Genomic DNA, 112,051 nt, shown 5'->3' on the forward strand with positions numbered 1-112,051 from the left:
TCGTCTACTACTCGTTCCTGGTCGACATCGGCGGGCCGGACGAGCGGGACGACATCTCGGCGAAGGGCTGGGCGTTCGGGTACCTGGGCGGCGGGCTCGCGCTGGTGTTGCAGCTGGGGCTCTACCTCGGCCACGACGCCGTCGGCGTGAGCAAGGACCTGGCGGTGCAGATCTGCTTCCTGACCTCGGGGCTGTGGTGGGCGCTGTTCACCATCCCGGCGGTGCGGGCGCTCCCCCGCCGGCACACCCCGGTGGACGTGGTGCCGGGCAGGTCGGTGTTGCGGGCGGGGTTCGCGGAGCTGAGGCAGACGATCGTGGCGGCGAAGGCGTACCCGTTGACGCTGGCCTTCCTGGGCAGCTACCTGGTCTTCACCGACGGGATCAACACCGTGGTGACGGTGTCGGCGCAGTACGGCAAGGACGAGCTGAAGTTCGGCAACGAGGTCCTGATCGTGACGATCCTGGTGATCCAGTTCGTGGCGTACCTGGGCGGGACGCTGCACGGGCTGGTGGCGCGGCGGATCGGGGCGAAGCGGACGATCCTGGGCAGCCTGGTGCTGTGGGTCGTGGTGCTGGCCGGGGCGTACTTCGTGCAGCCGAAGCAGATGGTGCAGTTCCTGACGGTGGCGGTCGGGATCGGGCTGGTGCTGGGCGGGACGAACGCGTTGTCGCGGTCGTTGTTCAGCCAGATGATCCCGGCGGGCAAGGACGCGCAGTACTACTCGCTCTACGTGGTGGGTGAGCGCGGGACGTCGTGGCTGGGTCCGCTGCTGTTCGCCGGGGTGGGGCAGGCGACGGGGTCGTTCCGGCTGGCCATCATCGCGCTGGTGATCTTCTTCGCGGCGGGGCTGGTGCTCGTCTGGCTGGTGCCGGTGCGGCGCGCGATCGTGGCCGCGGGCAACACGCCGCCGGAGGTTCTGTGACGCTGTGACGTGGCTCGTTCGGCTGTCACGCGGGGCTGTCCTGAACGACTGTCCAGACACCGATAGGGTCAGGTGTCGTGACCTTGTTGAACGACCGGGCAGCCGGCCCCGATCCGACCGACGCGCTCTCGTCGGTTCCCGCGGCCGGTTCGCGCCGCGGGACGCCGCCGGTGGGCAGATTGAAGTTCTGTTACGGGCCGATGGACTGCGGGAAGTCGACCCTGGCGCTGCAGATCGACCACAACCACGCGCGGCAGGGCCGGCGCGGTCTGGTGCTGGTGCGCCACGACCGCTCGGGCGCGCCGCAGATCTCGAGCCGGATCGGGCTGAGTCGGCAGGCGGTGGAGGTCGGCGAGGACACCGACGTGCGTGACCTGGTGCGTCAGGAGTGGGCGCGCGGGCAGCACGTGGACTACGTCGTGGTGGACGAGGCGCAGTTCCTCTCCCCCGGGCAGGTCGACCAGCTGGCGGAGCTGGCCGACGAGGTCGAGATCGACGTGTACTGCTTCGGGATCGCGACGGACTTCCGGAGCCGGTTGTTCCCCGGGGCCGCTCGCCTGTTCGAACTCGCGGACGAACTGCAACCCGTTCAGGTGGAAGTGCTGTGCTGGTGCGGGCTGCCGGGACGGTTCAACGCGCGGGTGCTCGAGGGCGAGGTCGTGCGTGAGGGCGACACCGTCGTGGTGGCAGATACCGAACAATCCGTAGTTGAATCTTCAGCTTTGGCCGGTTTTGAGGCCGAAAATGCTACTGTGCGTTATCAGGTATTGTGTCGCCGCCACTTCCGATCGGGTGACTTGGGGCCCGTTACTGGTCGTCACGGTCAGTTACGGTTGACCTGACATGGACCCGAGTAGCCCATCCGGGGGATATCAGCACTAAGAAGGCCGTATTGACGTCACGCCGAAGCGCGAAACGCCTCCTACTAGAGGAAGCTGATGCCGTTGGGTGACGCAGCTCATCGTGAGCAACGACATGGCAGCCCGGGAATCCTCGGGGGCCCCAAGTCGTTGCATAGGGTGAGCATCACCCCAGGCTCCACCCGGAGCTGACTGAAAGGACCCCCATCATGGCCGACCGTGTTCTTCGTGGAAGCCGGCTGGGAGCGGTCAGCTACGAGACCGACCGCAACCACGACCTCGCCCCTCGCCGCACCGTGCGCTACGCCTGCCCCAAGAACCACGAGTTCGAGGTGCCGTTCTCCGACGACGCCGAGATCCCGACGGTCTGGGAATGCCGTCTGCACGGCAGCGAGTCGGAGATCGTGGACGGCGGGCAGCCCGAGCAGAAGAAGGTCAAGCCGCCGCGCACCCACTGGGACATGCTGCTCGAGCGGCGCACGATCCCCGAGCTCGAGGACCTGTTGAACGAACGTCTCGCCGAGCTGAAGGGCCGGCGGACCTCCCGGTCCGCGTAACGCCCGAGAGCGTCGGCCCGTAGCCACCGCTCCCACCACAACGGAAAGGCCCCGCGACCTCCCCCCGCGGGGCCTTTCGCATGCCCGGACCGATCAGAAGTCCTTCGCCACCCCGTCTGTACTGACGGCTCTCTCGCACGGGTGGAAGGATCGACGACCATGATCGACGCGGCGGGGTTCGCGCTCCTCACCGAGCGCCACCGGCGTGAGCTGCAGGTGCACTGCTACCGGATGCTCGCGAACTTCGAGGACGCCCAGGACCTCACACAGGAGACGTTCCTGCGCGCGTGGGACAAGCGGGAGTCGTTCAAGGGCCACGCGGCCGTACGGACCTGGCTGTACCGGATCGCGACCAACGCCTGCCTCGACTTCCTGGACAAGCGCACGCCCGAGCTGCCGGGCGCGGACCTCGAGGTGCCGCACCTGCAGCCCTACCCCGACCGGATGCTCCCCGACGACCCGCAGGAGTCGGCGGTGGCGCGGGAGACGATCGAGCTGGCGTTCGTCGTCGCCGTCCAGCACCTGCCGCCGCGGCAACGGGCCGTGTTCGTCCTGCGGGACGTCCTCGGCTGGCCCGCGTCGCAAGCCGCCGGCACCCTCGAGCTGACCGTCGCCTCGGTGACCAGCGCCCTGCAACGCGCGCGGGTCACGATGCGCGAGCAGCTGCCCGACCGGCGTCTCGACTGGCGGAGCCCCGCCACCCACGAGCTGTCGGACGACGAGCGCGGCGTGGTCAAGGCCTACACCGACGCCCACGAGCGCAACGACCTCGACGGGCTGACGGCCCTGCTGCGCGACGACCTGCGCTTCGCGATGCTGCCCGACCCGGGCACCGTGACCACGGGAGCCCGGGAGGCGGTGGACGGCTGGGTCGCCGGCGGGCTCTTCCGGCGCGGCCACGACGACTGGCGCTGTACCCCCACGACGGTCAACCGCATGCCCGCCGCCGCGCTGTACCTGCGCACCCCCGAAGACCCGGTGCACCGGCTGCTGAACCTCGCGGTCCTGCACATCGCCGACGGGAAGATCGCCGAGCTCACCGGGTTCGAGGTCGCCGGCAAGCCCTGGCTGGGCCTGCCGGCGACGCTGTGATCACCGCGTCTCGTACCGGGTCAGCACCGCGCCCCCGGGGAACGTCCGCGTCTCGACCAGGTTCAGGTGCACCCAGCTGTCCAGCGCGGTGAAGAACGGCGTGCCGCCGCCCACCAGGACCGGGTGGGTGACCAGCACGTACTCGTCGACCAGCCCGGCCCGCAGGGCAGCCCGGGCGAGCGTCGCGCCGCCGATGGTCATCGGGCCGCCGACCTCGGCCTTGAGCCGGGTGATCTCGGCGACCGCGTCGCCGGTGACCAGGCGGGTGTTCCAGTCGACCTTGTCGACGGTCGAGGAGAACACGACCTTCGGCGTGTCCCGCCAGTTCCGGGCGAACTCGATCTGCGCCGGCGTGGCGTCCGGCTGCTGGTCACCGGTCGGCCAGTAGGAGCTCATCGCCTCCCACAGCTTGCGGCCGTACAGCGACGTCCCGATGCCGAGCTCGTAGTCGAGCCACCACTGGAACAGCTCGTCGCCCGGCGCGCCGCTCCAGCCGATGTCGTCGCCGGCCGCGGCGATGTAGCCGTCCAGGGTCAGGTTCATGCCGAAGATCAGTTTCCGCATCGTGCCGGCCTTTCGTGAGTGTCGCTTCCCCCATACAGACGGGCGTGGCGGGGAAACCTAATCGGTGCGGAACGGGCCGCGCAGGGCTGCCCACTGCAGGAGCATGATCGTCTTCGCGTCCGCGATCTCCCCCGTCTCGATCATCTTGAGGGCGTCCTCGAAGCGCAGCTCGACCACCTCGATGTCCTCCCCCTCCTCGGCGATCCCGCCACCCGCGCCGCGGTCGGCCGGGTCGTAGGGCGCCGCGTAGCAGTGCAGGCGCTCGGTCACCGAGCCCGGGCTCGTGTACACGTCGAACACGTGCTCCAGCTCGCCGATGCGGACGCCGGTCTCCTCCTGCGCCTCGCGGCGGATCGCCGTCTCGGGGTCGTCGGCGTCCAGCAGGCCCGCGGCCGCCTCCAGGAACATGCCGTCCGGGTGGTCGTTGACGTAGACCGGGTAGCGGAACTGACGCGTCAGCAGCACCATCCCGCCCGCCGCGTCGTAGAGCAGCACGGTCGCGCCGTTGCCGCGATCGTAGGTTTCCCGCTGCTCGGTGGTCCAGCGGCCGTCGTCGTGCTGGTAGTCGAACGTCGTGCGGCGCAGCACGTACCAGGCCGACGACAGCAGTTCCACGTCGGTGACACGGACGCGCGGGTTGCGGGACGGGCTTGTCGAGGAGGTCATGCCGCGACCATAATGTGCACGACTCGGCAGAAACAAGGAGGACTGTGCATGCTCGTCGCCGAACGCCGTGACCTCTTGCTCGCCCGGCTCGCGGCCGACGGCAAAGTGTTGGCGAAGGACGTGGCCACCGAGCTCGGCGTCTCGGAGGACAGCATCCGCCGCGACCTGCGCGACCTCGCCGCCGCCGGGCTCTGCCAGCGCGTCTACGGCGGCGCGTTGCCCGTCTCCCCCGCCGTCGCCGACTACGCGAGCCGCACGGCCATCGCCGTCGACGGCAAGGACCGGGTCGCGCGGATCGCCGCCGGCCTGGTCCGGCCCGGCTCGACGGTCATCCTCGACGGCGGCACCACCACCCTCGCCGTCGCGAACGCCCTGCCGAAAGACCTCGAGGCCACCATCGTCACCCACAGCCCGACCGTCGCCGTCGCCCTGCTCGACCACCCGGGCGTCGAGGTCTTCCTACTGGGCGGACGCCTGTTCCGGCACTCCGCGGTCACCTGCGGCGCCGCCGCGGCCGAGGCCGCCCAGGCGATCAGCGCCGACGTCTTCCTGCTCGGCGTCACCGGCGTCCACCCCGACGCCGGGCTCACCACCGGCGACGCCGAGGAAGCCGCGATGAAACGCACCCTGGCCCGGCGCGCCGCCGACACCTACGTGCTGGCCAGTGCCGAGAAGCTCGGCGCGGCCTCCCGGTTCACCGTGCTGCCGTTCGCCGACATCGCCGGCGTCATCACCGACGCCGATCCAGGCGACCAGAACGTGCAGAAACTTGCAGCGATCGGCGTGGCGATCCGGCCGGGCTGACCTCGACGTACCACTCGCGACCCGCCACCACCGCGAACAACGGCGCCGGCAGCCACACGAGCACCCGCAGCGCCGCCGCGAGCCGCCCGCTGCCGCGGACGTCGGACACGTGCGCGGCCAGCGCCGCCTGCTTGCGCCCGGCGAACCGCCGCACGTCGAAGCGGTGGGTGACGGCCGAAGCCGGGCTCCCTACGTGGTCGAGCGCTTCGGCGTCGTACGGGAACGGGATCCGCGAGGCCCGGACCACCCGGACGAACCGCCGGGCGAAGTCGCGCGGGATCGTGGCCTCCAGCAGCCGCGTCCCGGTCAGCCGGGCCGCCCGTCGCGCGACGGCGTGCACCTGGACGTGGTCACGGTGGCCGTAGCCGCCGTTCGCGTCGTAGCCGAGCAGGAGGTCGGCCTTCTCCTCGTGCAGCACGGCGGCGAGCCGGTGGGCGGCCTCCTCGGTGTCCGCGCGTGCGAAGCGCTGCCGGCCGGGCGGATCGGGGTACAGCTCGGGCCCGTGGCCGCTGTCGGCGTACCCGAGGTGCACGACGCGCCGGACGCCGAGGATGGCCGCGCTCGCCTCCAGCTCCCGCCAGCGCGGGGTCGGGGATTCGGCGTCCATGCCGTCGGTGGCCACGACGACCACCACCCGGTGCCCGTCGGCCGCCGCGCGGGCGAGGGTGCCGCCGCTCAGCAGGACGGGGTCGTCGGCGTGGGCGTGGAAGGCCACGATGGTCGTCATCGGCCCCATGATGGCCGATGACGGGAGAAGACGGCATGAGTGAACCCCACCGGGTCCGGTTCGCGGCGTTGTTCGACGCCGAGGTGCGCCCGCACAACGAGCGGTTCCGCGCCGCGGCCGCCGTACGGCCGGGCGAAGACGTCCTCGACGTCGGGTGCGGCACCGGCGAGTCCACCCGCGAAGCCGCCGAAGCGGGCGCGACGGCGCTGGGCGTCGACGTCTCGGCGCAGTCGATCGCCAAGGCCCGCGAGCTCGGCGGGGCGACCTTCGAGGTGGCCGACGTCCAGACGCACCCGTTCCCGGCGGCGACGTTCGACGTCGTGCTCAGCCGGTTCGGGGCGATGTTCTTCGCCGACCCGCCCGCCGCGTTCGCCAACCTCGCCCGCGCGCTGCGCCCCGGTGGGCGCCTGGTGCTGCTGGTGTGGCAGGAGCGGGCCCGCAACGAGTGGTACTCGGTGCTGCACGACGCCGTCTCCCCCGGCACGGCCGCGCCGCCGCCCGGGCCGCACTTCTCCCTCGGCGACCGAAGCCACACCGAGGCCCTGCTGCGGGACGCGGGCTTCGGCGACGTCGAGTTCACCGAGCTGCGCGAGCCCGTCTGCTACGGACCCGACGCGGCGACGGCGTGCGAGTTCGCCCTCGGTCTTCACGACGTCCAGGAACTGCGGCCCACCGACGGCGCCGTCGCGCGCCTGCGGGACGCCTTCGCCGCGCACGAAACCCCGGACGGCGTGCTGCTGGGCGCCCGGACGTGGATCGTGACCGCGCGGGTCAGCCGCGCTTGACCAGGCGGCGCAGCTGCTGCCAGCGGCGCTCCACGCCCCACGTGGCCACCCGCAGGAACGCCTCGCGGATGATCGAGCCGTCCATCTTGGACTCGCCGATCTCGCGCTCGGTGAAGGTGATCGGCACCTCGACGATCTCGAACCCGGCGTCGGCCGTGCGGACCGTCAGGTCGATCTGGAAGCAGTAGCCGTGCGAGTTGACCTCGTCCAGGGCCAGCTTCTCCAGCACCGGACGGCGGTAGGCGCGGAACCCGGCGGTGATGTCGCGGGTGCGCATGCCCAGCGCGACCTGCGAGTAGATGTTGGCGCCGCGCGAGAGGACCTGGCGCTTGAGCGGCCAGTTCACCACGCTGCCGCCCGGCACGTACCGCGACCCGATGGCCAGGTCGGCGTCACCGACGGCGTCCAGCAGCCGGGGCAGGTCCTCGGGCGCGTGCGAGCCGTCGGCGTCCATCTCGACGATGGTGTTGTACTCCCGCGCCAGGCCCCAGCGGAACCCGGCGATGTAGGCGGCGCCGAGGCCGGCCTTCTCGGTGCGGTGCAGCACGTGGACGTGGTCGTTGGCGGCCGCGCGCTCGTCGGCGAGCTCGCCGGTGCCGTCCGGGCTGCCGTCGTCCACCACGAGCGCGTGCACGTCCGGGAGTACCTTCTGCAGGCGATCCAGGATCGGGCCGAGGTTCTCCCGTTCGTTGTACGTCGGGATCACCACCAGCACCGGCTCGATTCCCCGGGCCCCCCGCGGCGCCTGCGACATCCGTGCTCCTCCGATATCCCCGGCGGTCAGTCCGCCGTGTCCCCTGCCGTGCCGGCGCTGCCGCGCCGGGTGCGAAAACGGAGCACGAGCCCGCCGGCCACCCCGGCGATCGCCAGTGCCAGCAGCCCGTACTCCGTCCACGCACCGAGTCGATCCGACAGCGTAGTCTGCGTCCGCAGCGGGACGCGCCCGACCAGGGAATCCGCGGTGAAAAGGCCCGTTGAGCTGGTAACCGTTCCGTCGGGGGCGACGATCGCGCTCACCCCTGAGACGGCGGACACCACGACCGACCGGCCGTGCTCGACCGCCCGCAGCCGCGACATGGCCAGCTGCTGGACGCTCATCTCGCTCTCGCCGTACCAGGCGTTGTTGGTCGGCACGACGAGTAGTTCGGCGCCGTCGCGCACGGCGTCGCGGGCCGGGTAGTCGAACGCGGCCTCGTAGCAGACGAACATGCCGACCTTCGTGCCCGCGACGGCCATCGTCTGGTTCGCGCCGTCGCCGGGGACCATGTCGACGGTCTCGGAGTCCAGGAACGGCGTGACCAGCTCGGCGAGCTTGCGGGCGGGCACGTACTCGCCGAAGGGCACCAGCTGCTGCTTCGCGTAGCGCTGCCCGGGCCCGGTGTGCGGGTCCCAGGCGATGACGGAGTTCTGCAGGTGCCGGTCGGGCAGCTCGTAGATCGCGCCGATCAGCGCGGGCACGCCGAAGTTCGCGACGAGCTGGTCGACCTGCGGGTCGGGCCCGGTGACGGTGGTGGCGCTCTCCGGCCACAGCACCAGGTCCGGCTTCGGGACCTTCCCGGCGCGGATGGCGTCGAGCAGCCGTTGGCTCTCGGCGATGGTGTTGTTGCGCAGGACGGTCCGTTCGCCCTGCAGCGCCAGCCCGATGTCCGGCGCGTTGCCCTGCACGGTCGCGACGGTCAGCTCGCCGTCCTGCGCGGCGGTGCCGACGGTCGGCCACAGCGCCAGGCCGGCCACGACGGGCAGGAGCGTGCCGACGGCGGCGAAGACGGCCGGGCGGGTGCGCAGCGCCGCCGTGAGCGCTTCGCGGCCGTCCCAGAGCCGTCCGAGGAGGGCGGCGAGGCAGAACCCGCTGAGGACGACGGCGAAGCCGACCAGCGGTGCGCCGCCGATCGAGGCGAGCGGCAGGAACGCGCCTTCGGGCTGGCTGAAGGCGACCCGGCCCCAGGGGAAGCCGCCGAAGGGGAACCACGCGCGGGGCGTCTCCAGCGCGATGAACACCAGCGCGGCCCACAGCGGACCGGCCGGCAGCCGCGACACCCACGTGATGAGGCCGCCCGCGAGGCCGTAGTAGAGCGCCAGCGCGAACGACAGGCCCAGCCACGGCCACGGCCCGAAGTCGGGGCCGAGGAAGTCCAGCAGCCACGTCAGCAGCGGCAGGAAGAACACGAACCCGAACGCGAAGCCGTAGCCGAACGCGCCGCGGAAACTGCGGCCGCGCAGCACGAGCGCGAACCCGGCGAACGCCAGCGGCGCGAGCCACCACAGCGGGCGGGGCGCGAAGCTCAGGTAATAGGCGAACCCGGACACCAGCGCGCCGGCCAGGCGCAGCAGCCCGGCACGCGGGAATCGCCGGGTTCGGGCGGGTTGGTGCGGGGCGCCCGGTTCGGGGTCCGCCACGGTGACTGCCACGGAAGACGACTCTAGGTGATGGTGTCGTGGAGGACTTCACCCGCGCGGACCGTGCGCAGGCAGTGCGGCAGGACGGCGTCCGGTTCGAGCCGCGGCAGGGGCGGGACACCGGCGCGGGGGTCGGTGGACCAGCGCTGCACGCGGCTGTCCGGGGTCGCGACGACGAGGTCGGTCGCGTCCCAGATCGCGTAGTGCGCGGGCGCGCCCGGCACGAGGCTGCCGGTGATGCCGTCGTTGACGCCGGCGGCGCGGTGCCCGGCGCGGGTGTGGGCGGTGAACGCGGCGCGCGGCGACAGGCCGGCGCCCGGGGTGCGGTGGTAGGCGGCGGCGCGGACGCTCGCCCACGGGTCCAGTGGCGTCACCGGCGCGTCGGAACCGAAGGCCAGCAGGACGCCCTCGGCGGCGAGGGTCGAGAACGGGTTGAGCCCGGCGGCGCGGGCGGTGCCGAGACGTTCGGCGTACATGCCTTCGTCGCCGCCCCAGAGCGCGTCGAACAACGGCTGCATCGACGCGACCACGCCCCAGCCGGCCAGGAGCTTCGCCTGCTCGGCGGTGACCATCTCCAGGTGCTCCAGCCGGTGGTGGCGGGCGGCGAGGGCGCGCTGCCCGACCTCCTTCTCGGCGAGCCGGAAGCCTTCGACGACTTCGGCGACGGCGGCGTCGCCGATGACGTGGAAGCCGGCCTGCAGCCCGGCTTCGGTGCAGACGGCCAGGTGTTCGCCGATGCGGTGCGCGTCGAGGTAGAGCGTGCCGGAGCCGGTGTGGTCGGCGTAGGGGGCGCTCAGGGCGGCGGTGTGGGAGCCGAGGGCGCCGTCGGCGAACAGGTCGCCGGCCAGGCCGCGGGCGCCGAGCTGTTTCGCGGTCTCGACAGCGCCGAGTTCGCCCCAGTAGCCGACGACCTCGGTGGTATCCGGGCCGGCGAGGGCGAGCAGGGCGGCGAGGTCGTCGCGGCCGGAGATGTCGGGGCCGGCGCATTCGTGGACGCTGACGATGCCCTGGGCCGCGGCCTCGACGAGGAACGCGCGCTGGGCGCGTTCGCGCTGTTCGGGGGTGATCGCGGCGCGCACGGCCGCGCGGACGGCGTGGTGGGCGGCGCGGGTCAGCGGGCCGTCGGGCGACCAGCCGCCGGCGTCGCGGGCGGCCGGGGCCAGGTCGACCAGCGCGGTGGAGACCAGCGCGGAGTGGACGTCGACGCGGCTGAGGTAGACGGGGGTGGCGCCGGCGGCGTCGTCGAGCTCGGCGCGGCTGGGCAGCCGCGAGTCGGTCCAGGTGCTCTCGTCCCAGCCGTGGGCGAGCAGGGCCTGCCCGGGGACGATCGCGTCGCGCACGCGGGCCAGCAGCTCGGCGCCGGAGCGGACGCCGGTGAGGTCGAGGCCGCTCAGGTGCAGGCCGGTGGCGGTGGCGTGGACGTGCGCGTCGACGAACGCGGGGGCGACGAAGGCGCCGTGGAGGTCGACGATCTCGGCGTTTTCGTGGAGGGCGCGGGCCGGGCCGTCCTGGCCGACCCAGACCACGGTGCCGCCGGTGACCGCCATGGCCGTGGCGTCCGGGCCGGCGGGGGTGTAGACGCGCCCGCCGAGCAGGAGCGTCGTGTGTTCGTCCGTCACGCCCTTGAGTCTGCCCCCGGTGGCGAGGGCTACTGCACCTGGGGGAAGACACACCAGCAGGCAGGAAGATTTACTCCGTGAGAACGTTATGACAGGATATTTTAACGCGTTCCCGACGACTAGGAGTACAAGTGACTGCGATCCAGGAACCTGTGACGCCTGCCGCCGCCTTCGACCAGCCCTACGAGTACGCCCGCGCCGAGCTCGTGGAACCCGACTGGCGCCGCTTCCCCGGCTGGCACGACGTGACCGACGCCGAGTGGCGCGACGCGCAGTGGCAGCGGGTGCACTGCATCCGCAACGCGAAGCAGCTGCGCGCGCTGATGGGCGACCTGCTGGAGGAGCGCTTCTACGACGACATGCTCGCCGACCAGCGCGAGATGGCGACGATGTCGATGCTGCTGCCGCCGCAGATGATCAACACGATGGCGCCCACGGCGGGCACCGACCCGGCGAAGGTCACCGAGGCGTTCTACGCCGACCCGATCCGCCGCTACATGCTCCCGGTGCGCAGTGATCGTGACTCCACCTGGCCGAGCCACCCCCACTCCGAGCGCGACTCGCTGCACGAGGCCGAGATGTGGGTCGTGGAGGGCCTGACCCACCGCTACCCGACCAAGGTGCTGGCCGAGATGATCTCGACGTGCCCCCAGTACTGCGGCCACTGCACCCGCATGGACCTGGTCGGCAACTCCACGGAGACGGTCGAGAAGCACAAGCTCTCGCTCAAGCCGGTCGACCGCCAGGACGCGATGATCGCGTACCTGAAGAAGACCCCGGGCGTCCGCGACGTGGTGGTGTCGGGCGGCGACGTGGCCAACGTGCCGTGGCCGCAGCTGGAGTCGTTCCTGATGCGCCTGATGGACATCGACACGGTCCGCGACATCCGCCTGGCGACGAAGGCACTGGCGGCGCTCCCGCAGCACTGGCTCCAGCCGAAGGTGGTCGAGGGCCTGGAGCGCGTCGCGGTGACGGCCCAGCGCCGCGGCGTCAACCTGGCGATCCACACGCACGTGAACCACGCCCAGTCGGTGACGCCCCTGGTGGCGGAGGCCGCCCAGACGGCGTTGAACGTGGGTGTGCGGGACGTGCGCAACCAGGGCGTGCTGATGCGCGGGGTGAACGCGACGCCGGCCCAGCTGCTGGACCTGTGCTTCGCGCTGCAGGGCGAGGCGAACATCCTGCCGTACTACTTCTACATGTGCGACATGATCCCGAACGCGGAGCACTGGCGGGTTGCTGTTTGGGAAGCCCAGGAGCTGCAGCACGCGATCATGGGGTACCTGCCGGGGTACGCGACGCCGCGCATCGTGTGCGACGTGCCGTATGTGGGGAAGCGGTGGGTGCACCAGCTGGCGGAGTACGACCGGGAGCTGGGGATTTCGTACTGGACGAAGAACTACCGGACGGGGATCGAGCTCGAGGACCCGGAGGCGTTGCAGCGCCGGTACCCGTACTACGACCCGATTTCGACGCTGCCTGAGGCCGGCCGGACCTGGTGGGCGAACCAGCCCCGCTGACGCCTAGCGGGTGCCGTGCGGCCCGATCGGGGCCGCGCGGCACCCTTTGGCTTATTCGCGTGTTTGGTCTGGTCAGGGCCGGTGCGTTCCGGTTGCGACCGATCGCCATACGGCCCAGAAGAACCATTGTGGACAGTTACCCGGACCTGGCGACGGACGCGGACCAGTCGGGCCGCGGCGCCAAACCGTCCAGCGACCGTCCCGGTGAGACCCTGACGGCGAGGCGACTCCTAGTAGACCGTTGTGGCTAAGCCACGCCGGCCGCCATGCCGGGCGTGACGCCCGAGCTTGCTGGCATCGCTCTCGCGATAGTCCCGGATGTGCCCCTGACCTGCTGGTCATGCCGCCTGGGGCTGTGATCATTCCTGGGCCGGTTCCGCAACCTGAACCGCTGACCGTCAGTGCCGGTGGCCGACTTCGGCGGAAACATCCGCGCGTCGCCCCCGACACCGCATCCGAAGCGGTGAAACGTGCCGTGGCTGGGCCGGACCCGGAACATCCGCGATCGGCAGAACGAGCAGTCGCCGCGCAGCTGCTGCTGTCCGGCCGCGTGATGCAAGCGATGTCAGCAGCCGCGGTGGTAGGCCACCGCCCGGGGTTGCGTCGTGCCCGGCAACCTGATGGTCGCGGCCAGCGTCCCGTCGTCGGTGAGCCCCGCGGGCCGCGGGGCCGCGTTGAAGTCGGCGTCGCCGGCCAGGTCGGCCGTGGGTTCGCCGTTCTCCCAGATGCGGAGTTCGTAGTTCTCGGGGCCGAAGGTGTGGGCCACGCCGGCCATCGTCGTGCCGGCGTCGAGGAACAGGGTGTCGGCCGCTTCGGTGGTCTTGTGCACGACGTTCCCGGCCAGGTCCGCCTCGATGGCGACCATCGTCAGCTCGGGCGTGACGACCGAAGCGGCGATGCGACCGCCGTGGAAGGCCTCGAGGTAGACCGCGCCACCGGGGTACAGCGGGGGCAGCTGCCGGTAACCGCCGTCGGTGGCTCGGACGAACACCTCGCCCGAGCTCTCGCCGATGTCGGTGTAGAGCAGGACGCGGCCCTGCTCGTCGACGTCGACCGGGTAGGTGTCGTAGAGGTGCTGCGGATCCGGGTTCAGGACCTCGGCTGTGCCCGGCCGCTCGGCGGCCCACAGCACCGGGTGGACGTCGCCGCCGAAATCACCGTAGGCGACACCGATGACGTCCCCGGCGTTGTTGATGTGCGTGGCCTTGGCGGACCGGAACCCTTGCGGCATGGGCAGGTTCACGTATTGGCCACCGCGGTACACGACGGGTTTCGCGGCCCACCAATCACCGGTCCCCCCGTCCCCCACGACGTCTCCGGAGGAGTTGATGTCGCGCACTTCGACCAGGCGGAACGACGAAACGACCTGACCGCCGTGCCACCGCACCTGCGAATACGCGTCGGGCCCGCGCACCGCTCCGACGAACCAGTCGCCTTCGGCCGCCGCGTAGACCTCACTGCTGGTGTAGGGCGCCGGCAGTGCCAGCGGTGTCATCGCCCAGGTGCAGCTCGCCGCCACCGCGGGTTGTGCGCCGGGCACGAGGGCGGCGGCGAGCGCCGCCACGAGTAGAAGAGTTCGCTTGAGCATGGTTCCCCCCGGGAGTCGGCCGTCTTCCCACCACGCCCAGCGGCCCCGGGAGGTTTGGTCGCCGGCCGGGTTGCCACCCGAACGGCTCAACGAGCCGGCGTCACAGGTCCAGGCCACCCACGTCCAACGCGGCCAGGGCGGCGCGGTGCTCCGGGCTGTCCTGCCAGTGCAGGCGGCGCCCGGCCTCGACCGCCACGCCGAACCCGGCGCGGCCGCGCCGGTGCCGGCCGAGCACGCCCCGCTGCGCGGGGTGCGGCGACCGCTGGTCGGAGCAGCACCCGACGGTCGGCCGGTCCAGCCACGGCCCGGCGCTCGGACGAATCGACGACGGCGTGGTGCTGGTGTGGTCCTGGGACGGCTTCCGCACCCAGCAGGCCGCCCGTGCCGGCCACACGACGAGCGACCGCCGAACGGTGAGCAGGCGCCGGAGATCCGGCGCCTGCTCACCCCACTGCAGTGCTAGTTGCAGATCATGGTGTCACGCCTGCAATTCGTGAAGTCGTACACCCTCTCATACTCGCTTTTGATGGCGAGGTAGACACGATTCGCCCCACCGGGAACGTCCGCGGAAAGGGAAAAGCTTCCCGAAGTTATAGTATCGCAGTGAAGGCTCGTGCTTCTCGCGTCAAGCGCTTTCAAGTCCACCAGCGAGGTCGCGTATGCCCGCTCGCAGCCGCTGGCGTTGAACGACCCGATGACGCCGACTGAGCGGTTGTAAAAGGTGACCGTACCGGAATAGTAGCCACCCGTGCCGTCCTTGAGGAGGAAGTTGAGAGTGGGGTAGGCAGCTGCGCTTGCCGGTGACGCTGCGGCAACTGTCCGGACGGAAAATCGTTTCATCGTCAGTTCCGGCACGTCCAGAGCGTGCCGATCTGCCGAGTGTTGTCCGTGCTGACGCCTGCGATCTGCCGCCCGTCGGCGCTGATCGCGGTCGGGTAGAGCGGGTAGTTGTTCCCGAGCTGGGGCAGCTGCAGCTGGCGGCCGTGCTTCCAGCGCGCCGGGGACCCGTTGCGGTTCTTCGCCGCGACGACGCCGTTCGCGGCGAGGACCCCGCCCTGGGCGTACGTGCTGTCAGGCAAGGGGCGTTCGCGTCCGGTCAGCACGTCGATGTAGGTGAGCTCATCGCCCTCTGCGCCGCCGCGGTCGGCGATCAGCACGCCCCCGGCCAGGTCCGACGCGCGGTGCCCGCCCGGGCCGATCACCGGGAACGACCGCACGACCGTGCCGTCGAGCCGGTAGACCGTCTGCACCTCGTCGCCGGCGAACCCCGCCGAACTCAGGACGAAGCCGAGGTCGTCCACCTTCAGGGCCATCGTGTACACCGGCCCGTCGTCGAGCACCCGCGGCGTCCGCGTGCCCGCCGGCCAGACGACGGCGCGGGACAGGCCGTCGACCCAGGCGTACCCCGAGACGTCGCCGCGGGCGTTGATGTCGGTCGCCCCCGAGCCCGGCTCACCCGGCTCCGGCAGGAACGTCGTCACCCCGCCCGACCGGATCGCCGCGTGCTGCCTCCCGTCGGCGAACTGCGAGCCCACCATCACGCCGCCGGAGTTGATCGCGGACGGGACGAACTCCCCGAGGTCCGTCGTCACCCCGTCGCGCCACTGCAGCCCGTGCTCGTTGTCGCCGAAGTGCGACCGGCCGAGGCCGACGAACGTGCCGTGGTCGTCGGTGGCGGCCGGGTAGACCTCCTCGCCGGCCACCGTTCCGGGCAGCTCGGCCACCCGGCACACCGCGGCCGGCGCGAGCTCCGCCGCGGACGCCGTCGCCGGCGCGGCGACCGCCAGCACACTCACGGCGGCCAGCACCTTCAGTCTTGCTCCCACGTTTCCTCCCCGGGTGGGTGTCGCCAGGCCCGCACGGCCCTGGCGAACCCCTCACGCTCGAGCAGGTCCTTCGGTTGAGTCCCGCAAGCAGCCGGCCAAAGCGCAGCAGCTTGGCCGCCGACGCCTCACCCCGCGCGAACGGGCCCTGAGTCGAGCCTCGCTTCGACCTCCAGCGCGGCCTCGTCCAGGTTCTGGGCCCGGTAGAGCGCCGCGGCTCGCTGCCACGCCGCCCGGGCCCGGGACGGTTCCGCCAAGCGCTGGTACTCGTCGCCCATCGCCGTGTGGGTTGCCGCCTGGCGGTAGGTGTTGTCCAGCCGGTGCCAGAGCTCCAACGCCCGCTCGCAGTGGCGCAAAGCCTCGGCGCTGTCCCCGACCGCGGTCGCGATCGCGCCGAGGTTGTCCAGGCTGTCCGCCTGCCCGTACACGTCGCCCTGCTCCCGGCAGCGGGCCAGCGCGGACTCGCAGTACTCGCGCGCCCGGTCGTGGTGGCCCAGCCGGGTGTGGCACGCACCCATCATGCTGAGCGCCCTCGTCTCCCACTTCTCGTCGCCCACCGACCGATACAGGTCGCGCGCGCTGGTGATGTGGGTGAGCGCGCGGCTGTCGTCGTCGCGGTGGGACCAGGCCAGCGCCAGCACGAAGTGGGCGCCGGCCTGCCCGAGCGTGTCGCCGATCTGCTCGGACAGCGCCAGCGATCGGTTCAGGTGGAGCAGCGCCTCCTCCTGCCGGCCGAGCGGGGCGTAGACCAGGCCGAGCCGGCGGTGCGCGCGGGCCTGGACCGCGGCGTTCTCCAGCCGTTCGGCCGCCTCCAGCCCCGCGCGCCAGGCGTCGATGTTCTCGTGCAGGTGGCCGCGCCGGTAGTGGAAGTTGTCCAGCGTCCAGGCCAGCTGCCAGACGGCCGTGTCCCAGCCGGCGTTCGTGGCCGCCACCCGGGCACCCACCACACACCCGTGGTGGGTGTCGAACCACGCCATCGCCGCGGCGTCGTCGGGGAGGGCGAGCGGGACGCAGCCCGCGGCCGGCTCGCCCAGGTCGAGGGGCGGGTGCTGCTGGTCGAGCAGGCGGCTGGCCGCGTAGGCAGTGTGGAGGTAGAAGTCCACGACCCGGCGCAGGGCCCCGGCCCGGGCCGCCTCCGGCTCTTCGGTCAGCGCGACGGCGCGCGCGTGCCGTCGGACCAGGTCGTGAAGCCGGTACCGGCCGGTGAGCGGCTGCTGCACGAGGTGGTCATCGACGAGGCTCTCCAGCAGCTCGTTCGCCTCGGCGCGGGCCACCCCGGCGAGGGCGGCCGCCGCCGGGACGTCGATCTCCGCGCCCGGATGCACGCCGAGCAGCCGGAACATCCGCCGCCGCGGCTCGTCCAGCCGCTGGTAGGACAGCGCGAACGCGGCCCCGACGCTGCGATCCCCGACCGCCAGCTCGGCGAGCGTGGAGTACGCCTCCCCCAGCCGGTCCGCCAGGTAGCGGACGGTCCACGCGGGCCGCGAGCGCAGCCGGGCGGCGGCGATGCGGATCGCCAGCGGCAGGTGGCCGCACCGCTCGACGACGTCGCGGACCGCGCCGGCCTCGGCGGTCGCCCGCTCGTCGCCGACGACCCCGGCGAACAACGCGACCGCGTCGGCCTGCGGCAGCACGTCCAGCGACAGGGTGCGCGCCGACTCGAGGTCGACGAGCCGGCGTCGGCTGGTGATCAGCGTCAGGCTCCGCGCGGTGCCGGGCAGCAGCGGGCGGACCTGCGCGGCGTCGGCGGCGTTGTCCAGCAGGACCAGCACCGAACGCGCCGCCAGCTCCGCGCGCCACAACGCGGCCCGCGCGTCCAGGTCGGCGGGGATCCGATCACCGGGCACGCCCAGCGCCCGCAGCAGGCTGTCCAGCGCGGACGTCGGGGCGATCGGCGGCTGGCCCGGGGTGTGGCCGTGCAGGTCGATGAACAGCTGCGCGTCGGGGTAGCGCTCGGTCAGCCGGTGCGCGGCGTGCACCGCCAGCGTCGTCTTGCCGACGCCCGCCATGCCGTCCAGCGCCTCGATGACCATGGCCAGCGGGGCCGTCTCGGGCCCGCTCGCGAGCAGCCGGTCCAGCTCGGCCCGGCGGCCCGCGAAGTCCGCGATGTCGCCCGGCAGATCACTGCGCACCGGCCGGGCCGGCGGGCCGTGGACGACCACGGCGGCGGTCGCCTCGAGCCGGCTGTCGTTCGCCAGCACCTGCCGGTGCACCTCGACGAGCCGCGGCGAGGGGTCCAGGCCGAATCGTTCGACAAGCACGGTGCGTGCCCGCGCGAACGTGTCGAGTGCGTCGGCCTGTCTGCCGGCCCGGTACAGCGCGGTCATCAGCTGGCCCCACAGCCGCTCGTGGCCGGGGTGACGTTCGGTGAGCCCGGTGAGCTCCTCCACCAGGACGGTGCCCGCGCCGGTGGCGAGCTCGGCGTCGACGCGGTCCTCGACGGCACCGAGGCGCAGCCCGTGCAGCCGCGTCGCTTCGGCGCGCAGCTGCGGGACGGTGGCGAACTCGGCGTAGGCGTCCCCGCGCCACACGGCGAGCGCGGCGGCCAGCCGTTCCGCAGCCACCTGCGGCTCGGTCCCCATCGCCTGCCTGCCGGCCACGACGAGCCCTTCGAAGCGGCCGGCGTCGACGGCATCGGGCGGCGGTCGCAGCAGGTACCCGGCGGGGTGGGTGACGATCAGGTCGGCCGCCGGCGCCAGCGAGTGCCGCAGCCGTGACACGTAGCTGCGGACGGTCCGGTGCGCGTCCCGCGGCGCCTCGGTCTCCCAGAGCGCGTCGACGAGCGTTCCCACCGAGGTCACGCGGCCGGCGTTGGCCGTGAGCAGGGCGAGGAGCGTGCGGATGCGGAATCCGCCGAGCTCCAGGACCTGGTCGCGCACCCGCAGCTCGAAGGGCCCGAGCACCTGGAACCGCGGACCGTCCGAATCCGTCCTCACGCCTACAGGTGAACCGGCGGCGCCGCCAGATACTCCCGATCACCTTCCTCAAGGTGCCGACGGGTGGTGGGCGAGTTGTCGATCGTGGGCCGGCAAGGAACCCAGGGCGACGTCAATCCAGCAGGAGCGGCGAAGGCAGGTCCTGCTCCGGGTGCATCCTCAGCAACCCGTGTACCACGCCGGCCAGGCCTGACATCAGGCTCGGGGAAAACGCCTCCCGGGCCAGGCCGCCGACCGGGCCGCGTTGCTCGAGGCTCGTCAGCAGCTCCGCGTCGATCTCGTCGCGGTCCGGGCCGTTCCACGACGGGTCGGCCAGCCGGATCGCGTCCAGCATCTCCCACAGTCCGATGTCGCCGTGGCACAGGGTGTGGCTCCAGCCGAAGCCCTCCGCCGCACTTGCGTGGGCGGCTCGGACCGCCATCTCGAGCCGGCGGGGGTCGCCTGTGCGGTGGTGGAGGTCGAGCATCGCCAGGCCGATGCCGGCGCTGCCGTGGCACCAGCTGGTGAAGAAGTCGTCCTCGCTGCCGATCCGGGCGTCGAACCAGTTGCCCGCTTCCGGCCGGTAGAGCCATTCCTGGTACTCGAACGCCCGCTCGGCCAGCTCCCGCCACGTGTCCCGTTCCGCCGGGGTGCCGGCGTCGCTGAGGGCGAGCCGCGTCAGGGTCCAGCCGATCCCTGTCGCGCCGTGGGCGAAGCCGCCGATGCCCTCGGGGTTGAGCCGGGTGGGCCAACGGGCTCCGTGGTCTTCGTGCACGGCCAGCTCCACCAGCCGGTTCCCCACCGCCGCGGCCACCGGCAGCCACTCCGGCCGCCCGGTCGCGGCCAGATCCAGCAGCGGGACTCCCGCGCCCGCGACGCCGTTGAGCAGGTCCACCTCGCGGTCCTCGGCGATCATGCGCCCGTCGGAGAACTGCCCGGCGCGCTCGGCGGCCCGGTCGAGCAGCCAGTCCCAGCCCAGCACGCGGTGCAGCGCCAGCCACGTCCACACCTGGGACGCCGCCCCGCTGAACGCCCCGGCCGACGGCGTCTCGGTCAGCTCCTCGACGCTCTTCAGCACCCGCAGCGCGCCGTCGAAGCACTCCTGCACGCCCCTGACCTCGTCGGCGCGCCCGGCGCGGACCTCGGCCAGGTACTCGGCGAGGGTGAGCACCACGCCGCCCTGGCCGGTGTAGAGGTCGGCGGGCAGGACCCGGATCGACCAGCCCGCCGGGGTGAACACCGGGCTGACCCAGGTGAACGTGCCGTCCGCGCCGCGCACCGCGCCGTCGCACAGCTGCCGGACCAGCCCCGCGGCCAGTGCCCGGCGCCGGCGCTCGCGGTCCCGGCAGTGCGGGTCACGGGCCGGGTACTGACGGCGCGAGGGCAGCGTCCGCTCGTTGAGGTAGGCCCCGACGAGCGCGTCCTGGATGATCGCCTCCTCGAACGGCAGGTCCGCGCCGCGCCAGTCCGCCACCGACGTCTCGATCGCCGCGCGGTCGACCTCGAAGCTGAACAACGGGACGTCGCCGGCCTGCAGGTCGGCGATCTCCGCGTCGATCGTCGCGAGGTCCTGCGGCGCACCGTGCAGGACCTTCGCGTTGCGGAGCAGGATGTCCCGCCCGCGCTCGATCGCGGCCGCCTCGTCGTGCAGCGACGCCGGGTGCCACAGCATCCGGCCGATGTCGACGTAGGCCTGCGTCGGCCGCAGGATCCGGCGGGCCTCGACGCCCTCGAAGTGGCGCAGCAGGTGGTGCGCGTCCCCGCCGGGGCGGGTGTCGAGGCGGTGCAGGTGCGCGGTCATCTCGCGGAAGCCCTCGAGCACGCGGTCCCAGTGGGCGTGCAGCACCGCGGTCGGGCTCGGGTGGTTCCCGGCGGTGGGCATCTCGACCAGGTCGACCTCCAGGCGCGCGGCGGCCGTGCCCGCGGCGGCGATGACCGGCGCCGGGATGCGGGGCTGTTGCCCGGGCAGCGCGCCGATTCCGGAGATGTCGACGCCGCCGAGCGCGTACCCCGTGCCGCGCACCGGGAGCAGCCCGGTGCGCAGGACCGTCCGGCGGATCGCGGCGGTCGCGACGTCCACGGCGTCGCCCTGACCGCTGGCCGGGAACTCCGCGGGCGCGTCGAACAGCGTCTCGGCGTCCACGATGACCGGCACCGGACCCGCGGCGATCATGTTCTCCGCGTGCATGTCGGTGCCGCCGCACAGCCGCAGGATCGCCAGCCAGTGCCCGAGGTTGCGGTAGAAGACGCCCAGCTCGCGCTCGTCCGCGCAGTAACGGGGCTCGACGAACTCCGCCCACCCGTAGCCGTCGCGCAGCAGCACCGAGGGCACCCGGATCCGCTCGACGAGCGGCGGAGCGGCGGGAAAGTCCTCGTAGGCGTCGTCGATCAAGGCCGCGAGCGCGACGTCGATCGCCGAGTTCCGCGGCTTGTACATGATGGTCCCGCCGCCGACGTCGACCCGGCTGACCGTCAGGCCGCCCCGGTGCGTGTCGCCGCGTCCGAACGTGACCGCCCGCAGTGGCCCGCGCAGCGCGTCGGCGAACAGCGGGCGGTCCGCGGCCAGCCGGGCGGCGAACCCGGCGACGGCGGCCACGGACAACCGCGCCACCTGCCCGATCCGCCGTGGAAGGACCGGATAACGCCCCTCGATGCTCGTCAGGTAGCCGTCCCGCATCGCGTCTTCGACGTACTGCGCCCAGATCGCGGACTCGTCCCCGCCGGCCAGCCGACGCGCGTGCAGTTCGATGAGGAACACGCGCGACACCTTCGCGTGCAGCGAATAGACCAGCGCGTCACTCCCGGCCGCCAGCACCACTTCGCGCTCGTCCGGTGTCAAGCCGGGAATCGCGTCGAGTTCCTCGGCGAGTTCGGCCCGCCACGGCCGCGCGAGACAGCGGACGGGGCCGCCGAACGCGAGGGTTTCGCTTTCCACTGAATCGAGCACCGTCCGCCTCCGCCTGTTCCGACCCGGGCGCGCCCGCCCTCCCGGAAACCGGGAGAAGCGGGCACGTTTCGAGCAATGACCGCGTCAGCAGCACCAGCTGCCGTGCGAGCCACTCGGGCTGGAACAGAAGGCGTACAGCATGTCGGTCGGGTCGACCAGCGCGGCCTCGGCGGCGTTCCCGCCGACGTACAGGGGACCGGCGGGGTTCGCCAGGCCGTGCGCCGATTCCGAACCCGACAGCCACCCTTCCAAAACGGCAGCAGAATCAACAGTCCGCATGGCGGAACCTCCCAGTAGCCGAAGGATCTGAACACAACCAGCGGAGTGTAGGCAGCCCGCCGCGCCCACATCGACGACCATTCGGGCGCAACCAAGGTGGCCCCGAAGAATCCGACTAAAGTTGGTTTTCACCGGTTTCCGGAATTTGATCTAGCAGGTGCCGAGAATCGGAATCGGTGCAGTTCTGATGATCATTTCACCGGCAGGTAGGCGGCGACATCGGCGAGCGCGGCCAAGGTCGCGCCGTCGACGTGGCCGGTCGCGGTGTCGGCCTCGGCGACGACCATGCCGTAGCCGTCGGGCCGGGACCGGTAGTGCAGCCCGGTCATCCGCACCCCGGCGATCCCCAGGACGGCCGCGATCTCCAGCGGCCGGACGTCACCGCTGTCCTGCACGGCCTCGACCTTCTCGAAGTCCGCGGCCTGCTTCTTGGAGCGGAACCCGACCCGGACCACCGAGACGACCGCCGCGTTGCCGTGCCCGTCCCCGACGGCCAGCAGCATCCGGTCCAGTCCTGTGCAGGGGGTCTTGACCAGGAACTCCCGGACCCGGCCCGAGGCGGCCGCGACGCAGTCGCCTTCGCGCTCCAGCCGCCGGACCTCGCGCTTGAGCTCCTTGAACTTCAGCCGGCTCCACGCTTCCTTGGACTTCCCGCGCTTCGCCGACTCGCGCGCCTCGGCGTTGCGGGTCTTGAGCGAGCGGCCCGGCAGCGAGTCGACGACATCGCCGGCGCTGTTCCCGGCCAGCGCCTCCGACGCGGCCCCGCCCGCCGCACCACCGGAGGCCCCGATGCCGCCGGCTCCCCCGGCGATCGCCAGCCCGGCCACCGCCGCGACGACCACACCCGTGGTCCGGATGATGTCGGTGAGGACCTCGATGACAGCGCCGTCGCGCGCCGGGTCGGCTCCTCCCGTCGATGGCCCTACGAACGGTAGGGGCGGAAGAACTCCCGCAGCTCCCGCGCGTAGATCTCCGGTTCCTCGAACGCCGCGAAGTGCCCACCGCGCTCCGGCTCGGTCGCGCGGACCGTGTTCGCCGACCGCTCGAGCCAGGCCTTCGGCGGACGGACGATGTCGCCCTGGAAGAGGGCGAACCCGGACGGCACCTCCACCCGGCGGGCCAGCTGGGCCGGTGGGATCGCCGCGTTCGCGCGGTACATCCGCATCGACGAGCCGATCGTCTCGGTCAGCCAGTAGAGCGTGATGTTCGTCAGGATCTCGTCCTGCGTGAAGCGGAAACCATCGCTCCAGGACTGCAGCTTCTCGACGATCCACGCCGCCAGGCCCGCCGGTGAGTCGTTCAGCGCGGCCGCCGCCGTCTGGGGCTTCGTGCGGTGCATCGCCGCGTACGCGCCTTCGGCCGCGCCCCACGTTGTCACCTCCGCCATCCAGGCGCGCTCCTCCGGGGTCAGGTCCGCCGGGTCGCCGGTGAAGATCGGGAGGCCCGCGTCGGTGCGGTGGACCGCCACCACCCGGTCGGGGTGGTCGAGCGCCAGGTAGCGGCTGACGTGGCTGCCGAGGTCACCGCCCGCCGCGCCGAAGCGCGGGTGGCCGAGCTTCGTCATCAGCTCGGCCCACAGCCCGGCGACGGCGATCGAGTCCAGCGGCGTCGCCGGGCGCGAGGAGTACCCGAAGCCGGGGATGTCGGGGACGATCACGTCGAAGGCGTCGGCCGGGTCGGCGCCGTGCGCGCCGGGATCGGTCAGCAGCGGGATCACCTTGGTGTAGCGCCAGAACGAGTCCGGCCAGCCGTGCGTGAGCACCAGCGGGAGCGCCGGGCCGCCCGCCGCTCGGACGTGCGCGTAGTGGATGTCGTGGCCGCCGACCGACGTCGTGAACCGCGGGATCGCGTTGAGCTCGGCTTCGCGGGCGGGCCAGTCGAAGCCGTCCGCCCAGTACGCGACGAGCTCACGCAGGTAGTCGACGTCGGCGCCGGCCGACCAGCCGGCGTCCTCGGGCGCGTCCGGCCAGCGGGTCGCGCGCAGCCGGGTGCGGAGGTCTTCGAGTACCGCCGGGGCGGTCCGCGGGGCGAAAGTCTCCATGGGACGAACCTAACGGAGTCAGTACTCGACCCGGGTCCCGCCGCCGGTTTCCGCCGCCCTCGCGTGGATGAAGCGTGCCGCCGCCAGGTCCTGGACCGCCACGCCCACCGACTCGAACACCGTGATCTCGTCCTCGGACCGGCGGCCGGGGGCCCGGCCGAGCAGGACGTCGCCCAGCGGTGTCAGGTCCTCCGGTCCGATCGCGCCTTCGCGCGCGGCGAACAGGTAGTCGCCCGCTTCGTGCGTCGCCGACTCGACCGAGTCCACGAACACCCGCGCGCCGGCCATCGTCGCCGTGTCCACCTCGCGGGTGTGCGGGACGCACGAGCCGACCGCGTTGACGTGCGTGCCCGGGCGCAGCCATTCCCGCCGCAGCAACGGCGCCACCGCGTTGGTCGCCGTCACCACGATGTCGGCCGCGCGGACGGCCTCCTCCGGAGACGCGGCCACGTCCACCGGCACTGCCAACGAGGCCGACAGCGACGCGCAGACCTGCCGAGCTCGTACGGCGTCGCGGGCCACGACCCGCACCCGGTTCAACGGACGGACCGCCGCGAGGGTGCGGATGTGGGCCGCACCCTGGACGCCGATGCCGAACACCGTCAGGTCCGCTGCGTCCGGGCGGGCGAGTGCCTCGGTCGCCACCGCGGTCACCGCCGGGGTGCGCAGCTCGGTCAGCACCGACGCGTTCAGCAGCGCCAGCGCCTCCCCGGTCTCGCCGCTGAACAGCAGCATCGCACCCTGGTGGGCGTCGAGGCCGAGCGCGGTGTTGCCCTCGAACAGGCAGACGATCTTCACGCCGTAGCCCGCTGCCGCGGTGTAGGCCGGCATCATCGCCAGCAGGCCCGCGGCACCCTCCGGGGCGACGACCGGACGCAGCGGCTGGTGCGCCTCGCCGCGCGCGAGCGCCATCAGGGCCTCGCGCATCGGCGCGAGGCTTTCCTTCGGCGGGAACGCCGCGCGGACGTCGGCGCCGGAGAGCACCAGCAGCGTCATCGCGTGCCGAACAGCTGGTCGTCCAGGCCCGCCGGGCGCACGGCCTCGGGGATCGACCGCGTGTAGTAGTTCATCGTGACGACCGCGCGCAGGGCGTCGTCGGTGCGCAGTGGCTGGACGTAGTGCGGGTGGAAACGGGCGTCGAAGAAGAACAGCTGGCCGCGGCGCGGGAGGATGACCGCCGCGTCTTCGTCCACTTCGGACACGTCGCGGGCGTGGCGGTTGCGGGAGACGACCAGGCCGCCGCCGGTCTCCTCGGTGCAGTCGGTCAGGTACAGCAGGCCCTCCATCGGGTTGCTGTCGACGTGGCACGGGTAGCGCATGGTGATGCCGCGCTGCACGTTCAGGCTCAGCGCGCGGTTGGCGGTGCTGGTCAGCTCCAGCGGCTCGTCGATCAGCCGCTCGCCCAGCTGCCGGAACCAGCCGGTGTAGAGCTCGTTCACCCACGGCGCCTGCTCGACGAGCACCTCGCCGTCGACCGACTCCAGCGGGATGATCGCGTCGGGCGTCTCGCGGGCGGTGGTCATGGTCGGGCGGAAGCTCCGCCGGTCCGCCTGCCGGGCCGCCACGTCCAGCAGCTCTTCGGCCCAGCCGGTGGGCAGGGCGCTGCCGACGTCGTAGATGTGCCAGTGGAACGGTAGGTCCCGCGGCGGGGTCCAGTCCGCGAACCGGCCCGGGATGTGGTCGATCGTGGCCGACATGGTGCCTCCTTGTGGTCGGGAACGTCCTCAGTGGACGCTCAGGTGCGCCCGCAGGCGCTCGGCCACCGCGGGCGGCCGCTCGAACGGGAAGTCGTGGCCGCCGGGGAAGGCGGCCGCCTCGAACCGGGCGCCGGTGTAGCGGGCCCACTCCTCGACGGCGGTCCCGGGCGCGGTGGGGTCGGCGCGGCCGTACCAGGCGAACAGGTCGACCGGCAGCGGCTCGACGGGCCCCGGTTCGTAGCCCGCCACGAGCGCCAGGTCCGCCCGCAGGGTCGGCACGAACAGGCCCCGCATCGGCGACTGCAGGGCGACCGGGTCGAGGAAACCGAGAGCGACGAGCCCGCCGAGGAAGTCGTCGTCGCTAGCGGTGACGAGCCGGTTGAACTCGGCGGCCGAGATCAGGTGCGGGGGCCGGACCCCGGCGAGGACGACGAACTCCGGGCGCGGCAGCGCGTCCGTCGCGCAGATCCGGCGTGCCATCTCGTAGGCGAGCAGGCCGCCCATGCTGTGCCCGGCCAGCGCGTAGCGGCCCTCACGCGGGATCCGTTCGACGAGCTTCGCGGCCGTCCCGGTGAGCGTCGGCGCCGGGGTTTCGCGCGCCGCCTTGCCGCGTCCCGGCAGGTCGAGCGCGCGGACGGTGATCTCCGGGGCCAGTGCCGCGGCCCACGGGCGGTAGGCACGGGCCGAGCCGCCGGCCCCGGGTACGCAGAGCAACTCCATGGCCTTCTCCCCTACTTGTGCAGGCTGCCGGCCGCGACCGGGTGCACGGTCAGCTCGCCGGGGCGTTCGTTGGCCGTCAGCAGCGGGTACAGCGTCCGCCGGACGTCCTTTTCGGACAGGGACCGGGACTCGTCGACGTAGATCGCGAGGCCGAGGGCACCGGCGTTCTCGTCGCCGGGCGGGGTGACGACCGCGCGCAGGACACCGTCGAGCGACTCGGCCGCCTTGCGCACCGACGAGAGGGACACCTTGTCGCCGCGCACGATCGCGAAGTCGGACAGGCGCCCGGTGAGCCACAGGTAGCCGTCGTCGTCGAGGCGGCCGACGTCGCCGGTGGCGATCGTGTCCGGCCCGACGAGCTTCCCCCGGGACACGCCGCCTTCGACCCCGACCTTGGCCCGGTACACGGTGTCGGCGGTGACGAGCACCTCCTGCTCGGCCGGGCCACGACCGGCGTCGCGCACGCTCAGCGCGACGCCGTCGAGCGGGGTGCCGGCCGAGGCGAACCGGCCCGGCGGCTCGCGGTGCGCGGCCAGCGTCGACACCCGCGGCCCGGCTTCGGTCAGCCCGTAGGTCAGGTACAGCTCGAGGTCCGGGTTCGCGGCCAGCAGCGCGGCGGTGCGGGCCGGGGCGAGCGCGTGGCCGCCGACGCCGAGGGCCCGCAGGCCGGGCGGCAGCCGGCCGCCGTCGGCCAGCAGGTCGGCGACGAGCAGCGGGGTCAGCGCGGACGCGGTGACGTCGTGGGCGGCGACGACGTCGCGGTAGCCGGCCGGGGTGAACGGCGGGCCGGTGACGACCAGGGACGCGCCGGTGACGAGCCCGGCCAGCACCTGCGCGACCAGCGCGTAGGAGTAGTGCATCGGTAGCGTGATCAGCATCCGGTCGGCGGCGGTCAGGCCGATGGCGCGGGCGTGCCGGGCGGCGTTGCGCCGCAGCGCGGTGACGTCGTGCAGGCAGCCGGTGGCCATCCCGGACGTGCCGGAGGTGAGCAGGACGGCCTGCCCGGGCCGGTGGGTCCGGTGCGGGCCCTCGGCCAGGCGGGTGACGGTCACCTGGTCGGTCTCGCCGGTGCCGATCCCGGCCGGGCGGACGAGGGCCGCGGCGCCGAGCCGCCGGGCGGTGGCGCGCAGCCGCGTCGCCGGGGTCGACGCGGCGAGCAGCGTCGGCACCAGCCCGGCGAGGACGAGGGCGAAGAAGACGCGGATCAGCCGGGTGCCGTTGGGCAGCGCGACCAGCACGACCGAGCCGGGGGCCAGGCCGGCCGCGGCGAACCGGGCGGCGAGCTCGCCGACGCCCGGGCAGCCTTCGGTGGCGCCGGGCCAGGTCGTCCGGGCGAGCAGGTCCTCGACCTCCCGCTCGGTCACCGCGGTGCCGTTCACGCCGCCTCCAGGAGTTCGCAGGTTCCGCGGTGGGTGCCCGAGCGCTCGACCTGGTGGGTCACCAGCAGCACCGCCGGTGCCGCGCCGGTCAGCCAGCGGGCGGCGAGCACCCGCGCGACGGGCAGCCCGTCGGCCGGGGGCATCGTCAGCAGCAGGCTCGGCCCGTGCAGGCCGTAGCGCAGGCAGCTCAGCCCGACGAGCGTCCCGGGGCTGGCCGCGACGAACCGCAGCGGCGAGATCGCCTTCTTGGCGACGTCGTCGGCGACCCGGCGCAGGGTGTCGCCGGTGGCGTATTCGCTGACCCCGAGGACGCCGACCTGCTCGTGGGGGCCCGGCCAGTCGCGCAGGACCGCACCCACGAGGTCGCACACCAGCCAGGCGGACGCGTCGGCGTAGCGGACCGGAGCGCCGGGCGGCCGCGGCGCGTCCGGGGCACGGGTCGCGGTGACCGGCTCAGGCATCGTCCCCCCGTTCGACCAGCAGGCAGGTGTTGAACCCCCCGAAACCGAGGGTCAGGCTGATGCCGAACCCGCCGGTGAACCGGCGCGGCGCGTCCCGGGCGACGGGCAGGCGCAGCTCCGGCATCGGCCGGACCAGGCCCAGCACCGGCGGCACCGTCCGGTCGCGCAGGGCCAGCTGCAGCGTGATGGCCTCGATGACGCCGGTCGCGCCGAGCGAGTGCCCCAGCGCGCCCTTGGTCGCGAACACCACCGGCGGCCGCGGCACCTGGCCGAACAGTCCCGACAGGCAGGTGGCTTCGGCCTGGTCGTTCAGGACGGTCGCGGTGCCGTGGGCGTTCACCACCGCGACGTCAGCCAAGTCCAGCCCGGCGACGTCGACGCACCGCCGGACGGCCCGCGCGGCGGCCTCACCGTCGGGTTTCGGCGCGGTCATGCCGTCCGCGTCGTTGGTGGAACCCCAGCCCCGCAGGTACCCGTGCACCCGGGCGCCGCGGCGCCGGGCCGAGTCGGTCCGTTCGAGGACGACGTAGCCCGCGCCGTCGCCGGGCAGCATCCCGGACCGGTCGGCGTCGAACGCGCGGTGCGTCGTCGGGGACAGCGTGCCCAGCAGCGAATGCCCGAGCCGCTTGCCTTCGGTCAGCAGGTCCACGCCCCCGGCGACGGCGATGTCCGCGTACCCGGCTTCCAGCAGGTCCGCCGCCACGGCGATCGCGTCGGCACCCGACGAGCACGCCGTCGACAGCGACACCGGCGGCCGGGTCAGCCCGAGCCGTTTGCCCACTTCGGCGGCCCAGTCGTGCAGCGAACCGGGGTCCGCGTCGTCGATGTGCGGGCCCAGGCTGGTGCCGAGCACCAGCACCGGATCGGTGTCCCCGGCCCGCAGCCCGGCGTCGCTCAGCGCCGCTTCGGCCGTGACGGTCGCCAACTCGACGTGTCGTTCCCGGGCGCTTCCTTCGGTGGGCCCGTCCGGCAGCGGGCCCGCGACGAAGCTGCGGAACTTGTTCGTCCCGGGCACCACGCGCAGCCCGGTCCGCCCGGCGAGCAGGGCCTGCCAGACTTCCTCGCGGCCGGCGCCCAGCGAGGTGTGCCAGGCGGTTCCGGTCACGGAGAGCACGGGACCTGCTCGACGATCGCGAACGCGTTGGTGCCCCCGATCCCCGCCGACATCACCCCGGCGCGGCGCGGCCCGTCGGGCGTCCACGCGCGCCCCTCGGGGACGATGGAGAACCGGTCGCCGCCGGCGGTCAGCTCCTCGATCGGGTCGGCGGTGTTCGGGGTGGCGGGCAGGAAGCCGTGCTCGACGGTGAACGCCGTCTTGATCAGCGCGGCGAGCCCGGCCGCGGTGTCGGTGTGCCCGATGCTCGCCTTCACCGAGCCGACGGCGAGGGGCTGGCCGGCGGAGCCGAGGGCCTCGGTCAGCGCTGTGGCTTCGATCTCGTCGTTCATCGGGATGCCGACGCCGTGCGCTTCGACGTACCCGAGGTCCGCGCCGGTCAGCCCGGCGCCGGCCAGTGCCTTGGCGACGACCCGGATCTTGCCTTCGACGCCGGGGATGGTGAACCCGGCCTTCTGCCTGCCGTCGTTGTCGACGGCGCTCGAGCGGATCACCGCGTGGATCGGGTCGCCGTCGGCGAGGGCGTCGTCGAGCCGGCGCAGCAGCACCGCGCCGACGCCGTCGCCGGGGACCGTGCCGGTGGACGCGCGGTCGAACGGGCGGCACACGCCTTCGCTGGAGTAGATGCCGTTGGGCGTGTACTCGTAGCTGCCGTCGGTGTCCATCACCGCGACCCCGCCCGCGAGCGCGTAGTCGCACGCGCCCAGCCGCAGGCTCTGGCAGGCCAGGTGCACCACGACCAGCCCGGTCGCGCACGAGGAGTCGATCATGATGCTTTCGGCCCGCAGGTCGTGGAAGTACGAGAAGTGCGGGCCGGCGAACGTGGCGTCCCTGTCCACAGTGGACTCGAACGTGCCGCGCTCGACGTGCTTGGTGCGGGCCACCCCGGCGTAGACCGCGGTCGACGGGCCGATGTCCGAGAGCCGCACGCCGGCGTCCTCGGCCGCGGCCCAGAACGCCTCGTAGAGCATGCCGTGCTGCGGGTCGCGCTCGGCCGTCTCGCTCGTGTAGCCGACCAGCCCGGCGTCGTAGAGGTTGCGGTCGGGGATGAAGCCCCACGCCGGGATGTCGCGCGGCCCGTCACCCGGCGGCACCGGCCCGCCGCGGGTGAAGCGGTCGCGCCCGGCCCGCAGGTTGTCCCAGAACTGCGCGGCGCTCGCGGCCCCGGCGTACCGGCAGCCCATGCCGATGATCGCGATCGCGTCGGATCCTTCGCTCATGCCGCGGCCTCCACTTCGTCGATGATCTCCGGCTCCGCCCCCGCGACGGGCAACGACCGGCGCAGGCCCAGCACCAGCAGGGTCGCGACGACGCTCAGGACGATCATCACGCCGACGAACGCGGCACCGGACCCGAACGGCAGCAGGGCCCCGGCCAGTGCCGGCCCGATGACGGCACTCGTCGACAGCGTGATCGAGAACAGCGCGTTCGCCCGGCCGCGCAGCTCTTCGCCCACGGCGTTGTTCAGCAGCGTCGTGAGCAGCGGGACGACCAGGGACTCCCCGATCGACAGCAGGATCACCGCGACCGTGGCGAGCACCAGCGCCGTCATCCCGGTGTGGCCGCCGGCCAGCAGCACGAACACCCAGCAGGCCGCGAACATCACGCCGCTGGCCGCGACCAGCAGTGTCCGCGAGAACCGCTCCAGGTGCGGCATCACCACGAACTGCACCACGGCGCAGAGGATGATGTTGACGGCGAAGGCGAACGACAGCCCGCTCGCGGTGATGGCGCCGGTCTGGGTCAGGTAGCCGGGCAGCCCGGCGCGGAACTGGCCGAAGGACACCAGCGCGGACAGCAGCAGGACGGCCAGCAGGGCGAGCAGGCTCGGTGAGCGCAGCACGGCCCGGTAGCTGCCGCGGACGGCGCCGGTGCTCGCGGCGTGGTGCACGCGGTTCGGCAGGGCCCGCACGGTCGCCACGGCCATCACGAAGAACGTCGCCGCGTCGATCGAGTACATCAGGAAGTACCGGCCGACCGGGCTGAGGAAGGCCAGCGCGGCGAACACCCCGCCGAGGATCACGCCGATCCCCATCGCGACGTTCAGCACGCCGTAGTCCGCCGAGTACGCGGTTTCGCGCTGGTCCGGGCTGGTGGTCGCACCGTAGGCCGCGCGCACGGCCGTGCCGACCCCGCTGATGCCGAACCCGAACACGATCGCGGCGGCGACGGCGATCCAGGCCTGCCCGGCGAAGGCGAACAGCAGCGTGCCGACGCCGGCGTTGACGTTGGCCAGCGGCACGACGACGTTGTAGGGCAGCCGGTCCAGCAGCGCGCCGTAGGCCAGGCCGCCGAACACCGCCGAGAACGCCTGCACGGCCAGGGTCGCCGCGGGTACCCAGGTGGGCAGGTGCCGGACCTCGGTGAGGTAGATCCAGAGGAACGGCATCACCATCCCGGCGCCGAGCGCGCTGACGCCGTTGGTGAAGATCAGCAGCCGCGCCGCCCGGGGCAGCGCGGCGATCCGGCTCAGGCCCTTCATGCCGCGTTCGCCTCGAGCCGGGCGGCGACCGCCCCGGCCAGTGCGGCGACCGTCTGGTGGTCGAACAGCATCCGGACCGGCAGCCGGGTGCCGACCTCCCGGCCGAGTGCCGCCATGATCCGCGTCGCGCCGAGGGAGTTGCCGCCGATGGAGAAGTAGAAGTCGTCGTCGGTGAACCGGTCGTGGCCCAGCACGCGGGCCCAGTTCCGGCGGACGAGGGCGGTGAGGTCGGGCTGCGGGTGCGGTGTGGTCACGGCTGCGCTTCCTTCTGCTGTGCGGGTTCTCCGGCGAGGTGGGCGGCGAGCAGGCGCGGGGTGGGGTGGCCGTAGAGGTCGCGGATCCCGACCGTCAGGCCGGCGCGGCGCAGGGCGGCGAGGGTCTTGGCGGCCAGCAGCGAGTTCCCGCCGCTGTCGAAGAAGTGGTCGTCCGGTCCGATCGTGGCGCCCAGCACCGAGCGCCACGCGGTCAGCACGACGTCGGCGTCCTCGTCGGGCTCGGCTGCCGCGGTGCCGCCGAGGACCGGTTCGGGCAGGGCGGACTCGTCGAGCTTTCCGTTGACAGTCAAGGGAAGCGCGGGCACGGCGGTGAACGTCGAGGGGACCATGTAGTCGGGCAGCAGGGCGGCCGCCCGGGTCCGCAGGCCGGCCAGGTCGGCGCCGGCTGCGACGACGTAGGCGTCCAAGCGGGCTTCGGCGGTGCCCGGGGCGGCCAGCACGACCGCCGCCGCGACGACGTCCGGTTCGGCCAGCAGGACCTTGCGGATCTCGTCGAGCTCGATCCGGTAGCCGCGCAGTTTGACCTGGCTGTCGAGCCGGCCCAGGTGCTCCAGGCGCCCGTCGGGCAGCAGCCGGCCGAGGTCGCCGCTGAGGTAACGCCGCCGTCCGGTGCCCGGGTCGGGGACGAACCGGTCCGCGGTGAGCTCCGGGCGGCCGAGGTAGCCGTGGGCGAGCCCGGCGCCGCCGACCGCGATCTCCCCGGGCACGCCCGGGGGCAGCCGGCGGCCGCGCGCGTCGACCACGCGGACCTCCCAGCCGGGGATCGCCCGGCCGACCGACCGCGACCCGGCGAGGGCGTCGGCTCGCGTGACGGTCTGGGCGGTGACGTGCACCGTCGTTTCGGTGATGCCGAACATGTTCACCAGCCGGCAGCGCGTCTCCGGGTAGCGGTCGAACCACGGCAGCAGCGCGAAGGCGTCCAGCGGTTCGCCGCCGAAGACCACCAGCCGCAGCGGGAGGTCGTCGAACCGCCGTCGCTGCGTCTCGATCACCTGCGCGAAGCTCGAGGGCGTCTGGTTGAGGACGGTGACGCGCTCGTCGCGCAGCAGCGCGGCGAAGTCGTCCGGCGAGCGGCGGGTCCACTCCGGCACGACGACGACGCGGCCGCCGGTGAGCAGGGGGCCCCAGATCTCCCAGACGGAGAAGTCGAAGGCCACCGAGTGGAACCACGTCCAGACGTCGGTGTCGGCGAGCCCGAAGTCGGCCGCGGTGCCGGAGACGAGGTCCACGACGTTGCGGTGCGGGACGACGACGCCCTTGGGCCGTCCGGTCGAGCCGGAGGTGTAGATGACGTAGGCGGGGTCGTCGGGTCCGGCGAGCCCGGCCGGGACCTCGCCGTCGGCGGGCAGCTCGGCCGCGAGCTCGTCGGTGACCACCAGCGCGAGCCCGGCGTCCTCGGCGATGTAGGTGCGCCGCCGCTCGGGGTAGGCGGGGTCGAGCGGGACGTACACCGCGCCGGCCCGCAGCACGCCGAGCAGCAGCGCGACGAGGCCGGCGCCGCGCTCGTGGACGATCCCGACCCGGTCGCCGGGCCGGATCCCGCGGGCCCGCAGGCCGGCGGCGAAGCGTTCGGCTCGCGCGGCGAGTTCGGCGTAGGTGAAGGAGCGGTCGTCGCCCGACACCGCCGGCGCCGCACCGCGCCGGGCGGCCTGCTCGGCGAAGACTTCGGTGATGGTGCGGGGTTGTCCGGTGGTCGCCGGCTGCGGCTCGGGGCCGGCGTCGAAGGCGATGTCGGCGAGCGGCCGGTCCTGGTCACCGTCGCGCAGTTCGCCGAGCACGGCGGTGAGCTGCTGTGCGAGCTGGATCGCGGCCCACTCCGCGACACCGTTCTCAGTGAACCCGGCGATGGCGCGGCCGCCGGTGACCCGCACGGTCAGCGCGTCGCCCACGGTGACGACCTCGGGTACGGCGCCGGTCGCGACCTGCTTGCGGAACACCCCGACCGGCTGGTCCTCGTCGACCGTGGCACCGGGCGTGTACCGGCTGAGCACCAGGCTGAGCGCGGCGAGCACGTCGGCGGGTGCGGCCGGGCCGAGGTCCACAGTGGACTGTTCCGATGGTCCGGCCAGGTGCGCCGGCAGCTCCGCGGTCCGCGGGCTTTCCAGCACCGCGCGGGCCAGCTCCTCGGCGTCCGGCCCGGTCGCGACCAGCTCACGGACGCCGTCGGCATACGACAGCACGACGAGCCCGGCGGTCCCGCGGGCCAGTTCGCGCTCCCGCCACCGCGCGCCTTCCGCGGCGGGGCACGGCACCGGCTCGAACCGCAGAGCGGTGCCCAGCGCGACGGCGCGGGCGCGCACGGTCCCGTCGCCGAGCCCGGCGGGCACCGGGCGCAGAACGTTCGGCACGGCTTCTCCTCCCACCCGTTTCAGCAGCTCACGGCCAGTTCGCGCGCCATGAGCGCCACCAGCGGCCGCCACTGCTCGACCAGGTACATGTGCCCGCCCGGGATCTCGGGGGTCGTGCACCCGGCCGACGTCACCTCGGCCCAGCGCGCGGCCGCCGCGGCGGACACGAGTTCGTCGTCCGAGCCGCGGACCGAGACGATCGGGAACGCGACCGGCTCCGGGAGCTCCGGGCGGTGGGTCTCGTCGACCGCGATGTCGGCGCGCAGCCCGGGGAGCAGCAGCTCACGCAGGTCCGGGTCGTCCATCGCGGGGTGCCGGTAGCCGGCCAGTTCCGCGACGGCGACCACGAACTCGTCGTCGGGCAGCCCGGCGATCGGCGCCGGACGCTCGACGCCGGGACGTTCCGCGCCGCTGGCGAAGAGCGTCAGTTCCACTTCCGGCCGCATCCGGGCCACCAGCCGGGCGACCTCGTAGGCGACCCGGGCGCCGAACGAGTGGCCGAAGACGCCGACCCGTCCGGCGGTGCCGGCCTCGCGCAGGACGTCGTCGGCGATCGCGTCGAGCAGGCCGGTCATGGTGGTCGCGGGCGGCTCGGCGAACCGCCGCTCCTTGCCGGGCAGCTCGACCGCGACGAACCGCAGCGCCGAGGCCGCTTCGCCCCACGACTGGAAGAAGCTCGGTCCCGCCCCCGCGGGTGGGAAGCACAGCACGGGTACGCCGCTCGTCATCGTCGTCCCCTCACTCGAACCGGTTGCCCTCGGCGACGACCGCGGACGCGGCCGCCCAGGCGTCGCGGAACGCGGCCGGGGTCTCGCCCTCGATCCACACGTTCTGCAGGCGCCCGTGCAGGCCGGTGCGGTAGTCGAGCGCGTCGCCGACCGCCCGGCGGGGGTCGACCCGCCACACCCCGGGCACCTTCAGCAGCTCGGCGGGATCGGCGAGCGCGGTGAGCCGGCGGGCGGTCGGCGGGAACTGGGTGAAGATGCAGGCCGCGTAGCCGGTGGTGACCAGCGGGCGCCGTTCGGCCTTGCCCACGGCCACTTCCAGGGCCAGCCGCACCGGGTTGAGGTCACTGACGCGCGGCACGAACGAGGACAGGAACCCGCCGAGGCGGCCGTTGACCTCGATCAGCCGCGGCCCGGTGGCGGTCTGCTTGAACTCCATGTGCGCGAGCCCGCTGGTGACGCCCAGCGCGGTCAGGATCCGCCCGGCCCGCTCGGTGGCGAGCTGCTGGGTGTCCCACGGCAGCAGCGACGGGCCGCCCATGCCGCTGTCGCGCAGCGGCGGGAGCAGCGGGAACCGGTCGGAGATCCAGAACGGCCAGTGCTCGCCTTCGCCCAGGGTGGCCATCTCGACCGAGAAGACGTCGCCGAGCCAGTCCCCCGCCGGGTGCGGGACGCCGATCAGCCGTTCCTCCAGCAGCCACCGCTGCGTGCCCGCCTTGCGGGCGGCGCCGGCCAGTGCCGCGCGCAAGGCGGTCTCGTCGTCGACGGGGAAGATGTTGAAGCTTCCGTTGCCCAGCACCGGTTTGAGCACGGCGGGGAAGCCGACGGCGGCGATCGCGGCGACCAGCCCGGCTTCGTCGGTGAACGCCGCCGCGCGCACGCCGAGACCGGTATCGGCGAGGATCGCGCGCTGGACGTCCTTGCGCGTCACCGCTTCCGCGGTCGCCTCGCTGTGGTAGGGCAGGCCCAGGCGGGCCGCGACCGCGGCGACGAGCGGGATCCACTCGTCCTCCATGGTCAGCACGCCCTCGATGTCGAGGGCGGCCAGCTGCGCGGCGATCGTGGCGGGGTCCGACCCGGCCGCGTCGAGGACCTCGGCCAGGTCGGCGAGGCCCTCCCGCTCGTCCGCGGTCCACGGCTGCGGGCCCGCGTTGACCACGACCAGCTCGCACCAGTCCGCGGCCGCGTCGAGCAGGTCCGGCAGTGCGGACGCGTCGGCCGATTCGAACACCGCCACCTTGGTCATGAGCCAGGCTCCCGCCGTCTCGCGTACTCGCGGGTTTCGCCGTCCGTGCCGACGAACGCGAACCCGGTCTTCTCCAGCACCCGCCGCGACGGCAGGTGACCCTCGTCGGTCTCGGCACGCACGGCCGTGACGCCGGGCTGCTCGAACGTCCACGCCAGCAGCGCCTCGACGGCCTCGGTCGCCAGCCCGCGGCCGCGGAACGGCTCGATCAGGCCGTAGCCGATCTCGACCGCACCGGCGGCGTCGGGCGCGGAGTGGAACCCGACGTCGCCGACGGCGAGCCCGGACTCGCGGTCCACGACCTGGTAGAGGCCGAACCCCGGGCGGTAGGCGTCCGCGGTGACCATCCGCAGCACCAGCTTCGCGCCGCCGACGGTGCCGTCGAAGGGGTAGCCCGGCGCCCACGCCCAGCGCTCCCCGGCCGGTTCGCCGGCGAGGATCGCGCGGATCTCGCCGAACGGGACCTCCCGCAGCGTGGCCCGCGGCGTCGGCAGGACCGTCAGCGGCGGTCCGGCGGGCGCGGTCGTGGCGGGGTGTTTCGTTTCCTGCGTCATGCCGCCTCTTCGTCGGGGATCCCCGCGCTCATCGCGCGGTAGACCGCGGTGTTCTGCAACCACAGCTTGGGGAACAGCGGGCGCACGGCGAGCCGCTCCAGGTCCGAGATGGACTTTCCGCGCATGCTCCGCGGGCGGTCGGTGTCCTCGTCCGCTTCGTCGGCGGCGCGGGGCTGGCCCCCGAGCATCTGCCAGACGAGGTTGAGGTGGACCTGCTTCCATTCGAGGACCTGGGTGTCGAAGCGCTGCATGCCGATCATGACGTCGGCGAGCTGCGCGACGCGCCCGGCGGCACGGGAGTCCGGGTGGGTCGCCTCGACCAGGTCGGCCGGGGTCATCCCGGCGCCGGCGGTGGCTTCCTCGAAGGCGGCCCACACGGCGTGCGCGGCGCGGCGGACGTTGCGCGAGCCGGGCGAGGCGAGCCCGGAGGCCGCCCCGGCGAGGTCGTCACGCATGCGCAGGAACGAGACCTGGGTGAGGGAGTTGCCCATGACGCGCAGGCATTCGACGGTGAGCGACGCGGTGTCGGCGCACCGCACGAGCAGCCGTCCGGCGGCGGTCGCGTCACCCCGGCCGAGGGCCTCGGTCAGGTCGCACAGGCTGTGGTGCACGGCGACCCAGCAGTACTCGGTCAGCAGGTGCACGATCTGGAAGAAGCGGTGGTCGGAGTGGAGCAGCTCGTCCTCGGGAATGAGGGCCGAGAGCGCGGTCGTGAGCCTGATCTCGGCCTCGTAGCCGCTGCCGCGGTCGAATTCGTACCGAAGCCGCGGATTCGTTTGGGACGGATTCAGCGTCCGCACCTCGCGGTCGCCGTCCTCGCCTGCCGACCCTGCCACGAAGGAACCCCCATGCGAAATTCGACGGCGAATGCCTTGGTTCACAAGGTGGCAGTCCACTGTCGAGCACGGCAACAGAAACCAGATGTGGTTCAGATCACAGCATTCCAGAATACGTTTTCCGACACGCCGCCCGCCTTCCGTGAATGCGCAGGAATGGAGAAGGTCGGGTGCCCGGAGTCGCTAACGTCGAATTCGGCAACGGTGGCGTGCGGAGTGGGGGCGGAAGTGCCGGAAGACGACGGTGCGACGCATGTCGCCGTGGTGAACGACGAAGAGCAGCACTCGGTCTGGCCGGCCGGGCTCGCCCTGCCGGCCGGCTGGCGCGCCGCCGGGTTCGCCGGCACCGAGGAAGCCTGCCTCGACCACATCGCCGGTACCTGGCGCGACATCGCGCCCCGCTCGGTCCGCCGGTCCGCATGAGCCGGCACGCGGTGCTCGGCGGCGGCGGGGTCGGGCTCGCCCTCGCCGCCGCACTGGCCCGCGGCGGCGAAACCGTCACCCTCCTGCTGCGGGCCGCCGCGCTCCCCCGGTATCCCGGCACCGTGACCGTGCACCACGGGATCCGCGAAAGTTTCACCGCCGCGGTCCCGGCCGCGGCCACGTTGACCGAGCCCGCCGACGTCCTGTGGATCTGCGTCAAGCACCCCGACCTCGCCGAGGCCCTCACAAGCGTCGCGGCCGAACCCGGCGTCGTCGTCCCGCTGCTCAACGGGCTCGGGCACCTGCCGGCGCTGCGGGCGCGGTTCGGCGACCGGGTGGTCGCGGGCGCGATCCGGATCGAAGCCGCCCGGACCGGCCCCGGCGAGGTCCGGCAGGAGTCGCTGTTCACCGAGATCGAGCTGGCCGGCCCGCCCGGCGTCGTCTCGGCGGCGCTGGCCGCGGCCGGGATTGGCTGCACCGACGGCGGGACCGCGGCCGACGTCCTGTGGCGCAAGCTCGCGCTCCTCGCCCCGCTCGCCCTCGCCACGACGTGCGCCGCCGGTCCGCTCGAGCGGGTCCGCGCCGACGACGACCTGACCCGGCTGATGCTCGCCTGCGCGGAGGAAGCCGTCGCGGTGGGCCGGGCCGAAGGCGCCCGCCTCGACCGCGGCCGCGTGCTGCGCGCCTTGACCCGCGCGCCCGGCCGGACCCGCACGTCGCTGCAGCGGGACACCGAGCGCGGCACGGCGGGCGAACTCGACGCGATCGCCGGTCCGATCCACGCGGCCGGCCGCCGGCGCGGTATCCCGACCCCGGCCACCGACCGGCTCGCGCACCAGGCGGGCACGCTCCTGCCCGCCGGAACCCGAGAGTGAGGCAAGCGCCCATGTCGCCGAAGACCAGCCTGGAGAACACGCTGCGCGAGATTCTGGTCGCCGACCTGTACGTCGACGTCCCGGCCGACGGCATCCACGCCGAGGACAGCCTGCAGGAAACCCTCGGGCTCGACTCCCTCGGGTTCATCGAGCTGCGCGCCCGGTGCGAGCAGCAGTTCGGCGTGGCCATCTCCGACACCGACTTCACGCCGCTGAACTTCCGGTCCATCAGCACGATCGCCGACTTCGTCGTGCGGCGCCAGGCCGGCAACTGACCTCCCGAAGGGACCGCTCGTGATCGAGGCGCGCAGGCCGGCGACGGCGGAACAGACCGAGGTGTGGCTCGCCATGCAGCGGGAGCCGGAGTCCGCCCGGTTCACCATCCCGCTCGACCTGGAGTTCACCCCCGGCGTCGACGTCGCGGCGCTGCGGGCCGCGCTCGACGACGTCGTCGAGCGGCACCCCAACCTGCGCAGCGCCTTCCACACCGAGGACGGCGAGCTCGTGCAGGTGGTGCACCGCCGCCCGCCCGTGCCGTTCGTCAAGCACCGCCGGCCCGGTCCCTACGACCGCGCGGAGGCACTGGAGTGGGCGGCGGCGATCGCCGCGCAGCCGTTCGACCTCGCCTCCGAGCCGCTCGTGCGGGGCACCCTGCTGACCACCGGCGACGGCGCCCTGTTCGTGCTGGCCGTGCACCACATCGTGTCCGACGGCTGGTCGCAGGGCATCCTCGTGCGGGACCTCGTCCACGCCTACACCTCGCGGGTCGCCGGCCGCGCGCCGTGGGACGCGCCGCTGCCCGCCGAGCCGTCCACTGTGGACGTCTCGCCGGCCGAGACGGCCGCCTACTGGACGGGCCTGCTCGCCGACCAGCCGCCGTCGCTCGCGCCGATCGCGGACCTCAACCGCCCGGGCTCGGTGCCCGGCGTGGCCGGTTTCCACGAGACGGTGCTGGCGGGGGACGTCCTCGACCGCGTCCGCGCGGTGGCCCGCGACCGGCTCGCGTCGCCCGCGGTGGTCGTGCTGAGCGCGTGGCTGACCCTCCTGCACGCCTGGAGCGCCACCGGTGACGGCACCACCGGCATGCTGTTCGCCGCGCGCACCACCGAGAACGAGGACCGGGTCGACCTGCTGGCCCGGGTGCTCCCGGTGCGCAGCGGACTCGACTTCGCCGAGTCGTTCACCACGCTCGTCGACCGCGTGCGCGACCAGATGCTCGACTCGCTCGAGCACTCGGCCGTGCCGTCGGGGCGGCTGCGCGAAATCCGCCGCGACGGCGGCTCGGCCCTCATCGACAACAGCGTCTTCATGTACTTCCCCGAGCAGGAGCAGACCTGGACCGCCGGCGACACGACCATCCGGGTCGTCGAGCACGAGACCGCCGCCGGGAAGTACGACCTGTCGCTGGCGGCGCTGGAGGGCGACGCGCACATCCGGCTGCGCGTCGACCACGACACGCTGGTGTACCGCGACAGCACCGCCGAACTGCTGCTCGCGCAGCTGGTCACGCTCCTCACCGACGCGGTCGCCGACCCGGCGTCGAGCTGCGGTGCGCTGGTGGCGGCGTGCGACCCGTTCGTGCCGGCCCGGCCGGAGACCGAACGCGAGCCGGTCAACCGCGTCCTGTTGCCCGACCTCGTGCGCCGGCACGCGCGGCTGCGGCCGGACGCGGTCGCCGTGCGCTACCACGACGAGGTGCTCACCTACGCCGAACTCGTCGGGCGCGCGGCGTCGGTCGCGAACTGGCTGCGTGCCGAAGGGGCGGGCGCCGAGTCGCTGGTGGCGCTGCTGCTGCCGCCGGGCCCGACGTCGGTGGTGTTCTGGCTGGGCACGCTGATGGCGGGCGCGGCCTACGTGCCGCTGGACCCGGCCTACCCCGACGCGCAGCTGCAGATGGTCATCGACGACGCCCGGCCGCGGCTGGTCATCGGCGCGCCCGGGTTCGTGGAGCGGGTGCGGCTGCCCAAGTGCCCGATCTACCTCGTCGACGAGGCCCTCGCGGAGGCCGCGCGCCACCCGGCGACGCCGCCGGCGGTGGAGATCGATCCGGCGTCGGTGTTCAACGTGCTGTACACGTCCGGCTCGACCGGCCGGCCCAAGGGTGTCGTGTGGCCGCATTCGGGGTTCGTCCGGCTGCTCGACCGGCCCGACTTCGTGCCGCTGCACCACACCGACGTCGTCTCCCAGCTGTCCCCGCTGAACTTCGACGGCGCGACCTACGAGGTCTGGGGCGCGCTGACCCACGGCGCCGAGCTGGTGATCTTCGACAAGGAGCTGACGCTGAGCCCGCCGGAGCTGCGGACGGCGTTCCGCGAGCGCGGGATCACCACGCTCATCGTGTCGACGCCGTTGCTGAACCGGCTGATCGAGGACGTGCCCGACCTGTTCCCCGGCCTGCGCCGGGTGTACTTCGGGGGCGAGATCATCTCGGTGCCGCACATGGCGAAGGCGCTGCGCTGGTGCGCGCCCGGGACGCTGCTGCACAGCTACGGGCCGACGGAGAACTCGTTCACCTCGACGTGGACGCCGATCACGGCGATCGAGGAGAACACGCGGACGCTGTCGATCGGCTCGGTCGTGCCGGAGACCGACGGGTACGTCGTGTTCGACCACGCGACCATGCGCCAGGCGCCTCGCGGGGTGCCGGGCGAGCTGCTGCTGGGCGGCACCGGCGTGACGCGCGGGTATCTGGGCAACCCGCGCGAGACGGCGCGGCGCTTCATCCCCGACCCGTATTCCGGCGTGCCCGGCGCGCGGCTGTACCGCACGGGTGACCGGGTGCGGTGGCTGCCGGACGGCCGGCTGGAGTTCATCGGCCGCAACGACAACCAGGTGAAGATCCGCAGCCAGCGCGTCGAGCTCGGCGAGGTCGAGTCGGCACTGGCGGCGCACGCTTCGGTGGAGGCGGCGTTCGTCCGGGTGTGCTTGAACAGCCGCAAGGAGAAGGAGATCGCGGCGTACGTGGTGTTCGGCCCGGGCGGCACGGTCGAGGAGCTGCGCCGGCACGCGCGGGAGGTGCTGCCGGTGTTCGCGGTGCCCCGGTACCTCGTGCCGCTGGACCGGATGCCGTTGACGCCGAACGGCAAGATCGACCGGCGGCGGTTGCCGGAGGTGGGGGCCGAGGCTCCCGCCGCTCCGGCGCCGGTCGTTGTTCCGGCCGTCGCTGCGGTGGTCGTCGCGGATTCCACTGTGGACCTGGTGCGGGCGGCGTGGGCGGAGCTGCTCGAACACGACACGTTCACGATGGACGACAACTTCTTCGACGTCGGCGGCCATTCGCTGATCCTGGTGAAGCTCCAGGCGGGCTTGCGAGCACGGTTCACGTCGGCCCCGACGATCGGCGAGCTGCTGCGCCACACGACGGTGCGGGCCCAGGTGGCGTTGCTGGCGAACGTCGCACCGGTGACGGCCGGGGCGGACATCGCCGCGGTGGGGCTGGCCGGAGGGGTCTCGGTGCCGGGTTCGGCTCCGGTGGCACAGACCGTGGCGGCTTCGGCGCCTGTTGCGCGGACCGCCGGAACTGCGGGCCAGGCCCACTCACTCGAGCCCACCTTGGCTCCCGCCGCGCCGTCCCCCACCTCCGGGCCGGCTCCCGTGATCGGCGGGCGGCAGGTGATCGCCGTGTCCGCGGCGACCCCCACCGCGCTCGCCGACGCCCGGCGGCAGCTGGCCGAGCACCTCTCCACCACCCCCGGCCTCGACCTCGCCGGCGTCGCCGCCACGCTGGACCGTGGCCGCGAGCGGTTCCCGCACCGCTTCGCCGTCGTCGCCGAGGACGTCGCCGACGCCGTCACAGCACTGCGCGACGGTGCCGGGACCGCCGGTGTCGTCGATCGGACGCGTCCGGTCCGGGTCGTCTTCGCCTTCGGCACGGCCGCCGACGAGCACGCGTTGCTCGGGGAGTTCACCGCCCGTGGTGCGGCTCCGGATGTCGTGACCGGTCGCGGTGCCGGGCACCTGACCGCCGCCGTCGCCGCCGGGGTGCTGTCGTCCGCCGACGGCGCGCGCCTGGCCGAAGCCCTCGGCCGCGGCACACTCACGGCCGCGCTCGACGACGTCACCTTCGCCCCGCCCGTCGTGCCGATCGCCACCGCGGAAGGCATCCTGCCCGCCGGGCGCCCGCTCGACACCCGGCTGTGGGCCAAGCACCTCACGGCGCTCCCGGACGCGTCGGCGCTGCTCGCCGTCGCCAGCGGCAACCGGGCGGCCGTCGTCGTCGGCTTCGGCGGTGAGTTCCCGGTCCACCCGGACCTGACCGCGGTGTCCACAGCGGACGTCCACACGGGACTGGCCGGGTTGTGGTGCGCCGGGGTGAACGTCGAGCTGAGCGACCGCCGGGCGCGCCGCGTCCGCCTGCCCGGCTACCCCTTCGCCCGCCCGGCGGTTCTCAAGCAGCCGAACTGAGCAACGCCACGACCGCGGCCGACTTCGCGTCATCCAGGAAGCGCAAGCCCATGAAGTGGTCGCCGGCGGTGAAGCCGGGCAACGCCCAGAGCGCTTCGTAAGGCAGTCCGACCTGCCGGTGGCGACGCAGGCTGTAGACGTTGCTGAACAGGCACTTCCCGGGATCCGGGTTCCAGAGGCGCCGCGCGAAGGCGGGGTTGCGGAAGCCGTGTCCGACTTCGGCGGCGGCCTGGACGTGCTTGCGGCCGGTGAACAGCACGACGTCGCCGGTGCGCACGGTGTCCATCCGGCGGTCGTACTTGTCCTTGGCGCCCCAGAACCGCGCCCGGCCGCTCCGGTGCAGCGCGGTCAGGCGGGCGAGGTCGGCCGGGTCGAGGAGGTCGGCGTACGCGCGGAAGTCCACGGTCTTCTCCAGCGACTCCGCCCCGTACCGGCGGGCGTCCGCGGTGCCGTAGGCGGGCTGGATGAAGACCTGGACCACCGCGCCACGGTAGCTCAGCCGCCGTGGGTGGTGTCGCTCTGGTAGGTCGTGTACGTGTACGGGTTGTCGAGGACCTTGGTCTCCGGGACGTCCGGGTTCATCCCCTTCGCCCACGCTTCCTCGCCCAGCTGCCCGCGCAGGTATTCGACCGTCGACTCCACCTGGCTGCGCACCGCCGGGAGGTCTACGTCGACGAGGCGGCCGTCGCGTTTGACCACCCGTCCGTTCACCAGCACCGTGTGGACGTCGCCGCGCTGGGCCTGGAACGCCACGTGGCCGTAGGGGTTGAGCAGCGGGAACGACACCGGCGAGTGCTCGTTCTTCAGCAGCACCACGTCGGCCTTCTTGCCGACCTCGAGGCTGCCGATGTCGGAGCGTCCCAGTGCGGCCGCGCCGCCGCGGGTGGCCCACTCGACCACCTGCTCCGCGCGCAGCGCCGCGTGCGTGACCGTGTCGCCCTTCGCGTGCGCCTCCAGGTGCTCGCGCGAGCGGTCCGCGCCCAGCGTCGTGCGCATCGCGGAGAACAGGTCGCCGCTCCACCAGACCGATGTGTCCATCGACAGCGACACCGGGATCCCGTACTGGCGCAGTGCCCAGGTGGACGGGTAGCCCTGGCCCGCGCTCTGCTCGCTTTCCGTCGAGACCGACGCCGACCCGCCGGTCGCCGCGATCCGGTGGTAGGAGTCGGCCGACAGCGACGCGCTGTGGACGTAGATCGTCTCCGGGGTCATGAACCCGTGGTCGTGCATCAGCTTGATGCTGTCGTCGCCGGTCGCGCCCCAGACTCCGGCGTGCGTGGTCACCGGCACGCCGAGCTCGCGCGCCACCTCGAACGCCGGCTTCTCCGGGAACGCGGGGTCGCCGGTGACGTCGAACGCCAGCTGGAAGCCCAGGTCGCCGCCCGTGCGGCGGGCGACGAAGTCGCGGAACTCGGGGGTGGCGGTCCAGTTCGCCGGGGCGTCCTGGATGTTGCCGTAGGCCAGGACGAACCGGCCGGGCACGGATTCGAGCGCGTCGGCCGCCGCGTCGGCGTGCTGGGTGGTCTGCAGGCCGTGGGACCAGTCGACGGTGGTCGTGACGCCCGCTTCGAGGGCTTCCCACGCGCCGAGGACGTTGCCCGCGTGGATGTCTTCGGGGCGGAACACCTTGCCCCATTCGAGGTAGTACCAGACGAAGTACTGCGTGAGCGTCCAGTCGGCGCCGTAGCCGCGCATGGCCGTCTGCCACAGGTGCCGGTGCGTGTCGATCATCCCCGGCATGACGATGCCGCCCGCGGCGTCGATCTCGGTCGTGCCCGCCGGGACGTCCAGGGCGGGGCCGATCGCGGCGATTTCGCCGCCGGTGACCAGGACGTCTTCGCCGGGCAGTACCCGGCGGGCGTCGTCGAGGGTCAGCACCGTGCCGCCTCGCAGGACGATGGGTCCGGTCATCGCTGCCTCCGGTCGCGTACACTCGTCCGCTCTACGGACACTCAAGGGGTGACGCCACCTTTGCCCAGTGCCGCGCCGGTGTCAATCCCCGTCGATCCCCGCCGCTACGCTGCGGGGCAGCACTGCAAGAGGGAGGTCGCGCATGCCACGCGAGGGAACGGGTCCCGACTTCATCGAAGCGCTGGCGCGCGGGCTCGAGGTGATCACGGTGTTCGGGCCGCACCGGCCGGAGATGACGCTGGCCGAGGTGGCGACCGCCGCCGGCCTGGCCCGCCCGACCGCGCGCCGGATCCTGCTGACGCTGGAAGAGCTCGGGTACGTCCGCGCCGGCGGCCGCGGCTACGCGCTGACCCCGCGCGTGCTCGACCTCGGCGTCGCCTACGTGCGCTCGATGGGCCTGTGGGACATCGCCCGGCCGCACCTGGAACGCCTGGTCGAGCGCACGAACGAGTCGTGCTCGATCGCCCAGCTCGACGGCTCCGACATCGTCTACGTCGCCCGGGTCGCGGTGCCGAAGATCGTCGGGCTGAGCGTGCAGATCGGCACCCGGTTCCCGGCGCTGCCGACGTCGCTGGGCAAGGTCCAGCTCGCCGCGCTGGCCCCCGACGAGCTGGATGCGGTGCTGGCCCAGCCCACCCGCTCCGGGCTGGTCCCCCGCTGGCAGCCGGAGCCGGCCGAGCGCGACGCCGAGCTGCGCGAGGTCCGCGCCCGCGGGTGGGCGCTCACCGACGAGCAGCTCGCGCTGGGCATCCGCTCGGTGGCGGCGCCGCTGCGCGACGGCTCGGGGCGGGTGATCGCCGGCGTCAACGTCAACTGCCACGCCGCCGAAACGCCGGTGGAGCGGCTCCTGGAGCACCACCTGCCGCTGCTGCTGCAGACCGCCGGGGAGATCAGCGCCGACTTCGCGCGGCTGCACGACGTCCCGCACGTCACCGTCCCCGCGGTGTCTTGACCGCCACCGCGCGCCGGGGCAGACTGCGGACAAGCGTCCGTCTGACGGACAGAAAGTGAGGATCCGGGTGGAACCCAGCACGGCCGGCCCACTGTCCGGGCTGCTGGTCGCGGACTTCTCCCGGGTGCTCGCCGGGCCCTACGCCACGATGCTGCTCGCCGACATGGGCGCCGAGGTCGTCAAGGTCGAAGGACCGCAGGGCGACGAGACGCGCACGTGGATGCCGCCGGTGCGCGGCGACGTCTCGACGTACTACCTCGGGGTGAACCGCGGGAAGCGGTCGATCGCGCTCGACCTGCGCGAGGAGGCCGACGCCGCTGTCGCCCGCGAGCTGGCGGCCCGCGCGGACGTGGTGATCGAGAACTTCAAGCCCGGCGGACTGGCCAAGTACGGCCTGGACTACGACTCCGTCAAGACGGCCAACCCCGGCAGCGTCTACGCCTCCATCAGCGGCTTCGGCTCGGGTGCGGGCGCGCACGTGCCCGGCTACGACCTGATGGTGCAGGCGATCTCGGGCCTGATGAGCCTGACCGGCGATCCGGACGGCCCGCCGTACCGGGCCGGGATCTCGGTGTTCGACGTGATGGCCGGCAACCACGCGGTGATCGGCATCCTCGCCGCGCTGCGCCACCGCGACGCGACCGGCGAGGGCCAGCACGTCGAGGTCAACCTGCTGTCCTCGGCGCTGACCGGGCTGGTCAACCACAGCTCGGCCTACGCCGCGGGCGGGGTGGTGCCCTACCGGATGGGCAACGCCCACCCCAGCGTCTTCCCCTACGAGCCGCTGCCCACCGCCGATGCCGACCTGATCGTCGCCGCGGCCAACGACGGGCAGTTCCGCCGGCTGTGCGAGGTGCTGGACCTGCCCGACGTCCCCGGCGACCCGCGGTTCGCCCGCAACGCCGACCGCACGAAGAACCGCGAAGAGCTGCGGCCGATCCTGGTCGAGCGGCTGGCGAAGAAGAGCGCGGTCGACTGGTTCGAGGCGCTGACGAACGTCGGTGTCCCGTGTGGACCGATCAACACCATCGACGGCGGCTTCGCGATGGCCGAACGCTTCGGGCTCGACCCGATCGTCGAGGTCGGCGACGGCGACCGCGCCGTCCCCACCACCCGGCACCCGATCCGGTTCTCCGCGACCCCGGCCGCCTACCGGCTGCCGCCGCCGGAGCTCGACGAACACGGCGCCGAACTGCGCACCTGGCTCACGGAGACCCCGGATGACTGACCCTACCTACGAAACAGCCCTCGGATCGTCCACGAAGGACAAGATCACCCTGCTCGGCCAGGACCTCGCCGAGGACGTCATGGGCACCGTCGGCTTCGGCGAGCTGGCCTTCTGGCTGGCCACGCAACGACGTCCGTCCCCAGGGGAGACCCGGGTCTTCGAAGCGGTGCTGGCAGCGCTGGCCGACCACGGTTTCACCCCGACCGCGATCGTCACCCGGCTGACGTACCTGTCCGCGCCCGACTCCGTCCAGGGCGCGCTCGCCGCGGGCCTGCTCGGCGGCGGGTCGCGTTTCCTGGGCGTCACCGAGGACTGCGGCCGGTTCCTGCACGAGGTCCTCGCGAGCGCGGAAACGCCGACCGACGAGGCCGGCTGGGACGCGCTCGCGCTCAAGACCGTCGAAGACCGTCGTGCGGAGAAGAAGTTCGTCCCCGGGCTCGGGCACCACGTGCACAAGGACGGCGACCCGCGGACCCGGCGGCTGTTCGAGATCGCCGCCGAAGAAGGCCTGCGCGGACCGCACCTGGAGCTGTTCGCCGCCATCGGCCGGGTGCACCCCCAGGTGCTGGGCAAGACGCTGCCGCTCAACGGCGCCGGCGTCTGCGGCGCCGCGCTGGCCGACCTCGGGCTGCCGCTGGAGCTGCTGCGCGGCTTCGCGCTGCTGGCCCGGACCGCCGGGCTCATCGGCCAGCTCGCCGAGGAGCTGCGGCACCCGGTCGCGAACGACATCTTCCTGTCGGTAGACCTGAACAACCGGCCGGTCCCGCCGGACCCGCAACGCTGAGAGGAACGCCGATGCAGCTCGTCACCGAGGACAACATCACCGAGCTCGCCGCGCAACGCTGGTCGAGCGCGCACGACCCGCGTACCGCGCAGGTCATGGCCGCCCTCGTCCGGCACCTGCACGCCTTCGCCCGCGAAGTGCGGCTCAGCGAGACCGAGTGGATGGCCGCCATGCGGTGGCTCACCGAGACGGGGCAGATCAGCGACGAGAAGCGCGAGGAGTTCATCCTCGCCTCCGACGTGCTGGGCCTGAGCATGCTGGTGGTGCAGATGAACCACGCCTTCGACGCGAAAGCGACCCCGGCCACCGTGCTCGGCCCGTTCCACATCGACGGCTCGCCGGAGCAGGACTTCGGCGGTGACATGTCCGACGGCCTGCCCGGCACCCCGCTCTACGTCACCGGCACCGTCACCGGCCTCGACGGCTCCCCCGTCCCCGGGGCGATCCTCGACGTCTGGCAGGCCGACGAAGAAGGTGCGTACGAGTCGCAGATCCCGGACATCGACGAAGCCCGGCTGCGAGCGAAGTACGCCACCCGCGCCGACGGGACCTACTGCCTGCGCACCATCGCGCCGAAGGGCTACTCGATCCCGATGGACGGCCCGGTCGGCGAACTCATCAGCGGCACCGACATCAGCCACTTCCGCCCGGCGCACGTGCACTTCCTGATCAACGCGGCCGGCTACGAGCCGCTGATCACGCACCTGTTCGAGGAGGGCGCCGAGTACCTCGACAGCGACGTCGTGTTCGGCACCAAGCAGGAGCTGGTCGTCACCTTCGAGCACCGCGATCCGGGGCCGACGCCCGACGGTGGCGAGTCGGCCGAGCCGTGGCTCGAGGCACGGTACGACTTCATCCTCCAGCCCGTCTGACGCGCGATGCGCGCGGCGGAGATCCGGACGCCCGGCGAGCCACCGGCGGTGGCGGACCGGGCGGTGCCCGAACCCGGGGCGGGCGAGGTCGCGGTGAGCGTCACCGCCGCGCCGATCACCCCGCTCGACCTGCTCTGCGCGTCCGGCACGTCCTACTTCGGCCGGCCGGGAACGCCGTACGTGCCGGGGGTCCAGGGCGTCGGCGTGCTGACGCGCCCGACGCCGACCGAGCCGGCCGGCACCCCGGTCTGGTTCGCCACGCCCGCCGGCATGCGGCCCGGGGACGGCAGCATGGCCGAACACGCCGTCGCCGCGCCCGACGATCTGGTCATCCTGCCGCCCGGGACGGACCACGCGCTCGTCGCGGCGCTCGGGCTGTCGGCGGTGGCGGCGTGGATGTGCCTGACCTGGAAGGGGAACCTCGGCGCGGGCGAGACGGTGCTCGTCCTCGGCGCCGGCGGGATCGTCGGCCAGTCGGCGGTGCAGCTGGCCCGCGTCGCCGGAGCCGGGCACGTCATCGCGTGCGCACGGTCCGACGCCGCGCTGGAGCGGGCCCGCCGCCTCGGCGCGGACAGCGTCGTGCGGCTCGCGGCCGAGGACGACGTCGCAAGCCTGGCGGCCCGGCTCGGTGAGGTCCCGGTGGACCTGGTGATCGACCCGGTGGCCGGGATCCCGGCCGCGGCGGCACTGCGCGCCCTGCGCCCCGGCGGGCGGCTGGTGAACCTCGGCGGCGCGGCCGGCGACGAGTTCCCGGTGTCCTCGGCCGTGCTGCGCAGCAAGTCGTTGCACGTCCACGGCTACACGAACAACGAGCTCGACGCCGTCCGCCGCCGCGAAGCGCTCCTGACGGTGGTGGGGCACGCGGTGGCGGGGGCGCTCACGGTCGACTACGAGCGCGTCCCGCTGCGCGACGCGGGTGCGGCGTGGACCCGTCCCGGCCGGGTCGTGCTGGTGCCCTAGCGGCGGTAGCCGTTCTCGACCAGCCGCTTGCCGATCAGGTCGAAGACGGCTTCGTCGTCCGGCACGACCGTGGCCAGGCCGTCGACGTACCGGTTGAACATGCAGAACGCCGCCGCGATGAGGACCGTGTCGTGCAGTTCGGTGTCGGTCGCGCCCTCCGCGCGGGCGGCCGCGATGAGCTCTTCGGTGACCGCGCGGCCGGTCTCCCGCACGGCGAGCGCGATCCACAGCAGTGCCTTGAGCTTCGCCGACACGGGGGCGTTGTCGATCCCGCCGCGCGTGGCGTCGACGACCGCCCGGCCGCCTTCGATGGTCTGGGCCGCGACGGCGGCGTGGCTGCCGGTGCAGAACCGGCACTCGTTGCCCTGGGACACGACGGTCGCGATCAGCTCGCGCTCCCCGACGGTGAGGGTGCTGGGACCGCGCAGCAGGACCTCGCCCAGCGCCCCGAGCGGCACCGCGGTCTCCGGCCGGTAGGCGAAGAGCGCCGAAATGCCCGGCAGCTGCGGGTCGAGCGGGATGTGCGGCATCAGGTCCTCCTCGCGGGCGAAAGATCTCCCCGTGAGTCTTTCGGCCGTGGGCGGCCCGGCCAACCTCCACTTTGCTGAACCGGGCCGCCGCCGAACGGATCAGCCGATGGTGAAGTCGTCGGCGTAGAGGGCACTTTGGCCGTACCAGCCGTGGACGTAGACCGTCACCGCGCCGGACGCGCCGGTCGTGAACGGCACCGACAGCTGGGTCCAGCCGCTGCTCGAGGTCCACGTGCTGGCGGTCGCGCCGCCCCGGACCCCGACGTAGGCGTAGTTGCCCTGCACCCACGCCTTGAGCGTGTAGGCGTGGTTCGGTGCGAGCGTGACGTTCTGCGCCGCTTCCCCGGTGGCCGAGGAGGTGGGCACCACCTGCAGCGCGTGGGTCCCGGAGTGGGCCGGCGAAGCGACGATGGCGTCACCCGCGGCGCTCCACGGGCTCAGTGCGCCGGTTTCGAACCCGCCGTTGACGACGCCGCCCGCGGGCGGGGTGCCCTTCACGGTGAGGGTGAAGGTGGCGCTGTGGCTCGCGCCGGTCGCGGTGCCGGTGACGGTCAGCGGGTAGACCCCGGGGACCGCCGCCGACGTGGTGCTCACCGACAGCGTCGCGCTGCCGCCCGCGGTGACCGAGCCCGGGCTGACCGACACCGTGACGCCGGCCGGAGCGCCGGTGACCGACAGCGTCACCTGCTGGGCGGACCCGGACGTGACGGCGGTGCCGACCGTCGCGGTGGCCGAGCCGCCCGGGTCGACCGAGGCCGAGGCCGGGTTCGCGGCGAGGGAGAAGTCGTTGCCGGGCACGGTCGTGCCGCCGGTGAACGGTGCGAAGGCGTGGCTGAAGAACCACGTGTCCTGGGCGATGCCGGAGCAGTTGTCCGCGGCGGCGCCGCCGGGACAGCCGCCGTTGTCGCGTTGCAGAGCCCAGAACGACAGCTCGTTGATGCCCTTCGAGACCGCCCAGTTGTAGACGGTGGCCGCGTCGGCGGTCGTGAACGTCTCGGCCGGGCCGAAGTCGTCGACGCCGATCATCTCGGTGATCCCGACCATCGCCCACAGCTGTGCCTGCGTCTTGCCGGGGTACAGCGCGCCGAGCTGGGAGACGAGCCCGGTGGCCGAGGTCTGGGTGTCGGTGGCCATCTGGTGGGCGGCGTTGTCGTAGTAGTCGAAGGTCATCATGTTGACCACGTCGACGCGGGTGCCGTTGGCGACGGCGTTGCGCAGCACGGCCAGGCCGCTGTCGGCGAGGCCGCGGGTGGTCGTGGGCAGGGTGTAGGAGATCTGCAGCGACCGCCCGGACGCCGCGGCCCAGTCCTGGACCTTCTTGATGGCTTTGTTGCGGCGGTCGATGCCGGCGGTGTTGGTGAGCGAGTTGTCCTCGATGTCCATGTCGAGGCGCGGGACGTCGTAGGTGGTGATCGCCGACTCGTAGGCGGCGGCGATGGAGTCGACGTTGGTGCAGCTGTCGCCGATTTCGGTGCCGGTGTTGTCGGCGGTGTAGCCGCCGAAGGACGGGATGACGTCGCCGCCGCGGGACCGGATCGTGGCGATGTCCGCGCCGAACGTCGAGTTCGCGATCGGCATCCCGGTGTCACCGTTCCAGTAGACGGTGCACGAACCCTTGGTGGCGGCCTGGATGAAGGCCATCGTGAGGTGCTTGGCGCCCGACTGCTGGGCCAGCGCGGCGGGGCTCTCGCCGGTCCAGGCCTCGACGTACGGCGCGAAGACGTGCGCGGGCAGCGGCGTCGCGGCTTGGGCGGACCCGGCCGCGGCGACCAGCGTGCCGGCCGAAACCCCAGCCAGGGCAAGTAAAACGGACATTCGGGAGAAAGGTCTGCGTCGACGCATCTGCGCTCCAGTGCCGGCGGGAAGCCGTGCCGCGGCGTAACACGGCGAGAACGCCTTCAGGATTGGATCAGACCAATCCATGCGTCAAGGTCTAGACCACTAAACCGGCCGGATGGCCGCACGGGTTGCTCGTTCCCGAATCCGTGGCCGATGACCGCGTGTGAGCAACAATCGGATACAAAAACGTGCCAACTCCTGCGATCTGCCGGTAGCGTGCGCGTCCATGCGGGTGAAATGGGGGACAATTGGACAGCGCAGAGTGACCAAGCCGTGGCGTGCGGCTCCGAAGGCCGCCCTCTCCAGCCCGCTCACCCTGATCGTCGCCGCGGTGACCTCGCTGCTCGCCTGTTTCCTCGGCACCGCCGCGGTCCTGCAGGCCTCCGCGGCCGGCGGCGCGACGATCGCCTACCAGACCGGCATCACCTGCCCCGACAGCTACGGCCCGGTCTTCGGCAAGGGCAACATCCCCGTCCAGGACATCCCGGCCGTGACCGGCGCGGTCCAGCGCCACGCCGGCGCCCACGGCTTCGGCACACCGGTCGTCGGCCAGTACACCACCGTCCTGCCCGGCACCCAGTTCAACGGCGACCCGAACTACAAGATCCGCCTCGGCTACCGCGACCAGGCCGGCCTGGACAACCTCGCGCTGCAGCAGGGCACCCGCGCCCCCGGGCTGTGGCTGGGCAACGTCGTCGCCGACGCCGAGCACATCGGCGTCGGCACCCGGCCGAGCATCCAGGGCACCGCGCTGCCCCCGGTCACCGGCATCTACCGCGACCTGCTCGACCCGCCGCCGCGCTGGTGGTGCTCCCAGCAGTCCGGCGCCGTCGTCGACCGGCTCGCCAACGACCCCATCGACTCGATCGTGTTCGCCACCGACGGCAAAACCTTCGCCGACGCGGTCAAGGCCATCGGCCTGCCGAAGATGCAGTACTTCCACATCTCGTTCTACGAACCGGCACCGGCCACCCTCAGCGCCGCCGAAGACCTGCTGCAGCGCTCCCGCGACCTCATCGCCGACGTCCGCGCCGACCTCACCGCCCAAGGACTCGGGAACCTCGTCGCCGCCGACGTCCCGACGTTCGACCGCTCGGTGCAGATCGCCCGCCAGGCCCAGGACAACGTGTTCGTCTCGATCCTGCCGCTCGCGCTGATCAGCGTCCTGGTCGGCTGCGCCGGCCTCGGCACCGTCGCCCTGCAGTGGTACCAGCGCCGCCACGCGCAGCTGCGGCTGCTCTCCGCCCGCGGCAGCGGCCCCGGCGCCCTCGGCGGCCTCGCCGTCGCCGAACTGGGCCTGCCGATCCTGCTCGGCGGCGCACTCGGCGCGGTCGCCGCCCGGCTGCTGCTCGGCGTCTACGGCCCACCCGGCGCACCCGACCCCGAGGCCGAGCTGAACGCCGGCATCGTCGCGGCCGGCGTACTCGTCGTGTCGCTCGCGCTGCTGGCCCTGGTCGTCGCCGTGCGAGCGCACCGGGAGTTCGAACTCGGCCGCGTCCGCCGCGCCGGCAACCGGATGCGGCTGCTCGGGTACTTCCCGTGGGAGCTCGCCACCGCGGGCATGGCCTGGCTCGGCTGGACCCGCCTCGCCCACTACAGCACCGGCTCCCGGCTCGGAAATCCATTACCCCAGGTCGACCCGCTGGCCCTGACCTACCCGGTGTTCGTCGTGCTGACCGTCGGCCTGCTGACCGCGCGGCTGGCCTGGCTGGCCCTGCACGCCTCCCACCGGGCCCGGCTCTGGTCGCGCCCCGCCCTGCAGCTGGCGATCCGGCGGCTGGCCGGCGCCCGCGCCCCGGTCACCGGCGTCCTGGTCATCGGCACCCTCGCCATCGGCACGCTCGCCACTGGGATCGGCATCGCCAACGGCCAGGAAGCCGCGCTCGACACCAAGTCGGCGATCTTCGTCGGCGGCAACGCCCGCCTCGACACCGACAGCCCCATCGGCATGGGCACCGTCGCGATGCCCGCCGCACTGGCGCACAACAGCACCGTCGTCGGCGAGCTGACCGGCACCGGCAGCGTCGTCCTCGTCGTCGACCCCGCCACGTTCACCCGGGGCGCCACCGCCGGCGACGTCCCGGCCGGCGACCTCGACGGGCTCCTGCGGCAGATCTCGCAACCGGACCCCAAGGGCACCCCCGTCATCCGCGTCGGCCACACCGCCAAGCAGAGCGACCGGCTGCCCGACGGCCTCCGCGACGCCGTCACCGTCGCCGACCTCCCGGTGTTCCCGATGATCGGCACCTCACCCGGCTACGTCGTCTCCCGCACCGCGCTCGACCACGGACAGCTCGACCGGATCCCGAAGTGGAGCGTCCTGACCGGCGCGTCGATGGCCGACGCGACCGCCGCGCTGCGTACCGCCGGCGTCTTCATCCCCAACCGCATCGACCGCGAAACCGCACTCGACGGCCTGCCGTTCTTCGTCGTGTCCTGGACGTTCTCCTTCGTCGCACTGCTCGGCGCGGTCCTCGGCGTCGTGGCGATCCTCGCGCTGCTCGTCGCCGTCGAAGTCCGCCGCCGCCAGAACGCCCTGGCCGGAGCGCTCGTGCTGCGGATGGGCATGCGGCCGCGGACCCTGCTCGCGAGCCACCTGATGGAACTGGGCGCCCTCAGCGGCCTCGCGATCGTCGTCGGCGTGGTCTGCGGCATCTCGGTCGCCGGCCTCTCGGTCCCCCGGTTCGACCCCGCGACCTTCCTCGCGCCCCGCTCCGAACTCCCCGACCCCCTGCCGTTCGTGCTGACCGTGCTGGTCGTCGGCGTGCTCGTGGTGGCACTGGCCGGCTGGATCGCGATGCGCTCGGTGCGCACCGCCCGGACCGCGGAGCTGATCCGTGCCTGACAAACCGATCTTCACCCTTCGCGGCATCGGCGTCGACTACCCGACCCCCGCCGGCGTCGTCACCGGCGTCGACGACGTCAGCTTCGACGTCCCCGCCCGGGGCATGACCGTCTTCGCCGGACCGTCCGGCTCCGGCAAGTCGACGCTGCTGCGCGTGCTCGGCCTGTTCGAACAGCCCGCCCGCGGCACACTGACCTTCCAGGGCGCCGACGTCCGCAAGCTCAAGCACCGCGAACGACGCGCCCTGCGACGCCACCACCTGGGACTGGTGTTCCAAAGCCCGTCCGACAACCTGCTCGCCTACCTGAGCGTCGCCGACAACCTCCGCGCCGCGGCCGAAGCCGCCGGCACCGACTGCAACCCCGACGACATCCTCGGCCAGCTCGGCCTCCACGGCACCGGCGACTGGAAGATCGCCGCGCTCTCGGGCGGCCAGCAGCAACGCCTGGCCTTCGGCTGCGTCCTCGCCGCGCGCTCCACGGTGATCCTCGCCGACGAACCCACGTCCCAGCTCGACGAAGCCTCCGCCGACCTCGTCCTGGACACCCTGCAGTACCTGGTGGACCAGGACTTCGCGGTCCTGGTCGCCTCCCACGACGAACGCCTCATCGACCTCGGCGCCCGCGTCGCCCGGCTGCACAAGGGCACGCTCGAAGGCGTCGAAGAACGGGAGCCGCAGCGATGACCGCGGAAACCGCGCCGTCCATGCTGGAAGCCGTCGGGCTGCGCCGCAGCTTCGCCCACCCCAGCGGCGACATCGAAGTGCTGCGCGGCCTCGAACTGCGCGTCGGCGCCGGCGAGCTCGTCACCGTCTCCGGCCGCTCCGGCTCCGGCAAAAGCGCCCTGCTGGCCCTGCTGTGCGGGTTCGACTCCCCCGACTCCGGCTGCGTCCTGCTCGACGGCGTCCCCATCAGCGGCGCCCCGCCCTGGCACACCTGCGCCGTGCTGCCGCAGGCACTCGGCCTGGCCAACGAACTCACGATCGCCGAAAACGTCGCCCTGCCCCTGCGGCTGCGCTCCGACATACCCCGCCCGGCCCCCGCCGCGATCCAGTCCCGCGTCACCGAACTCCTCGACGACCTCGGCATCGGCGAACTCGGCGACCGCTACCCCCTCGAAGTGTCCTTCGGCCAGCAGCAACGCGTCGCCCTCGCCCGCGCCGTCGCCGGCCGGCCCCGCGTCCTGCTCACCGACGAACCGACCGCCCACCTCGACGCGGGCAGCACCCCCCGGGTCCTGAAGCTCCTGCGCCGCTGCGCGTCCGAAGGCGCCGCCGTCATCGTCGCCACCCACGACGACGAGGTCCACCGCATCGCCGACCGCCGCGTCCGCCTCCTCGACGGCGTCCTCACCGCCCTGCTCGACTAACCGATCAGGAATCGAGAAGCACAGGTCAGCGGCTCACCAATACCGTCATCGACGTACCGCAGACCACGACTTCAGGAGCACCGAAGATGAGCACCCAGGGGATCAAGACCGTTCTCCACCCCGTCACCGACCTCGCCGCCGCCAAGGCCGTCTACACCGCCCTGCTCGGCACCGAACCCCAGGCCGACGCGCCCTACTACGTCGGCTACGACGTCGAAGGCCAGCACATCGGCCTCGTCCCGAACGGCGCCCAGCAGGGCATGACCGGCCCGGTGACCTACTGGCACGTCACCGACATCGAAGCCAAGCTCGCCGAAGTCACCGCCGCCGGCGCCAAGATCAAGGACGAGCCCAAGGACGTCGGCAACGGCCGCCTGGTCGCGACCTTCACCGACGCCGACGGCAACGTCCTCGGCGTGCTGCAGGACCCGCAGAACTAGTCCAGCGCCGTCGCCCGGCTGACCTCCTCCCAGGCCGCCAGGTCCGCCGCGAGCGCCTCGTGCTGAGCCCGGATCGCCGCCACGGCATCCGCGCCCAGCGCGAGGTGCAACGGCGCGTCCTCGCTGCCGACCGCCCGCACGATCGCCGCGGCCGCCTTCGCCGGATCACCCGGCTGCGTGCCGTCCATCGACTCGACCGCGTCCCGCGTACCCGACGTCGACACCGCGTACGCGTCGATCGTGCGGGAACGGTGCATCCGGCCACCACCGAACTCCGTCCGGAACGCACCCGGCTCCACGATCAGCACCTTCACCCCGAACGGCGCGACCTCCACCGCCAGCGCCTCCGAAATACCCTCCAGCGCGTACTTCGTCGCACAGTAGGCGCCGTAACCCGGCATCGACAGCTGCCCGCCCATCGAGCTGATCTGCACCACCGTGCCGCTGCCCTGCGCCCGCAGGTGCGGCAGCACCGCCTTGGTCACCGCCACCGCCCCGAAGAACATCACCTCCATCAGCGCGCGCAGCTCCTCCAGCGTGAGCTCCTCGACCGCGCCGACCGAGCCGTTGCCCGCGTTGTTCACCACGACGTCGATCCGGCCGAACTCCTCCAGCGCCGTCTTCACCGCGGCATCGACCTGCCCGGCATCGGTGACGTCCAGCGCCGCGGTCCGGACCCGGTCCCTGCCACGCTCCCGCAGGCCGGACAGGGTCTCCGGCCGCCGCGCGGTGGCCAGCACCCGGTCACCCGCGGCCAAAGCGGCCAGCGCGATCTCCCGGCCGAACCCGGCCGAGCAGCCGGTGATCAGCCAGACGCGGCCGTCGGTGTTCGTCATCTGTTCCTCCCAGTGGATTCCCCTCCATCCTGGGGACGCGCACGACCACACCGCCAACACCGATCTCCTGCCAGGGCTACAGTCCCAGCCTGTGACCCCCGAGCTCCGGCAGCTGCGCTACTTCGTCGCCGTCGCCGACGAAACCAGCTTCACCCGCGCCGCCACCGGCCTCCACATCGCCCAGCAGTCCCTCTCCCAGCAGATCACCGTCCTCGAACGCACCCTCGGCGCCCGGCTCTTCGACCGCGACACCCGCGGAACCCGCCTCACCGCCGTCGGCGAACTCTTCCTACCGGAAGCCCGCGCCGTCCTCGCCCGCGCCGACGCCGCCGTCGCGACACTCGGACGCGCCCTCCGCGGCGAAATCGGCACCGCCCGGCTCGCCTTCCTCACCAGCACGGCCAACTACCTGCTGCCCCCGGTCGTCCGCGCCGTCCGCGCACGGTTCCCCGACCTCGAGGTGACCACCGCCGAAGCCTCGATCGCCGAACTCGTCGACGGCCTGCGCGAACGCCGCTTCGACCTCGCTTTCACCCGTCCCCCACTCGTTGACGACCTCGTCTCCAGGACGCTCCTCACCGAAGAGGTCTGCGCCGTCCTCCCCACCGGCCACCCCCTCGCCGTCCGCACCTCCCTGACGCTGGCCGACCTCGCCGACGAACCGTGGGTACTGACACCCCGCGCCAGCTGGGAACCCTGGCATCGCAGCTACGACGCCGACTTCGCCGCCGCCGGCTTCACCCCGCACGTCGTCCAGCGAGCCACCACCGTGCAGGGCCTCCTCGGCCTCGTCGCGGCCGGCATCGGCGTCACCCGGCTGACCCGCTCGTCCCACAGCCTCCGGCGCAGCGGCGTCGCGTTCGTACCCCTGGAAAACGACATCGCCCGCACCGACCTCGTCTGGGCACCCGGACGAGACAACCCGGCCGTCACGGTCGTCGCCGACATCGCCGCCGAACTGGCCGCGACCACCGATCTGACCGAAGCAGGCTGAATCGTCCCGTTGACACCCAAAGTTGATCGACAAGCCCATTTCGTTGACGAATATGATCACCTTTTCTTGTTGACGCCCAACCGGGAACGCCAATAGCGTGGTCAATGTCAACGAATGAATGCATTCATTCTGGGGAAATCGGTTTCAGCGAAGGAGCCGCGGGATGAGCTCGCCCGAAGTCCGCCCACCATCCTTGGAAGACGGCGGAGCCGCGCTGTTCGCGTGGGTCGACCAGATGCGCGAGAACCACCCGGTCATCGCCGACGAAGACGACACCTGGCACGTATTCCGCCACGCCGACGTCCGCCGCATTTTCACCGACCACCAGACATTCTCCTCCGACCCCGGACTCCTCCTCCCGGACACCGCCGAAGCCGTCCGCGGCAATATGGCGGCCGTCGACCCACCCGTCCACCACCGGCTGCGGAAACTCGTCAGCAAAGCCTTCACCCCCAAAGTCGTCGCCGACCTCGAACCCCGGATCGTCACCGCCACCGACACCCTCATCACCGAAATGGCGCACCGCGACGACCCCGACCTCATCCGCGACCTCGCCTACGCACTGCCCGTCGTCGTCATCGGCGACCTCATCGGCATCCCACCCGAAGACCGCACCCTCTACCGCGGCTGGGCCGACGCCCTGCTCTCCGGCGGCGCCCCCCAAGAAGACGGCACCTCCCTCACCGAGGTCATGGAGACCTACCTCGCCGCCCTCCTCGCCCAACGCCGACGCGACCCCGAAGACGACCTCTTCAGCGCACTCGCCCACGCCGAAGTCGACGGCGAACGCCTCGCCGACCACGAAGTCCTCAACTTCGCCTCGCTCCTGCTCGCCGCCGGCCACATCACCACCACCATGATGCTCGGCAACACCGTGCTCTCCCTGCACGAATTCCCGGACGCCGCCGCGGCCGTCCGCCGCGACCACAGCCTCGTCCCCAGCCTCCTCGAAGAAGTCACCCGCCACCGGCCACCGATCATGCGCCTCCTGCGGATCAGCACCACCGACGTCGAACTCGGCGGCGTCACCATCCCCGCCAAGTCGATGGTCACCCCCTGGGTCCTCGGCGCCAACCGCGACCCCCGCCACCACACCCGCCCGACCGAGTTCGACCCCCGCCCCCGCAAGGAAACCAACCTCGCCTTCGGCGGCGGCGTCCACTTCTGCCTCGGCGCACCCCTCGCCCGCCTCGAAGGACGAGTCGTCTTCGAACAGCTCCTCGACCGCTTCGCCGACATCCGCGTCCGCGACGGCGTCCAGATCGGCTACCCCTCACCGATGATCTTCGGCGTCCGCGAGCTCCCGGTCGACCTCGTCCCCCACCACGCGGCCCGGCGCTCGGCGTGACCGGTGACGCACACCCGTCCGACCACTGATCCGTAGACTCGACGACGATGCGACGTCTTCGGTGGTACTGGGGAGCCTTGGTCCTCGCGTGCGTGGCCCTGCTGGCCGGCCTCTTCGTCTTCTTCGGCTCCGAAAGCAAGAACGGGCAACCACAACCACGGCAAGGCCCACCGGGCACCGGCCCGCTCACCATCGTCGCCATGGGCGACAGCACCGTCTCCGGCGAAGGCGCCGGCCAGTACACCGCCACCACCAACGGCCAGGGCGGCAACTGGTGCCACCGCTCCCCCAACGCCTTCGTCGACAAGATCACCGCACCCGGCATCACCGCCCACGTCAACCTCGCCTGCTCCGGCGCACCCGCCGAACAGGTCGCCCTCGGCGACGTCAAGCAGTGGACCGAGCCCTCACAGGCACAGCAGCTCGCCGCACTCGTCAAGGACCACCGCGTCGCCGCCGTCGTGATCGCCGTCGGCGCCAACGACGAACCCAAGTTCTCCAACCAGGTCACCGACTGCTTCAAAGCCTGGTTCAACCCCGGCGGCCCGCCGTGCAGCACCGCACTGAAGCAGACCTGGCAGTCCAAAGTGGACGCCATGGTCCCGAAGGTCGCCACCGCCGTCGCCGACGTCAAGAAGGTCCTCGCCGCCGCCGGGTACGTCCCCGCGGACTACCAGCTCATCCTGCAGTCCTACGCCGCCCCGATCGGACCGGACCTGCCCGAGGACCTCCGCACCCTCAACGGCTGCCCCTTCCGCGTCGAAGACCTCCAATGGATCTCCCAAACCGGCATCGGAGTGCTCTCCGCCGGCCTCAAGGCCGCCGCCCAGCAGACCGGCGCGCGGTTCCTCGACCTCGCGAAGGCCGGCGTCAAGCACGAAGCGTGCAGCGGCGGCGCCAACCCGGCGACGGAGTGGTTCACGCGCCTGACGCTCCAGCTGGCCGACCTCGCGCAGGCCGACCGGGCGGGCCACGCGCTGCAGGAGTCGTTCCACCCCAACGCGGCCGGCCACGCGGCGATCGCCAACTGCCTGACGGAGTTCATCGCCGCCCGCGACGGCAACGCGTCCTGCCTCGCGGGCGCGGACGGCAAGCTGCACGCGGCCCCGGAGGTCGTCGCCCGCTGACCCCCTTGCTCTTGGCGAGCTTTGAGGGTGACGCGCGCGCTCACGGGACCGGTGTCTTTCACCGTCGCCGGGCGGTATAGGCCGTTATACACTCAAAGATCGAGGGCGGCCCGCAGGGCGATGTCGATGCGCTCCTGGACGTCGAAGTCGATCTCGGCGATCCGCTCGTCGAACCACGGCCGGTAGAGCCGGGTGAGGTTGAGCGTCGACACCCAGTACCGGGCGTCGATCGCGACGCCGAGGATGTCCTGCGGGTCGCGTTCCAGGAGTTCGGTGCCGAGCAGCCAGGGGCGCTCGGACTCGTTCACCCCGTCCGAGGACAGCAGCACGACCGTGCGCTGCCGGGCCGGCTCGGTCGGGGGGTGGTACGTCCAGACTTCACCCCTGCGCACGCAGATCCTTCTCCGCCGCCGCGCGCTCGGCCTCGTCGAACTCCGCGACGGCCGGCTCCGGCTTCTGCGGGGTGTAACCCGTGCGAACCGCCTCGCGCCTGGCCGCCTTCGACAGCCAGGACGAGACCGAGATCCCGTGTGCTTTCGCGGCGCGTTCGGCGAAGTCCAAGGCGCCGCTGTCCAGCGAAAGAGTGACCTTACGTGTTGCCATACCTTTTACCGTACCAGTGCCCCGGTCGTCGGGCGGCCCACCGGGGTCAGAACGTCGGCGAACGTCCCTCGAACGGCGTAGAGAGCACGACCGTCGTGCGGGTCGACACCTTCGCCGCCTCGCGGATCCGGCGCAGCAGGTCCTCCAGGGCCAGCGGCGACTGGACGCGCACCAGCAGGATGTAGGACTCGTCGCCGGCCACGGAGTAGCACGACTCGATCTCCTTGATGTGCTGGATCCGCTGCGGGTAGTCGTCCGGCGCACCCGGGTCGTTGGGCGTCAGTGAGATCAGCGCCGTCAGCGGCAGGCCGATCTGCTCGCCGTCGAGCCGCGCGGTGTAGCCGAGGATGACCCCGCGTTGCTCGAGGCGGCGCACCCGCTGGTGCACCGCCGACACCGACAGCCCGACCCGCTCGGCGAGGTCGGTGAAGCTGCGCCGCCCGTCGGCCGCGAGCTCCTGGACGATCGACTGGTCCAGCGGCTCCAGGCCGCCGGGTGTCATGCGTTCAGCACGACGAGCTCGTGCGGCTGGTTGTTGACCGACTCGACACCGTCGGCGGTGACGATCACGATGTCCTCGATCCGGGCGCCCCAGCGGCCCGGCTGGTAGATGCCCGGCTCGACGCTGAAGGCCATGCCCGGCTCCAGCGGCAGCGCGTTCCCGGCGATGATGTACGGCTCCTCGTGCACGTCCAGGCCGATGCCGTGGCCGGTGCGGTGGATGAAGTACTCGCCGAACCCGGCCTCGGCGATGACGTCGCGCGCGGCCGCGTCCACGGCTTCGGCGGTGACGCCCGGCTTGACCGCGGCCACCGCGGCGGCCTGGGCGCGCTGCAGCACGGCGTAGGTCTCGGCGACGTCGGCGTCGCGCGGGGTGCCGACGGCGTAGGTGCGCGTGGAGTCGGAGTTGTAGCCGGCGGGCAGCGGGCCCCCGATGTCGACGACCACGACGTCACCCTTTTCGATGACGCGGTCGGAGACGTCGTGGTGCGGGCTCGCGCCGTTCGGGCCGGACCCGACGATGACGAAGTCGGCCTGGACGTGGCCCTCCTCGACGATGGCCGCGGCGATGTCGGCGCCGACCTCCGCCTCGGTGCGGCCGGGCCGCAGCCACTCGTGGACGCGGGCGTGCACGCGGTCGATGGCCGCGCCGGCGTCGCGCAGGGAGGCGATCTCGGCGGCGTCCTTGCGCATCCGCAGCTCCCGGACCACCGGGCCGGCCAGCGTCTGCTCGGCCGTCCCGAGGGCGGCCCGCAGGGCCAGGACGTGCAGCGCCGGGGTGAAGTCGCTGACCGCGACGCGGCCGGGTTTCCCGAGCCGGTCCGCGACGAGCGCGTACGGGTCGTCGCCGTCCACCCAGGTGAGCAGCTCGACACCGAGCTCGTCGGTGGGGACGTCGGCGTAGCCGGGCGCTTCCAGCTTCGGCACGACGAGCGCGGGCGTGCCATCGGCCGGGACGACGAGGGTGGTGAGCCGCTCGAACGAGCCGCCGGCCTGGCCGAGGAGGTAGCGCAGGTCGGAGCCGGGCGCGATCAAAAGGGCGTCGGTGTCCGCGGCGGCCGCGGCGGAGCGGGCGCGGTCCAGGCGCGCCCGGAGGGCGGCAGCATCGGGGGCGGGCGTGTGGAGGGAACGGCGCGACATGAGGGCGAGCCTAGTGGGGCGGCCCGGGTGGCCGGACCGCCCGGGCCCACGACATGCCGGTCCGGGTGACGCGGTTCGCTTCGCCGCTCCCCCACGGCAACCGGTGCCTGGGCGGCTCGCTCGCAGTGCCGGGCCCGCGCCCGCTCCGCCCACGCAGCGCCGGGCCCACGCCGGCCGGCTCTCGCCACGCACGCAACTCCGCGCGCCTGCCCCACGCCCGACAGCTTCCCCCGCCCACGCAACTCCCCGCAGCGCCCACGCAACACCTGCCCCACGCCCAACGCCTCTCGCCGACCGCGCAACTCCCCGCGCCCGCCAGCTCTCGCCGCCCCGAGCGCCCGGCCGCCCAAGCCGCCGGCGCCACCGCCCCGCCCCCTCGGCCGCTCCTCGCCGCCTCACCCCCGCGAAACCCGCCCGCCGCGCCGTCCGGGCCGCAGGCCGCCGAGCCAGGGGCGCGCGTCTCCCGCAGCGCCTGCCCACCCAAGCCCGCCGGCCGGCCCGCGCCTCCCGGTCGCATCCCGCGAAACCCGCTCGCCCGCCGCGCCGTTCCGGCCCCCGCTCCCCCGCGCCGCAGGCCGCCGAGCCATCACCGCGCATCTCCCGCCGTGCCATTCGCGGACCTCGAGCGCGTGGCTCGCCCCCGGCGCGCGCCGGGCGTGGCAGGCTGTGCGGGTGACCGGACCCCTTGCCCTGCTCGACTCCGCGAGCCTGTACTTCCGTTCGTTCTACGCCCTGCCCGACTCGATGAAGGCCGCCGACGGGACGCAGGTCAACGCCGTGCGCGGGTTCGCCGACACGATCGCGCGGATCCTCACCGACCGGCACCCGGCCCGGCTCGTGTGCTGCCTCGACGCCGACTGGCGGCCGAAGTTCCGCACCGACCTGCTGCCCAGCTACAAGGCGCACCGGGTGGCCGAGGAAACCGCCAGCGCGAGCCCCGACGTCGAAGAGGTGCCCGACACCCTCACTCCGCAGGTCCCGATCATCCTCGACCTCCTCGAGGCGTTCGGGTTCGCCACCGCGGAGGCCGCCGGTTACGAGGCCGACGACGTCATCGGCGCCCTCGCCACCCGCGAGACGAAGGACCCGGTCGAGGTCATCACCGGCGACCGGGACCTGTTCCAGCTGGTGCGCACCGAGCCGACGCCCGCGTCGGTGATCTACGTCGGCAAGGGCTGGGCCAAGGCCGAAGTCCTCGGCCCGGCCGAGATCGCCGAGCGCTACAGCCTCCCCCGCGAGACCGCCGGGCCGGCGTACGCGGACATGTCCATGATGCGCGGCGACCCGTCCGACGGGCTGCCCGGCGTCGCCGGCATCGGCGAGAAGACCGCCGCGAAGCTGATCACGCAGTTCGGCAGCCTCGACGCGCTCCTGGAAGCGTCGGCCGCGAGCGATCCCCGCGTCCCGCTCAAGACGCGGCTTCGCCTGGCCGACGCCGCCGACTACCTCGCCGTCGCGCCGACCGTGGTCCGGGTCGCCGTCGACGCGCCGGTCGAGCAGTCCCGCCCCGACACCGTGCCCGCGACGCCCGCCGACCCGGACCGCGTGGCCGAGCTGGCCGAGCGGTGGAACCTCGGCAACTCCGTCGAGCGGCTGCTCAAGGCCCTGCCCGGCGCCTGACCTCCTAGAAGTGCGTGCCACACCACGGGGCGGTGACCGTGGTGAACAGCTCGTCCGCCCGCTCGAGCGCGGCCGGGTCGTGCGCGGTGATCCGCCCGGCCGCCGCCAGCGCGGTCGCGCTCCACTGCCCGAGGTAGAGCATGCCGAGGGTGTCGACGTCGAGGGCCAGGTCGGCCGCGGCGTCTGTGCGGCTCGTGCCGTCGGGGGTGACCTCGTAGTGCCCGGTGTTGGCCGGCAGCTGCCGGTCGGTCACCGCCAGCACCACCGGCCCGGCCGCCCGGTACGTGCGCGCGCCGAGCGCGACGGCCACGTCGACCACGCGCAGCCACAGGTCGTCCTCGACGTCGGTGGTGCGGGCGTGCCGGTGGTCGGCCAGCAGCGCGGCGAGCGGCTCGTCGACCGGGCGGTAGCGGGCCCGCACCCCGGACACGAGGTCGATCGACAGCAGGAACCGCCACAGCGCGGCCCGGGCCACCGGGTCCGCGGTGTGCAGCTCCCGGACCTTCAGCACGACCCCTTCGTCGGGTGAGTCCAGGGTGCGGCGGTCGACCGTGTCGTACAGGACGAACCCGTCGTCGCCGTCGGGTCCACTGTGGACGGCCACGAGGTGGCTGCCCTTCGGGCCGACGAGGCGGTCGTGCGCGATCGGCCACCACTCGGCGGGCCGGCCGATCATCCCGGCCCGGTGCAGCCCGATCCGCTCGTACAGCGCCGGAATCTCCGTCAACGCCTCCTCGGGTGTCAGCATCCGGACGTCACCGCTCACCGGGACGCGGTCGTGCAGCCGCGCCGCGGGCCTCGGCAGCCACACGGTCTTGCCGAGCGCGGCCGAGCCGTAGCCGAACCGGCCGTAGATGGTGGGTTCACTGGCGTGCAGGGCGGCCAGCGGGATTCCGCGCGCGACGAAGTCCTCCAGCTGCACCGCCATCATCGCGGTGAGCACCCCGCGGCGGGTGCGGTCGGCGCGGACCCCGATGCCGTCGACCGCACCGAGCGGCAGGACGGCCCCGCCGGGTACCGCGATATCGGTGTCGTAGGAGCTGGCGATCCCGATCGGGGTACCACCGTCGAACGCGCCGAACTTGTGCGCCGCGGGCCACGAATCCCCGTACTGCGCCCAGGATTCGTCACTGATCCGGGTGGTGTGCAGCGAGCGGCCCAGCAGGTCGAGCGTGCCGCGGCGCTCGTCCTCGGTCACGGGGCGGACGTCGAAGTCGGTCATCCCGCCGATCTTGCCGTCCGGCCCCGCTCACGGCATCCCGATTTCCGGCGGCTCAGAAGTGCGTGCCGCTCCACGCCGCCACTCGCGTCCCGAAGAGCACGTCGGCGTTCGCCGGCGCGGCCGGGTCACGGACCTCGATCCGGCCCGCCCCGGCCAGCGCGGACGGCCGCCACGTGCCGAAGTAGGCCATCGCGAGGGTGGTGACGTCGAGGCGCAGCGCCGCGGCCTCACCGGTGCGCTCGGCGCCGCCGGGGCCGATCCGGTACGTGCCGCTGTTGGCCGGCAGCACCGGGTCTTCGACCTCGACGACGACCGGCGCGGCGTTCCCGTACTCGCGGGCGGCCAGCGCCTTCGGGACGTCGACGAGCCGGATCCAGTGCTCGTCGCCGACGCGGTCGACCGTGCTCTGCCGGTGGTCGTCGAGGATCAGCTCGATCGGCTCGTCGAGCGGCCGGGCCTCCGCGACGATCCGGTCGACCAGGTCGATGCCCAGCAGGAACCGCCACAGCCCGGCGTACGCGGCCGGCGTGCCGGCGAACAGGTCCACCAGGTGCAGGTTCTTCGTCCACGGATGCGCTTGCAGGCCCTCGACGAAGTACGTCGCGAAGCCGTCCGGCCCGTCGGGCCCGTGGTGCACGAGAGCCCGGACCGGCTGGGTGCTGCGGCGGGCGTGGTTCTCGTAGAGCCGCCACATCACCTCCGGCCGCGACATCCGCCCGGGGCGGCCAGCCAGGCTCTCGTAGACGCCGGGACAGACCTCCAGGGCCTCGTCCAGCTCCAGCAGCCGGACCTCCCCCGCCACGGGCACCTCCGGCGCCAGCCGCGCGCGATGCCGGTCGACGCTGTAGGTGCGGTGCCGCAGGGCCAGCCCGTAGCCGAACCGGCCGTAGATCCGCGCTTCCGACGCGAGCAGGCTCGCGAACACCACGTCGCGCGCGGTGAAGTCCTCCAGCTGCGCCGCCATCAACGCACGCAGCACGCCCCGCCGCGTCCGGTCCGCGCGGACCGCGACCCCGGTGACCCCGGCCATCGGCAGCCGCGCCCCGCCCGGGACCGTCAGCTCGGCGTCGAAGGACCGCGCGGTCCCGATGAGCCCGGGGTCGAACGCCCCGAGCGTCCGGCCCGGCTGGTACGCGCGCGCCGCCCGCTCCCAGTCGGCGTCGTCGCTCGGCGGCACGTGCAGGCTCGCCCGGAAGAGGTCACTCGCCCCGCGGATCTCGTCGTCGCGCAGCGTCCGGATCTCGAAGTCGCTCATCCCCGGATCATCTCCGGAAACGACGAGGTCCGGCCACCGCAATTCCGCGGCGACCGGACCTCGTGCACACCCGGGCTACTTCGTGGCGGGCGGCGAAACCTCGTAGTTTCCGCCGTCACCCTTCACCGTGATCGGGATCTGCTGCGGCTTGCCCGCGATGGTCGCGGTGCACTCGAACTTCGCGCCGTCCTCGACCTTCTGCTCGGCCGGGCAGGTGACGCCGGTCACGCCTTCGATCTTGTAGGTCTCGGTGAGCAGCTTCTGGACGTCGGTCTGCATCTGGGTGTTGTTGAAGACCTGCGTCTTGAAGAAGCCGGGCGCCACGAAACCGAGGATGCCGACGACGGCCACCACCACGACCAGCACCACGATGCCGATCAGCAGGCCCTTCTTCGACTTCGCCGGCTGCTCCCCTTCCGGCGCGCCCTGGCCGGGGAACTGCTGTTGCTGCTGGCCGTAGTCGTACTGGCCCTGCGGCTGCTGCTGGCCGTACTGCGGCTGCTGCTGGGGCCCGCTCTGCGGGTACGCCCCGCCCGGCTGCTGCCCGTACTGCGGCTGGGCCTGCGGGCCGCTCTGGGGGTAGCCACCGCCGGGCTGCTGGCCGTAGGGCGGCGGCTGCTGACCCCACTGCGGCTGCTGCGGCGGCGTGTACCCCCCGGGCTGCTGGCCGTACTGCGGTTGCTGGGGCTGCTGCTGCCCACCCCACTGCGGCTGCTGCTGGTTCGGGTCGTACGAAGGCGGCTGCTGGCCCCACTGCGGCTGCTCCTGCGGGCCGCTCGGCGGGTACGCGCCGCCCGGCTGCTGCCCGTACTGGGGCTGCTGTGGGTCGTTGCCGCCATACGGCGTGCTCATCTTCTGCCTCCGCCTGCTTCGCTCATCTAGCTGTCCACCCCGAAACCGCCGTGGTGTCGCGTACACACGGTCTTGCAGGCGATCCAACCACAGGTCGGAGCCGAGCACACGTGTCCACGCCCACCACCTGCCCCAGGCCGGAGCAGGCCTAACACGGAGTTCACGCGGCGCCCGCGGCGACGACACCCCGCCGCAGCGCCTTCACCGCGTCGGCCGCCGCCGCACCCACCGGATCGCTCTTGCCGAGCACGTCGCGGATCTGGTCGAGCAGGTCGATGACCTGGCGCGACCAGCGCACGAAGTCACCCGCCGACAGCTCCTGCCCGTTCGCCTCGGCCGCCGTGAGCACCTTCTCCAGCGACTCGCCGCGTGCCCAGCGGTAGACCGGCCACGCGAACCCGGCGTCGGGCTCCCGGGTGCGGTCGAGCCGGTGCCGACGCTCGTCCTCGGTGAGGTCCACCCACAGCTTCACCGTCTCCTGCCACGCCTCGGGCACCGCACCACCGGGCAGCCGCGGCTCCCCCGCGGTGTCCCGGCGAGCCTCGAAGACCAGCGTCGAAACGACCGCCGCCAGCTCGGCCGGGCCCAGCCCCTGCCACACGCCGTGGCGGATGCACTCCGCGGCCAGCAGGTCGGACTCGCTGTAGAGCCGGGTCAGGCGCCGTCCGTGCTCGGTGACGCGGTCCTCGCCGTCCCCCGCCGACTCCGGCCCCAGATAGCCGCGCTCGCCCAGCAGCGCCAGGATCCGGTCGAACGCCCGCGCCAGCGAGTGCGTCGTCGCGGCGACCTTCCGCTCCAGCTGCTGGGTTTCCGTCGACAGCCGTTCGTACCGTTCGACCCAGCGCAGGTTCGCCTCGCGCTCGGCCAGCCCGTGGCACGGGTGCGCCCGCAACGCCCGCCTCAGCGCCGCCAGCTCGCCGTCTTCGTTCGCCCCGGACCGCCGCTTCTGCCTGCCGGGCAACGAAATCCCGGCGTTGCGCAGCGTCGAAGCGATGTCCCGGCGCGTCTTCGGCGACCGCAGCTCGATGTGCTTGGGCAGCTTGATGTGCCCCAGCGCCTCCACCGGCGCCGGGAAGTCGGCCACCGACAACGGCCCCGACCACCGGTCCTCGGTCACCACGACCGGACGCGGCTCCCGGATCGGGTCGAGCCCCGGGTCGACGACCACGGCCAGCCCGGCCCGCCGGCCCGCCGGCACCGCGATCACGTCACCCTTCCGGAGCTTCTCCAGCGACTCGGCCGTCCCGGCGCGGCGGACGGCGGTGTTCTGCCGCGACAACGCCTTCTCCCGCGCCGAAATCTTCGACCGCAGCTCCACGTACTCGAGCACCTCGGCGAAGTCCCCGGTCACGGCCTTCGCGTAGCCCTTCAGGGCTTCCTTGTTCCGCTCGATCCGGCGGGCCGTGCCGACCACCGACCGGTCGGCCTGGAACTGCGCGAACGACTGTTCCAGCAGCTCACGCGCGTCCGCCGCGCCGACCTGGGCGACCAGGTTCACCGCCATGTTGTAGCCCGGCCGGAACGACGACCGCAGCGGGTAGGTCCGCGTCGAAGCCAGCCCGGCGACCTGCTTCGGATCGACCCCCGGCTGCCACGCGACCACGGCGTGGCCCTCGACGTCGATACCGCGCCGCCCGGCCCGGCCGGTCAGCTGCGTGTACTCCCCCGGCGTCAGGTCGACGTGCGCCTCGCCGTTGTACTTGACCAGCCGTTCCAGCACGACGGTCCGGGCCGGCATGTTGATCCCGAGCGCGAGGGTCTCGGTGGCGAACACCGCCTTCACCAGGCCCCGGACGAACAGCTCCTCGACCGTCTCCTTGAACGCCGGCAGCAACCCGGCGTGGTGCCCCGCGATGCCGCGTTCGAGCGCCTCGCGCCACTCCCAGTAGCCGAGCACGCCCAGGTCGCTCTCGGGCAGCCCGGACGTGCGCTCCTCGATGATCCGGCGGATCTCCTCGACCTCACCCGGCCCGTTGAGCCGCAGACCCGACCGGACGCACTGCGCCACCGCGGCGTCACAGCCGGCGCGCGAGAAGATGAACACGATCGCCGGCAGCAGCCCCGCCCGGTCCAGCTGCTCCACGACCTCCACCCGCGACGGCGGCCGGAACCGCGGCATCCGCGGCGAGCCCCGCCGGGACCCGCGCGGCCCGTGGAACCCGGCGGGCGCGTACTGGCGGCCGATCTCCTCGGTGCGGCGCAGCAGGGTCGGGTTGATCCGCAGCTCGGCCCCCGGTGCGTGGACGTCCTCGCCGGCGAACAGGTCGAGCAGCCGGTTCCCGACGAGCATGTGCTGCCAGAGCGGCACCGGCCGGTGCTCGTCGACGACCACGGCCGTGTCGCCGCGGACCTCGACCAGCCACTCGCCGAACTCCTCGGCGTTGCTCACGGTGGCCGACAGCCCGACCACACGGACGTGCTCGGGCAGGTGCAGGATCACCTCTTCCCACACCGCCCCGCGGAACCGGTCGGCCAGGTAGTGGACCTCGTCCATGACCACGTAGCCGAGGTCGGTGATCGTCGACGAGCCGGCGTAGAGCATGTTGCGCAGCACCTCGGTGGTCATCACGACCACCTGCGCGTTGCCGTTGATCGACGAGTCGCCGGTGAGCAGGCCGACGGCGTCCGGGCCGTACCGGGCGACGAGATCGCCGTACTTCTGGTTCGACAGCGCCTTGATGGGCGTCGTGTAGAAGCACTTGCGGCCTTCGGCCAGCGCCAGGTGCACGGCGAACTCGCCGACGACGGTCTTCCCCGCCCCGGTCGGCGCGCAGACGAGCACACCATGACCGCCTTCGAGGGCCTCGCACCCGCGGATCTGGAACTCGTCGAACTCGAAGGCCGACTCCGCGGCGAAGCGCGTCAGCTGGGGGTACTTCCCTCGACGCGAGGAGGCCGCATAGGCCTCGGCCGGGGACTGAGAAGGGCTACTGGCCACCTCGTCAGGGTTTCACATCCCCCCGGCGGTCCGCGCGCCGCGTGACCGACGCCGAAATCCGCCAGGACGTATAGATCGTTATACACAGGGAACCGGCGTGGGCGTGGTGGCGTCGGAGGCTGCATGACCGAACCGTGTCCGGGCTGCGGGCAGCTGGACCAGGTGCAGCACGTGCCCGCCGTCTACCAGGGCGGGCACTCGTTCTTCCGCGGGCGGGGGCCGACGGTGGCGGTGCCCGCCGGGGACGGGGTCGTCTACACGAGCAGCCAGGTCAGCGGGGTTTCGGTGTCGGCGGTGGCCCGGTCGCTGGATCCCTTCCCTCCCCCGCGCCGGAGCGGCGGCCTGGTGGCGGCGGTGCTCGCGCTGGCGCTGGTCGGGAGCTGCTTCCTGGCGTTGCCGCTTTCGTCGCTGGACGATCCGCCGCCGGGCGGGGCGCTGGGGTTCGCGGTGATCTCGTTGCCCGCGTTGTGCGTGTACGTCGCCGCCGGTGTGGTGATCTGGCTGTACGTCCGCCGGATCCGGGCGCACCGGCGGGAGCGGCGCGGGGTGCCGGCCGCGACGCAGCTGTGGGAGCAGGGCTGGTTCTGCCACCGCTGCGGCGGGGTCTACTTCACCGACGCGGGCCGGCTGCTGACGCCGGCGCACTTCCGGCAGCTGGTGGCGCGCGCCGGCGGTTACGAGCGTTAGGCCAGGACCGTCAGCGCGCCCGGGACGCAGCTGACCGTCACCGGCACGGTCCCCTGCGGCTCGCCGTCGGCGTAGGCCGGCCAGCTGTTGCCCGTCAGGGAGACCGAGCGGGCGCGCAGGGTGCGGACCGCCGGGTGCGTGAGGTGCTTGCCGGTGCGCAGGCCCGGCAGCATGCCGATGAGGCCGCGCCGGGTCATGGCCCCGACGATCGTCACGTCGAAGACGCCGTCCTCGGGGTCGGCGGTCGGGCAGACCGGGACGCCGCCGCCGTAGAAGCGGGTGTTGCCGATCGCCACCAGGGTCGCGTCGAGCTCGAGGCGTTCGGTGCCGGTGTCGACCACCACCGGGCGGGAGCGGAACGCCGCCAGCTCGGCGAGGATCGCGGCGTCGTAGCGGCGCGGCCCGGACGGCCAGCGCATCCGGTTGGCCCGTTCGTTGACCGCGGCGTCGAAGCCCGCGCAGAGCACGGTGGCGAACCACGTCTCGCCGACGCGGCCGAGGTCGATGCGCCGCCGGGCACCCGACTTCAGCGCCGCGACCAGCGCGTCGACCGCGGGCAGCGGCTCGCCGGGGACGCCGAGGGCGCGGGCGAAGTCGTTGCCGGTGCCCGCCGGGACCAGGCCGAGCGCGACGTCGTGGTTCGCGCAGAACTGGACGCCCTGGTGGGCCGCGCCGTCGCCGCCGAGGACGATCAGGACGTCGAGGCCGGCGTCGTGGGAGGTCCGCATCAGCTCGCGGGACTCTTCGACGGAGTTCGCGACCAGCACGTCGAGACGGTCGACGGCGCCGCGCAGCCGCTCGGCGACGGTGTCCGCGATGCGGGCGGCCGCGCCGTGCCCCGAAGCCGGGTGCACGGCCAGCGCGGCGTGGATCCCCACTACGTGATGTCGTCGGTCGCCGAACGGCCGCCGGACGCGGTCGGGGCGGCCGGCTCGTCGTCGATCTTGCTCGGCGTGTACTCGAACGGCGCGGCTTCGTCGTCGTCGAGCTGGTCCCAGCCCTCGTCGTGGCGCAGCCGGTCCTTCTTGCGGTCGTGGATGCGGGCGAGCTGGATCGACAGCTCGAACAGCACCGTCAGCGCGCCCGCCAGGCCCAGCATCGAGAACGGGTCCGAGCCGGGGGTGACGAAGGCGGCGAAGACGAACAGGGCGAACACGATGCCCCGGCGCCACTTCTTCAGCTGCCGGTACTTGACCACGCCGACGCGGTTGAGCATCACCACGAGCAGCGGGAGCTCGAAGCTGATCCCGAAGATGATCAGCAGCGACAACAGGAACGAGATGTACTTGTCCGCGGTGAGCGCGGTGACGAACGCGTCCTGGCCGAAGCCCATCAGCAGCTGCAGGGCGTGCGGGAAGAGGATGTAGGCGAGCACGGCGCCGCCGGCGAACAGCACCGACGCGAACCCGACGAACGTCAGCGCGTACTTGCGTTCCTTGGAGTACAGGCCCGGGGCGATGAACGCCCAGACCTGGTAGAGCCAGACCGGCGAGAGGAGCACGGCACCGGCCGCGATGCCGACCTTCAGCTGCGTCATGAAGGCTTCGAACGGGACGGTCTGCAGAAGCCGGCATCCCTCGGCGCTGTCGAGGCGCCGGTTCGGCGGGATGGCGCAGTACGGGTCCTTGACGAGGTCGCCGAGCGACGGGATCGGGCCGACCTTGGTGCCGAACCACAGGAACCCGATGATGCCGCCGATCACCACGGCGAGCATCGCGAAGGCCAGGCGACGGCGGAACTCGTAGATGTGCTCGATGAGCGTCATCGTGCCGTCGGGGTTCTTGCGACGGCTGCGCTTGCGCCGCTTCGACACGCGGCTGGTGCCGTTACCGGAGGCGGGTTCCGCCACGGGATGTTCCGTTCTCGTCGGAGTCCGCCGGAGCGCGCCGGGCCGGCGCGCTCCGTGGACCAGGGACCGGGTGTGGCTTCAGCCGCTCAGCTGGCGTTCTTCTGCGGCTGGTCGGCGGCCTGCTGCTTCTTCAGCTCGTCGAGCTGCCGCTGCAGGTCGGCGACCTGCTGGTCGGTCGCGACGGTCGGCGGGACCGCGGGGGCGGCCGTGGCCGGGATCTGCTTCGTCTCGACCGGCTCGGCGTCCTCGTGCGAGGTGCTCTTGTCACCCGCGAGGTCCTTGGTCTCGGCCTTGAAGATCTTCATGGACTTGCCGATCGACCGGGCCGCATCGGGAAGCCGCTTGGCCCCGAACAGCAGCACGACGAGCAGCACCAAGATGATCAAATGCCATCCTTGCAATCCGTTGGCGAACAAGATGGCCTCCTATCTGCGTCTGGTAGGGATGTTACTGGTTTTCCGGTTTCCGGCGGCGCTCCGCGAAGGCGACGCGCAACGCTGCCGACCGGGCGCGGATGAGCCCCGCCCGGTCCTGGGTGTTCGTAGCCACCATGCTTGCGGTCTGCTTGAAACCACGCAAGACCTTGGCGGTCCGCACCAGCAGGACGACGAGCAGCAGCAGGCCGATCGCGACGAGCACGACGGTGGGCAGGTACGGCACGTCGATCACCCTAGTGGTCGCAGGTTGACGGAAGGTGACGGGCTCGGGCCACCGCGTCGGCGGCGCGGCGGCCGACGTCCGCGGCGAGGTCAGCCGGGCTCTCCACCAGCGCTTCTCCGCCCAGACCCAGGACGAGGCGCACCATCCACGACTGGTCGGCGTAGCGCATCCGGATCCGCAGGCGGCCGCCGTCGAGCTCGTCGAGCTCCTCGCACGGGTAGTACTCGGCTACCCAGCGTGCGTCCTGGTCGAGGACCAGCACGGCCTCCCGCTGGTCGGGACGCTCGCGGAAGACCCCCTCGGAAATGTCGGTGGGGTGGGCGTGCGCGGGCGGGCGCGACGGCTCGTCGAGGACCGTCAGCTCGTCGATCCGGTCGAGCCGGAACAGCCGGACGCCCTCGGCGCGGCGGCACCAGGCCTCCAGGTAGCCGACCGCCTGGACGATCAGCAGCCGCATCGGGTCGACCGTGCGCTCGGTGACCTGGTCCTTGGACGCCGTGTAGTAGCGGATCCGCAGCGCCCGCCCGTCGCGCAGCGCGCGGGCGACCTCCTCGCGGGTCCGCGCGGTCTTCTTGCCCTCGCGCACCCCGCCGCCGACGACCACGCCGGCGGGCTGGGCCTGCCCGGCCGCGGACTCGATCTTGGCGATGGAGCGGCGGACGGCGTCGCCGTCGAGCACGCCCGGCGTCTCGGCCAGCGCCCGCAGCGCGACCAGCAGCGCGGTGGCCTCGCCGCCGGTCAGCCGCAGCGGGCGGTTCATCCCGGCGTCGTGGGTCACGACGATCGTGTCGCCCTCGAAGGACAGGTCGATCAGGTCGCCGGGCCCGTAGCCGGGCAGCCCGCACATCCACAGCAGCTCGAGGTCCTTGCGCAGCTGCTTCGGCGTGACGTCGAAGTCGTGCGCCGCCTCGTCGACGCGGATGCCCGGGCGCGCGAGCAGGTAGGGGACGAGCGCGAGCAGCCGCGGCATCCGGTCGGTCGACCCGCTCACCGGCCGCTCCCCTGCCGGGCCACGACGGCTTCGAGCCGGTCCTGGACGGTCTTGGCCAGCACGTCGGGTTCGAGCACGACGACGTCGGGGCCCTGCGCGGTGAGCCAGTCGGCCGCCGACTCCGGGAAGTAGAGCCCGATCTCGACGAGGTCGCCCTCTTCGCCGTCGATCGAGCAGCGGCCCAGTACGGTGCCGCGGCGGCGGACCCCGGCGGCCCGGCCGTCGGCGACCCAGAGCCGCGCGGTGGTGACCGGGGCCGGTTCGGACTCCCCCGTCACCGACACGAGCTTGAGCAGGTTGACGCCCTCGGGCCGCCGCACCTCGCCGGGCTTGCCGACCGGGCGGACCTGGCCGGTGACGCGGGACAGGCGGAAGCAGCGGGTGGCGCCCCGGTCGCGGTCGTGCCCGACGACGTACCAGCGGGCCCGCCACGACACCACGCCCCACGGCTCCAGGGTGCGCATGATGCGTTCCGGCGAGCCGCTGCGGCGGTACTCGAAGCGGACGGCCTGGCCGTTCTGCACGGCGGCCAGCAGCGGCCCGAACGCGGGTTCGGCACGCACCCGCGGCTCGACGATCGTGGGGGCCTGGTCGTCGACCTCAAGGCCGGCGGCGCGCAGCTTCACCAGCGCGCCCTGCGCCTGGCCGGTCAGCTCCGGGGAGTCCCACAGCCGGGACGCGAGGGCGACGGCGGCGGCCTCGTCGGGGGCGAGGTCGATCTCGCCGAGCTCGTAGTCGCGGCGGGCGATGCGGTAGCCCTCGATGGCGTCGAAGGCGGAGTTGCGGCCGGTCTCCAGGGGGATGCCGAGCTCGCGCAGCTCGGTCTTGTCCCGCTCGAACATCCGGAAGTAGGCGTCGTCGCTGGCCGCGTCCCCGTATCCGGGCACGATGCCGCGGATCTTCTCGGCGGTGAGGTACTGCCGGGTGGACAGGAGGGCCAGCACGAGATTGACCAGCCGTTCGGCGCGTGCGGTGGACACCCGGTAGAGCCTAGCCCGCGCCGTCCGGCCCGATCGTGAGGTCCGGTGTGCGCGCGTCGTAATCGGTCCTCGCGGCGGCCACCGTGTCGAAGTTCTCCTCGGCCCAGTCCTTGAACCCGGCCATCAGCGCGCGGAGGCTTTCTCCCAGCGGCGTAAGGGAATAGTCGACGCGCACGGGCACCGACGGGGTCACTTCGCGGCGCACGAGACCGTCGCGCTCGAGCACGCGCAAGGTCTGGGTGAGCATCTTCTGGCTGACTCCGGCGATGCGCCGCGAAAGGTCGCTGTAGCGCCGCGGGCCGTCACCGAGCGCGACGAGGATCAGGCTGACCCACTTGCCGGCGATCTCGTCGAGGAGCTTGCGGGTGGGACAGGTGGCGAGATAGGCGTCGTGCCGCCCTCGTTCCGCCGCGGGAGTGGGCACCGGGCGAGCCTCCTCGTGCGGTCGGCGACGTGCTTCCCGATGGAGAGTAGCTCCCCGGGCGTGCGCCGGGAATCCTCCCTAGCCTGGAGGCATGGCTGATCGCGTTCTCCTCATCACCGGCGCCTCCCGCGGGCTCGGCGCCGCCACCGCACGGCTCGCCGCCGAGTCCGGGTTCAAGGTCGCTCTCGTGGCCCGCAAGGCCGACTCCGTCACGTCCCTGGCCGGCGAGCTCGGCGAAGACCGGGCGATCGCGCTCGGGGCCGACGTCGGCGACTGGACGAGCATCTCCGGCGCCGTCGACCGGGCCGTCGAGCGGTTCGGGCGGCTCGACGCCGCCTTCGCCAACGCCGGGATCGGCGTCGGGACCTCGTTCTTCGGCACCGACGACCCCGACCCCACCCAGTGGGAGGCGATGGTCCGCACCAACGTCCTCGGCGCGGCCTACACCGCCCGCGCGGTCCTGCCCGCGCTGAAGGAGTCTTCGGGCCACCTGCTCATCACCGGCTCGGTCGCCGGCCGCTACATCCGGAACGCGAGCCTGTACTCGGTGACGAAGTGGGCCGTCACCGGGATGGCCGGCGCGATCCGCGAAGAAGCCGTCGGGACCGGGGTGCGCGTCACGCTCATCAACCCCGGCATCACCGACACCGACATCCTCAACGACGACCAGCGGAAGAAGCCGAAGCTGGACGCCGACGACATCGCCCGCGCCGTGCTGTACGCGCTCTCCCAGCCGCCGTCGGTCGACGTCAACGAGATCATGGTCCGCCCGACCGGCCAGGTGCTCTAGCGGCTCAGGCGGGCGACGCGGCCCTGGGCGCCACTGGCCCAGCAGCTCGTCCCGGCGCAGTCGACGGCGTCGAAGCTGCCGGTGTCGAACGACGTCCAGTGCCGCCCGCCGTCCGGGCTGTAGTCGCTGCCGCCCGTGCCGACGGCGATGACGCTCCCGCCGCGCCAGGCCAGCCCCGAGCGGTACCCGGCGGGGTACTGCCCCGGGGTGCGCCAGGTGCGGCCGCGGTCCTGGGTCAGCGCGACGGCCGGGCCGGGCGCGGTGGGGTTCGCGTAGTCGCCGCCGATCGCGATGCCCTGGCCCGGGGTCCGGAAGGCGACGGCGAACACGCCGGCGGACGGGCTGCTCGGCAACGGCGTGTCGGACGCGGTCCAGTGCCGGCCGCCGTCGCCGGAGTGCAGGACGCGGGCCGTCGCGCCGCCGCCGGTGGCGAGCCAGGCGTCGAACGGCCCGGCCGTGGTTATGCACTGACCGCTGGCGGCGAAGCCGGCCTCGCCGGGCAGCGCGGGCGGGAAGCCGCTGTCGGGGACCGGCCGCCAGCTGCGGCCGCCGTCGAAGGTGGCCTGGACGCGGAAGTGGCCGTCGACCGGGTCGCTCATCGCGAGGCCGCGCCACGGGTCGAAGAAGGCCAGGCAGTCGTAGAACGCGGTGGCCTCGGTGTTCTGGAACGTCTGGCGCCAGTGCGCGCCGCCGTCGTCGGTCCGGTAGACGCGGGAGTCGGTGCCCGGGCCGATCGAGAGCGTCACGGCGTGGTCGGCGTCGAAGGCCTCGATGTCGCGCAGTTCGAGCGTCTCGGCCCCGGGCGGGCCGACGGACTTCCAGCTCGCCCCGCCGTCGGTGGTCCGCAGGACGGTGCCCTGGGTGCCGCTGACCCACGCGACGCGGGCGCTGACGGCGGACAGGCCGCGGAACTGGGCGGTGACGCCGGTGGCCTTCACGTCCCACTTCGGCCGGTGTTCACCCGCCGATGCCGGGACCGCGAGCGAGACCAGCAGGGCGCACACGAGCAGCACGACACGCATGCGGGAGATCCTGCCGCACCCGCCCGGCGACTTTCGTAGGGTTCACCGGGCGGGCGGCGAGGCTAGAGCGAGCTGATCAGGCGTTCGACCCGCTCGTCGACCGAGCGGAACGGGTCCTTGCACAGGACCGTGCGCTGGGCCTGGTCGTTCAGCTTCAGGTGCACCCAGTCGACCGTGAAGTCGCGCCCGGCGGCCTGGGCGGCGGCGATGAAGTCGCCGCGCAGCTTCGCCCGGGTCGTCTGCGGCGGGGTGTCCTTGGCGGCCTCGATCTCGCCGTCGTCGGTGACCCGGCGGACCAGGCCCTTGCGCTGGAGCAGGTCGAAGATGCCCCGGCCGCGGCGGATGTCGTGGTAGGCCAGGTCGAGCTGCGCGATGCGCGGGCTGGAGAGGTCCAGGTCGTGCTTGTGGCGGTAGCGCTCGACCAGGCGGTGCTTGATCGCCCAGTCGATCTCGGTGTCGATCTTGCCGAAGTCCTGCTGCTCGACGGCGTCCAGCGCCCGGCCCCACAGCTCGATGACGCGCTCGTTCGCCGGCGTCGTCCCGTTCTCCTTGAGGTGCTGGACGGCCCGGGCGTGGTACTCGCGCTGGATGTCCAGCGCCGAGGCCTCGCGCCCACCGGCGAGGCGCACCTGGCGGCGGCCGGTGAGGTCGTGGCTGATCTCGCGGATCGCCCGGATCGGGTTGTCCAGGGTGAAGTCGCGGAACTGGACGCCCGCCTCGATCATCTCGAGCACCAGGTTCGCCGAGCCGACCTTCAGCATGGTCGTCGGCTCGGCCATGTTCGAGTCGCCCACGATGACGTGCAGGCGCCGGTAGCGCTCGGCGTCGGCGTGCGGCTCGTCGCGGGTGTTGATGATGGGCCGCGAGCGCGTGGTCGCGCTGGAGACGCCTTCCCAGATGTGTTCCGCACGCTGCGAGAGGCAGTAGACGGCACCGCGCGGGGTCTGCAGCACCTTGCCGGCGCCGCAGATGAGCTGCCGGGTCACCAGGAACGGCAGCAGCACGTCGGCGATCCGGGAGAACTCACCCGCGCGGGTCACCAGGTAGTTCTCGTGACAGCCGTAGGAGTTGCCCGCCGAGTCGGTGTTGTTCTTGAACAGGAAGATGTCGCCGCCGATGCCCTCGTCGGCCAGCCGCCGCTCGGCGTCGACCAGCAGGTCCTCGAGGATCCGCTCGCCGGCCTTGTCGTGCGTGACCAGCTGGACCAGGTCGTCGCACTCGGCCGTCGCGTACTCGGGGTGCGAGCCCACGTCGAGGTAGAGCCGGGAGCCGTTGGACAGGAAAACGTTCGAAGAACGGCCCCACGAGACGACCCGCCGGAAGAGGTAGCGCGCCACCTCGTCCGGGGAGAGCCTGCGCTGGCCGTGGAAGGTGCACGTGACCCCGAACTCGGTCTCGATGCCAAAGATCCGCCGCTGCATGCCACCAGAGTAGGCGCTGGACCCCCTTCGACGGTGCGCCGTTCGGGCGTCGACACGCCCCCGGTGTGCCACAGACGGTGAAATCCCCCCGATTCAGGCACGATTGGAGCACTGCTCTTGACGACTTGGGGAAGGCGACTCCTTGACACACCAGCTCATCCAGGCCTTCCGGCGGGTCGGGCGCACCGACCGCGCCCTCATCCGGCGCAGTGCCGCGCTGCCGGCCACGAAAGCCGACGACGCGCTGATGGCCCTGTCCAGATCGGCGAACAAGTCCCGGCTCTGGTGGGGCGTCGCCGCGCTGCTGGCCGTGCGGAAGGGCGCGACCCGGCGCGGCGCGTTGCGCGGGATGGTCGCGATCGCCGGGGCCAGCGCCGCGGCGAACCTGATCGGCAAGCCGCTCTTCCCCCGCCGCCGCCCGGCCGAGGAGGAGGTGCCCATGCACCGCCGCCTGCGGAAACGCCCGACGTCGTCGTCGTTCCCGTCCGGTCACTCCGCCTCCGCGGCGGCCTTCGCGACGGCGGTGGCGCTGGAGTCGCCGCGCGCCGGTCTCGCCGTGGCGCCGCTCGCGCTGGCCGTCGCCTACTCCCGCGTCCACACCGGCGTCCACTGGCCGTCCGACGTCGGTGTCGGCCTGGGCATCGGGGTCGGGGTGGGCCTGGCGACCCGGCACTGGTGGCCGCTGCACGACGACGTCCCGGCCCGCACCGCCCACGACGCGGACGCACCCGAGATGGTCGACGGCGACGACATGCTCGTGCTGGTCAACCCGAAGTCCGGGATCGACGGCCAGGACCCCACCGAGGACGCCCGGCACGCCTGGCCCAAGGCCGAGATCATCAACCCGGACCCCGGCCAGGACCTGATCGCCCAGCTCGAGAGCGAGATCGACGCCCGCGGGACGGTCCGCGCGCTCGGCGTCGCGGGCGGTGACGGCACCGTGGCCGCGGTCGCCGCGGTCGCCGCCGAACGCGACCTGCCGCTCGCGCTGATCCCGGCGGGCACGCTCAACCACTTCGCCCGCGACGTCGGCGTCAGCTCGATGCCCGACGCGGACGCGGCGACCGAGCGCGGCAACGCCGTCGGCATCGACCTCGGCGAGGTCGAGATCGCGGAGGGCGACGGCGGCACGGCGCACCGCTGGTTCGTCAACACCGCCAGCCTCGGCGGCTACCCGGAGATGGTCCGGCTGCGCGAGAAGCTGCAGGAGAAGCACCCCAAGTGGCCCTCGGCCGCGATCGCGCTGACCCGGACGCTGCGGCACGCCAAGCCGCTGACCGTGCGCCTCAACGGCAAGCTCACCCAGGTCTGGCTGCTGTTCGTCGGCAACGGCACGTACGCGCCGAAGGGCTTCGCGCCCAGCCGGCGGCCCGCGCTCGACACCGGCCTGCTCGACGTCCGCTACCTGCGCGCCGACCTGCCCTACTCCCGCGCGCGGTTCCTGCTGGCGATGGTCACCCGCACGCTCGCGGCCAGCCACGTCTACCAGGAGCTCGACGTGCCCGAGCTGGACGTCGAGCTGCTGGACGGCCACCGCCGCGTCGCCACCGACGGCGAGGTCGGCCCGCTCGGCAACCGGTTCCGCTTCCGGTCCCGGCCCAGCGCACTGACCATCTATCGCCTTTAATCTCTCTTTACTTTCTCTCAACGAACCCACAGCGGTCCCTGGCTAGCGTCTTGATCGAGATGCGGGCGACCCTGCCCGCGGCCAGGGGACGAGCGGGGATTCGATGGACGGGCACGGCCTGGCGAGCGGCATCCATCGCGCCGCCACCGACCCGGTGCTGCCCGGCGACATCACCGCGCGCGCCCGTGACCTCGGCCCGTTCGAGTCCCCGCTCATCTGGCTCGCCCTCGCCTCGGCCGCCGTCGCGATCCTCGCCGCCGTCGTCGCGTTGTGGCACCGCCGCCGGGTGCGTAAATGGGGCTTCACCGCCTTCGGCGTCCTGCTGCTGCTCGCGGGGGTAACTGCCCTGAACAGCTACGTCGGGTACGTGCGCACCTCCGACGACCTCGCGCGCCTGCTGCAGAAGGGACCCGGCGTCGTCAACCTCGCCGGCCACCTGCTCGACGACGGCAAGGAGGCGCCGTCCGACTCCGCGGTGGCGCACCCGGGCTCGGGCATCGCGGCCGCCGGTCAGCGGATCGACGTCGTGAACCTGCCCGACCCCGCGCACGGCGTCCCGTCGGGCAGCAACTACGTCGTCCTGCCGCCCGGCTACGACGCGAACGCGGCGCGGCGCTACCCGGTCGTCTATCTGATCCACGGCTACCCGTTCGGCGGCCCCCGCGACTGGCTGACCTCGGGTGACGCCCCGGGTACCCTGCTCGCGCTGCAACAGGCGAACGTGATCGAGCCGATGATCGTGGTCAGCGTCGACCTGACGGCCGGAGTGCCCAGCACGGACTGGGAATGCCTCGACGTCCCCGGCGGCCCGCAGCTGGAGACCTACCTCGCCCACACGGTGGTCCCGGCGATCGACCAGCGCTACCGCACGGTCGCCGACCGCGGCCACCGCGCGCTGGGCGGCATGTCCGGCGGCGGCTTCGGAGCGCTCAACATCGGCCTGCACCACGTCGACGAGTTCGGCACCCTGCTGATCGCCCTCCCCTACGACGACCTCAACGACTCGGTCGGCGTCCTCGACGGCAACCGCGCCGCCATCGCCGCCAACACCCCGCGCCGCTACCTGCCGGCCATGACGTTCTCCGCGCCGATCTCGGTGATGCTGGCGGTCGGCACCGGCGCCCCCACCGACGTCACGACGGCCCACCGGATCGCCGACGCCCTGCACGCCCGCGGCCAGGAAGCGGTCGTCCACGCCGAACGCGGCTTCAACCACACCTGGCACACCGCCCGGGCGACGCTGCCGTACCTGCTGGCGTTCGCGGACCAGAACTTCCGGGCCTCGCCGGCGACGTCCTGAGTTCGGGACGGGTCCCCGGGACCCCTGGCTACGGTCGCCGCGTGCGCCTCGGTTCCCTGGTCCTCGCCGTGACGGCGGTCCTGGCCGTCTCCGCCTGCGGGCCGCTGGACCCGCTCCCGTCCACGGCTGCCCTGCTCGACGAGTACGCCCGGTCGACGACGGTGAAGAACGACCGGTTCACCGGAACCGGGTCGAGCGAGGAGCGGGCGAAGTACCTCTTCGCCAACTACCCCGGCGGACGGCTCTTCGGTGCCCTCCTGGCGACGTTCCGGTGCGGCGCCGGCGACCAGCACGGCCCGTGGCCCTCCGACAAGTGCGACCTGACCGACGAAGTCCGCCGAGCGGCCGGCGACGGCGACCTGTACGCCCGGTCGCTGCTGGTCAAGCACGAACGCGGCACGCTCGAGCTGCTCACGCTCTACGTCGTGCGCGGCGCCGGGAAGTCCCTGGCCGTCGACCGGACCGGCCGCGGCTACACCGACCTCGCGGACTTCCGCGCCCACAACGACCTGCTGACCCCCGAAGACCTGGTCATGACCTCGGCCGACATCACGGCGGTGCCCGGCGGGAACACGGTCGTCGTCACCGGGCACACCCCGCGGACCTGGCCGTGGTGGCTGCTGGGCGGAAGCATCGCCGCCGTCGCCGCGCTCACCGCGGTCCTCGTCCTGCTCCGGCGGCGGGCGAAGGCCCGGTTCGACGAACTCTTCGGGCCCGGCGCCACCTGAAATCCGGTTGTGGCGCACGCGATCCCGGAGCCCCGCCGAAGGCGACCGGCTCGCCCGCACCCCGCACGGCCGGCGTCACGGCCTCGGTCGGCGACGCACCCGCCGCGGGCTTCACCGGCACCGCCGTCTTCGGCGTCGAGGGTCCTTCGTAGCCCGCGCTCGACTCGGCGGGGCTGTCCCGGTTCGACCGGCTCGCCGTCGCCCACCGGCCCGCATGACGAAGGCGGGGGCGCGGTCACCGACCACGCCCCCGCCTTCCGTGCAGCTCTACTCGCTTTCCGGCTTGCCCTCGGGCTCTTCGCCCTGCGGGTCCGGCACCGGCAGCAGCGCGTCCAGCGCCGTGCCGGTCAGACGGCGGAACGAGCGGCGCGGGCGGTCGCGGTCCAGCACCGCCACCTCCAGCTTGATCGGGTCGGCCTCGCCGTTGCCGTTCGCCGACGACGAAGCGGCAGCCGACGACGAGGAGCCCGCCGAAGCCGTCGTCGAGGTGGTCGCCGGCTGGGTCGGCGTCCGCAGCGCGGCCACCGCCACACCCAGCGCCGCCTGCAGGTCCAGGCCGTCCTCGAACGTTTCCTTCAGCTTCGCCGCGATCTTCTCGTTCTGGCCGCCCATGACGGTGTACTGCGGCTCGTCGAAGATCGACCCGTCGTAGGTCAGCCGGTACAGCTGGTCCTCCGCCGAGCTCGCCCCGACCTCCGCCACGCAGACCTCGACCTCGAACGGCTTCAGCTGCTCGGTGAAGATGCTGCCCAGCGTCGCCGCGTAGGCGTTCGCCAGCGCCCGCGCGCTCACGTCACGCCGGTCGTACTGGTAGCCCTTGAGGTCCGCGTGCCGGATCCCCGCCACGCGCAGGTTTTCGAACTCGCTGTAGCGCCCGACCGCGGCGAACCCGATCCGGTCGTAGATCTCGGACACCTTGTGCAGCGTCGCCGACGGGTTCTCCGCCACGAACAGCACGCCGCCCGCGTACTTCAGCACCACCACGCTCCGGCCGCGCGCGATGCCCTTGCGCGCCAGCTCGGAACGCTCCCGCATCAGCTGCTCGGGAGAGGCATACAACGGCATCGTCACGGTGTGCGCTCCAGGTTCTTCGGTGTTCCAACGTTCACTGGTTCAGCCCCGCGTCAGGAGAGCCGGCTCTGGTGGCGCTCGATCCGCCCCGCCACCACGGCTTCCGCGACGGCCGCGGTCTCCGCCTCCGGCAGCTGCACGGCACCGCGCTCGGCGGTGATCGTCACGACGCTCGGGAAGATCCGCCGGACCAGGTCCGGCCCGCCCGACGCCGTGTCGTCGTCCGCCGCGTCGTACAGCGCCTCCACCGCGACGCGCGTCGCGGCCTCGGCGTCGGCGTCCGGGTCGTGCAGCTTCTTCAGCGCGGATTTCGCGAACAGCGAACCCGAACCGATGCCCGCGTAGCCGCCGTTCTCCTCGTAGCGGCCGCCCGCGGCGTCGTACGAGACGATCCGCCCGGCGTGCTTCGCGTCCTCGGCCTCCAGGTCGTAGCCCACGAACAACGGGATCGCCGCCAGCCCGGCCATCGCCATCTCGAGGTTCGCCTTGACCATCCCGGCCAGCTTGTTCGTCTTGCCGTCCAGCGACAGCGAAACGCCCTCGATCTTCTCGTAGTGCGCCAGCTCGACGGCGTACAGCCGCACCATCTCCACGGCCAGCCCCGCCGTGCCGGCGATGCCGACGGCCGAATACTCGTCGGTGACGTGCACCTTTTCGATGTCGCGGCTCGCGATCATGTTCCCCGACGTCGCCCGCCGGTCACCCGCGATCAGCACACCGCCCGCGAAAGTCAATGCGACGATCGTCGTCCCGTGCGGCACGCCCAGCTCCGCCACGCCACCGCTCACCCGCCGCTCCGGAAGCAACTCCGGCGCCTGCACGCGCAGGAAGTCCGAAAACGACGACGTCGCCGACGAGAAGTACGCGGCCGGCAGCGCGGGACCCGAGATGCCCCTGGTGTTGTCCATACGTGCTCAAAAATCCCATCTGTGCGGGCCGGAACCCCGCGCGCGGCGTGCCGTCACGCGGGACCCGGCCGCCGGCTGAACGGTCGGCGTGGGCGCGGGGCCCCGGGCGGCCTACTCGCCGCCCTTCTGCACGTAGGCACGGACGAAGTCCTCGGCGTTCTCTTCGAGCACGTCGTCGATCTCGTCCAGGATCGTGTCCACGTCCTCGCCGAGCTTCTCGCGCCGCTCCTGACCCGCCGCGCCGGTGTCGTCGAACTCCTCGTCGGAGTCACCACCGCCGTGCTTTTCGATCTTTTCCTGGGCCATCTCGCCTCCCGGTGTGGCTGATGTTTCCTAGCCTACCCAGCGGCCCCGACATTCGGGGTCACGCCGCGATCGCTGGTGCGTCCCGCCTAGTCCGAACCGGTGAGCGCCTCCACCAGGTCCTCGGCCGTCGCCGACTCGTCCAGCAGCTTCCCGACGTGGGCCTTGGTCCCGCGCAGGGGCTCCAGGGTCGGGATCCGCACCAGCGACTCCTTGCCCACGTCGAAGATGACCGAATCCCAGGACGCCGCCGCGATCGAGGTCGCGTACTTCTCCAGCGCCCGGCCCCGGAAGTAGGCCCGCGTGTCCGACGGCGGGGTCGTCACCGCGGCCACCACCTCTTCCTCCGACACCAGCCGCTTCATCGACCCGCGCGTCACGAGCCGGTTGTACAGGCCCTTCGCCAGCCGCACGTCCGAGTACTGCAGGTCGACCAGGCGCAGCCGCGGCGCGCCCCACGCGAGCTGGTCCCGCTGCCGGTAGCCCTCCAGCAGGCGCAGCTTCGCCGGCCAGTCCAGCCGGTCCGCGCACTCCTGCGGGTCGCGTGCCAGCGCGTCCAGGACCTCGCCCCAGACCCGCAGGACCTCCTTCGACGCCTGGTCGGCGTCCGTGCGCTCCAGGTTCTGCGAGACGATCTCGTGGTAGGCGAACTGCAGGTCCAGCCCGGTGTACTTCTTCCCGTTCGCCAGCGCCACCTGCGCCTTCAGCGTCGGGTCGTGGCTGATCTGGTGCACCGCGCGCACCGGCTCGTCCAGCTTCAGGTCGTCGAACCGGATGCCGGACTCGATCAGGTCCAGGATCAGCGCCGTCGTCCCGACCTTCAGGTACGTCGAGTACTCGGACATGTTCGCGTCACCGATGATGACGTGCAGCCGCCGGTACTTGTCCGCGTCCGCGTGCGGCTCGTCCCGGGTGTTGATGATCCCGCGCTTCAGCGTCGTCTCCAGGCCGACCTCGACCTCGATGTAGTCCGCACGCTGGGAGAGCTGGAACCCGGCCTCTTCGCTCTGCTGGCCGATCCCCACGCGGCCCGACCCGGTCACCACCTGCCGCGACACGAAGAACGGCGTCAGCCCGGCGATGATCGCGGTGAACGGCGTCGACCGGGCGCACAGGTAGTTCTCGTGCGTGCCGTAGCTCGCGCCCTTGCCGTCGACGTTGTTCTTGTACAGCTGCAGCCGCGGCTGGCCGGGCACGGACGCCGCCTTCAGCGCGGCCTCCTCCATCACCCGCTCGCCCGCCTTGTCCCAGATGACCGCGTCGCGCGCGTTCGTCACCTCGGGCGCCGAGTACTCCGGGTGCGCGTGGTCGACGTACAGCCGCGCCCCGTTGGTCAGGATGACGTTCGCCGCGCCCAGGTCCTCGACGTCCGGGTCGTGCCCCGGCCCGCCGGGGCCGGTCAGGTCGAACCCGCGCGCGTCCCGCAGCGGGGACTCCACCTCGTAGTCCCACCGCGCCCGCCTCGCCCGCGGGATGTCGGCCGCGGCCGCGTAGGCCAGCACGACCTGGGTCGAGGTGAGTACCGGGTTCGCCGTCGCGTCGCCCGGCACGGAGATGCCGTACTCGACTTCGGTTCCCATGATCCGCCGCATGTCCACCACCCTACGGGGTCGTCCTAGTGGAACGATGCACCCATGCCAGGCAGTGACGAACTCGTTGCGCTCTATGACCAGGCCGGATCCGAAGTCGGCACGACCACCCGCTCCCGGGTCCGCGCCGAAGGACTCTGGCACGCCGCCGGCGTCGTGCTGGTCCGTTCGGGTGACGGCCAGGCCGTCTACGTGCACCTGCGCACCGCGGTGAAGGACGTGTGGCCCTCGACCTGGGACTGCTGGGCCGGCGGCGTGGTCGCCGCGGGCGAGTCACCGGCCGAGTGCGCCCGCCGCGAACTGGCCGAAGAGCTGGGCGTCCACGGGGTGGAACCCGTTCCGCTGTTCACCAAGGTCTACGACGACGGCCGCAACCGCTGCCACAACTTCGCGTTCGAGGTCCGCTGGGACGGCCCGATCCACCACCAGGCCGAGGAGATCGTCGAAGGCCGCTGGATCCCGCTGGAGGACCTCCGCGCCTGGATCGACGACCCGGCGCCCGAACTGCCGTTCATCCCTGACGGTCGCGAAGGCGTCCAGGAATGGTTCCGCCGTTACGGCTGAGCCGCGAGCTTCGCGGCCATCGCGGGCAGCAGCCGCTTCGCCGCGTCCACGGCCCGCGCCTCGGTGCTCGCCGACACGGTCAGCCCGGACACGAGCTTTCCCTTCGCCAGCAACACCGTGCACGTCTTGCCTTCGCACCAGGCCCGCTGACGGTCCACTCCGGCCTGGTCCGGGACGGTCACCGTCTTGCCCGCGCAGTCGGCGTCCGCCACGACCTGCGCGGCCGCCACGTCGGGGTAGGCCGCGACGCGGTGGCGCAGCACCGAACCGCTGGGATAGCGCCAGGACGCCGTCCGGCTGCTCGCCGACACAGTGTCCGTCAAGCACCCCGAAGCTTCACTCGAACCGGGCTGCACGCCTTCCTCGGCGACGTCCGCGTCGGACAGCAGCGCCCGCTCCGCGACCAGGCCCAGGTCCGGCGCCGGCGGCGTGACGGGAGCGGCTTTCGCGGGGCTCACCGGCACTTCGGCGACCGAAGCGGGGGCCGACGTGGGCGCCGGATCGTCGTAGTACGTCTCGAGGTTGTTCGGATCGGGCCCGTCGCAGCCGGTGAGGCCGACCAACGCGACCGCCGCCAAGGCGACCACCTGTCGATGACGCACCTGCTCCGGCCTCCTGTCGTCCTCGTGTGCCTGCGAAGGGTAGTGCAGTGGCTCAGTCCCACCCCAAGGAGGACCGGTGTCGCCAGTACTCCTCCGGATTTTCCGCGAGACCGGCCAGCGCCGCTTCCTCGTCAGTGCTCAGCGAAAGCGTGGTGGCGCGCAGGTTCGCGGCCAGCTGGGCCGGGCTCGCCGGGCCGAGGACGGCCGTGCCGGCCCACTCCCGCGCCAGCACCGCGGCGACGGCGACCGCATCCGGCCCGGTGCCGTGCGCCGCCGCGACCTCGCGCAGCACCGCCGGCGCCTCCACCGCGAGCCTGCCGTTGGCCAGGGTTTCCTTGACCAGCACCCGTTTCCCGGCCGCGTGCGCCGCGGCGAGGGCAGGCCCGGCGGACGGCTCCAGGACGTTCCACGTCGACTGCACCGCCGAAAACACCGGCCGCCCGGCCACTTCCAGCGCGAACGCGCGCTCGATCGCGGCCGCCTGCGCCGGCCCGGACGTCGAGAACCCGACCGCGACGCCGTTCGCGGACAGCTCCGCCAGCGCCTCGATCAGCGGCTCGTCGGTGAACAGTGGACTGTCCACAGTGAGCGAATGCACCTGGTACAGGCCGACCCGATCCCCCAGCAGCGCCAGGGTTTCCGCCCACTGCGCGGCGAACCGCGCCGCCGAGTGCTCCTTCACCTCGTGCACGTCGGCGTCCAGGCGCCAGTCCCCCACGTACGCGTAGCCCCACTTGCTGGAGACCTCGACGTCCGGGTGCCCGCGCTCGGCGAGCCAGCCGGCCAGGAACTCCTCCGAGCGCCCGTACGAGCGGGCGACGTCGACGTGCCGGATCCCCGCGGCGTAGGCGTCGTCGAGCACCGCGAAGGTCGCGGCACGCATGGACTCGACGTCCCGCCGCGGCGGCAGCGCGCCCTCGCGGCCCAGGTTGATGTAGGCGGGCCGGCCCAGCGCGGCCAGACCGAGCGCGATGCGCTCCACGGGCGCGCTCACGCCGTCTGCTTGTGCCGGAGGATGGCCAGCCACTGGTCGGCGTTCTGCGCCTGGCGGTGGAGCTTCTCGAGGCGCGCGGCCGGGGCCCGGACGTACCCCTTGCCGAAGACCGGCGCGATCTGGCGGAGGCTCGCGCCGCCTTCGCGGGCGGCGAGCAGGGCCCAGTCGGAGGCGTCGGCGCACGCGGCCGAGGCCCGGCGGAGCTCCCCGAGGATGTCGATCAGCTCCTGGGCGCTCACCTCCCCCGCCTGGACGGCGGCGGCCGTCGTCTCCAGCCAGGCCAGGACGTCGTTTTCGGTGATGGGCGCGCGAGGGCGGCGGGTTTCTTCGCTCACGGCGCGAAGTATAGGTCGTTATACATCGATATACTCGGAACCAGCCATGACGACACGCACCGAATCCCAGCCGGACGCCGAGCGGGTGCTCGACGTGTTCAAGGCGCTCGCGAACCCCGTGCGACTGCAGGTGCTGCAGTGGCTGCGCGAGCCCGAAAGGCACTTCCCGGTGGAGCGGGCCATCGCCGACCCGATCGAGGTCGGCGTGTGCGTCAGCCATATCCAGGAGAAGACGGGGCTCGCGCAGTCGACCGTCTCGGCGTACATGGCCGAACTGCAGCGCGCCGGCCTGGTGCGCGCGACCCGCGTCGGCAAGTGGACGCACTACAAGCGCGACGAAGCCCGGATCGCCGAGTTCGTCGCGGCGCTCGGCCGCTCTCTCTGACCCTCTCCCTCCCCTGACCCGATCGGCAGCCGGTTGACTCATATCGTAATTCTGCGATACTTCGATTCATGGGCACGATCGAGAACATGCGGCTGGGCCGCTACGGCATCTGGACGTTCGACTTCGAAGACCAGCCGGCCGGCCTGATCCGGGACTCCGTGCGGGAGCTGGAAGAGCTCGGCTGGCCCGCGGTCTGGATCCCGGAGACCGACGGCCGGGAAGCCCTGACGCACGCCGGGTTCCTGCTGTCGGTCACCGAACGCCTCACCGTCGTCAACGGGATCGCGCAAATCCGGTCGCGGGGACCGCGCTGGACCCGCGGCGCGGCCCTGCTGCTGGCCGACGCGTACCCGGACCGCCACCTGCTGGGCCTCGGCTTCGGCGCCGGACAACCCGGCGAGAAGCCGCTTCAGGCGATGAACGACTACCTCGACGCGTTGGACGCCGTCACGAGCGCCAACCCCGAGCCGCCGACGCCGATCCGGCGGCTGCTCGCCGCGTACGGCCCGAAGATGCTGGAGCTGGCCCGCGACCGGTCGGCGGGCGCGCACACCTACCACGTGACACCGGAGCACACCGCCCAGGCGCGGGAAATCCTGGGCGACGGCCCGTTCCTCGGCGTCGAGCACGCCGTGCTCTTCGAAACCGACGCGGCCAAGGCGCGGGAGGTCGCCCGCCGCCACCTGCACACGTACCTCACCTCGCGGTACAACGTCGCGAAGTTCCGGCGGCTCGGCTACACCGAAGCCGACCTCGACGGCGGCCGCGGCAGCGACCGGCTCGTCGACGACCTGGTGTTCTGGGGCGACCTGGACACGATCACCGCGAAGCTGCACGCGCACCTCGACGCCGGCGCCGACCACGTCGGCATCCAGGTGATCGGGGTCGAACCGGGCACCTCGGCCATGCCGCACTGGCGCCGGCTGGCCGAAGCGCTGCTACCCGCCGGCGTCGCCGCGTAGGCCGAACCGCGCGGTGCAGTGCCACACGCGCTTGAGCACCTGGGGGTCGTGCCGGCCGGCGCGGACGGCGTCGCCGATGATCCGCGCGTCGAGCCGGCCGTCGCGGGCGATCTCCTTCCCGGCCCGCACGACGTCTTCGCCCCGGTAGTCGGCGTGCTCGGCCAGAACCTCGACCGGCAGCCGGAACCCGTGGTGCCAGCGGGTGGGAAACGGCAGCTCGGTGGCCGCCGCCTCGACACCGGTGCCGCGGAACGCCGGGTCCAGCACGAGCGCCTCGACGTCCGTCGCGAGCCGGAGCGGGCCGTGGACGTGGGCTTCGATGTAGTCGTCGAGCTCGTCCCGCGCGTCCGCGTCGGCGAGCGTCAGCAGCGGCATGTGCTCGGCGGTGCCGAAGTCGGCCGGCTCGGCGAAGCTGTCCGGATAGCAGAACGTCGTGCGCGCGAGCACTTCCCGCCTCAGCCGCAGGTGGGACGAGCCGAACCGGACGGAGCCGCCCGCCGGGCGCCGCCGGTGGTCGAGGGAGCCGTACTTCGGCCGCGCCGACGGCGGCAGGTCGTCGTACGCGCCACCGAAGATCCGGTGCTCCCAGCGCCACCGGTCACCGCCGGCGTGCGCGGTCAGGCCGCCGTTGCTCGTGCCCGTCTCGAACTGCGAGCGGTAGACGCCGTCCGTCACCAGGTGCCGCAGCAGCGGCACTTCCCCGACCAGGCGGTCCGGGTGGAAGTGGACGGTGACGGCCAGGTCGCCGGGCAGCGACGGCCCGGCCACGCGGCTCGCGACGTGCGCGACCGCTCGCCGCCACGGTTCTTCCCCCCACGCCATGGGCGGCAGCCTACTCCCGACGGGTATAGGTCGTTATACAGAACGAGAGGTCCGATAACCGCTGGCTTCACTCCCGGCGGCCCGGCTTGACTGCGGGCATGCGGTTCGGAGCGACGGAGTTCGGTGTCCCGGTGCGGTTCGCGCTGCTGGCCGCCGTCTGGGGTGCGAGCTTCCTGTTCATCAAGGTGGGCCTGGCCGGGCTCTCCCCCGGCCAGATCGCCCTCGCGCGGGTCGCGCTGGGCGCGCTCGCGCTGGCCGCCGTGCTGGTCGTGCGCCGGCGCCCGCTCCCCCGCGATCCCGTGCTGTGGGGCCATCTCGCGGTGGTCTCGGTGCTGCTGTGCGTGGTGCCGTTCCTGTTGTTCTCGTGGGCGGAACAGTACATTTCGTCCGGTTTGGCCAGTATCTTCAACGCGACGACCCCGCTCGTCACGATGGTGCTGGCCGCCGCGGCGCTCCCCGAAGAGCGGTTCACGCCGCCGCGCGTGCTCGGCCTGTCGCTCGGCTTCCTCGGCGTGCTCACGATCGTCGGGGCGTGGCACGGCATCGACGTCTCGCACGAACTGACGGCGCAGCTCGCCTGCCTCGGCGCCACGACGTGCTACGGCGCGTGCTTCGTCTACATGCGCCGGTTCGTCTCCCCGCGGGGCGTCGACCCCGTCGTGGTCGCGTTCGGTCAGACGGGCTCGGCGACGGTCATCCTCGGCCTGCTGGCCCCGGCGGTCGCGGCGACGCCGGTCCACCTCGACCTCGCGGTGGTGGCGAGCATGGTCGCGCTCGGTGTTTTCGGCACGGGCATCGCGTATGTCTGGAACGTCCGCATCATCGCCGCTTGGGGCGCGGCGAACGCGTCGGCAGTGACTTACCTCACACCGGTTGTCGGCGTCCTGCTCGGCGTGCTCGTGCTGGGCGAACCGGTGAGCTGGAACCAGCCGGCCGGCGCGCTCCTGGTGGTGCTCGGCATCGTCGCGGCCCACCGGCCGCCGCGGTCGCGCCGGAGCCGCACCGCCGCGCCCGAACTCGTCAGGCTGTAAGCACGCCGATGGGGCGGCCGCCGAAGCGACCGCCCCATCGGGGTTCGAGCCCTACAGGTACTGCCCGGTGTTCGTGGCGGTGTCGATCGCCCGCCCCGAGTCCGTGTTCTTGCCGGTGACGAGCGTGCGGATGTAGACGATCCGCTCGCCCTTCTTGCCGGAGATCCGGGCCCAGTCGTCCGGGTTGGTGGTGTTGGGCAGGTCCTCGTTCTCCGCGAACTCGTCGACGATCGCGTCCAGCAGGTGCTGCACGCGCAGGCCGGGCTGGTTGGTCTCCAGCACCGACTTGATGGCCGACTTCTTCGCCCGGTCCACGATGTTCTGGATCATCGCGCCCGAGTTGAAGTCACGGAAGTACAGGACCTCCTTGTCCCCGTTGGCGTAGGTCACCTCGAGGAACCGGTTGTCGTCGCTCTCCTCGTACATCCGCTCGACGGTGTGCTGGATCATCGCGTCGAACGTCGCCTTGGCGTCGCCGCCGAACTCGGCGAGGTCGTCGGCGTGGATCGGCAGGCCTTCGGCCAGGTACTTGGAGAAGATGTCCTTCGCGCCTTCGGCGTCCGGACGCTCGATCTTGATCTTGACGTCGAGCCGGCCCGGCCGCAGGATCGCCGGGTCGATCATGTCCTCGCGGTTGGAGGCGCCGATGACGATGACGTTCTCCAGGCCTTCGACACCGTCGATCTCCGACAGCAGCTGGGGCACGATCGTGGTTTCCACGTCGGACGACACGCCCGACCCACGGGTCCGGAAGATCGAGTCCATCTCGTCGAAGAACACGATCACCGGGGTGCCCTCGGAGGCCTTCTCCCGCGCTCGCTGGAAGATCAGGCGGATGTGCCGCTCGGTCTCCCCGACGAACTTGTTGAGCAGCTCGGGACCCTTGATGTTCAGGAAGTAGGACTTCCCGTCCTCGTTGTCGCCCCGGGCCGCGGCCACCTTCTTGGCCAGCGAGTTCGCGACCGCCTTGGCGATGAGCGTCTTGCCGCAGCCCGGCGGGCCGTAGAGCAGGACGCCCTTGGGCGGGCGCAGCTGGTACTCCTGGTACAGGTCGGCGTGCAGGAACGGCAGTTCCACCGCGTCCCGGATCTGCTCGATCTGCCGGGTGAGGCCACCGATGTCCTCGTAGCGGACGTCGGGCACCTCCTCCAGCACCAGGTCCTCGACCTCCGCCTTCGGCACACGCTCGTACGCGTAGCCGGCCTTGGAGTCGACCAGGAGCGAGTCGCCCGGCTTGAGCGGCTGCTCGGCCAGCAGATCGGAGAGCAGGACCACCCGCTCCTCGTCCGCGTGCCCGACCACCAGCGCGCGAAGGCTGCCGCCCTCGACGTCGGCGGCGAGCACCTCGCGCAACGCGCACACCTCGCCGGTGCGTTCGAAGCCGCCGGCCTCGACCACGGTGAGCGCCTCGTTGAGCCGCAGCGCCTGGCCGCGGCGCAACGACGAGAGCTCGACCGCGGGCGATACCGACACCCGCATCTTCCGGCCGGCCGTGAAGACGTCCACCGTGTTGTCCTCGTACGCCTCGACGAAGACGCCGTACCCGGACGGTGGCTGGGCCAGCCGGTCGACTTCCTCACGCAGAGCGAGGAGCTGTCCTCGCGCCTCACGCAGGGTTTCGACCAGTTTGGTGTTGCGTTCGGTGAGCTGACTCACCCTTTCCGAGGCCTCGGCGAGCCGCTGTTCGAGCACTCGGTTCTGCCGTGGCGAGTCGGTCAGTTTGCGGCGCAGCAGCGCCACTTCCTCCTCGAGAAAACGGATCTGCCGAGCCTGCTCGTCCGCCGTCGTCCCAGCTCCGGATGTCGCTGAAGGGTCGGCCTCCTCGCGCCGACCTCCGGGAAGGTCATGATGCATCGGGCACCTCCTCGGAGTGCTTTTCATTCCACGGTACCGGCGATCACCGACAAGAAAAGGCCTTTCCGGATCACAAGATCGGCGCGTCGCGGTTTCCTCGCCTGGTCCAGCACGGACATTCCCGCAGCGCAAGCGGCCATTTCGGTGCCGTGGCCCCGGCGCGTCGCGGGCCCATCCGGGCCGAGACGAACCAAGCACGGCGGGAGTACCCGCTCCGGAGACGGCCCAACCCTGCCCGGAGATGACGATTCGGGCGAGTTCCGCCCTTCCCGCGCGGCGGTCCGGCCCGGTGGCTAGCATCGGGCCGACGCCGGCCGCCCGAGGACGGTGTCCGGAGCCGAAGGAACGCGAGGGGGCACCACCCATGACCTACCCGCCGCAGCAACCGGGCGGCTACGGCCAGCAGCCCGGCGGCTACGGGCAGCAGCCCGGGCCGTACGGCCAGCAGCCTGGCGGCTACCCCCAGAGCGGACCGCAGCCCCAGCCGGGCTACGGCGGCACCCAGCAGTTCGGCCGGCCGGACCCGTACGGGCAGCCCCAGCAGGGCGGTTACCCGCCGCAGCCGGGCGCTCAGCCCCAGCAGGGCCACCCGCAGTACGGGCAGCAGGACCAGTGGGGCCAGCAGCAGCAGAACTACGGTGGGTACGACCCGTACGGAGGCGGCGGCTTCGGTGACACCCCGCCGCCCAAGAAGAAGAAAACCGGGCTCATCGTCGGCATCGCGGCCGCCGCCGTGATCCTGGTCGGCGGTGGCGTGACGTGGTTCGTCCTGGCCAACGGCGACGACAACAACACAGCGGCACCGCCCGCCAGCAGCTCGGCGGCGCCGACCTCCGCGCCGAAGACGTCGAGCTCGAAGCCCAAGACCTCGTCGCCGACGAGCCCGTCGACGAAGAGCAGCAAGCCGGCGGGCGGCCCCGCCCCCTCGGGCAAGGGCAGCTCGCAGGAGCTGTTCGACACGACGATCGCCGCCTACAACGCGGGCGACGAGAAGGCGCTGGGCGACACGATCTGCCGGAGCGTCTACGAGGGCACCACCGGCGAGATCCCGAAGGTCACGGTGAAGCTGACCGCGTCGCCGCAGGACACCGGCGACAAGTCCAGCGTGCGCTACTCGGCCACGGACGGCAGCAAGACCAAGGTCGGCACGATGTCGGCCCAGAAGGAATCCGGCCTGTGGTGCCTGTCCAACGTGAAGGCGGACGGCTCGTGAGCCCGCACCGGCGGTGAACCGCGCGCTCGCCGCGGGGCTCGTGCTGCTCGGCGTGGCCGGTGCGGGCGTGGTGCTGGGACTGCTGCTGATCGCGCCGTCCGGCTCCGGGCCCGCACCGTCGACCCCGGCGGCCCCGCCCACCCGCGCGTCGACGTCCACCGCGCCCGACGCGGTCGACACGGCCGCGGTGACCGTGCTGGCCCGCGCGATCGTCGACGCCATCGCCCACCACGACTCGACGACGTTCGGCAAGCTGACGTGCCGCCCGCAGAGCGCGGAGGCCCTCATGCGGCTCCAGCGGATGTGGGACGCGGCCGGCCCGGTGACGGCGACCCTGAAGGAGCCACCGGAGGTCCGCGGCGAGTCCGCGACGGCGAAGGTGCACGTCGAGGCGGCGGGCGGCACGAAGGACACGCCCTTCCCGCTGCACAAGGAGAGCGGCCGCTGGTGCGTGCCGGGCTAACGGCTCAGCGGATCAGCCCTTGCCCTTCGCGGGCCGCCGGGACACGCGCGGGGACACGGTCCCGTCCGCGAGGCGCCGGGCCGTCAGCAGGAACGCCGTGTGCGCGACCATCCGGTGGTCCGGGCGCACCGCCAGGCCCACCACGTGCCACGGCCGCATCAGCGTTTCCCACGATTCGGGCTCGGTCCAGCACTGCTGCTCGCGCAGCGACTCCGTGACGCGCGAAAGCTGCGTCACGGTCGCGACGTAGACCGTCAGCACGCCGCCCGGCACCAGGTGGGCGGCCACGTTCGGCAGCTGGTCCCACGGGGCCAGCATGTCCAGCACGACCCGGTCGACCTCGCCTTCGTGGGTCGCCAGGTCCGCCACGGTGAGCGACCAGTTGGCCGGCTTCTCGCCGAAGAACTTCACGACGTTGTGCTCGGCGTGCACGGCGTGGTCGTCACGGATCTCGTACGAGCTCACGTGCCCTTCCGAGCCGACCGCGCGCAGCAGCGAGCACGTCAGCGCGCCCGAACCGGCGCCCGCCTCGAGCACGCGAGCGCCCGGGAAGATGTCGCCCCACATCACGATCTGCGCGGCGTCCTTCGGGTAGATCACCTGGGCGCCGCGCGGCATCGAGAGCACGTAGTCCGGCAGCAGCGGGCGCAGCGCGAGGTAGGTCGACCCGCCCGCGGACGTCACCACCGAACCCTCGGGACGGCCGATGAGGTCGTCGTGGGCGAGCCCGCCGCGGTGGGTGTGGTACTCCCCGCCGTCGGCCAGCGTCAAGGTGTAGTGCCGCCCCTTCGAGTCGGTCAACTGCACTCGATCACCCGCGCGAAACGGTCCGCTGACCGACAACACTTCCTCCAGTACCCCGAATGGCCGACGACAGATCTTCGCAGGCCGCCCGGGCCATGGCCGCAGCGGGTCTCAGCGGGTACGGCGGTTCAGCGCGGCGCGCAGGTCGTCCCGGCGCAGCACGCCCGCGGGACGGCCCTCGTCGTCGACCACCAGGAACTGCCACGCCGGGGTCTCGCGGACCCGTTCGACGACGTCCTCCCCCGGCTCCGAGGCCAGCAGGACCGTCTCGGCCCGGATCGGCTCGGCCGCGAGCTCCGCCGGCGCGTGCGGCGAGGTGCCCGCGAGCCGCTCCGCCGCGCCCGTGTCGAGCAGCCCGGCGGCGACGCCGTCGGCGCGGACCAGCACCACGCCCCGGCCCGCCGACGCGGCCAGCGCGTCCGACACCGGGCTCTCGGCGGGCAGCTGCAACACGGGTCGCACGAGCTCGGTGAGGTCCAGACCTTCCGGCCAGCTCCGGCGTGCTTCCGCGGCCAGTTCCGAGCGCGCGCCGAGGATCACGAACCACGCCGTGACGACGCAGACGCCGAGGCGCAGCCAGCGGTCCGGGCTCCCGGTCGCGAGGCCCCACAGCGCCCACACGAGCAGCCCCGCGGCCACGATCCCGCCGCCGGCGACCGCGGCGCGCGTGCCCTTCGCGCGGATGCCCGTCGCCGCCCAGACGCCCGCGCGGACGAGCCGCCCGCCGTCCAGCGGCAGGCCGGGCAGGAGGTTGAACACGCCGACGGCGAGGTTCGCCACCGCGCACTCGGCCACCAGCATCCAGACCGCGCCGTCGGGCGGGACGGCGAACATCAGCAGGCCGCAGAACCCGCCCAGCAGCAGCGACACCGCCGGGCCGGCCGCGGCGACGAGGCCTTCGTGGATCGGCCGCTTCGGCGTGCGGGCCACTTCGGACAGCCCGCCGAGCAGGAACAGGCGCAGCCGCCGCACCGGGATCCCCAGCCGCAGCGCGGCCAGGCAGTGCCCGAGCTCGTGGGCGAGCACCGACAGGCCCAGCAGCAGCGCGAACGCGCCGGCCAGCAGCCACGACGTCAGCGTCGAGGCGTCCGGCAGCAACCGCCCGACCAGCGGCGCGTAGAGCACGACGACGACCAGCGAGCCGATCCACCACGACGGCGCCAGCAGCACGGGCACCCCGGCGACCCGGAACAGCAGGAGACCACCGTCCGAGAGGACGGCCTGCCGGGTGCCCCCGGTGCCCTGCTCACTGGTCGCGGCCATGCCGGAGAGCCTAGAGCCCCCGGTGTGGGTCCCGGGTGATCCGGTCCGGGTGGCGTCCCCCACGACCGGAACACGTACCCACCCGGACGACACGCGTACCTGCACGGACGACACGCGTACCCGGCCGGACGACTCGGCGGCGCGGGGTCGTGTCGTCCGGCCGGGTACGCGTGTCGTCCGTCGGGGTACGCGTGCCGGCCGGCCGGGTACGGGGTTGTCCGGACCTGCCGGGCGTTGCGGTCGCCGGAACTGTCGTACCCCGGCGTTACGCTCTGCCCATGCCCGACGCCGACACCGTCACCACGGAACCCCCAGCCACCACCGTCGCCACGCAGGTGCGGCGGCGGCCCGCGTTGTCGCCGTCGAGGGCCAGCGACTTCAAGCAGTGCCCGCTGCTCTACCGGTTCCGCGCGGTCGACCGGCTGCCGGAGGTCCCGACCAAGGCCCAGCTGCGCGGCACGCTCGTCCACTCGGTGCTGGAACGGCTGTTCGCGCTGCCGGCCGCCGAGCGCGTTCCCGCCCAGGCCCGGCAGCTCCTCGGCCCGGCATGGGTGGAGCTCTCCGAAGACCGTCCGGAGTGGACCGAGCTGTTCGACGGCGAGAAGCCCGACGACCACGCGGACTGGTTGCGGTCGGCGGAAAAGCTGCTGGACGCCTACTTCGAGCTGGAGGACCCGCGGCGGCTCGAGCCGGAGGCGTGCGAGCTGCACGTCGAGATCGAGCTCGGCTCCGGCGTCCTGCTGCGCGGCTACATCGACCGCGTCGACGTCGCGCCGACCGGCGAGATCCGGGTCGTCGACTACAAGACCGGTGCCGCGCCGCGCGAAATCGGCGAGGCCAAGGCGATGTTCCAGATGAAGTTCTACGCCGTGGTGCTGTGGCGGCTGCGCGGGATCGTGCCGCGCCAGCTGAAACTCATGTACCTCACCGACGGCCAGTCCCTCGCCTACACCCCCGACGAAGCCGAGCTGCTCCGCTTCGAACGCACCCTGGAAGCAATCTGGCAGGCCATCCTCAAGGCGGGCAAGACCGGCGACTTCCGGGCCAACAAGAGCAAGCTGTGCAACTGGTGCGACCACCAGGCGCACTGCCCCGAATACGGCGGCACGCCACCCGCCTACCCCGGCTGGCCGGAGCCCGACGCGGGCGAAGAGACGCCGCTGGACCGGGCCGACTGATGGCCGACGCCTTCTACGTCCCGCTCGGCGACGACCGGTTCGCCGCGACCGCCCACACCGCCGGGCCCTGGTCGTCCGACTCGCAGCACTTCGGGCCGCCGTCGGCGTTGCTGGTCCGCGCTCTCGAAAACGTCGAACCGGCGCACCCGGCGGAGCTCGCGCGGGTGACGATCGAGATCCTCGGCCCGGCGCCGGTCGCCGAGCTCACCGTGCGGGCCCGGATCGAACGGCCCGGCCGGTCGGTCGAGCTGCTGCAGGCCGAACTGGCGAGCGCGGAGCGCGTCGTGGCGCGGGCTTCGGCCTGGCGCATCGCGACGGCGGACACGGCCGAGATCGCCACCGACGCCGGGCCGCTGATGCCGGCGCCGGACAGCGTCACGGAGTCGCCGTGGCCGGAGGGCTGGCAGGCCGGCTACCTCGACGCGGTGGAGTGGCGCGCGGTCCGCGGCGGCATGGACGTGCCCGGCCCGGCCGCGGTCTGGGCCCGCCAGCGCGTCCCGCTGGTCGACGGCGAGGAGCCGAGCGGGCTGCAGCGCCTGTTCACGGTCGCCGACTCCGGCAACGGCGTGTCGAACTACCTCGACCCGCGCCAGTGGTGGTTCATCAACTCCGAGCTGACCGTGCACCTGCGGCGGCCGCCGTCGGGCGAGTGGATCGGCCTCGACGCGGTCACCCTGGTCGGCAGGCACGGCGTCGGCACGGCGACGAGCATCCTGCACGACGGCGAGGGCCCGGTGGCCACCGGCGCGCAGGCGCTCATGGTGCGTCCGCGACAGGCCGGGGGCGGATAGCCACCCACAACGGGCCCGCATCCAATAACCTTCGCGGAACGACCGACTTGAGGAGCGCTCCGGCATGCAGATCACCTCGGTGGTCAACCAGAAAGGCGGGGTCGGCAAGACCTCACTGAGCGTCGGCACCGCGGCCGCGCTGGCCGAGCAGGGCCGGCGGGTGCTGCTGGTCGACCTCGACCCGCAGGGCCACGCGACGACCGAGATGCTCGGTCTGGCCGAGGTGCCCCCGGACCGGCCGAGCCTGGCGAAAGCGCTGGCCAAGACGTGGAAGGGCCCGATCGAGGAGATCGTCGTCCCGCACCCGCGCAGCAACCTCGGCAAGGGGGGCGCGCTCGACGTCGTGCCGACGTCGCCGGGGATGTTCGACCTGATCCGGCGGCTCGACTCGTTCCGCGTGCCCGGCTGGCAGCTCGCCCGGGTCATCCAGTTCGCCAACTACGACCACTGCATCATCGACTGCCCGCCGGCGCTGGACGTGCTGACGAACAACGCGCTGGCGGCCTCGCACGGCATCCTGGTCCCGGTCCAGCCGGACAAGACGAGCATCCGCGCGCTGCGGCTGCTGGCCGACCAGGTCCGGTACGTCGAGCAGACGGTCGGGCGGCAGCCGCTGTCGTGGTTCGGCCTGGTGCCGAGCCTCTACCGGCGCCCGATCTCGCACTACGCGGCCGCGGCGCTGCAGGAGATGTACGAGTTCGGCATCCCGATGCTCTCGCACCTGCCACTCGGCGTGGTGATGAACGAGGCGGCGGCGAACGGCGTCCCGGTGACGACGTACGCCCCGGAGACGTTGCAGGCACTGTCGTTCCGCGAGATCGCCGGCACGCTGGACGGCTACCTGGAGCAGAACCAGGCCCCGGCGGTCGTGCCGGCCGACGAGGAGTTCGTCTTCGAGGACTTCATCTCGGAGGTGGCGGTGGCCCGCAACGTCAACGACAACGGCGCCCGCAAGGGCCTCTACGACCTGCTGCCGAAGAAACCGAACCGCCCGCGCTGACCCGGTCGTGAGTGGGAAACAGGGTTAGAACACTGTTTCTCACTCACGACCGGCGTGCGTCAGAGGCGGCAGGAGCGGATGTCCGACGCCAGGATCGCCTTGGCGCCGACCTCGGCCAGCTCGTCCATGATGACGTTGACCTTCTTGCGCGACACCATCGCGCGCACGGCCACCCAGTCGTCGTCGGCGAGCGGCGCCACCGTCGGCGACTCCAGGCCCGGCGTGATCGCGATCGCCCGCTCGACCAGCGTCCGCGGGCAGTCGTAGTCCAGCATCAGGTACTGCTGCGCGAACACGACCCCGCGCAGGCGCGCCGCGAGCTGCGACTTCGCCTTGCTCTCGGCGGTGCCCTTGCGCTGCAGCAGCACCGCTTCCGACACGCAGATCGGGTCGCCGAACGCGACCAGGTTGTTCTGCCGCAGCGAACGGCCGGACTCGACGACGTCCGCGATCGCGTCCGCCACGCCGAGCTGGATCGAGATCTCGACCGCACCGTCGAGCCGGATGACCTCGGCCTCGACGCCGTGGCGGGCGAGGTCGTCGCGGACCAGCCGCGGGTACGACGTCGCGAGCCGCTTGCCGTGCAGGTCGGCGGGCTTCCACTCCCGGCCGGCCGGGGCGGCGTAGCGGAACGTCGAGCCGCCGAAGCCCAGTGCCTGGACCTCCTCCACCGGCGCGCCGGAGTCGAGGGCGAGGTCGCGGCCGGTGATGCCGAGGTCGAGGTCGCCGGAGCCGACGTAGATCGCGATGTCCTTGGGGCGCAGGAAGAAGAACTCGACCTCGTTGACGTGGTCGAGCACCGTCAGGTCGCGCTGCTCATGCCGCTTCCGGTAGCCCGCCTCGCCGAGCATCTCCGTCGCCGCGGCGGCGAGGGCTCCCTTGTTCGGCACGGCAACACGCAGCATTTCGCTTCTCTCCTCGTATCTTCGAGCGACCCGTCACAGGTAGCGGTAGACGTCCTCGGTCGACAGGCCGCGGCCGAGCATCAGCACCTGCAGGCGGTACAGCAGCTGGGAGATCTCCTCGGCCAGGCGCTCGTCGGACTCGTGCTCGGCGGCGATCCACACCTCGCCGGCTTCCTCCAGCACCTTCTTGCCCTGGGCGTGCACTCCGGCGTCGAGGGCGACGACGGTGCCGGACCCGTCGGGACGGGTACGCGCGCGCTCGGCAAGCTCCGCGAACAGCTCATCGAAGGTCTTCACGGTCTGCAGATCCTTCCACCCCGGACCCGCGGGCGCCGCCCCGGGATGGTCCGGATGCCGTCGATCTCACACCGGAGTGGACGCATCCTCCCGAAAGGTGGGACACGCGCGTTCGAAGTCGAGCAGGAACCGCTTCCGTTCGAGCCCGCCGCCGTAGCCGGTCAGCGAACCGGTCGAGCCGAGCACCCGGTGGCAGGGCACGATGATCGAGATCGGGTTCTTGCCGTTGGCCAGCCCGACCGCGCGGGACGCCGCCGGGTTGCCGAGCAGCTGTGCCAGCTCGCCGTAGGAGGCCGTTTCGCCGTACGGGATCTCGAGCAGCGCCGTCCACACCGAGCGCTGGAACGGCGTCCCGCGGAACGCCAGCGGCAGGTCGAACTCGCGCCGCTGCCCGGCGAAGTACTCCTTCAGCTGAGTCTCGGTGCGCTCGAAGACTTCACCGGCGCCGGGCGAGCCGAACGTCGGCTCGGCGGGGCGGTGGCGCTGCTCGTGCATGTACAGCCCGCAGAGCGCGTCGTCCTCGGCGACGAGCGTCAGGGGGCCGCACGGGCTGTCGACGACTGTGTGGGAACGCATGGGATCTCCTAAGCGGCGGGCATCCGGTTGATGGCGTGGTCACCGGTGGCCCACAGGTGCTGGGTGGCGTACGCGCGCCACGGGCTCCACGCCGCCGACCGGGCGACGACGGCGGCCTGCCCGCCGAGGCCGAGGGTCTCCGCGGCGTACTTGATGCCGAGGTCGGTGGGGAGGAACGCGTCCGGGTCGCCGAGGGCGCGCATGGCGATGCTCTCGACCGTCCACGGCCCGAACCCGGGCAGCGCGGTCAGCGCCACCCTCGTCGCCGCCCAGTCGCTGCCCGCGCCGAGGTCGAGCCCGCCGGTCAGCGCCGAGACCAGGGCGAGCAGCGTGCGACGGCGGCTGCGCGGCATGGCGAGGGTCTCGGGGTCCAGGGACGCGAGCGCCTCCGGCGAGGGGAACAGGTGGGTCAGACCGCCGTCGGGGTCGTCGATCGGCTCGCCGTGCGCGACGACGAGCCGGGCCGCGTGGGTGCGCGCCGCCGCCGTCGAGACCTGCTGCCCCAGCACGGCCCGCACGGCGAACTCGGCGCCGTCGACCGTGCGCGGGACCCGGCGGCCCGGCGCGGCCGCGACGAGCGGCGCGAGCAGCGGGTCGGTGGCGAGCTGGTCGTCGACGGCGGTCGGGTCGGCGTCGAGGTCGAGCAGCCGCCGGCAGCGGCTGGTGGCGGCAGGCAGGTCCCGCAGGTCGGTCAGGCTGAGCCGGCAGGCGATGTGGCCGTCCTCGGGCCGCAGGGCGACGACCCCGTGCCCGTGGGGCAGCCGTAGCGTCCGGCGGTACGCACCGTCGCGCCACTCCTCGACGCCCGGCACCGCGGTCGCGACGAGGTGGCCGAAGAGGTTGTCCGGGCAGAGCGGCTTCCGGTAGGGCAGCCGCAGCACGATCGCCCCGGCGGGCGGCGTGCCCTTCGCGCGGCTGCGCAGTTCCGTCGGCGTGAGCGCGAAGACCTCGCGGACGGTGTCGTTGAACGAGCGGATGCTGCCGAAGCCGGCCGCGAGGGCCAGCTCGGTCATCGGCAGCGTCGTCGTCTCGATCAGCGTGCGCGCGGTCTGCGCGCGCTGGGCCCGCGCGAGCGCCAGCGGACCGGCGCCGAGCTCCGCCAGCACCTGCCGCTGGACCTGCCGGACGCTGTAGCCGAGCCGCGCGGCGAGGCCGTCGACGCCTTCGGTGTCGACGACGCCGTCCGCGATCAGCCGCATGGTCCGCGCGACGAGGTCCGCGCGCTCGTTCCACAGCGGCGACCCCGGGCTGGCGTCGGGGCGGCAGCGCTTGCACGCCCGGAACCCGGCCTGTTGCGCGGCCGCCGCGCTCGGGTAGAAGCTCATGTTCCGCCGCTTGGGCGGGACGACCGGGCAGCTCGGCCGGCAGTAGATCCGGGTGGTCAGGACCGCGCAGTAGAACCACCCGTCGAACCGGGCGTCCTTCCCCTGCACGGCCCGCACGCACCGTTCGAAGTCCTCGTGCACACGGTCCAGCATCGCCGACCCGTGACGCCGGGGCTAGCGGGAATGCGACGTGGCCGTGCTCAGCCCAGCAGGGCCGCCAGCGCCGGCACGTCGATGCCGACGAGCGAGTCGCGGAACACGCGCCGCTCCCCCGGCTCGACCGGGACGTCGTTGGGGATCACCAGCACCGTGCAGCCCGCCGCGACCGCCGACTCCGTGCCCGGCGGCGAGTCTTCGACCGCGACGCAGCGCGCCGGGTCGACGCCGAGCAGCTCGGCGCCCTTGAGGTACGGGCGCGGGTGCGGCTTGTTGAGGCCCTCGACCTCGTCGCCGCAGACCGTGACGTCGAAGAAGTCCCGCCCGATGGTGTTCAGCGCCAGCTCGGTGAGGTCCCGCTCGGTGGACGTGACCAGAGCCGACCGCAGGCCCGCTTCGCGCACGGCGGTCAAAGCCTCGCGGGCGCCCGGGCGCCACGGCAGCGCGTCGTCAAACAGCCCGGCCGTACGCCGGCGGATCTGGTCGCCGGTCGAAGCGATCGACTCGGGGTTCACGGGCAGGCCGACGACCTCGAGCAGGTACGCCGAAGTGTCGTCCATATTGGACCCGACGAGCGTCATCCGCTGCTCCTCGGAAAGCTTGCCGCCGAGCGCTTCCGCCGTCTCGTACAGCGCGACGTCCCACAGCTTCTCGGAATCGACGAGCGTGCCGTCCATGTCCCAGAGCACGGCGGCCAATCCGTCCACAGTGGAGTCTCCTCAGGTGTTGAAGTACTTGGCTTCCGGGTGGTGGCAGACGATCGCGTCGGTCGACTGCTCGGGGTGCAGCTGGTACTCCTCGGACAGCTTCACGCCGATGCGGCCCGGCTCGAGGAGCGCGACGATCTTCGCCCGGTCCTCGAGATCGGGACAGGCGCCGTAGCCCAGTGAGAACCTGGCTCCACGGTAGCCGAGCTTGAAGAAGTCCTCGACGTCCTCGGGGTCCTCTGAGGCGACCGCCACACCGCCCGGCAGGGTCAGCTCGCCGCGGATGCGGCAGTGCCAGTACTCGGCCAGCGCCTCGGTGAGCTGGACGCCGAGGCCGTGCACCTCGAGGTAGTCGCGGTAGGCGTCGGCGGCGAACAGCTCGTTGGCGTAGTCGGCGATGGGCTGCCCCATGGTGACGACCGTGAATGGCACGACATCGACCTCACCGCCGGAGCCGCTCTCGTGCGGCCGGTAGAAGTCGGCCAGGCAGAGCCGCCGGTCGCGGCGCTGCCGCGGGAAGGTGAAGCGCAGCCGCTCGGGCGCGGCCGGCTCCGGCTCGGTGAGCACGACCAGGTCGTCGCCCTCGGCGACGCACGGGAAGTAGCCGTAGACGACGGCCGCGTGGGCCAGGACGCCGTCCGCGGTCAGCCGGTCGAGCCAGTAGCGCAGCCGCGGCCGTCCTTCGGACTCGACGAGCTCGTCGTACGTCGGGCCGGCGCCGCCGCGGGCCCCCTTGAGGCCCCACTGGCCCATGAAGGTCGCGCGCTCGTCGAGCATCGCGGCGTAGTCGGCGAGGGCGACGCCCTTGACCACGCGCGAGCCCCAGAACGGCGGCACTGGCACCGGGACGTCGGTCGCGACGTCGGAGCGCGCGGGCGGCGGCCCTTCGAGGGCTTCCTCGTCGGCCTTGCGGGCCTTGCGCGCCTCGGCGATCCGCAGCGAGCGTTCACGGCGTTCCTTGCGCTCCTGGCGCTTCTTGTCCGCGTCGGCGTCCACCAGGGGCGTCTCGCCGCGCTTGGCCGCCATGATCGCGTCCATCAGCCGCAGCCCCTCGAACGCGTCCCGGGCGTAGCGGACGTCGCCGGAGTAGAGGTCGCTCAGGTCGTTCTCCACATAGGACCGGGTCAGCGCCGCGCCGCCCAGGAGCACCGGCCAGCGCGCGGAGACGCCCCGGGAGTTCATCTCCTGGAGGTTCTCCTTCATGATCACCGTGGACTTCACCAGCAGCCCGGACATCCCGATCGCGTCGGCGCCGTTCTCCGCCGCCGCGTCGAGGATGGTCGTGATCGGCTGCTTGATGCCGAGGTTGACCACCTCGTAGCCGTTGTTGGACAGGATGATGTCGACGAGGTTCTTGCCGATGTCGTGCACGTCGCCGCGCACGGTGGCCAGCACGATCCGGCCCTTGCCCGTGTCGTCGCCGGTCTCCATGTGCGGTTCGAGGTGCGCGACGGCCGCCTTCATCACCTCGGCGGACTGCAGCACGAACGGCAGCTGCATCTGCCCGGACCCGAACAGCTCGCCGACGGTCTTCATGCCGGACAGCAGCGTGTCGTTGATGATCTCCAGCGCGGGCCGCTGCTCCAGGGCCGCGTCGAGGTCGTCGGTGAGGCCGTTGCGCTCGCCGTCGACGATCCGGCGCTCGAGGCGCTCGAACAGCGGCAGCGCGGCCAGCTCCTCGGCCCGCGACGCCTTCGTCGACGCCGCGCTCACGCCCTCGAACAGCGCCATCAGCTCCTGCAGCGGGTCGTAGCCCTCGCGGCGGCGGTCGTAGACGAGGTCGAGGGCCACGGCACGCCGGTCGTCCGGGATCCGCGCCATCGGCAGGATCTTCGACGCGTGCACGATCGCGGTGTCGAGCCCGGCCTGGACGCACTCGTGCAGGAACACCGAGTTGAGCACCTGCCGCGCGGCCGGGTTGAGGCCGAAGGAGATGTTCGACAGGCCGAGCGTGGTCTGGACCTCGGGGTGCCGCCGCTTGATCTCGCGGATCGCCTCGATCGTCTCGATCCCGTCGCGGCGCGACTCCTCCTGGCCGGTGGCGATGGTGAAGGTCAGCGCGTCGATGATGATGTCGGACGTCCGCACGCCCCAGTTGCCGGTGATGTCCGCGATGAGCCGGGACGCGATGTCGGCCTTCTTCGCGGCGGTGCGCGCCTGGCCTTCTTCGTCGATGGTGAGGGCGACGACGGCGGCGCCATACTCGCTCACCAGCTCCATGACCTGGGTGAACCGCGACTCCGGGCCGTCGCCGTCCTCGTAGTTGACGGAGTTGACCGCGCACCGGCCGCCGAGGCGCTGCAGCCCGGCCCGCAGCACCGGGACCTCGGTGGAGTCGAGCATGATCGGCAGGGTCGACGCCGTGGCCAGGCGCCCGGCCAGCTCGGCCATGTCGGCGGTGCCGTCGCGGCCGACGTAGTCGACGCAGAGGTCGAGCAGGTGGGCGCCGTCGCGGGTCTGCTCGCGGGCGATCTCCACGCAGTCGTCCCAGCGACCCTCGAGCATCGCGGTGCGGAACGCCTTCGAGCCGTTGGCGTTGGTGCGCTCGCCGATCATGAGCACGCTGGCGTCCTGCTTGAACGGGACCGCCTGGTACAGCGAGGCCACGCCGGGCTCCGGACGCGGCCGCCGGGGCACGGGCTTCGTGTCCGCCACCGCGGCGGCGAGCTGCCGGATGTGCTCGTCGGTGGTGCCGCAGCAGCCGCCGACCAGGCCGACGCCGAACTCGCGCACGAACCCGGTGAGTGCCTCGACCAGCGCCTCCGGCCCGAGCGGGTACACGGCGCCGTCCGGGCCCAGCTCCGGCAGGCCGGCGTTCGGCATCACCGACAGCGGCACCCGGGCGTGCTTGGCCAGCTGCCGCAGGTGCTCGCTCATCTCGGCCGGACCGGTGGCGCAGTTGAGGCCGATCAGGTCGATGCCGAGCGGCTCCAGCGCGGCCAGCGCCGCGCCGACCTCGGTGCCGAGCAGCATGGTCCCGGTCGTTTCGACGGTGATCGAAGCGAGGATCGGCACGGACCGGCCCTCGGCCGCCATCGCCCGCTTCGCGCCGATGATCGACGCCTTGGTCTGGAGGATGTCCTGGGTGGTCTCGACGATCACCGCGTCGACGCCGCCGGCCAGCAGACCGCGGACTTCCTCCTGGTAGGCGTCACGCAGCGTGGTAAAGGGCGCGTGGCCGAGCGTCGGCAGCTTCGTGCCGGGGCCGGCCGAGCCGAGGACGAACCGCGGGCGGTCCGGCGTCGCGAATTCGTCGGCGGTCTCGCGGGCCAGCCGCGCGCCGGCTTCGGCCAGCTCGAAGATCCGGCCGGTGATGTCGTACTCGGCGAAGTTCGCGAAATTGGCCCCGAAAGTGTTGGTCTCGACGGCGTCCGCGCCCGCCTCCAGATAGCCCCGGTGGACCGAGCGGACCACGTCCGGCCGGGTGACGTTGAGGATCTCGTTGCAGCCTTCGAGACCGGCGAAGTCGTCCAGGCTCAGGTCGTGGGCCTGCAGGGCGGTGCCCATCGCCCCGTCCGCCACCAGGACACGCGAGCGAAGGGCTTCGAGGAACTGCGACGACACCCGGTCGGACATGCTGAACAGGGTAAGGCCGGTGGTCGTAGGCTGGTCCGGTGAGTGAGCCCGTCGACGAGACCCCGCGGCCGCCTGGCGACCGCCCCGAACCCACCCGGCCAGTGATGGTCGTCGCCTTCGAAGGCTGGAACGACGCAGGTGACGCGGCCAGCCGGGCGGTCGAGCACCTGCAGCTCAACTGGGACGCCACGCCACTGGCCGAACTGGAGCCCGACGAGTACTACGACTTCCAGGTCAGCAGGCCCACGGTCCGGATGGTCGACGGCGTCACCCGCCGCGTCGACTGGCCGACGACAACGCTGTCGGTGTGCCGTCCCGACGGGTTCGACCGCGACGTGGTGCTCGTCCAGGGCCCCGAGCCGAACATGCGCTGGCGCGCCTTCTGCGCCGAGCTGCTGGAGCACATCAAGCAGCTGGACGTCGCGACCGTGGTGACGCTCGGCGCGCTGCTCGCCGACACCGCGCACACCCGGCCGGTCCCGGTCACCGGGACGGCGTACGACAAGGACACCGCGTCGCTCTACGGGCTCGAGATGAACAACTACCAGGGCCCGACCGGCATCGTCGGGATCCTCCAGGACTACTGCGTGCAGGCGGGCATCCCGGCCGTGTCGATCTGGGCCGCGGTCCCGCACTACGTGTCGCACCCGCCGTCCCCGAAGGCGACCCTCGCCCTGCTGCACAAGCTGGAGGACATCCTCGACGTCGAGATCCCGCTGGGCGCCCTGCCCGAGCAGTCCGAGGAGTGGCAGCGCACGGTCAGCGAAATGGCCGACGAGGACGAAGAGATCAGCGAGTACGTCCGCAGCCTCGAAGAGCGCGGGGACGCCCAGAGCGAAGTCGAACCTGAAGAGGTCAGCGGCGACAAGATCGCCGCCGAGTTCGAGCGCTACCTGCGCCGCCGCGGCCGAGGCGGCGGACAGGAAGGCTTCGGCCTGCGCTGAGTCTCTATTTCAGCCAGCTGGTGGCGAACGCCCGCGCGGGGTTCGCCACCAGCATGGCGGTGACGACGTCGCCGCCGAGCTGCTTGGTCAGCCGCGGCGCGAGGTTCGTGAGCAGGTAGGACGCTCCCGGCTCGTGGCGGGCCGCTGCGGTCGTCGTGTCGCCGCCCAGCAGGATCCGGCCGCCGTGCCCGGCTTCGACCAGCGCTTCGAGCCCGTCGAAGAGCCGCCAGTCGGTCGCGTGGTTGGCCCGCGACGGGCCGTCGAACCCGAGGAAGACGCCGGTCTCGGCGATCGCGCGCTGCAGCGGCGCGTCCGGGTTGCGGTTGAGGTGCCCGAGGATCACCCGTTCGGGCGGCACGTCCAGCTTCTCGCACAGCAGCTCGGCCACTTCGAGGGCCGCGGTGCCCAGTTCGAGGTGCACCGCGATGGTCGCGCCGGTCTCCTGGTGGGCGATCGCCGCGGCGGTGAGCGTCAGCCGCGCGTGCGAGTCGATCGTGTGGAACGCGCCGGCCACCTTGACCAGCCCGGCGCGCGGGCCGGTCCGCGGCTCGTCCGGCAGGTCGGCGGGCTGGGTGCCCTCGGTCAGGTCGGCGACGAAGACGCGGACCAGGTCGTCGACGACGCGGCTCAGGATCACCGGCGCGTAGTGCTCGGCGCGGTGCAGGCCCGTGGCCGCCACGATGTGCACCCCGACCTCGCCCGAGATCCAGGCCAGCTCGCGGGTCCGGCGCGTGAGGCCGTACGGCGTCCACTGCACCAGCGCCTGGCCGCCGGCGCTCCGGAAGGCGAGCAGTTCGTGCGCGGCTTCGGTGGGGTCGTCCAGCTCCTGGCCGGGCAGCAGCTTCGAGGCGAAGAAGAGGTGGTCGTGCGCGTTCGTCACGCCCAGTTCGGCCGGATCGATGTCGCCGAGCACCGTCCGGACCTTCGGTTCACCGGTCACGCCGCCGAGTGTAACGCCTGAGGCGTTACGATGGCGAGGTGTCCGAAGACTTCCGCCTCGACATGGGCGCACCCTGGCTGAACCTGCTCGCCACCCGCGGCCGTCACTTCGGCGCGCAGCCGGTCGAGCGGATCCCGACGGTGGAGCGGCTGCGCGACTGGCTGGCGCTCGTGGAGCTGACGCCACTCGCGCCCGTCACACAC

Annotated in this window: 109 protein-coding genes (2 of these 109 only partly in view); 40 read left to right on the plus strand and 69 right to left on the minus strand. The window is 72.6% G+C overall.

The window, feature by feature from the left end; genetic code table 11:
- The 4 genes from ACZ7OU_RS32110 to ACZ7OU_RS32125 all read left to right on the plus strand — a co-directional run.
- Positions 1-923 carry the 3' portion of an MFS transporter gene (locus tag ACZ7OU_RS32110; protein ID WP_470258087.1) on the plus strand. It extends 478 nt beyond the left edge of the window, so the window shows 923 of its 1,401 coding nt (coding positions 479-1,401); its start codon lies beyond the left edge, outside the window; it ends in the stop codon at positions 921-923.
- 77 nt (positions 924-1,000) lie between these two features.
- Entirely contained in the window at positions 1,001-1,765 is a 765-nt protein-coding gene (locus ACZ7OU_RS32115; protein WP_470244187.1) for a thymidine kinase, read from the plus strand.
- Between the two features lie 227 nt (positions 1,766-1,992).
- Positions 1,993-2,340, plus strand: coding sequence for an RNA polymerase-binding protein RbpA (locus ACZ7OU_RS32120; protein ID WP_003081521.1), 348 nt, complete (start codon positions 1,993-1,995; stop codon positions 2,338-2,340).
- Between the two features lie 141 nt (positions 2,341-2,481).
- Positions 2,482-3,432 carry an RNA polymerase subunit sigma-70 gene (locus ACZ7OU_RS32125; protein WP_470258088.1) on the plus strand — a complete coding sequence of 317 codons (951 nt, stop codon included), beginning with the start codon at positions 2,482-2,484 and terminating at the stop codon, positions 3,430-3,432.
- Here ACZ7OU_RS32125 and ACZ7OU_RS32130 read toward each other — a convergent pair whose 3' ends face one another.
- The gene (locus ACZ7OU_RS32130) at positions 3,433-3,996 is read right to left on the minus strand and encodes a dihydrofolate reductase family protein (RefSeq protein ID WP_470258089.1); all 564 of its coding nucleotides are present in this window, start codon (positions 3,994-3,996) and stop codon (positions 3,433-3,435) included.
- 57 nt (positions 3,997-4,053) lie between these two features.
- Entirely contained in the window at positions 4,054-4,662 is a 609-nt protein-coding gene (locus ACZ7OU_RS32135) for an NUDIX domain-containing protein (RefSeq protein ID WP_470258090.1), read from the minus strand.
- 48 nt (positions 4,663-4,710) lie between these two features.
- On the opposite strand from ACZ7OU_RS32135, the gene ACZ7OU_RS32140 reads away from it, so the two are divergent.
- Entirely contained in the window at positions 4,711-5,466 is a 756-nt protein-coding gene (locus ACZ7OU_RS32140) for a DeoR/GlpR family DNA-binding transcription regulator (RefSeq protein ID WP_470258091.1), read from the plus strand.
- Here ACZ7OU_RS32140 and ACZ7OU_RS32145 read toward each other — a convergent pair.
- Positions 5,393-6,193, minus strand: a complete 801-nt coding sequence (locus ACZ7OU_RS32145; RefSeq protein ID WP_470258092.1) for a PIG-L deacetylase family protein — start codon at positions 6,191-6,193, stop codon at positions 5,393-5,395. The genes ACZ7OU_RS32140 and ACZ7OU_RS32145 overlap by 74 nt on opposite strands.
- A gap of 35 nt (positions 6,194-6,228) precedes the next feature.
- On the opposite strand from ACZ7OU_RS32145, the gene ACZ7OU_RS32150 reads away from it, so the two are divergent.
- Positions 6,229-6,978: a class I SAM-dependent methyltransferase gene (locus ACZ7OU_RS32150; RefSeq protein ID WP_470258093.1), complete on the plus strand. Its 750-nt coding sequence runs from the start codon at positions 6,229-6,231 to the stop codon at positions 6,976-6,978.
- Here the strand turns inward: ACZ7OU_RS32150 and ACZ7OU_RS32155 are convergent.
- Genes ACZ7OU_RS32155 through ACZ7OU_RS32165 form a run of 3 tightly spaced genes read right to left on the minus strand, consistent with a single transcriptional unit; the run spans position 6,965 to position 10,994 of the window.
- Positions 6,965-7,732 (minus strand): polyprenol monophosphomannose synthase, encoded by a 768-nt coding sequence (locus ACZ7OU_RS32155; RefSeq protein ID WP_470244194.1) that lies wholly within the window; start codon positions 7,730-7,732, stop codon positions 6,965-6,967. The two genes, ACZ7OU_RS32150 and ACZ7OU_RS32155, sit on opposite strands and share 14 nt — an antisense overlap.
- Before the next feature lie 26 nt (positions 7,733-7,758).
- Positions 7,759-9,387: an apolipoprotein N-acyltransferase gene (lnt, locus tag ACZ7OU_RS32160; RefSeq protein ID WP_470258094.1), complete on the minus strand. Its 1,629-nt coding sequence runs from the start codon at positions 9,385-9,387 to the stop codon at positions 7,759-7,761.
- Between the two features lie 11 nt (positions 9,388-9,398).
- Positions 9,399-10,994, minus strand: a complete 1,596-nt coding sequence (locus ACZ7OU_RS32165; RefSeq protein WP_470258095.1) for an amidohydrolase — start codon at positions 10,992-10,994, stop codon at positions 9,399-9,401.
- A gap of 131 nt (positions 10,995-11,125) precedes the next feature.
- Between ACZ7OU_RS32165 and ACZ7OU_RS32170 the strand changes: the two genes are divergently transcribed.
- Entirely contained in the window at positions 11,126-12,514 is a 1,389-nt protein-coding gene (locus ACZ7OU_RS32170; protein ID WP_470244197.1) for a KamA family radical SAM protein, read from the plus strand.
- A gap of 565 nt (positions 12,515-13,079) precedes the next feature.
- On the opposite strand, the gene ACZ7OU_RS32175 is transcribed toward ACZ7OU_RS32170, so the two are convergent.
- From ACZ7OU_RS32175 to ACZ7OU_RS32285, 23 genes are all read right to left on the minus strand, one after another.
- Positions 13,080-14,102: a hypothetical protein gene (locus ACZ7OU_RS32175; RefSeq protein ID WP_470258096.1), complete on the minus strand. Its 1,023-nt coding sequence runs from the start codon at positions 14,100-14,102 to the stop codon at positions 13,080-13,082.
- 100 nt (positions 14,103-14,202) lie between these two features.
- Complete coding sequence (locus ACZ7OU_RS32180; RefSeq protein WP_470258097.1) at positions 14,203-14,469, minus strand: hypothetical protein; 267 nt, start codon at positions 14,467-14,469, stop codon at positions 14,203-14,205.
- 92 nt (positions 14,470-14,561) lie between these two features.
- The gene (locus tag ACZ7OU_RS32185) at positions 14,562-14,957 is read right to left on the minus strand and encodes a hypothetical protein (RefSeq protein WP_470258098.1); all 396 of its coding nucleotides are present in this window, start codon (positions 14,955-14,957) and stop codon (positions 14,562-14,564) included.
- Positions 14,945-15,928 carry a hypothetical protein gene (locus ACZ7OU_RS32190; protein ID WP_470258099.1) on the minus strand — a complete coding sequence of 328 codons (984 nt, stop codon included), beginning with the start codon at positions 15,926-15,928 and terminating at the stop codon, positions 14,945-14,947. Before ACZ7OU_RS32190 ends, ACZ7OU_RS32185 begins: the two co-directional genes overlap by 13 nt.
- A gap of 125 nt (positions 15,929-16,053) precedes the next feature.
- On the minus strand, positions 16,054-18,861 hold the full coding sequence (locus ACZ7OU_RS32195) for an AfsR/SARP family transcriptional regulator (protein WP_470258100.1): 2,808 nt from the start codon (positions 18,859-18,861) through the stop codon (positions 16,054-16,056).
- A 112-nt stretch (positions 18,862-18,973) separates the two neighbouring features.
- A complete protein-coding gene (locus ACZ7OU_RS32200; RefSeq protein ID WP_470258101.1) occupies positions 18,974-21,787 on the minus strand; it encodes a type 2 lanthipeptide synthetase LanM family protein in 2,814 nt (937 codons plus the stop codon).
- Between the two features lie 84 nt (positions 21,788-21,871).
- Complete coding sequence (locus ACZ7OU_RS32205; RefSeq protein WP_470244204.1) at positions 21,872-22,066, minus strand: DUF6229 family protein; 195 nt, start codon at positions 22,064-22,066, stop codon at positions 21,872-21,874.
- 191 nt (positions 22,067-22,257) lie between these two features.
- Positions 22,258-22,908, minus strand: a complete 651-nt coding sequence (locus tag ACZ7OU_RS32210; RefSeq protein WP_470258102.1) for a hypothetical protein — start codon at positions 22,906-22,908, stop codon at positions 22,258-22,260.
- Positions 22,909-22,988: 80 nt separating this feature from the next.
- Positions 22,989-24,107, minus strand: a complete 1,119-nt coding sequence (locus ACZ7OU_RS32215; RefSeq protein WP_470258103.1) for an epoxide hydrolase family protein — start codon at positions 24,105-24,107, stop codon at positions 22,989-22,991.
- An 18-nt stretch (positions 24,108-24,125) separates the two neighbouring features.
- A complete protein-coding gene (locus ACZ7OU_RS32220) occupies positions 24,126-25,103 on the minus strand; it encodes an ornithine cyclodeaminase family protein (protein ID WP_470258104.1) in 978 nt (325 codons plus the stop codon).
- Positions 25,100-25,804 carry a 2OG-Fe(II) oxygenase family protein gene (locus ACZ7OU_RS32225; RefSeq protein WP_470258105.1) on the minus strand — a complete coding sequence of 235 codons (705 nt, stop codon included), beginning with the start codon at positions 25,802-25,804 and terminating at the stop codon, positions 25,100-25,102. The genes ACZ7OU_RS32220 and ACZ7OU_RS32225 overlap by 4 nt, the downstream gene beginning before the upstream one ends.
- Positions 25,805-25,831: 27 nt before the next feature.
- Positions 25,832-26,524: a thioesterase II family protein gene (locus ACZ7OU_RS32230; RefSeq protein WP_470258106.1), complete on the minus strand. Its 693-nt coding sequence runs from the start codon at positions 26,522-26,524 to the stop codon at positions 25,832-25,834.
- Between the two features lie 11 nt (positions 26,525-26,535).
- Positions 26,536-27,903, minus strand: a complete 1,368-nt coding sequence (locus tag ACZ7OU_RS32235; RefSeq protein WP_470258107.1) for a class I adenylate-forming enzyme family protein — start codon at positions 27,901-27,903, stop codon at positions 26,536-26,538.
- Positions 27,900-28,364, minus strand: a complete 465-nt coding sequence (locus ACZ7OU_RS32240; RefSeq protein ID WP_470258108.1) for a hypothetical protein — start codon at positions 28,362-28,364, stop codon at positions 27,900-27,902. Before ACZ7OU_RS32240 ends, ACZ7OU_RS32235 begins: the two co-directional genes overlap by 4 nt.
- Positions 28,357-29,469 carry a beta-ketoacyl-[acyl-carrier-protein] synthase family protein gene (locus ACZ7OU_RS32245; RefSeq protein ID WP_470258109.1) on the minus strand — a complete coding sequence of 371 codons (1,113 nt, stop codon included), beginning with the start codon at positions 29,467-29,469 and terminating at the stop codon, positions 28,357-28,359. The genes ACZ7OU_RS32240 and ACZ7OU_RS32245 overlap by 8 nt, the downstream gene beginning before the upstream one ends.
- Entirely contained in the window at positions 29,466-30,698 is a 1,233-nt protein-coding gene (locus ACZ7OU_RS32250; RefSeq protein ID WP_470244213.1) for a beta-ketoacyl [acyl carrier protein] synthase domain-containing protein, read from the minus strand. Before ACZ7OU_RS32250 ends, ACZ7OU_RS32245 begins: the two co-directional genes overlap by 4 nt.
- The gene (locus ACZ7OU_RS32255; RefSeq protein WP_470258110.1) at positions 30,695-31,960 is read right to left on the minus strand and encodes an MFS transporter; all 1,266 of its coding nucleotides are present in this window, start codon (positions 31,958-31,960) and stop codon (positions 30,695-30,697) included. Before ACZ7OU_RS32255 ends, ACZ7OU_RS32250 begins: the two co-directional genes overlap by 4 nt.
- Positions 31,957-32,214, minus strand: a complete 258-nt coding sequence (locus ACZ7OU_RS32260) for an acyl carrier protein (protein ID WP_470244215.1) — start codon at positions 32,212-32,214, stop codon at positions 31,957-31,959. The genes ACZ7OU_RS32255 and ACZ7OU_RS32260 overlap by 4 nt, the downstream gene beginning before the upstream one ends.
- On the minus strand, positions 32,211-34,583 hold the full coding sequence (locus ACZ7OU_RS32265; RefSeq protein WP_470258111.1) for a non-ribosomal peptide synthetase: 2,373 nt from the start codon (positions 34,581-34,583) through the stop codon (positions 32,211-32,213). Before ACZ7OU_RS32265 ends, ACZ7OU_RS32260 begins: the two co-directional genes overlap by 4 nt.
- Positions 34,584-34,603: 20 nt before the next feature.
- Positions 34,604-35,311, minus strand: coding sequence for a thioesterase II family protein (locus ACZ7OU_RS32270; protein ID WP_470258112.1), 708 nt, complete (start codon positions 35,309-35,311; stop codon positions 34,604-34,606).
- A 10-nt stretch (positions 35,312-35,321) separates the two neighbouring features.
- Complete coding sequence (locus ACZ7OU_RS32275; RefSeq protein WP_470258113.1) at positions 35,322-36,554, minus strand: ATP-grasp domain-containing protein; 1,233 nt, start codon at positions 36,552-36,554, stop codon at positions 35,322-35,324.
- Entirely contained in the window at positions 36,551-37,108 is a 558-nt protein-coding gene (locus ACZ7OU_RS32280) for a GNAT family N-acetyltransferase (protein WP_470258114.1), read from the minus strand. Before ACZ7OU_RS32280 ends, ACZ7OU_RS32275 begins: the two co-directional genes overlap by 4 nt.
- Positions 37,105-37,944 carry a hypothetical protein gene (locus ACZ7OU_RS32285; RefSeq protein ID WP_470258115.1) on the minus strand — a complete coding sequence of 280 codons (840 nt, stop codon included), beginning with the start codon at positions 37,942-37,944 and terminating at the stop codon, positions 37,105-37,107. Before ACZ7OU_RS32285 ends, ACZ7OU_RS32280 begins: the two co-directional genes overlap by 4 nt.
- Positions 37,945-37,956: 12 nt before the next feature.
- Between ACZ7OU_RS32285 and ACZ7OU_RS32290 the strand changes: the two genes are divergently transcribed.
- From ACZ7OU_RS32290 to ACZ7OU_RS32305, 4 genes are read left to right on the plus strand one after another with little or no spacing between them, the layout of a single operon-like run.
- A complete protein-coding gene (locus ACZ7OU_RS32290; RefSeq protein ID WP_470258116.1) occupies positions 37,957-38,367 on the plus strand; it encodes an MbtH family protein in 411 nt (136 codons plus the stop codon).
- Entirely contained in the window at positions 38,364-39,242 is an 879-nt protein-coding gene (locus ACZ7OU_RS32295; protein ID WP_470258117.1) for a ketopantoate reductase family protein, read from the plus strand. The genes ACZ7OU_RS32290 and ACZ7OU_RS32295 overlap by 4 nt, the downstream gene beginning before the upstream one ends.
- Positions 39,243-39,253: 11 nt before the next feature.
- Entirely contained in the window at positions 39,254-39,517 is a 264-nt protein-coding gene (locus tag ACZ7OU_RS32300; protein ID WP_470244223.1) for an acyl carrier protein, read from the plus strand.
- Positions 39,518-39,536: 19 nt separating this feature from the next.
- Positions 39,537-43,646 (plus strand): non-ribosomal peptide synthetase, encoded by a 4,110-nt coding sequence (locus ACZ7OU_RS32305; protein WP_470258118.1) that lies wholly within the window; start codon positions 39,537-39,539, stop codon positions 43,644-43,646.
- Here ACZ7OU_RS32305 and ACZ7OU_RS32310 read toward each other — a convergent pair.
- Positions 43,630-44,127 (minus strand): hypothetical protein, encoded by a 498-nt coding sequence (locus ACZ7OU_RS32310; protein WP_470258119.1) that lies wholly within the window; start codon positions 44,125-44,127, stop codon positions 43,630-43,632. The two genes, ACZ7OU_RS32305 and ACZ7OU_RS32310, sit on opposite strands and share 17 nt — an antisense overlap.
- A 14-nt stretch (positions 44,128-44,141) precedes the next feature.
- Positions 44,142-45,557 carry an amidohydrolase family protein gene (locus tag ACZ7OU_RS32315; protein ID WP_470258120.1) on the minus strand — a complete coding sequence of 472 codons (1,416 nt, stop codon included), beginning with the start codon at positions 45,555-45,557 and terminating at the stop codon, positions 44,142-44,144.
- Between the two features lie 142 nt (positions 45,558-45,699).
- Here ACZ7OU_RS32315 and ACZ7OU_RS32320 point away from each other — a divergent pair, with 142 nt between their 5' ends.
- The 5 genes from ACZ7OU_RS32320 (at position 45,700) to ACZ7OU_RS32340 (ending at position 50,353) form a co-directional block, all read left to right on the plus strand.
- Entirely contained in the window at positions 45,700-46,509 is an 810-nt protein-coding gene (locus ACZ7OU_RS32320; protein WP_470258121.1) for an IclR family transcriptional regulator domain-containing protein, read from the plus strand.
- 67 nt (positions 46,510-46,576) lie between these two features.
- Complete coding sequence (locus tag ACZ7OU_RS32325; RefSeq protein WP_470258122.1) at positions 46,577-47,737, plus strand: CaiB/BaiF CoA transferase family protein; 1,161 nt, start codon at positions 46,577-46,579, stop codon at positions 47,735-47,737.
- Positions 47,730-48,521 (plus strand): citryl-CoA lyase, encoded by a 792-nt coding sequence (locus tag ACZ7OU_RS32330; protein ID WP_470258123.1) that lies wholly within the window; start codon positions 47,730-47,732, stop codon positions 48,519-48,521. Before ACZ7OU_RS32325 ends, ACZ7OU_RS32330 begins: the two co-directional genes overlap by 8 nt.
- Before the next feature lie 11 nt (positions 48,522-48,532).
- On the plus strand, positions 48,533-49,393 hold the full coding sequence (locus ACZ7OU_RS32335) for a dioxygenase family protein (RefSeq protein ID WP_470258124.1): 861 nt from the start codon (positions 48,533-48,535) through the stop codon (positions 49,391-49,393).
- Between the two features lie 6 nt (positions 49,394-49,399).
- Entirely contained in the window at positions 49,400-50,353 is a 954-nt protein-coding gene (locus tag ACZ7OU_RS32340; protein WP_470258125.1) for a quinone oxidoreductase family protein, read from the plus strand.
- Here the strand turns inward: ACZ7OU_RS32340 and ACZ7OU_RS32345 are convergent.
- Positions 50,350-50,883 carry a carboxymuconolactone decarboxylase family protein gene (locus tag ACZ7OU_RS32345; protein WP_470244232.1) on the minus strand — a complete coding sequence of 178 codons (534 nt, stop codon included), beginning with the start codon at positions 50,881-50,883 and terminating at the stop codon, positions 50,350-50,352. The two genes, ACZ7OU_RS32340 and ACZ7OU_RS32345, sit on opposite strands and share 4 nt — an antisense overlap.
- Before the next feature lie 99 nt (positions 50,884-50,982).
- On the minus strand, positions 50,983-52,698 hold the full coding sequence (locus ACZ7OU_RS32350) for a glycosyl hydrolase family 18 protein (protein ID WP_470258126.1): 1,716 nt from the start codon (positions 52,696-52,698) through the stop codon (positions 50,983-50,985).
- Positions 52,699-52,984: 286 nt separating this feature from the next.
- Here ACZ7OU_RS32350 and ACZ7OU_RS32355 point away from each other — a divergent pair, with 286 nt between their 5' ends.
- From ACZ7OU_RS32355 to ACZ7OU_RS32370, 4 genes are all read left to right on the plus strand, one after another.
- Positions 52,985-55,567, plus strand: a complete 2,583-nt coding sequence (locus tag ACZ7OU_RS32355) for an ABC transporter permease (protein ID WP_470258127.1) — start codon at positions 52,985-52,987, stop codon at positions 55,565-55,567.
- Complete coding sequence (locus ACZ7OU_RS32360) at positions 55,560-56,252, plus strand: ABC transporter ATP-binding protein (protein WP_470244235.1); 693 nt, start codon at positions 55,560-55,562, stop codon at positions 56,250-56,252. Before ACZ7OU_RS32355 ends, ACZ7OU_RS32360 begins: the two co-directional genes overlap by 8 nt.
- Entirely contained in the window at positions 56,249-56,935 is a 687-nt protein-coding gene (locus ACZ7OU_RS32365) for an ABC transporter ATP-binding protein (protein ID WP_470258128.1), read from the plus strand. The genes ACZ7OU_RS32360 and ACZ7OU_RS32365 overlap by 4 nt, the downstream gene beginning before the upstream one ends.
- 86 nt (positions 56,936-57,021) lie before the next feature.
- Positions 57,022-57,375 (plus strand): VOC family protein, encoded by a 354-nt coding sequence (locus tag ACZ7OU_RS32370; RefSeq protein WP_470258129.1) that lies wholly within the window; start codon positions 57,022-57,024, stop codon positions 57,373-57,375.
- On the opposite strand, the gene ACZ7OU_RS32375 is transcribed toward ACZ7OU_RS32370, so the two are convergent.
- Positions 57,372-58,211: an oxidoreductase gene (locus ACZ7OU_RS32375; RefSeq protein WP_470258130.1), complete on the minus strand. Its 840-nt coding sequence runs from the start codon at positions 58,209-58,211 to the stop codon at positions 57,372-57,374. The two genes, ACZ7OU_RS32370 and ACZ7OU_RS32375, sit on opposite strands and share 4 nt — an antisense overlap.
- A 91-nt stretch (positions 58,212-58,302) precedes the next feature.
- Here ACZ7OU_RS32375 and ACZ7OU_RS32380 point away from each other — a divergent pair, with 91 nt between their 5' ends.
- The 3 genes from ACZ7OU_RS32380 to ACZ7OU_RS32390 all read left to right on the plus strand — a co-directional run bounded on the left by ACZ7OU_RS32380 (position 58,303) and on the right by ACZ7OU_RS32390 (position 61,680).
- Complete coding sequence (locus ACZ7OU_RS32380) at positions 58,303-59,205, plus strand: LysR family transcriptional regulator (protein ID WP_470258131.1); 903 nt, start codon at positions 58,303-58,305, stop codon at positions 59,203-59,205.
- A gap of 163 nt (positions 59,206-59,368) precedes the next feature.
- Positions 59,369-60,553 carry a cytochrome P450 gene (locus ACZ7OU_RS32385; RefSeq protein ID WP_470258132.1) on the plus strand — a complete coding sequence of 395 codons (1,185 nt, stop codon included), beginning with the start codon at positions 59,369-59,371 and terminating at the stop codon, positions 60,551-60,553.
- 47 nt (positions 60,554-60,600) lie between these two features.
- The gene (locus tag ACZ7OU_RS32390; protein ID WP_470258133.1) at positions 60,601-61,680 is read left to right on the plus strand and encodes a GDSL-type esterase/lipase family protein; all 1,080 of its coding nucleotides are present in this window, start codon (positions 60,601-60,603) and stop codon (positions 61,678-61,680) included.
- 92 nt (positions 61,681-61,772) lie between these two features.
- Here ACZ7OU_RS32390 and ACZ7OU_RS32395 read toward each other — a convergent pair whose 3' ends face one another.
- Genes ACZ7OU_RS32395 through ACZ7OU_RS32410 form a run of 4 tightly spaced genes read right to left on the minus strand, consistent with a single transcriptional unit; the run spans position 61,773 to position 63,924 of the window.
- Positions 61,773-62,072, minus strand: coding sequence for a hypothetical protein (locus ACZ7OU_RS32395; protein WP_155544080.1), 300 nt, complete (start codon positions 62,070-62,072; stop codon positions 61,773-61,775).
- Positions 62,059-62,283 carry a hypothetical protein gene (locus ACZ7OU_RS32400; RefSeq protein ID WP_364623022.1) on the minus strand — a complete coding sequence of 75 codons (225 nt, stop codon included), beginning with the start codon at positions 62,281-62,283 and terminating at the stop codon, positions 62,059-62,061. Before ACZ7OU_RS32400 ends, ACZ7OU_RS32395 begins: the two co-directional genes overlap by 14 nt.
- 46 nt (positions 62,284-62,329) lie before the next feature.
- The gene (locus tag ACZ7OU_RS32405; RefSeq protein WP_364623019.1) at positions 62,330-62,785 is read right to left on the minus strand and encodes an Lrp/AsnC family transcriptional regulator; all 456 of its coding nucleotides are present in this window, start codon (positions 62,783-62,785) and stop codon (positions 62,330-62,332) included.
- The gene (locus tag ACZ7OU_RS32410; protein WP_470244242.1) at positions 62,782-63,924 is read right to left on the minus strand and encodes a M24 family metallopeptidase; all 1,143 of its coding nucleotides are present in this window, start codon (positions 63,922-63,924) and stop codon (positions 62,782-62,784) included. Before ACZ7OU_RS32410 ends, ACZ7OU_RS32405 begins: the two co-directional genes overlap by 4 nt.
- 672 nt (positions 63,925-64,596) lie before the next feature.
- Between ACZ7OU_RS32410 and ACZ7OU_RS32415 the strand changes: the two genes are divergently transcribed.
- Positions 64,597-65,544, plus strand: a complete 948-nt coding sequence (locus ACZ7OU_RS32415) for a 5'-3' exonuclease (protein WP_470244243.1) — start codon at positions 64,597-64,599, stop codon at positions 65,542-65,544.
- A 4-nt stretch (positions 65,545-65,548) separates the two neighbouring features.
- Here the strand turns inward: ACZ7OU_RS32415 and ACZ7OU_RS32420 are convergent, their stop codons facing one another.
- The 4 genes from ACZ7OU_RS32420 to ACZ7OU_RS32435 all read right to left on the minus strand — a co-directional run bounded on the left by ACZ7OU_RS32420 (position 65,549) and on the right by ACZ7OU_RS32435 (position 71,811).
- Positions 65,549-66,766, minus strand: a complete 1,218-nt coding sequence (locus ACZ7OU_RS32420; RefSeq protein WP_470258134.1) for a GNAT family N-acetyltransferase — start codon at positions 66,764-66,766, stop codon at positions 65,549-65,551.
- A 52-nt stretch (positions 66,767-66,818) separates the two neighbouring features.
- Positions 66,819-68,021 carry a GNAT family N-acetyltransferase gene (locus ACZ7OU_RS32425; RefSeq protein ID WP_470258135.1) on the minus strand — a complete coding sequence of 401 codons (1,203 nt, stop codon included), beginning with the start codon at positions 68,019-68,021 and terminating at the stop codon, positions 66,819-66,821.
- A gap of 75 nt (positions 68,022-68,096) precedes the next feature.
- Positions 68,097-68,873, minus strand: a complete 777-nt coding sequence (locus tag ACZ7OU_RS32430) for a DUF4333 domain-containing protein (protein WP_470258136.1) — start codon at positions 68,871-68,873, stop codon at positions 68,097-68,099.
- A 160-nt stretch (positions 68,874-69,033) separates the two neighbouring features.
- On the minus strand, positions 69,034-71,811 hold the full coding sequence (locus ACZ7OU_RS32435; protein ID WP_470258137.1) for a DEAD/DEAH box helicase: 2,778 nt from the start codon (positions 71,809-71,811) through the stop codon (positions 69,034-69,036).
- Positions 71,812-71,934: 123 nt separating this feature from the next.
- On the opposite strand from ACZ7OU_RS32435, the gene ACZ7OU_RS32440 reads away from it, so the two are divergent.
- Positions 71,935-72,498, plus strand: a complete 564-nt coding sequence (locus tag ACZ7OU_RS32440; RefSeq protein WP_470258138.1) for a hypothetical protein — start codon at positions 71,935-71,937, stop codon at positions 72,496-72,498.
- On the opposite strand, the gene ACZ7OU_RS32445 is transcribed toward ACZ7OU_RS32440, so the two are convergent.
- From ACZ7OU_RS32445 to ACZ7OU_RS32475, 7 genes are all read right to left on the minus strand, one after another.
- Complete coding sequence (locus ACZ7OU_RS32445; RefSeq protein WP_470258139.1) at positions 72,495-73,376, minus strand: diacylglycerol/lipid kinase family protein; 882 nt, start codon at positions 73,374-73,376, stop codon at positions 72,495-72,497. The genes ACZ7OU_RS32440 and ACZ7OU_RS32445 overlap by 4 nt on opposite strands.
- Positions 73,376-74,347: a twin-arginine translocase subunit TatC gene (tatC, locus tag ACZ7OU_RS32450; RefSeq protein WP_470244249.1), complete on the minus strand. Its 972-nt coding sequence runs from the start codon at positions 74,345-74,347 to the stop codon at positions 73,376-73,378. Before tatC ends, ACZ7OU_RS32445 begins: the two co-directional genes overlap by 1 nt.
- Positions 74,348-74,433: 86 nt before the next feature.
- Entirely contained in the window at positions 74,434-74,763 is a 330-nt protein-coding gene (tatA, locus tag ACZ7OU_RS32455) for a Sec-independent protein translocase subunit TatA (RefSeq protein WP_470244250.1), read from the minus strand.
- A gap of 31 nt (positions 74,764-74,794) precedes the next feature.
- Positions 74,795-75,007 (minus strand): bacteriophage holin, encoded by a 213-nt coding sequence (locus ACZ7OU_RS32460; RefSeq protein WP_470244251.1) that lies wholly within the window; start codon positions 75,005-75,007, stop codon positions 74,795-74,797.
- Positions 75,008-75,017: 10 nt separating this feature from the next.
- Entirely contained in the window at positions 75,018-75,998 is a 981-nt protein-coding gene (locus ACZ7OU_RS32465; RefSeq protein ID WP_470244252.1) for a helix-turn-helix transcriptional regulator, read from the minus strand.
- Positions 75,995-76,978: a helix-turn-helix transcriptional regulator gene (locus tag ACZ7OU_RS32470; RefSeq protein WP_470244253.1), complete on the minus strand. Its 984-nt coding sequence runs from the start codon at positions 76,976-76,978 to the stop codon at positions 75,995-75,997. Before ACZ7OU_RS32470 ends, ACZ7OU_RS32465 begins: the two co-directional genes overlap by 4 nt.
- Positions 76,979-76,988: 10 nt before the next feature.
- On the minus strand, positions 76,989-77,402 hold the full coding sequence (locus tag ACZ7OU_RS32475) for a winged helix-turn-helix transcriptional regulator (protein WP_470258140.1): 414 nt from the start codon (positions 77,400-77,402) through the stop codon (positions 76,989-76,991).
- 91 nt (positions 77,403-77,493) lie between these two features.
- Between ACZ7OU_RS32475 and ACZ7OU_RS32480 the strand changes: the two genes are divergently transcribed.
- The gene (locus tag ACZ7OU_RS32480; protein WP_470258141.1) at positions 77,494-78,192 is read left to right on the plus strand and encodes an SDR family oxidoreductase; all 699 of its coding nucleotides are present in this window, start codon (positions 77,494-77,496) and stop codon (positions 78,190-78,192) included.
- Here the strand turns inward: ACZ7OU_RS32480 and ACZ7OU_RS32485 are convergent.
- Complete coding sequence (locus tag ACZ7OU_RS32485) at positions 78,189-79,214, minus strand: WD40/YVTN/BNR-like repeat-containing protein (protein WP_470258142.1); 1,026 nt, start codon at positions 79,212-79,214, stop codon at positions 78,189-78,191. The two genes, ACZ7OU_RS32480 and ACZ7OU_RS32485, sit on opposite strands and share 4 nt — an antisense overlap.
- A 62-nt stretch (positions 79,215-79,276) precedes the next feature.
- Positions 79,277-80,635 carry a Pup--protein ligase gene (pafA, locus tag ACZ7OU_RS32490; RefSeq protein ID WP_247023269.1) on the minus strand — a complete coding sequence of 453 codons (1,359 nt, stop codon included), beginning with the start codon at positions 80,633-80,635 and terminating at the stop codon, positions 79,277-79,279.
- Positions 80,636-80,777: 142 nt separating this feature from the next.
- Between pafA and ACZ7OU_RS32495 the strand changes: the two genes are divergently transcribed.
- The 3 genes from ACZ7OU_RS32495 to ACZ7OU_RS32505 all read left to right on the plus strand — a co-directional run bounded on the left by ACZ7OU_RS32495 (position 80,778) and on the right by ACZ7OU_RS32505 (position 84,290).
- The gene (locus ACZ7OU_RS32495) at positions 80,778-82,262 is read left to right on the plus strand and encodes a phosphatase PAP2 family protein (RefSeq protein WP_470258143.1); all 1,485 of its coding nucleotides are present in this window, start codon (positions 80,778-80,780) and stop codon (positions 82,260-82,262) included.
- A gap of 103 nt (positions 82,263-82,365) precedes the next feature.
- Positions 82,366-83,562: an alpha/beta hydrolase gene (locus ACZ7OU_RS32500; RefSeq protein WP_470258144.1), complete on the plus strand. Its 1,197-nt coding sequence runs from the start codon at positions 82,366-82,368 to the stop codon at positions 83,560-83,562.
- A gap of 41 nt (positions 83,563-83,603) precedes the next feature.
- Positions 83,604-84,290, plus strand: a complete 687-nt coding sequence (locus ACZ7OU_RS32505) for a hypothetical protein (protein WP_470258145.1) — start codon at positions 83,604-83,606, stop codon at positions 84,288-84,290.
- 267 nt (positions 84,291-84,557) lie between these two features.
- Here the strand turns inward: ACZ7OU_RS32505 and prcA are convergent, their stop codons facing one another.
- The 4 genes from prcA to dop form a co-directional block, all read right to left on the minus strand.
- Positions 84,558-85,361 (minus strand): proteasome subunit alpha, encoded by an 804-nt coding sequence (gene prcA, locus ACZ7OU_RS32510; protein WP_470244260.1) that lies wholly within the window; start codon positions 85,359-85,361, stop codon positions 84,558-84,560.
- 53 nt (positions 85,362-85,414) lie between these two features.
- On the minus strand, positions 85,415-86,269 hold the full coding sequence (gene prcB / locus ACZ7OU_RS32515) for a proteasome subunit beta (RefSeq protein ID WP_470258146.1): 855 nt from the start codon (positions 86,267-86,269) through the stop codon (positions 85,415-85,417).
- Positions 86,270-86,380: 111 nt separating this feature from the next.
- Positions 86,381-86,575: a ubiquitin-like protein Pup gene (locus tag ACZ7OU_RS32520; RefSeq protein ID WP_013226725.1), complete on the minus strand. Its 195-nt coding sequence runs from the start codon at positions 86,573-86,575 to the stop codon at positions 86,381-86,383.
- 86 nt (positions 86,576-86,661) lie between these two features.
- Entirely contained in the window at positions 86,662-88,164 is a 1,503-nt protein-coding gene (gene dop, locus ACZ7OU_RS32525; RefSeq protein WP_470244262.1) for a depupylase/deamidase Dop, read from the minus strand.
- A 42-nt stretch (positions 88,165-88,206) separates the two neighbouring features.
- Here dop and ACZ7OU_RS32530 point away from each other — a divergent pair, with 42 nt between their 5' ends.
- Entirely contained in the window at positions 88,207-88,725 is a 519-nt protein-coding gene (locus ACZ7OU_RS32530) for an NUDIX domain-containing protein (RefSeq protein ID WP_470258147.1), read from the plus strand.
- Here ACZ7OU_RS32530 and ACZ7OU_RS32535 read toward each other — a convergent pair.
- From ACZ7OU_RS32535 to ACZ7OU_RS32545, 3 genes are read right to left on the minus strand one after another with little or no spacing between them, the layout of a single operon-like run.
- Positions 88,716-89,327, minus strand: a complete 612-nt coding sequence (locus tag ACZ7OU_RS32535; RefSeq protein WP_470258148.1) for a hypothetical protein — start codon at positions 89,325-89,327, stop codon at positions 88,716-88,718. The genes ACZ7OU_RS32530 and ACZ7OU_RS32535 overlap by 10 nt on opposite strands.
- A 52-nt stretch (positions 89,328-89,379) precedes the next feature.
- Complete coding sequence (locus ACZ7OU_RS32540; protein ID WP_470244265.1) at positions 89,380-90,321, minus strand: aldo/keto reductase; 942 nt, start codon at positions 90,319-90,321, stop codon at positions 89,380-89,382.
- Positions 90,318-90,656: a hypothetical protein gene (locus ACZ7OU_RS32545; protein ID WP_470244266.1), complete on the minus strand. Its 339-nt coding sequence runs from the start codon at positions 90,654-90,656 to the stop codon at positions 90,318-90,320. The genes ACZ7OU_RS32540 and ACZ7OU_RS32545 overlap by 4 nt, the downstream gene beginning before the upstream one ends.
- Before the next feature lie 46 nt (positions 90,657-90,702).
- On the opposite strand from ACZ7OU_RS32545, the gene ACZ7OU_RS32550 reads away from it, so the two are divergent.
- Both ACZ7OU_RS32550 and ACZ7OU_RS32555 read left to right on the plus strand, forming a co-directional pair.
- Entirely contained in the window at positions 90,703-91,041 is a 339-nt protein-coding gene (locus ACZ7OU_RS32550; protein WP_470244267.1) for an ArsR/SmtB family transcription factor, read from the plus strand.
- Between the two features lie 68 nt (positions 91,042-91,109).
- Entirely contained in the window at positions 91,110-92,003 is an 894-nt protein-coding gene (locus ACZ7OU_RS32555) for a TIGR03620 family F420-dependent LLM class oxidoreductase (protein ID WP_470258149.1), read from the plus strand.
- Here ACZ7OU_RS32555 and ACZ7OU_RS32560 read toward each other — a convergent pair.
- Positions 91,980-92,825: a DUF3626 domain-containing protein gene (locus ACZ7OU_RS32560; protein ID WP_470258150.1), complete on the minus strand. Its 846-nt coding sequence runs from the start codon at positions 92,823-92,825 to the stop codon at positions 91,980-91,982. The genes ACZ7OU_RS32555 and ACZ7OU_RS32560 overlap by 24 nt on opposite strands.
- A 98-nt stretch (positions 92,826-92,923) precedes the next feature.
- Between ACZ7OU_RS32560 and ACZ7OU_RS32565 the strand changes: the two genes are divergently transcribed.
- Positions 92,924-93,856, plus strand: coding sequence for a DMT family transporter (locus tag ACZ7OU_RS32565; RefSeq protein ID WP_470258151.1), 933 nt, complete (start codon positions 92,924-92,926; stop codon positions 93,854-93,856).
- Positions 93,857-93,907: 51 nt separating this feature from the next.
- On the opposite strand, the gene arc is transcribed toward ACZ7OU_RS32565, so the two are convergent.
- Positions 93,908-95,710, minus strand: coding sequence for a proteasome ATPase (gene arc / locus ACZ7OU_RS32570; RefSeq protein ID WP_284744987.1), 1,803 nt, complete (start codon positions 95,708-95,710; stop codon positions 93,908-93,910).
- 364 nt (positions 95,711-96,074) lie between these two features.
- Between arc and ACZ7OU_RS32575 the strand changes: the two genes are divergently transcribed.
- Positions 96,075-96,923, plus strand: a complete 849-nt coding sequence (locus ACZ7OU_RS32575; RefSeq protein ID WP_470258152.1) for a hypothetical protein — start codon at positions 96,075-96,077, stop codon at positions 96,921-96,923.
- 13 nt (positions 96,924-96,936) lie between these two features.
- Positions 96,937-97,386 carry a hypothetical protein gene (locus tag ACZ7OU_RS32580; RefSeq protein ID WP_470258153.1) on the plus strand — a complete coding sequence of 150 codons (450 nt, stop codon included), beginning with the start codon at positions 96,937-96,939 and terminating at the stop codon, positions 97,384-97,386.
- 12 nt (positions 97,387-97,398) lie between these two features.
- On the opposite strand, the gene ACZ7OU_RS32585 is transcribed toward ACZ7OU_RS32580, so the two are convergent.
- Positions 97,399-98,229: a tRNA (adenine-N1)-methyltransferase gene (locus ACZ7OU_RS32585; RefSeq protein WP_470258154.1), complete on the minus strand. Its 831-nt coding sequence runs from the start codon at positions 98,227-98,229 to the stop codon at positions 97,399-97,401.
- A 72-nt stretch (positions 98,230-98,301) separates the two neighbouring features.
- Positions 98,302-99,453 (minus strand): site-2 protease family protein, encoded by a 1,152-nt coding sequence (locus ACZ7OU_RS32590; RefSeq protein WP_470244274.1) that lies wholly within the window; start codon positions 99,451-99,453, stop codon positions 98,302-98,304.
- Positions 99,454-99,731: 278 nt separating this feature from the next.
- On the opposite strand from ACZ7OU_RS32590, the gene ACZ7OU_RS32595 reads away from it, so the two are divergent.
- From ACZ7OU_RS32595 to ACZ7OU_RS32605, 3 genes are all read left to right on the plus strand, one after another.
- Positions 99,732-100,631 carry a RecB family exonuclease gene (locus ACZ7OU_RS32595; RefSeq protein WP_470258155.1) on the plus strand — a complete coding sequence of 300 codons (900 nt, stop codon included), beginning with the start codon at positions 99,732-99,734 and terminating at the stop codon, positions 100,629-100,631.
- The gene (locus ACZ7OU_RS32600) at positions 100,631-101,422 is read left to right on the plus strand and encodes a thioesterase family protein (protein ID WP_470258156.1); all 792 of its coding nucleotides are present in this window, start codon (positions 100,631-100,633) and stop codon (positions 101,420-101,422) included. Before ACZ7OU_RS32595 ends, ACZ7OU_RS32600 begins: the two co-directional genes overlap by 1 nt.
- A gap of 64 nt (positions 101,423-101,486) precedes the next feature.
- Positions 101,487-102,422: a ParA family protein gene (locus ACZ7OU_RS32605; RefSeq protein WP_470244277.1), complete on the plus strand. Its 936-nt coding sequence runs from the start codon at positions 101,487-101,489 to the stop codon at positions 102,420-102,422.
- Positions 102,423-102,481: 59 nt separating this feature from the next.
- Here the strand turns inward: ACZ7OU_RS32605 and hisG are convergent, their stop codons facing one another.
- The 6 genes from hisG to metH all read right to left on the minus strand — a co-directional run bounded on the left by hisG (position 102,482) and on the right by metH (position 109,964).
- On the minus strand, positions 102,482-103,327 hold the full coding sequence (gene hisG, locus ACZ7OU_RS32610) for an ATP phosphoribosyltransferase (protein WP_470258157.1): 846 nt from the start codon (positions 103,325-103,327) through the stop codon (positions 102,482-102,484).
- Positions 103,328-103,360: 33 nt separating this feature from the next.
- Positions 103,361-103,624, minus strand: coding sequence for a phosphoribosyl-ATP diphosphatase (locus ACZ7OU_RS32615; RefSeq protein ID WP_155544123.1), 264 nt, complete (start codon positions 103,622-103,624; stop codon positions 103,361-103,363).
- A 66-nt stretch (positions 103,625-103,690) separates the two neighbouring features.
- Positions 103,691-104,200: a methylated-DNA--[protein]-cysteine S-methyltransferase gene (locus tag ACZ7OU_RS32620; protein WP_470258158.1), complete on the minus strand. Its 510-nt coding sequence runs from the start codon at positions 104,198-104,200 to the stop codon at positions 103,691-103,693.
- Positions 104,201-104,208: 8 nt separating this feature from the next.
- Complete coding sequence (locus ACZ7OU_RS32625; RefSeq protein ID WP_470259017.1) at positions 104,209-105,666, minus strand: AlkA N-terminal domain-containing protein; 1,458 nt, start codon at positions 105,664-105,666, stop codon at positions 104,209-104,211.
- 59 nt (positions 105,667-105,725) lie between these two features.
- A complete protein-coding gene (locus ACZ7OU_RS32630; protein WP_470258159.1) occupies positions 105,726-106,388 on the minus strand; it encodes an HAD family hydrolase in 663 nt (220 codons plus the stop codon).
- 12 nt (positions 106,389-106,400) lie between these two features.
- Positions 106,401-109,964: a methionine synthase gene (gene metH, locus ACZ7OU_RS32635; RefSeq protein WP_470258160.1), complete on the minus strand. Its 3,564-nt coding sequence runs from the start codon at positions 109,962-109,964 to the stop codon at positions 106,401-106,403.
- 38 nt (positions 109,965-110,002) lie between these two features.
- On the opposite strand from metH, the gene ACZ7OU_RS32640 reads away from it, so the two are divergent.
- Positions 110,003-110,908 (plus strand): PAC2 family protein, encoded by a 906-nt coding sequence (locus ACZ7OU_RS32640; RefSeq protein WP_470244282.1) that lies wholly within the window; start codon positions 110,003-110,005, stop codon positions 110,906-110,908.
- A gap of 4 nt (positions 110,909-110,912) precedes the next feature.
- Here the strand turns inward: ACZ7OU_RS32640 and ACZ7OU_RS32645 are convergent, their stop codons facing one another.
- Positions 110,913-111,848 (minus strand): phosphotriesterase family protein, encoded by a 936-nt coding sequence (locus tag ACZ7OU_RS32645; RefSeq protein WP_470258161.1) that lies wholly within the window; start codon positions 111,846-111,848, stop codon positions 110,913-110,915.
- A gap of 38 nt (positions 111,849-111,886) precedes the next feature.
- On the opposite strand from ACZ7OU_RS32645, the gene ACZ7OU_RS32650 reads away from it, so the two are divergent.
- Positions 111,887-112,051, plus strand: the beginning of a protein-coding gene (locus ACZ7OU_RS32650; protein ID WP_470258162.1) for a CGNR zinc finger domain-containing protein. It continues 384 nt past the right edge of the window; only the first 165 of its 549 coding nucleotides appear in the window; the start codon lies at positions 111,887-111,889; its stop codon lies beyond the right edge, outside the window.

This window comes from Amycolatopsis sp. NPDC114505, from assembly GCF_055633615.1.

What these genes read in the sequence shown, in the direction of transcription:
- ACZ7OU_RS32120 (WP_003081521.1), top strand. Translation starts at nt 1,993, where the DNA reads ATGGCCGACCGTGTTCTTCGTGGAAGCCGGCTGGGAGCGGTCAGCTAC.
- ACZ7OU_RS32130 (WP_470258089.1), bottom strand. Translation starts at nt 3,996, where the DNA reads ATGCGGAAACTGATCTTCGGCATGAACCTGACCCTGGACGGCTACATC.
- ACZ7OU_RS32135 (WP_470258090.1), bottom strand. Translation starts at nt 4,662, where the DNA reads ATGACCTCCTCGACAAGCCCGTCCCGCAACCCGCGCGTCCGTGTCACC.
- ACZ7OU_RS32140 (WP_470258091.1), top strand. Translation starts at nt 4,711, where the DNA reads ATGCTCGTCGCCGAACGCCGTGACCTCTTGCTCGCCCGGCTCGCGGCC.
- ACZ7OU_RS32145 (WP_470258092.1), bottom strand. Translation starts at nt 6,193, where the DNA reads ATGACGACCATCGTGGCCTTCCACGCCCACGCCGACGACCCCGTCCTG.
- ACZ7OU_RS32150 (WP_470258093.1), top strand. Translation starts at nt 6,229, where the DNA reads ATGAGTGAACCCCACCGGGTCCGGTTCGCGGCGTTGTTCGACGCCGAG.
- ACZ7OU_RS32155 (WP_470244194.1), bottom strand. Translation starts at nt 7,732, where the DNA reads ATGTCGCAGGCGCCGCGGGGGGCCCGGGGAATCGAGCCGGTGCTGGTG.
- ACZ7OU_RS32175 (WP_470258096.1), bottom strand. Translation starts at nt 14,102, where the DNA reads ATGCTCAAGCGAACTCTTCTACTCGTGGCGGCGCTCGCCGCCGCCCTC.
- ACZ7OU_RS32205 (WP_470244204.1), bottom strand. Translation starts at nt 22,066, where the DNA reads ATGCGGACTGTTGATTCTGCTGCCGTTTTGGAAGGGTGGCTGTCGGGT.
- ACZ7OU_RS32215 (WP_470258103.1), bottom strand. Translation starts at nt 24,107, where the DNA reads ATGGAGACTTTCGCCCCGCGGACCGCCCCGGCGGTACTCGAAGACCTC.
- ACZ7OU_RS32220 (WP_470258104.1), bottom strand. Translation starts at nt 25,103, where the DNA reads ATGACGCTGCTGGTGCTCTCCGGCGCCGACGTCCGCGCGGCGTTCCCG.
- ACZ7OU_RS32225 (WP_470258105.1), bottom strand. Translation starts at nt 25,804, where the DNA reads ATGTCGGCCACGATCGACCACATCCCGGGCCGGTTCGCGGACTGGACC.
- ACZ7OU_RS32230 (WP_470258106.1), bottom strand. Translation starts at nt 26,524, where the DNA reads ATGGAGTTGCTCTGCGTACCCGGGGCCGGCGGCTCGGCCCGTGCCTAC.
- ACZ7OU_RS32240 (WP_470258108.1), bottom strand. Translation starts at nt 28,364, where the DNA reads ATGCCTGAGCCGGTCACCGCGACCCGTGCCCCGGACGCGCCGCGGCCG.
- ACZ7OU_RS32250 (WP_470244213.1), bottom strand. Translation starts at nt 30,698, where the DNA reads ATGAGCGAAGGATCCGACGCGATCGCGATCATCGGCATGGGCTGCCGG.
- ACZ7OU_RS32255 (WP_470258110.1), bottom strand. Translation starts at nt 31,960, where the DNA reads ATGAAGGGCCTGAGCCGGATCGCCGCGCTGCCCCGGGCGGCGCGGCTG.
- ACZ7OU_RS32270 (WP_470258112.1), bottom strand. Translation starts at nt 35,311, where the DNA reads ATGACGAGCGGCGTACCCGTGCTGTGCTTCCCACCCGCGGGGGCGGGA.
- ACZ7OU_RS32275 (WP_470258113.1), bottom strand. Translation starts at nt 36,554, where the DNA reads ATGACCAAGGTGGCGGTGTTCGAATCGGCCGACGCGTCCGCACTGCCG.
- ACZ7OU_RS32280 (WP_470258114.1), bottom strand. Translation starts at nt 37,108, where the DNA reads ATGACGCAGGAAACGAAACACCCCGCCACGACCGCGCCCGCCGGACCG.
- ACZ7OU_RS32290 (WP_470258116.1), top strand. Translation starts at nt 37,957, where the DNA reads ATGCGAAATTCGACGGCGAATGCCTTGGTTCACAAGGTGGCAGTCCAC.
- ACZ7OU_RS32295 (WP_470258117.1), top strand. Translation starts at nt 38,364, where the DNA reads ATGAGCCGGCACGCGGTGCTCGGCGGCGGCGGGGTCGGGCTCGCCCTC.
- ACZ7OU_RS32300 (WP_470244223.1), top strand. Translation starts at nt 39,254, where the DNA reads ATGTCGCCGAAGACCAGCCTGGAGAACACGCTGCGCGAGATTCTGGTC.
- ACZ7OU_RS32315 (WP_470258120.1), bottom strand. Translation starts at nt 45,557, where the DNA reads ATGACCGGACCCATCGTCCTGCGAGGCGGCACGGTGCTGACCCTCGAC.
- ACZ7OU_RS32320 (WP_470258121.1), top strand. Translation starts at nt 45,700, where the DNA reads ATGCCACGCGAGGGAACGGGTCCCGACTTCATCGAAGCGCTGGCGCGC.
- ACZ7OU_RS32330 (WP_470258123.1), top strand. Translation starts at nt 47,730, where the DNA reads ATGACTGACCCTACCTACGAAACAGCCCTCGGATCGTCCACGAAGGAC.
- ACZ7OU_RS32335 (WP_470258124.1), top strand. Translation starts at nt 48,533, where the DNA reads ATGCAGCTCGTCACCGAGGACAACATCACCGAGCTCGCCGCGCAACGC.
- ACZ7OU_RS32340 (WP_470258125.1), top strand. Translation starts at nt 49,400, where the DNA reads ATGCGCGCGGCGGAGATCCGGACGCCCGGCGAGCCACCGGCGGTGGCG.
- ACZ7OU_RS32345 (WP_470244232.1), bottom strand. Translation starts at nt 50,883, where the DNA reads ATGCCGCACATCCCGCTCGACCCGCAGCTGCCGGGCATTTCGGCGCTC.
- ACZ7OU_RS32350 (WP_470258126.1), bottom strand. Translation starts at nt 52,698, where the DNA reads ATGTCCGTTTTACTTGCCCTGGCTGGGGTTTCGGCCGGCACGCTGGTC.
- ACZ7OU_RS32365 (WP_470258128.1), top strand. Translation starts at nt 56,249, where the DNA reads ATGACCGCGGAAACCGCGCCGTCCATGCTGGAAGCCGTCGGGCTGCGC.
- ACZ7OU_RS32370 (WP_470258129.1), top strand. Translation starts at nt 57,022, where the DNA reads ATGAGCACCCAGGGGATCAAGACCGTTCTCCACCCCGTCACCGACCTC.
- ACZ7OU_RS32375 (WP_470258130.1), bottom strand. Translation starts at nt 58,211, where the DNA reads ATGACGAACACCGACGGCCGCGTCTGGCTGATCACCGGCTGCTCGGCC.
- ACZ7OU_RS32385 (WP_470258132.1), top strand. Translation starts at nt 59,369, where the DNA reads ATGAGCTCGCCCGAAGTCCGCCCACCATCCTTGGAAGACGGCGGAGCC.
- ACZ7OU_RS32390 (WP_470258133.1), top strand. Translation starts at nt 60,601, where the DNA reads ATGCGACGTCTTCGGTGGTACTGGGGAGCCTTGGTCCTCGCGTGCGTG.
- ACZ7OU_RS32400 (WP_364623022.1), bottom strand. Translation starts at nt 62,283, where the DNA reads ATGGCAACACGTAAGGTCACTCTTTCGCTGGACAGCGGCGCCTTGGAC.
- ACZ7OU_RS32405 (WP_364623019.1), bottom strand. Translation starts at nt 62,785, where the DNA reads ATGACACCCGGCGGCCTGGAGCCGCTGGACCAGTCGATCGTCCAGGAG.
- ACZ7OU_RS32410 (WP_470244242.1), bottom strand. Translation starts at nt 63,924, where the DNA reads ATGTCGCGCCGTTCCCTCCACACGCCCGCCCCCGATGCTGCCGCCCTC.
- ACZ7OU_RS32420 (WP_470258134.1), bottom strand. Translation starts at nt 66,766, where the DNA reads ATGACCGACTTCGACGTCCGCCCCGTGACCGAGGACGAGCGCCGCGGC.
- ACZ7OU_RS32425 (WP_470258135.1), bottom strand. Translation starts at nt 68,021, where the DNA reads ATGAGCGACTTCGAGATCCGGACGCTGCGCGACGACGAGATCCGCGGG.
- ACZ7OU_RS32430 (WP_470258136.1), bottom strand. Translation starts at nt 68,873, where the DNA reads ATGAGCACGCCGTATGGCGGCAACGACCCACAGCAGCCCCAGTACGGG.
- ACZ7OU_RS32440 (WP_470258138.1), top strand. Translation starts at nt 71,935, where the DNA reads ATGACCGAACCGTGTCCGGGCTGCGGGCAGCTGGACCAGGTGCAGCAC.
- ACZ7OU_RS32480 (WP_470258141.1), top strand. Translation starts at nt 77,494, where the DNA reads ATGGCTGATCGCGTTCTCCTCATCACCGGCGCCTCCCGCGGGCTCGGC.
- ACZ7OU_RS32485 (WP_470258142.1), bottom strand. Translation starts at nt 79,214, where the DNA reads ATGCGTGTCGTGCTGCTCGTGTGCGCCCTGCTGGTCTCGCTCGCGGTC.
- pafA (WP_247023269.1), bottom strand. Translation starts at nt 80,635, where the DNA reads ATGCAGCGGCGGATCTTTGGCATCGAGACCGAGTTCGGGGTCACGTGC.
- ACZ7OU_RS32500 (WP_470258144.1), top strand. Translation starts at nt 82,366, where the DNA reads ATGGACGGGCACGGCCTGGCGAGCGGCATCCATCGCGCCGCCACCGAC.
- prcB (WP_470258146.1), bottom strand. Translation starts at nt 86,269, where the DNA reads ATGGACAACACCAGGGGCATCTCGGGTCCCGCGCTGCCGGCCGCGTAC.
- ACZ7OU_RS32520 (WP_013226725.1), bottom strand. Translation starts at nt 86,575, where the DNA reads ATGGCCCAGGAAAAGATCGAAAAGCACGGCGGTGGTGACTCCGACGAG.
- dop (WP_470244262.1), bottom strand. Translation starts at nt 88,164, where the DNA reads ATGCGGCGGATCATGGGAACCGAAGTCGAGTACGGCATCTCCGTGCCG.
- ACZ7OU_RS32530 (WP_470258147.1), top strand. Translation starts at nt 88,207, where the DNA reads ATGCCAGGCAGTGACGAACTCGTTGCGCTCTATGACCAGGCCGGATCC.
- ACZ7OU_RS32550 (WP_470244267.1), top strand. Translation starts at nt 90,703, where the DNA reads ATGACGACACGCACCGAATCCCAGCCGGACGCCGAGCGGGTGCTCGAC.
- ACZ7OU_RS32555 (WP_470258149.1), top strand. Translation starts at nt 91,110, where the DNA reads ATGGGCACGATCGAGAACATGCGGCTGGGCCGCTACGGCATCTGGACG.
- ACZ7OU_RS32560 (WP_470258150.1), bottom strand. Translation starts at nt 92,825, where the DNA reads ATGGCGTGGGGGGAAGAACCGTGGCGGCGAGCGGTCGCGCACGTCGCG.
- ACZ7OU_RS32565 (WP_470258151.1), top strand. Translation starts at nt 92,924, where the DNA reads ATGCGGTTCGGAGCGACGGAGTTCGGTGTCCCGGTGCGGTTCGCGCTG.
- arc (WP_284744987.1), bottom strand. Translation starts at nt 95,710, where the DNA reads ATGCATCATGACCTTCCCGGAGGTCGGCGCGAGGAGGCCGACCCTTCA.
- ACZ7OU_RS32575 (WP_470258152.1), top strand. Translation starts at nt 96,075, where the DNA reads ATGACCTACCCGCCGCAGCAACCGGGCGGCTACGGCCAGCAGCCCGGC.
- ACZ7OU_RS32590 (WP_470244274.1), bottom strand. Translation starts at nt 99,453, where the DNA reads ATGGCCGCGACCAGTGAGCAGGGCACCGGGGGCACCCGGCAGGCCGTC.
- ACZ7OU_RS32595 (WP_470258155.1), top strand. Translation starts at nt 99,732, where the DNA reads ATGCCCGACGCCGACACCGTCACCACGGAACCCCCAGCCACCACCGTC.
- ACZ7OU_RS32600 (WP_470258156.1), top strand. Translation starts at nt 100,631, where the DNA reads ATGGCCGACGCCTTCTACGTCCCGCTCGGCGACGACCGGTTCGCCGCG.
- ACZ7OU_RS32605 (WP_470244277.1), top strand. Translation starts at nt 101,487, where the DNA reads ATGCAGATCACCTCGGTGGTCAACCAGAAAGGCGGGGTCGGCAAGACC.
- hisG (WP_470258157.1), bottom strand. Translation starts at nt 103,327, where the DNA reads ATGCTGCGTGTTGCCGTGCCGAACAAGGGAGCCCTCGCCGCCGCGGCG.
- ACZ7OU_RS32620 (WP_470258158.1), bottom strand. Translation starts at nt 104,200, where the DNA reads ATGCGTTCCCACACAGTCGTCGACAGCCCGTGCGGCCCCCTGACGCTC.
- metH (WP_470258160.1), bottom strand. Translation starts at nt 109,964, where the DNA reads ATGTCCGACCGGGTGTCGTCGCAGTTCCTCGAAGCCCTTCGCTCGCGT.